A 115,343-nucleotide genomic window follows, 5' to 3' on the forward strand; every position below is an offset into this window, starting at 1 on the left:
AATAAAAAATCACTTTGCTTCAGAAATTATATATAATAAATACAAAGATACAAAAACTTGCGGCGTAATGGAAAAAAATGACGCATTTGGAATTGAAAAAATAGCTGAGCCTATCGGAATTGTAGGAGCAATAATACCAACTACTAACCCTACATCTACAGCGATATTTAAGGCATTAATATCTTTAAAAACTAGAAATGCTATCATATTCTCACCACATCCAAGAGCATTAAAATGCACTGGAAGAGCTGCTGAGATAATCATGGAAGCTGCAGTAAAAGCTGGAGCCCCTGAAGGAATAGTAGGATGGATCACTAAGCCATCTATGGAGTTATCTACTACATTGATGCAAAGTGTAAACATAATATTAGCTACAGGTGGGCCAGGAATGGTTAAAGCTGCTTATTCTTCTGGAGTACCTGCAATCGGAGTAGGAGCTGGAAACACTCCTGTAGTTATCGATGAAAGTGCTCATATCAAGATGGCTGTAAACTCAATATTAATGTCTAAGACATTTGATAATGGAGTTATCTGTGCATCTGAGCAAGCAGTATTAGCACCTGCTTCAATTTATGAAACAGTTAAAAAAGAATTTGCTGATAGAGGAGCATACTTCTTAAAAGGAGATGAATTAGATAAAGTAAGAAAGACTATCGTTATAGATGGACATTTAAATGCAGATATCGTAGGTCAAAGTGCTTATACAATCGCTAAATTAGCAGGAGTAGATGTAGACCCTAAGACAAAAGTTATTATTGGTGAAGTTGAGTCTACGGAATTATCTGAACCATTCTCACATGAAAAATTATCTCCAGTATTAGCTTTCTATAAGACAACTGGATTTGAAGAATCTTTAGAAAAAGCAGATAGATTAATTCAATTAGGTGGAATGGGACATACTTCTATTCTGTATGCTAATGAATTAGAATCTGTAGATAAGATCAATAAATTTAGTAAAACTATGAAAACAGGTAGAACTCTTATAAATATGCCGGCTGCTCAAGGTGCCGTAGGAGATTTATTTAACTTTAAATTAGCTCCTTCATTAACACTTGGTTGCGGATCATGGGGAGGAAATGCAGTTTCTGAAAACGTAGGAGTAAAACATCTTTTAAACATAAAAACTGTTGCAAAAAGGAGAGAAAACATGCTTTGGTTTAGAATTCCAGAAAAAGTATATTTCAAATTTGGTTCATTACCTGTAGCTTTAGAAGAATTAAAAGGAACTAAGAAAAAAGTAGTAATAGTTACTGACTCGGTACTAGCTTCATTAGGTTATACAAACCATATCACAGATGTTTTAGATGAAATCGGTGTAGATTATAGAATATTCTCTGATGTACAAGCTGACCCTACATTAGCTACAGTAAGAAAAGGTGCAGAAATGATGAAATCATACCAACCAGATGCTATCTTAGCGTTAGGTGGAGGATCACCAATGGACGCGGCTAAGATCATGTGGGTTATGTATGAGCATCCAGAAGTAGTATTTGAAGATCTTGCGATGACATTTATGGACATCAGAAAAAGAATCGTAAAATTCCCTAAGATGGGTAAAAAGGCTGATTTCTGGGCTATCGCTACATCAGCAGGAACAGGATCTGAAGTTACTCCATTCGCAGTAATCACAGATGAAAAAACAGGAACAAAGTATCCATTAGCTGACTACGAATTAACTCCAAATGTAGCTGTCGTAGATCCTCAATTAATGTTAACAATGCCAGCTTCATTAACAGCTGCATCAGGATATGACGTATTAACTCATGCATTAGAAGCATATGCATCAGTGTTAGCATCAGATTATACAAATCCACTAGCTTTAGAAGCTACAAGATTAGTATTTAAATACTTACCTCAATCAGTAGATGGAGGAGCTACAGCATTAAAAGCTAAAGAGAAAATGGCCAATGCATCTTGTATGGCAGGAATGGCGTTCTCAAATGCATTCTTAGGTGTTTGTCATTCAATGGCACATAAATTAGGAGCAGCTTTCCATATTCCACACGGAACGGCTAATGCACTTCTAATGGAAGAAGTTATTAGATTTAATGCTACAGACAGACCTCTTAAGATGGCAGGATTCGCTCAATACAAGTATCCAAATGCTAAAGAAAGATATGCTAAAGTTGCAGATTTCTTAGGGTTATGTAAAGGAAATGAAACTCCAGAAGAAAAAGTTAAATTACTTAGAAAACATTGTGTAGAATTAAGAGAAAAAGTTGGATTAAAACATACAATTGCTGACTATGGAGTAACTGAAACTGAATTCTTAGGAAAATTAGATCAAATGGTAGAGGAAGCTTTTGATGACCAATGTACAGGAGCTAACCCAAGATATCCATTGATGAAAGAATTAAAAGAGATGTACTTAAGAGCATACTATGGCGCAGAAAAATATATAAGCATGCAAAAAGCTGAAACAACTAAAAAGACAAAAGAAGTTAAAGAAAAGAAAAATTAATAGGACTTATGATTAATAGTCTATAAAAAACTGGGAAAATTTCCCAGTTTTTTTATATTTAGATCTGATTATGCTATATACTGAGATAAATTTTATTATAAAAATCTGCCTAATTCCGATCCAGCCAATGCCATTGCCATCCCCAGAATATTGTTTAGAAGAATATTCAATACACCTTCTTTTATTTTTCCTTTTTCAAATAATTGAAATGTATGGAGAGCATAACTAGAAAAAGTAGTCAGAGCTCCTAAAAATCCGATTACAATAAAATGTTTTAATTCTTCAGCTACTATATGATGTTCAAAAATTCTGTAGGAGAAACCAATTATAAATAATCCCAGAAGGTTTACTCCTAAAGTTCCAAAAGGTATATTGTGCTTTATTATACCTGAAATTCCTTTGTCGATCTTATATCTAGAGATAGCTCCGATACTCCCACCAACAGCTACCAAAACAATATTTAAAATCATAGCTATTCATCTCCTTTAAATTTGTGGTTGAAATGTTTTTTGACAATAAAATCAGTGATCTTAGCTCCTAAAAATGCAAATAAGATACCCAAAACATTGTTTGCCAATAAATTAGAGCCTGCCAAGAGATATTTTCCTTTTTCAAGGAGGATAAGGGTTGTATAGGCATAACTAGAAAAGGTAGTTAATGCCCCTAAAAACCCTGTAATAATAAAAGGATTGAATTTAGTATGGACGATCTCATGATAAAATATTTTAAATGCAACTCCAATGATGAAACACCCAATAAGGTTAACAGTTAGTGTTCCCAATGGGAAATGCATAGGATAGTATTTGGTAATAGTAAAATCAATAAGATATCTAGAGAGAGCCCCTATGGCTCCACCTGTTCCGATAAAAATTAGTCGTGACATAAGACCTCCTAAAAACTATAATTTTTATGATATAATATATTCTACCAAATAATGAGGAGAAGTGTATTATAAATCCGATAAAAAATTTGACAGTTAGTATTCGAAGTGTTATGTTTTGTGAATAAATAAGCAGGTGAAAATATAAATAAAAATCAAGAATTGAAGATATTATAACTAGGATAAAGAAGGTGAAAATTATGATTTCAAAAGAGATAAAAGAAAAGATGGAAGAAATAATAGATGGGTGTTTAGAATGTAAATCTAAACCCTGTATGAAAAATTGTGTTATGTTAAATGATTTTGGAGAGGATCCTAAATCAATTTTTAAGGAGTGTATAGAAAAAAATAAAATATTGGATAAATTATCATATTCATGTAATATGTGCAGTCAATGTACAATTGCTTGTCCAAAAGATTATAAGATACAGGATATATTTATGGAAAGCAGGAAGCTGAAGGTAGAAAAAAATAATGGAAGATCACCTATGAGAGGTCATGGAGTAGTTGAGGCTCATCAATATTTAGGGAACTCTAATTTTTTTAAAACTTCTAATAAAGCTTTAGGAGATAAAAAAACTGTGAGGGTATTTCTTCCAGGGTGTTCCCTGTCATCGTATAATCCTGGAGCTATAGGAAATATATTGGACTACCTGCAGGAAAAATATGATGGAGAAGTAGGTTCTGTCTTAAAATGCTGCGGGAAACCAACCAAGGATTTGGGACAGGAGGATAAATTTAAGAAAAGATATGCTTCAGTCCAGAGATCGATGGATGAATTAGGTGCAGAGGAGATCATCGTAGCGTGCCAGTCATGTTACGAGGTTTTTAGAGAAAATAGTCCTAATCAAAGGGTAAAATCTCTATGGGAGGTCTTGCCGGAATTGGGTCTACCTAGACATGCCAAAGGAATAGGAAAGGATTCAGATGTAATATTTGGTATCCATGATTCATGTCCTACTAGATATAATAAGAAGATTCAAGACGGGATCAGATGGATCTTAGATCAAATGGAATATGAAACTGAAGAGCCGCTACATACAAAGGAGAATACAAGGTGTTGTGGATTTGGGGGGATGGTCGGGCCAGCTAATCCTAAAATGACTCAAACAATTAGAAATAAGAGAGCAGCTGAATATAACACAGATCATATAGTAAGTTATTGTGCTGGATGCAGAGGAGCTATGGAAAGTGCAGGAAAAGATTCAGTACATATTTTAGATCTGATATTTGGAAAGAGGTATACTAAAAGTTCTGCGACTAAAAGAACTCAAGGGACAAGTGTACAATGGGTGAATAGATTTAAATCTAAAAAAGAATTGAATAAAAGGAAATAATAGAATATAGCATATATTTACTGTGACTATAATAAATTAATTTTATAAAGATTATATAGGAATGAAAAATAATGTTAAAGAGTGAAGATTTCTACTTCCTCTAGATCTAAAAAGGGAGAATATAATGAAAAAACTGCTAATTGTTGTAATGTTTATGGCTATTTTTATGATTGGAATGGCTAGTTCTCCAATATCAAAAGATTACTCCGTATATGCAGGCAGTACCTTAGTAAATCCAGAAATAGCAAGCAAGATGATGGAGTCTGAAAAGGATTTAGTAATTTTAGATGTAAGAAAACAAGGGGAGTTTGAAAAGGAACATGTAGAAGGATCCTATCAAATTTGGAGATCTGATTTTTCTGCAGATGAGGGGGAGTATAAATATAGTGGAATGAGAGCTGCTCCTCAAAAGATAGCTGGAATATTGGGTTCATATGGAGTTACTAGTAATACCCACATCTTGTTATTAGGGGAAGGTGAAGCTGGTGAAGCATATAGATTATGGTGGATATTGGATATGTATGGACATAGGAATATATCGGTGATCGACGGTGGGATAGAAGGATGGAAGTCAGCTGGACTAAAGGTGGTAGAGGGGACAGTGGCAAAACCAATAGTTCCAACAATATATATATTTACGAATCCAGAAAATTTGTCTAAGTCGGCGGATTTAGAAGATGTTAGATCTGCCATAGCAGATGATTTGGTGATATTAGATACAAGAGCCTACCTTGAATCTGATGGATTCACTCAAGAGGAGAAAAAAATTGCGGTGGGAAGAATCCCAGGTTCGTATAACATTCCGTGGAATCTGATGATAGATAAGGATAAAACATTTAAATCATCTAAAAAGATAAAAGGAATTTTTGATGAACAGGGAATTACAAAAGATATGCCGATTATTTTATATTCTCAATCAGGAGTAGAATCTGCCCATATGACATTTGTATTAAGAGAGTTGTTGGGATATAAAGATGTTAGAAATTATGATGGTTCATGGATTCAGTGGTCCTACGAATCGTCCCAGGGAAATGTTGAAGTTGAGAAAGATAATATTTTTAAAGTTTTATTCAGCTACCTTACAAAGAGGGAAAAGTTAGAAAGTGTAATTACAATGCTGGGAGTATGGGGTCCTCTCGCTTATATATTGATATATATCTTTGTAACCCTTACAATTTCACCTGCTTTACCGATTACAATAGCTAGTGGAATAATTTTTGGGCCAGTAATGGGGGTTGTCTATACAGCCATTGGAGCAGGGATAGGGCTTTCCTTATCTTTCTTGATAGCGAGATATATTGCAAGGGAAGCTATTGAAAGAAAGTTTGGAAATACAGCAATCTTTAAAAAAATAGATGAAGGAGTGAAAAAGGAGGGATGGTTTATTTTAGCTATAACCAGATTAATACCTATCTTTCCCTTTGGAATCCAAAATTATGTATATGGATTAACTTCTATTGGGTTTATAAAATATGTTGTATTATCTACAATATTTATCCTCCCAGGAAGCTCTGTATATGTTATGTTGGCAGGAGCCTTTACATCTGGGGATAAGGCTATAGTTTTAAGGTACTCAATCACAGCTTCGCTTATATTTATGGGTCTCATGGTGGTAACTAAGATTATCAAAAAAAAGTGGAATTTATAAAAGTAAAAGAATAACTAACTAAACTTTTTAGGTATTGTATCTATTTAAAGTTAAGAAAATTGCCTGCTTTTAGCGGGCAATTTTTATTTTAAATTAGTATAAAACACCATTTATAAAATTCGTTTTTATTGAAAAATTGCTTAAAAAATGGTATAAATTATGTAAATAAATTTTTAAAGGAGAGGAATTATGTTTAAATTAAGATTTAATTGAGCCTGAATAGCTGATAAACTTCTGGATGAAGTTATAATGGAACTTTTAGAATCTGAAAAAGGATATATTATGTAGTTTTGACTACTTCAATATTATAAACATTTATTCCAATTCACTCTTTAACTTCCAACTCATTTTAAAAATTATGATGGATATAAATAAATATATTAACGAGATGTTTTGACCTTAATATTTTATCTACTCCTAAATAATTACTTTCGGAACTGTTCTGTTCCAATTAATAATCATTGTAAAAATCAAGAAAATAAAAAATTTAATCTTAATATATAACTATAATCTTCTTGATAAAGCAGGGAGTTATTTGTGGTGTGTTAAATTTAAATTGATATATAATAAAAATTATACGAGTATATGGAGGTTAATTAATTGAAGTATAAAAAAGAAAAAGGAATAAAAATAGGCATTTTAATAGTCGTAATAGGGCTATATTTATTCGTACCAGTAGTTAAAATAAACATCAATCAAGCTATTTTTATTCTTAAAAATGTAGATGTTGATTTGGCAAGAGGTTATATCTTAGGATTTGGAATGTGGGCACCAGTTGTATCATTTTTATTGATGATCCTTCAATCCATAGCAGCTCCTCTCCCTGCTTTCATAATAACTTTTGCAAACGCGGGTTTATTTGGATGGGTAAAAGGGGCCATTCTTTCTTGGACAAGTTCTATGGCAGGAGCAGCTCTTTGCTTCTTTATTGCAAGATTTTATGGTAGAACAGTTGTAACAAAATTAACTGGTAAATATGCACTGGATAGTGTGGATGATTTTTTTGATAGATATGGGAAATATACAATATTGATAGCACGTTTATTACCATTTATTTCTTTTGATATTGTCAGTTATGCTGCCGGGTTAACTTCTATGAGTTTTTTCAGCTTTTTTGTTGCAACGGGGATAGGACAGCTTCCAGCAACGATAGTTTATTCATATATTGGAAGTATGTTAACAGGGACAACCAAAACAATAGTAGTGGGATTACTTATGTTATTTGCAATAAGTACATTAATCTTTTTACTTAAAAAAGTTTGGAATGATAAGAAAGAAGCAAAAGATATAATAGATCTAAATTAAAAGGGGGAAGAAATGAAGAAAAATCACATCAAATTTGGACTACTTATTTTATGTACGTTAGCATTTACTTTATTTACTAGTTGTAATAAACAGTCAGCTGAGAAAGCAAAAGAAATAGATCTATCGATATATGAAAAAGGAGATTACTTTATCAGTCCACAAGAGCTCAAGTCATTGTTGGGATCAGAAAATTTAATATTATTAGATTGTAATAATCCAAAAATATATGCTAAAGAGCACATTAAAGGAGCAATTGGAATTGGGTTCCATGCTTTTTCAGAAAAAGTTGGGAAACCAGGAGACCCAGGTTGGGGGACTATAAAATCAAAGGAGGAGTTGATTAAAAAACTTATTTCATTGGGAATAGATAATGAAAAAATAGTGGTACTTTACTCCGATCTATTTAAAGGTCCTGGTGCAGATGGCCGTGCAGCCTGGCAGTTAAGGTTAGCAGGAATGAATAACGTTAAAATCCTTCATGGAGGATCTACTTATTGGAAAGAACTTGGCTATGAAATGACAAAGGATATTACAATGAAACCAAATCCTAGTTCAAGTATAACTTTAAAAGATTATGATAAAAGTTTTATGATAACAAAGGATGAGCTTTTTGAAAATTTGGATAAAAAAATAGTTGTTGATGTAAGAACTAAAAAAGAATTTGATGGATCTCAAAATGCAGGAGAACCTAGAGGTGGTCATATAAAAGGAGCAAAACATCTTGTTTGGACCGATCTATTAAATAAAAATGGAACTTTAAAGACACCAAAAGAAATAGAAGAGATAATGGGTAAAATGGGAATCTCTAAAAAAGATGATTTTACACTTTACTGAACTATGGGAATAAGATCGGGTTATGCAACTATGATCCTCAGAGCCGGTGGCTTTGAAAATGCGAAAAACTATGAAGGTTCTATCTATGAATGGAGTGGCGATAAAACTATGCCAATGGAAAAATAGAATTTAATAAGCTACTTTTAGTATTTTGAGCTGTAGATATATTTCTACAGCTTTTTTCTAACTTATGTCTAATAATTAGAAGAATTTATTAGATATAAAATTAAAGTATCTAAAAAATAGGGAAAAAATTATTAATAAATATTATGTACTGATGGTAATCTAAATGTTTATTTAAAAGGGAATAAACACTCAGAATAGAAGGTATAATTATGGTATAATAGTGGAAAGAGCACAATTATTTAAAGGGGGAGAAGAGGAATGAAAAAATTAATGTTTCTATTAATATTAGTGAGTTTTTTATTGATAGGTTGTGGGAAAAAAGCAGAAAAATCTAAAAAAGCTGTTTTGGACATGAGTTGGGAAGAGATTGAAAAAAATGCTGATGGGCAGAGTGTTTCTATAACAATGTGGGGAGGAAGCAAGGAGATCAATAAATATTATGATGAATTTATAGCTCCTAATTTGAAAAAAGAATATAACATAACTTTAAAGAGGGTACCGGTTACAGATATCAGACAGCCTCTGAATAAACTGGTTATCGAGAAAGAAGCTAATAAAATAAATGGTAGTACAGATGTTATCTGGCTCAATGGAGAAAATTTTAAATTTGCTAAAACTAATGGAATTTTATTGGGAGATATCAACTCTAAGATGCCAAATATAGAAGGTGTAGATCCAAATGCTCTTAGGAGTGATTTTGGTGAGCCGGTAGATGGATTAGAAGCACCTCTAGGACAGGCTAACTTTATAATGATAACAGAGGTTAAGAATCCTCCTAAGACAGCAGCAGAACTTCGATCATGGGTAATGAAAAATCCAGGAAGGTTTACTTATTCCAACCCCAATGACTTTGTGGGAAATGCCTTTATAAGGACGTTGGCTGTAGATATATTAGGAAGAGATGATTTTACAGTGGAAGAGATGGGGCCAGTATGGGACTACTTAAATGAAATAAAACCTTATCTATGGAGGGAAGGAAAAACATATCCTGAATCTTCAGAAAGAAATCACGAATTGTTTGCTAATGGAGAGGTTGATTTTTCTATCAGTTACACTCCTAGTATTGTAGAAAATAAAGTGACTTTAGGTGAGTTTCCTAAAGATACATATCCATATGTAATGAGTGTAGGAAGTTTTACAAACAATCACTATCTAACTATAGCTAAAAATACACAAAACCCAGAAGCAGCTTTGGTTTTTATAAACTATATGATCTCAAATGATCCTCAAGAGGAAAAGATGAAGTCTTCAGTCTGGGGAGACGGAGCAGTTACTAAAAAATTAAAGGAAGAGTTGTTTACACCTCAATTGGAGGAGTTATCACCAGAGGTAACAGAAGGGATAAAAGATGAATGGTATGAAAAAGTGGCAAAAGCTTAAGAATCACCTGGGAATCCTGCCCAGCATCATTGTGATGTTGCTATTATTTTGGAGTGGAATATTGAAATCTTTTCAGCAGATATTTGATTATAAATTACTGGAAAAAGTAATAAATAAGGGAGAATTTTTAAATTCTTTGGTTTATACAGCCAAATTAAGTCTGTGCTCTATAATTTTAGTGGGGCTAATATCCCTTTTGGGAATATATGTTCTCTACCTTCTCAGTACAGAGGTCGATCTGATAAAATTAAACGGGATAAAGATGTTTTTTTTGTCACCTATGTATATTCCCTATCTTTTGGGAGGATATATGATCTCGAACCTGATTGGCCAGAGTGGTATTATCTCTACTCTATGTTATAGGTTGGGATGTATTCATAAGATGGATCAATTCCCGATTTTGGTCAATGAGAGTCATGGATATTCAATTATATTGACCTATGGATGGAAGGCCAGCCCCTTTGTCGTTCTCATGGTCTATTCAACGATGATAAAAATAAATAATGAATGGCTGGATGTGGCTAAAGTCTATGGGGTAAATAGGTATCATTTTTTTAAAGAGGTGGTATTTCCAATAATATTTCCTATTTATTTGAGTTCATTGTTTGTAGTTTTTGCTCATATATTTGCTTCATTTGAGGTTCCCTATCTTTTGGGAGTAACCTATCCTAGGACTCTACCAGTTTTAGCCTATGAAAAATATGCCAGAAATAGTATAGCTCATAGGGGAGAAGTGATGGTAATAAATAGTATAATTATATTATTAACAGCCAGTGTGGCACTAATTATCTATAAATTAAATAGATCACTGGGAGAAAGGGTGGAATTAGAATTAGAAAAATAATTATAATAGCAGGATTGGTATTTATACTGGCAGTTTTATTCCCATTTATTCCTTTGATTTTAGGTTCTATATCTAGTGGATGGAGGTTTGGAGAGATACTACCTTCTAATTATTCCATAGATGGATATAAATACGTATTGAAAAGCAGATCCACGTGGGTCGGGATGGGGTATAACTTATCTATTGCCTATATAGTGGCTGTAATCAATCTGTTTCTAGCTATACCTGCAGCTAGGTTTTTATTCAGAAAAAAAAGCAGATTTAAGGGGATCTATATGGTTATTTTATTTGCCCCCCTAATAATTCCATCTCTATCGTCTGTATTGGGGATTCATCATAGTATGATAATCTATGGTTTAACAGATAACTTATTAGGAGTGATATTGGTTAATATAATACCTAGTTTTCCCTATGTACTTTTAAGTCTTTATGGTAGTTTCAAAGGATTTCCTAAAAGGTTAGAAGAGTCGGCACTTATTGACGGGGTCTCAAAATTTCAGATGTATAGGTATATTATCCTGCCCATATTACTTCCTGGGATATTGATCGGATCAACAATATCTATATTGATATCTTTATCGGAATATATATTGACCCTTCTTATTGGAGGAGGAGAGATAATAACCCTTCCAATCTTGATGTTTCCATACTTAAGCAGCGGAGATAAGGTTGTGGGGGCAGTTTATGCTATCCTATTTATTCTCTTTAATGTTGTTGGAATTTTATTGTTTGAGCTGGGAATAAGGTTTGGGTTGAAGAAAATCACAAAAATTAAGTAAGTTTAAAAATAAGGAAGACTTGTGCTAGGTGTCTAATTTTCTTAGGGCTAATTTATAAAATTGCTCTTTAAATAAATATTAAATTTAATTATACACATGGTTCAAAATTATTGAGGGAGGAAAAATGTTAGATACACACGGAAGAAAATATGTACAACCAATAATTAAATGTTTTGCAGCTGGATTTATAAAGGTGGGGGTCAGTGCCAATCAAGTTACGATTATGGCTCTAATATTAGGACTTAGTGTCCCTTTGTCTATATACTTAGGTTATTCCTTGGCAGGAGTGGCTCTGTTATGGGTATCGGGGCTTTTAGATGCTGTAGATGGGACCATTGCCAGATCAAAGGGATCCAATCTTTTCGGAGCACTTATGGATATAACCTTTGACAGGATAGTGGAGATCGGAATAATGCTAGCCCTGGCTATAAAATATCCAGAAAGTAATTTCTTATTTTTTCTCCTTGCATCCAGTATCATAATAAGTATGACTATATTTTTAACAGTAGGAACATTGTCTACTAAAATAAGTGAAAAATCTTTTTATTACCAGGCTGGTTTAGCAGAAAGAACGGAAGGTTTTATATTTTTTTCAGGGATGATTTTATTTCCTCAATACTTAAATATCATAATAACTATATTCATCTTAATAATAATCTTTACTGCCGGTCAGAGGATGGCAGAAGCTAGAAAGATATTAAAATAAAAAATGGTGTCACAAAGCTCTAAATGAATTTTGTGATACCATTTTTATTTATTTATGAAGACTTTCATTGTGATTGATTGTAACTTCACTCTATTGTATAACTTTAGCAGTATTCCTTTAGAGCCCTTAGAAGTTCTGAGACTGACCAAGCTTGAGCAAAGCACCCACGAGCTTTGAATGGTTTATCCCCATCAAAAATTTCTGAAATAGAGTTGATACATCCTTCCCCATAAAAATGATGGATTAATCCATTAAGCAGTATTTTATTTTCCGATTTATTCTTATAGACCTTATTGTATGCTCCGATAAAATGCCCCATAGGCCAAGCCCAGACTGTTCCTTGATGGTAACAAGAATCTCTCTCATAGAGGTTTCCGAAATAAACACCTTTATAATGAGGGTTATTTTTATCTAATGATTTTAAACCTTTAGAAGTATATAGATCTTTAAATACTCTATCAACTATAAGTTTCTCTTTTTCTTTGGTTAGAAGAGAGTGGGGAAGTGAAATAACAAATATTTGATTTGGTCTTATATCGGAATTTTTCTCCCCACCTATATAATCGTATAGACACTGATCTTTTTCATTCCAAAATTCCTTTTCAAAATTTTCTTTTAATCTATTGGCAAGATTTGTATAGGTCTGGTTATCTTCCCTAAATTTTTCACTCAATTTTTCCATTAGTTTCATCCCATTATACCAAAGAGCTTGTATTTCAACAGGTTTACCATATCTAGGAGTTACAGCCCAGTCCTTATATTTTACATCCATCCAAGTGAGCTGGGTATTCTCACCTCCCCCATTTAAAAATCCATTCTCATCGATATGGATATTATAGCGAGTTCCTTTTATATGATAGGAAACTATATCCTTTAATGTCGGATAGATCTCCTCCTCAATAAAACTATAGTCATTGGTATATTCTAGATACTTTAATACTGCAAAGAAATACCATGGTGCAGCATCAATTGTATTATATTGTAATTTTTCACCTTCAAAAGCAGGAAATACATTGGGAAGCATACCATCACTGCAATATCTTGCAAATGTTTTTAATATAGATCTAGCATCTTCAAATCTGCCAGTTGAGAGGGTAAGACCGGGTAAAGCAATCATGGTATCTCTGCCCCAGTCACCAAACCATGGATAACCGGCTAGGATAGTTTTCCCGTCTATTCCCTTTCTGTATGTAATAAAATCATCACAGGCAACGGCTAGATCACGTAAAAGTTTATCTTCTTTGGAGGTCATATCTTTTAATTTATTTATTCGTTCTATCTCATGCTGATATAACAAATTTATATCTAAGTCTGTATTGTTTAACTTATCAAAGGAGGCGATGATATAAAAATCTTCCCCTTTTTTTAATGAAATAGATGTTTTTAATAAATTATAGCTAGAACCTAAGTCTTTGCCGCCTCTTTCATCTAATTCAATATCATAAGCTATATTTTTTCTTATACTTCCCGGGATAGTATTACCATAGAAATCTTCCTTTTCTTCAGTAAAAGGGAGCTCCTCTAATTGCCCGTTGGTATAGATATAGATAGATTTATCGGCAAAAGAAACCTGGTTATCCTTTACTCTTAAATCAAATTTGTTTCTATTTAAAACTTCATGATAATCTCTATAATCAAAAAATAAATTGGTATCTAATTTATTTACCTCTCTGGCAGAAGCTAAGATACGATATTTTGTTACCACCATCTCTCTTTCGAAAGGCATAAAAATTTCTTTTTCTAAAATAGTGCCATTTATAGAAAAAATCCATTTAGGAAATGGATTAATTTCAAAACTTTCAATATTTTTAAAGCCTTTGTGTATATATTCTTTACTAGCGTCGATTGTTTTATAGGTGAATAAATCAGTTTCATTCAAACTTTCTTCAATCTTATGAAAAGTCATCATCCTATTAAGGGGAGGGATAAATGATTTTATAAACATACCATGGTAGCTGCGAGCTAAGTTTCCATTTATGGAACCAGAGCAAAATGAACCTAATCCATTGGATAAAAGCCATTCTCTATTTGTCCCCTCTGCATAATTACCTAAGATGCTTCTTCCTATTATAATTTTCCCCTCCCTTTTTTTCTAAAACAGTTTGTTCTTTACAAAATGAACCTATTCAACTATGAATAGCGGCATTTTGAATTCTTCTACACCGTATGTAGAGATAAGTTTTTTAGTTTCCTTAGATGTAATCCAGTTCATAAATATTTTAGCATTTTTATAGTTGATCATCTTATTTTTATCTGGATTTATAGTAATAACACTATATTCATTTATTAAGTTTTGGTCGTTATTTACTTTGATATCTAAATTTAACTTGTCCTTAAGGTGAAGGTAAGTAGACATGTCTGTAAGGGTATAACATCCTTTTTCACTAGCAATTTTAAGGGTAGCAGCCATACCGTTTCCACTTGACATATACCAGTCTTTATCTGTATTTATATTTTCATTTTTCCAAAGAGAAATTTCTTTTTTATTTGTACCTGAGTCATCTCCTCTAGATACAAACTTATATTTGTTTTTGTCTATCTTGTTAAGTGCATCGTTTAAATTTTTGAATTTGTTTCCATCTTCAGGTCCTACAACAATGAAAAAGTTGTGCATGAATTGAACTCTATCTATTCCGTGTCCGGCTTTAATAAATTTAAGTTCAGATGTTTTAGCATGAACAAGAAGAGCATCCACTTCACCGTCTTCTCCCATCTTAAGGGCACGACCTGTACCAACTGCTACAAATTTAACGTCAATCCCAGTTTCTTTTTCAAATTCAGGTAATATATAGTCTAAAAGACCACTATCTCTTACACTGGTAGTAGTTGCTAACAGAAGTTGATCCGAAGCTCCAAAACTAGTTAGTGATATTAATAACATAAGTGTAAAAATAATTTTTTTCATGATATCCTCCAATAAAATAAGTGCGACAATAAAAATGGCAGAAATATTTTTGACTGTATCTATAAATTTAGTTTGTACTACTTCGATATTCGATCTTCATTTACATAGATAATGGGCTCACTAGCCATTATTCTTCCAATCACTGTAACTCCATTTTGTTTAGCTAATTCTAATGCTGAGCTTGTAGGGATACTTCTAGTTACAACTACAGGAACTTTTGCACCGGTACATTTTAATACCATATCGGTAGATATCCTGCCAGTTGAAATGATTGCACTATTTTCTAGATCATAGTTTTTAATGAGACAAGCTCCTATGATCTTATCTACAGCATTATGCCTACCTACATCTTCAATAGCTATTATATCTTTTTTTGCATTGTATACAGCGCAGCTATGCATCCCCCCTGTTTCCTGATGTTTTACTGCTAATTTAAACATCTCTATAGTTGCATTTTTTAACGCTTTTAGATCAAAGGAGGTCTGGGATTCTAAAACTTGATTTAATTTTAGATTAAAGTCTGGGGAACTGCCACATGAGCTTGATAATACAGTGCTTAAAGACAGATCCTCCTCTATAGAGATAAATTCAGATGTAATATAGATATTTTTTAGACTATTACAAACTCTGATAGAGTCGATATCATCTATATCTTCAATAAGATTTCGTGTATACAGGTGGCCTATAGCTAATTCTTTTAAATTATCGGGAGTACACATAAATGTTATGAATTTTGTATTGTTTATAAACATGGTGACATTGATTTCTTCGCAAACTGGATACATAGTTTTATTTACCCCTTTTTTATTTTTTTGTAATTATACCATTTTTAAGGTATGAATGTTAAATTAAATTAAAATAATCTTAAAAAATACAAAAAACGTTAAGTCATATGAAAAAAACGTTAAGTCATATGAAAAAAATGATTGATTTATTTTAGTATAGGAGGTAAAATTATCTCTGTGAATGTGAAATTTTTAAGTAGCAAAGAAAAAATTAAATTGTTTTTTAAGTTTTATAGGAGGATATCTTAAGATGGTTAAGATTAATATCAATGGTCAGGAAGTAAAAACTTCAAAAAATATGACTATTTGCCAGGCGGCAGAATCAACAGGACACATTATACCAACATTTTGTTATGATGAAAGATTTGAAACAGAAGATAAGTGTGGGATATGTGTTGTAGAGTGTAATGGTGAAATAGTAAAGGGATGTTCTGTAGTGGTAGAAGAGGGATTAGAGATAAAAACTCATACTCCGGAAATAATAGAAAAGAGAAGAGAGATATTAGAGTCAATAATCGTAGATCATCCATTGGACTGTCTGGTATGTAAAAAATCAGGACATTGCAAATTACAGGATTACTGCTATGAATACGGTGTAGAACAAAAGCATAATAAATGCAGAGAAGAACTTTCTTTAGATAGAAGTAATCCATTTTATGATATAGACCCAAATAAATGTATCTCATGTGGGAAATGTGTTGAGGTATGCAAAACACAACAATGTAACGATGTATTAACTTTAGATAGTGATAAAAAGAGGGTAAAGGTAGCGGGAGGCACAGTAACAAATAATTCTGACTGTGTATTTTGCGGGAACTGTGTAAGTGTCTGTCCTGTAGGAGCTCTTCAAGCCAAGGAAAAGACAAAATATAGAAATTGGGAAGTAAAAAAAACCCAGACAACTTGTTCATACTGTGGTGTTGGATGCCAATTCGATCTTATTACGAAAAAAGATAAAGTAGTTGGAGTAGAACCAGTACTTGCCAGCCCTAACGATGGATTACTGTGTGTAAAAGGGAAATTTGGATATAAATTTATAGATCATCCAGAGAGACTAAAAACTCCATTAATCAAAGAAAATGGAAAGTTTAGAGAGGCTACTTGGAAGGAAGCGTATGAATTATTTGTATCTAAAGCCAATGGAATAAAGGGAGAATTTGGTCCTGATGCACTTGGAGGATTAGCTTCTGCCAGATGTACCAATGAAGATAACTTCTTATTTCAAAAACTAATGAGAGTTTCAATTGGAACCAATAATATAGATCACTGTGCCCGTCTCTGACATTCTGCAACAGTTGCCGGGCTTGCAACTACATTAGGAAGTGGAGCTATGACAAATAGTATCCAGGAAGCAAAAGATTCGGATTTAATCTTTGTAATAGGATCAAATCCAAGAGAAAATCATCCTGTAATAGGAGCTAAGATAAAACAAGCAAAGAGAAATGGATCCAAATTAATATTAGCTGACCCGAGGGAAATAGATCTATCGGAAGAGGCTGACGTATTTATGCAGGTAAATGTAGGAGCTAATATAGCTCTTATAAATGGAATGATTAATGTAATTATTTCAGAGAACCTGGTTAATAAAGATTATATTAAAAACCATACTGAAGGATATGAAGAGTTAAAGGAAATGGTAAAAAAATATACTCCTGAGATGGCTTCAGAAATATCTGGAGTAGCTCCTGAAAAAATAGTAGAAGCGGCAAGATTATATGCAACGAGTAAAGCTTCTTCAATCTATTATGCAATGGGGATAACTCAGTTTAAAACAGGTACAAATGCTGTAATAGCGCTATCAAACCTGGCCTTAATAACAGGACAGATGGGAAGACCTGGAACAGGAATCAATCCTCTGAGAGGACAAAATAACGTGCAGGGATCGTGTGATATGGGGGCATTCCCAGATACGCTACCTGGATATAAGAGTATTAAAGATGAAAAATTTAGAAAATTATATAAAGAAGAGTGGGGTGTTGAACTACCTTCAAAAGTAGGACTAACTATAACACAAATTATGGATGCTGCTCATCATAAGGATCTAAAATTCTTATTTATTATGGGAGAAAACCCAGTTGTTTCTGATCCAGATACAACCCATATCATTCAATCTTTAGAATCTTTAGATTTCTTGGTAGTTCAGGATATCTTTATGACAGAAACTGCTAAATATGCAGACCTTATCTTACCGGCACTGTCATTTGCTGAAAAAGACGGTACATTTACAAATACCGAAAGAAAGGTACAGAGAGTAAGAGCTGCTATAAAAGGCTGTGGGGAAGCCAAGGCTGACTGGTTAATATTTATGGAACTTATGAATGAATTTGGATACGATGTTCACTATGACACTCCTGCCGATATTATGGATGAGATGGCCAGATTGATACCTCAATATGCAGGGATATCTTATGACAGGATAGAAAAAGAAGGATTACAATGGCCTGTAAAGGATAAAAATCATCCTGGGACACCTATTCTTCATGTAGATGGACCTATGAGAGGAAAGGGATTAATAGTTCCTGTAGAATATGATCTGCCAGCAGAGATAGTAGATGAGAAATATCCATATGTATTGACTAATGGTAGAAATCTATATCACTATCACACTAGAACTATGACAGCGAAAACAGAAGGGTTACATGAAAAGTCACCGGAATCTTATATTGAGATAAATCCATTAACTTGTGAAGAAATAGGGGTAAAAGATGGAGAGATGGTAACTGTAACTTCTAGAAGAGGTTCTATTCAAACAAAAGTTCTTGAAACTAAAAAGATTTTAAAAGGAACAGTATTTATGCCTTTCCATTTTGCAGAAGGATCAGCAAATATGTTAACAGGAACAGAAGCTTTAGATGAAAAATCTGGTGAACCGGAATTAAAATTAGTAACTGTATCTATAGAAAAATATGAGGTGAAAAAATAATGGAAGTAAAAGTTATAATAAATCAAAAAAAATCTATATTTGATACAGAAAAAACTCTTTTACAAAATATAAATGCAATGGGGATAGAAATCCCTACTCTATGTCATCATGAAGATATAAGTCCTGCAGGAGTATGTAAGATCTGTTCGGTAGAGGTTGTAGGAAGAGGACTAGTTACAACTTGTGATAATTACCCTGAAGCCGGGATGGAATTGAACACTCATTCAGATGAGGTGGAAGAATTCAGAAAAGACAGGATTAAAGAGATATTAAAGGATCATTCCAATGACTGTCTGACTTGTGAAAAAGCAATGGGAGACTGTGAATTACAAAATATATCCTATGAATATGGTGTAGAAAACAGGGGAGACGGAACCCGTGAAAAAGTAGCGATAGATAACTCTTCATCTGCATTTGTAAGGGATATGAATAAATGTATAAAATGTCAAAAATGTGTAAAAGTATGTGATGAGATCCAGGGAATTGGGGTTTATTGTGTAGAAGAGGATGGGTCTATAGGAATGACTCACGGTACGGTAGCTGAAACTGATTGTATCTCATGTGGACAGTGTGTAAAAATATGTCCAGTAGGAGCTCTACATGAAAAGATAGACCTAAAGAATTTAAACTATGATCTTAAAAATCCTATGAAACATATAGTTGTTCAAATGGCACCGGCTATTAAAAATACCATAGGAGAGGAATTTGGTATCTTACCGGGAACAGATATAACTAAAAGAATGGTTGCGGCCCTTAAAGATCTAGGTTTTGATAAAGTGTTCTCTACAGATTTTAGTGCTGATGTAACTATTATGGAAGAGGGGACAGAATTCTTAGACAGGTTTACAAATGGTGGGAAATTACCCATGTTTACATCTTGTTGTCCAGGGTGGATAAATTATGCTGAGATCAACCATCCTGAATTTTTAGATAATTTATCATCTTGTAAATCTCCTCAGCAAATATTTGGAGCCCTATCTAAAAGTTATTATTCAAAGGTATCGGGAGTAAAGCCTTCTGAGGTGTATTCAGTTTCTATAATGCCTTGTACGGCTAAAAAAGATGAAATTATCAGGGATGTAATGGAAGATCATGATGGAAACAGAGATGTGGATTTAGTAATAACAACTAGGGAATTAGCTAAGTTATTTAGATTAAACAAAATAAATTTAGCTGACTATGAAAAAGAAGAAGAATTTGACCAACTTCTAGGAGAGGGGACAGGAGCGGCCAGAATATTTGCTTCGACTGGTGGAGTAATGGAAGCGGCTCTCAGAACAGTTTCTGATGTATTGGGAGAAACTAGTCATTCGCTGGAATATAAAGAGGTAAGGGGATTTGAAGGGGTAAGAAGAGCAAATCTTGTCTTAGCAGGAAAAGAAGTTAATGTTGCAGTAATAAATGGAATCAAGAATGCAACTCCATTTTTAGAGTCAATAAAAAAAGGTGAAACAGAAGTTGATTTTATTGAAGTAATGGCTTGTGTTGGAGGATGTTTAAATGGGGGAGGAGCACCTGCCCCAGACAATATGAGAGTTGTTGCGGATAGAAAAATAGGATTATATGATTCAGATGAAAAATCTGTTTTAAGGAAATCCCATGAAAATATAGAGGTAAAAAAACTTTATGAAGATTATTTGGGTAAACCAGGGGGACATAAGAGTCACCACCTATTACATACCAACTATAAATCTAGAAATAAATAAATTTATTAAAAGAGGGCTATATTATATAGCCCTCTTTTGATTTTTTAGAAAAAGTATAATTTACTATCTATCCAAATAACTTCCATACTATATTCAATCCCATCACTGGGATAGCAAAATTAATTACTTTCTTAAATAGTTTCTCCTCCACTTTTGTTGAGGCATATACTCCTATTGCAGTACCGATGATTACATGGGGGAGGTAGGTCCAAATTATCTTAAGATTTTCAGGAGTGTAAAACCCCTTATAGATATAGGTAAGGATGGCTACTATATTTAGAGTGAAAAAATAAGATGACAGTGTCGCCTTAAATTGGGCTCTATTTAAATCTATATTTGACAAGAACACTAGAACTGGAGGTCCTGAAATACCGCCAATCCCATTTAAAACTCCAGAGACTGCTCCTACGGGAAGATAGTATTTTTCTGGTTTTTTTAAATTAATTCTTATTCCAAAACTATTGATGATACCTATTACTATTAGTAATAATCCGATAATTAATTTTAAAATATATTCATTTATAATCTGAAGGTAGGATACTCCTACAAAGGTAAAAATAATTGCTGAGATCAGGAGGGGCATTATTTTTTTTAACTTAGTATCTCTATAGTATTTTTTCACTATAATCCCATTGATTATAATGCTGTAGGTTACGGTTACAATTATGATTAACTTGGTATCAAAAAATAACGAAAGTAGTGGAATGGCTATTAAAGAAAATCCAAAACTGGTGAATCCCTGAACAAAGGTTGAAAAAAAGAAGATTGCTCCAATGTATATAAGTTCCATAATATCCTCCAAAATAATTTAATTAAGACAAATTATATCATATTCGTTTAATTTTTTATAATTCTTTTGTCTCTGTAAGTTTTTGAACAAAATTTTTCCTCTGATAAATCTATAATTTAGAATAAAAGAGGCTTTCGTATGAAAGCCTCTTTTTATATTCAGTGAGATCTATCTTTTTAATTTTGTAAGCATTGTTTTTGCCACGAGAGGTCTTTGAATTACACTTGGTCCGCATATACATCCACCTTTACATCCCATACCTTCTAACAATGTATTTGACTTAGCTAATCTAAATTGTTTAAAGGCTTGAGCACCTTCCTTGATTCCGTCCATTTGAATTAATTGAAGTTCCTTTTCACACTTATTTACAACAGCCTGTGCAACTCCTCCACTTTTAGCAAAATTCCATCCATCGTAGCTTCCTTCAATTTGTTCACTTGCTAAAGTTTTAATATCAATTCCTCTGGCATCTGTCCATGATAATATATCTGTATAGGTTAATACGTTATCTACTACCTCATATTTTACAGCCTCTATTTTTTTAGCAGTACAAGGTCCTATAAATACAATTTTATATTCAGAATCTTCCTCTTTAAGCTTTTTAGCCAGAGCCATCATAGGAGAATCTACATGTGATATGTATTTTGTCATATCTGGCTGATGAAGTTTTATATATTCGTAGAAAGCAGGACAGCAGGAAGTAGTCATTTTTTCCTCTCTTGTCTCCATTTCACTGGCTTCCTCGTCAATTACCATGTCTGCACCAAGTGCTACTTCGACAGATTTAGAAAATCCAAGCTCTAAAAATAATGATTTTATTTTTTCTAAAGTAATCCCTGCTCCAAATTGTGTAATTATAGATGGAGCAAACATAGCAACAACTTTATTTTTATTTTTTATATGAGATACAACATCTATTAGATGGGTTGGAGATTCTATAGCACCAAATGGACAGGCAGAATAGCATGCTCCACATGAAACACATTTGGTTCTATCGATACTAGCTACACCTTTTTTATCAGCTTTTATAGCTCCCACACCGCATGCTTTCTCACAAGGTCTTGAAAGTTTAACTATTGCAGAATAATCACATGCTTTTTCACAAAGGCCGCATCCTACACATTTTTCTGCATCGATTATAGCTCTTCCATTAGAAAATGTAACTGCATTTTTAGGGCATATTGCCTTACAAGATTGAGCTATACAATTTCTACAAAGGTCGGTTGCATAATATTGACCACTTGGACATTGGTCGCATGCCTCTTCGATAACTTCCACAGCGTGATCTCTTCCTTCGTACTCAGCAGGAATTTTTTCACAATTAAATTTCTTTTTTAAAAGGTCTAATAATTCAAAAAGTTCCATATCTCTGACTTTATAGATGTTGAGATTTAAATATACTTTTATTCTCTGTTTTAAAACTTCTCTTTCCCTGTAAATTGAATCTCTGTAGGTTGGTTTTTCCCCACTTAACAGCATCTTAGGCAATTTGGTAAGTTCTTCTAATAACACTCCATTTTCATAAAGATCTACGATTGCCTGCAGAGTAAGCTTCCTTAACTCCTTAACTGAATTTAATTTTATGCTCATACTTCCTCCCAATTCTTAAAACATTTGTATTTGTTGTAATTATATACTCATTTAAGAATTGTGTAAAGTAAAATTAAAAAATAATTAAGTCAGGCTTAAAAAGATAGAAAAAAGAAGGTTTTGATTATTGTATTTTTTATAAAAAAACCTCTTTACATTAAGTTAAGAGTGAAAGAATAATCTCTTAATGTAAAAAGGCTTGGATGAATATAGTATTAAATTGTTTAAAAGCTACAACTTATTTCTTATTATATGTCATATCTAAGTGGGGAATCCCATCCTCTGAATAGACCTCAGAAACAGCTTCAAAACCTAAACTTTCATAGAAATCTCTTAAATAATTTTGGGCTCCTATGGTTATTTTATTTTCGTTCCAGTTATTGATTATATAATTTATTCCGGCACAAACAATTTTTCTGGCTAATCCTTTTTTTCTAGCTTCCGAAGTTACCAAAACTCTTCCTATGGAAGCATCATCATATGAAACTCCCGGTTTTATAACCCTTAAATAAGCCATAATTTTAGCACCTTCTACAATCATAATATGAATAGATTCTATATCTTTCCCATCTTGATCGTTGTAGACACAGTTTTGTTCCACTACAAATACTTCAGATCTTACTCTCAGTATTTCATAGAGCTCCTCCACTGTAAGTTCATTAAATTTTTTTATCTCTAAATTCATTTTTTAATACCTCCTTTTATTTCCTTTTTTGATATCCTTCCATTCTTTTTCAATATTTATTCTCATCCTATGGAGGAGTTCAAAAACCATCTCTTTTTCCTCTGGGCTCATCCCTTCCATGGCTGACTGTACTGTATATTCTTCCTCTTTTTGGAGGAAGGGATAGACCTCTTCCCCTTTGGGAGTGCAGTAAAGTTTCAGCTCTTTTTTATTGTTTTCACTCTTTGTTTTTTTTACCAATTCCATTTCTACCAGCTTTTTTATTGCTTTGGCTGCAGTGGTCCTGTCCACTTTTAGCATATCGGCCACCCTTTCCTGAATGATTCCCGGGTTTTCATAGATCCTCACTAAATACAGATACTGTCCCTTAGCAAGGTTGATCTCTTTAAATTCAATATCACTTATGGTTGCTGTGCATCGGGCTATCATTCCGATCTCTCTAAATATTTTATTCATGGAATCTCCTCTTTTTTTGTTTATAAAAATAAGATACCATATTTTTGTTGAATTTTCAACAAAAATAGTTTTTGATAAAAATATTAGGAGAGTATAAAACAAAAAAATTTAAAATTAAAATCGAATCTAGATTTATTGAGAAACAAACTTTGATATGATACTATGTTATAAAAGAAATAGGAGGATTATATGCAAAAAATAATATTAGATTGCGACCCTGGAATGGATGATGCTTTAGCTATTATAATAGGCTTAGCAGACAAGAATATAGATATGCTTGGAATAACTACGGTGGCAGGGAATGTAGAACTTTCTCATACAACAAGAAATGCATTAAATCTTTTAGAATATTTAAATGAAGAGATAGATGTCTACAGAGGATTGAAAAAACCGTTGACAAGAGATTTACATACAGCAACTGAATTTCATGGAGAAACAGGGATGGGAGATATAGAGCTGCCAAATTCATCCAAGGAAGGTTTTGAAGGATATTCAGAATTTTATTTGAAGTGTGCCAAAAAATATCCTCAAGAGCTTGAATTAGTTGCAGTGGGACCATTAACAAATGTTGCCAATGCATTGATTAAATACCCGGAATTAAAAAAACTTTTAAAGGGTATAACTATTATGGGAGGATCACTTTGCGGCGGAAACATAACTCCCCATGCAGAGTTTAATATATATGTCGATCCAGAGGCAGCCAATATAGTATTTAATTCAGGGTTAGAAGTAAAAATGATTGGATTAGATGCCACTATGAAGGGGCAATTTGCAGCTGATGAATTAGAAGAGATCAGAAAATCGGATTCTAAATACAGTAAAGTTACTATGGAAATTTTTGATTCGATGTTTAGAGTAAGGGAAAAAATTGGGATGACAAGTGTGGTGTTTCACGATACAATAGCTCTGATTGCACCTATATATAATAACGCTTTTAAGTTTGAGGAGAAAAATATACTGGTTGGAATAGAGGAAAAAAGGGGAGAAACTGCTGAAAATTTTAAAGGTGGTAAAATAAAAGTAGCTGTTGATTTTAATAAAGACTGGTTTAAGAAATATTTAATTGAAACATTAAAATAAATAAAAGGTGGTTTCTGCATTCTACAGAAACCACCTTTTTGAATAATCTGAATCTAGAGAGTCAATGCCCGGTATTCTTCAGGAGTATTTATATTTATAAATAACTTGTCGTCATCTATCTCTACAAATTTAACCCTGGCTTTTTTTAAGGGGATCATTATCTTGAAATCATCGTTATCTATGGCTTCTTTTATATATTTGAGAACACTTATATTATAGAGAGCACAGAGAGGCTGGGGTCGATTCTTGTAGACTGGGATTACAGCATCATAATGATCTAAATCGTTATAAAAATTTAGGATCTTTTCTTGGTTTAAAAACGGCATATCACAGGCTACAATAAAGCAGCTGTCGTTGATAGATGAAAGGGCTGTATATATCCCTCCTAAGGGTCCTATATCCTTTATGAGGTCTTCAAATGTCTCAACTTGATATTCTTTGTATAGTTTTTTTTCATTGGATATTATGACTATTTTATGAAAGTCATTGAATTCTTTCAAAACTCTTTGAAGAAAATATTCATTTTTAAATTTTAAAAATGATTTGGTAAATCCACCCATTCGGGAATTTTTTCCCCCTGCAAGAAGGGCAATATTTTTTTTCATAATCAGGTACTCCTAAAATTATATATTTTATATATTCTATAATATCATATGGAGTTTTAAACTTACATAATTATTTATTGAAATTGAATTTTCTGTTTTTATTTTTTCTCTTTTTATGACTAAAAATATATTTTACATATAATTCAGGAATGCAAAGTTTAAATATATAATTTAGTTACAATTTTTATCTTAAAATGGAGAAGATAACTCTATTGCATCCACCGGACATACTGAAATACAGTCACCACAATCGTCACATCTTTCAGAAATCACACTATAGGAGCTTCCTTTTTCTATGGCTTTAAAGCTGCATTTTTTATAACACAACCCACACTGGATACACTTATCTGTAATAGTTGGACCAGCTTCATTATAAGTCATTCCGCCAAATGCCATTCTTGTTCTCAATAATTTATGATCTCTATTTTTACACGAGAAATCATAATCAAAGATCTCAACTTTTGCCTTATGTATCATGAAGTTTCCTTTTTTCATAGCTGAATATTTATCCATATCATATACAGCCAGTTTGAGTTCTTTATTTGTTTTGGCTTTTTCTCTGATTTCTTCTTCAGATATAAATTTGACTTCACCGATAAGTCTGACAGAATAACCTGGAGGGAATTCTGCTCCTAAGTCTCCATCATGAGATAATATTTTGGTATCACTTATACCACAGACAGTTATTTTTCCAGTTTCCATAAGTTGTCTCGCAAAAGGTTTATTCCACATAGTTCTAAAATATATTCCCTCTTCATCACATCCGTTAAAATGAGCTACTCTGCTGTGAACTTCGTTATTGTGAATGGTGGAAAAAGTCAGAACACCAATCCTATCAAATAATTCATAGATTTCTTTAATTTTCATCTCATCACTTCCTTGTTTTATTTTATTTAAAATTGTTCGTGTTCTAAAAATTTTTTTAATTTTTCTGTATTTGGATCTGTTAAAATACTAATTTCACCTTTTTCATGAATTTTTCCATCATCCATAAACAATACATAATCCGCAAACTTTTTTACAAAACTTATTTCGTGTGTTACAAAAATAAAATGTTTTCCAGAAACTCTTAATTCAGTAACTGCTTCTAACACCTCTCTTGTAAGTATCGGATCAAGGGCCGCTGTAGGTTCATCCATGAAGATTAATTTTGGATCAGTTGATAGTGCTCTGGCTATTGCTGCTCTTTGAGCTTGCCCTCCTGAAACTTTTGAAGGTTTCTTATGCATTTCATTTTTTAAATGCAGCTGTTTTAAAAGGTTTTTCCCTATCTCCTCAGCTTCTTCCTTTTCATAACCTTTTGTTTTTTCTAAAATTAGGCTTATATTTTTTAAAAGAGATAAGTGGGGGAAAAGGTTATGCTGTTGAAAAACCATTCCAATCTTATTTTGATATTCTTTCAAATTACTTTTATCAACAGATGTATTATTTATAATTATTTCGCCTGCATCAGCAAATTCAATCCCTGCCAGCAGTCTGAGAAGTGTAGATTTTCCACATCCGCTTTTTCCGATAATTCCAATAGATTTATAACCCGATAATTCCAAACTGATATCTTTGATAATTAACTGTTCATATGATTTTTTTATGTTTTTTAACTTTAACTGCACAGATACCTCCTAATCATTTTGATTCCATTGTTTTGAATAATATTTTGCCAGTCTCGATAAAGGGATTGTTATAACTAGATATACCATCCAAAGTACAAAATATCCTTCTATATATCTGTATGTCCGGTTAGAAACTACACTAACCGAATAAAATATTTCAGATATTGCAATTGTACTTAAAATAGAGGTTCCCTTTACGATGGAGGATAGATTATTAATTAATCCTGGTATAATTGATTTGATCATTTGCGGTAAAATAATATAACGATATCTCTGAAAAAGATTAAATCCATAGAAATCCATTATAATAAATTGATTTTCATCAATTGTATTGTAAGCCCCTTCATAAACATTGGTCATATAGGGACTCATATAAAGTGTAAGAGCCGTAAAGCCTAACATGAGTTTATCGCTGATATTAAAAGCCACACCTATTACGTAAACTACAACGAACACTAAAACCAGTAAAGGAGTTCCCATAACGATCTCTTTATATACTATAATTAAATACTTCAAATATCTATTGTAAGACTCTGTCATTAAAAACAAGAAAAATCCTACTATCATACTTGCCAATAATACTGTTAAACTTAAAAAAACTGTTGTTCCTATAGCTTTTATCAGTTGTTTTTTGTATTGGAAAATAACTGAAAAATCCAGTATATCTGCTACTTGATTGATAATAAAAGTAAAAAAAAGTATGTAGACAATGGCAACAACAACAATCGGTAATATTCTTTTCTTCAACATAATCATTGATCAAGGGATAAATAGTAATCTAAAGTCATATTATCATCATATAATTTTTCTTTAATTGCTTGATCCCAATCCTTTCTTAATTGATTATTTAAACCGCTTGATTCCATTTTTGAAATAAACTCGTTAACCTTTTTTAATAGCTCTGAATTACCTTGCTTAACCGCCATACCTGTTAAACTGAGTTCTATAGGGTTTTTATACATAATTGTTGTATCTTTATTTGTAGCATGCATACCGTAAAGAGTATATGATCCGACTAAAGCATCGGAATTACCCGTAACAACTTCTCGTTCAGCCACAGCATCAGAAGTTATACTTTTAACTTCGTAACCGTATGACTGGGGAATCGATACAGCTATTGAACCGTTTATCCCAATAAAATTAGTGTTTTTAATATTAAAAAACTTCTCAACAGGCATATCATTTGTAATATCATGAAAATCAGCAAATTCTCTATTGACTAAAGCTACAATTTTACCGTATAAATAAGGATTACTAAAATCAACTGTTTTTTCACGCTCTTCGGTAATACCCATAGAACCGATAATAATATCAATTTCTTCTCTTTGCAGGGCAGGAATAAGCATGGAAAATTCAGTGTTAACAATTTCTACATTTTTCCCTAAATGCTCTCCCAATGCTTCAGCAATATCTATCTCTATACCCGATGGATTTCCATTATTATCAGACCCTGTAAATGGATAAAATTTTAAATCCATTCCTACACGAAGGCTTTCTGTCTGCTCTTTGGAACATGCCGTGAGAAATAATAAGAGAATAACTGTTAATGTTTCTAAAAATGTTTTTTTCATATTTTTACTCCTTATATAAATTAATTAGAAATTATTAAAGATCTTATAAAGTTCTTCATAATTTCAACTTTGAACAGTATATTAATTTTAAAAAAATCTACCTCAATTTACTTGGATATCCAAGTAAATTTTTAAAAAAATAGAATTAGTATGACTAATTCTGATTTTCTTGTTTAAAATTATTGTATATTTTGATTAAAATCTTTCTAAAAATATCCTTTTCTTCTTCTGTCACTCCGTCAAATTGAATATCATATAACCTCTCAGAAATTTGATTAAACCCTTCCTCTAACTCCTTTCCTTTAGATGTTAGAAACACAAAATTTGACCGCTGATCATTTTCATTTTTCTTTGTAGCTGTAAAGCCAATTTTATTCAGTTTTTTTATCAAGGTGGTAACGGTTGAACGGTCTTTGTTGATTTTTTCTGCAATTTCAGTCATGGTCAGTTCTTTGTGTTTTATTAGTGTGACTATAATGTCACCATGGGAAGGGACAATCCCCTTTATTCCCAATTTTTCTAATTCAGAAATAATAAACATGTTTGAAATTTCTCTGATTTTACTTATTAAATTAATTGTATTATCATATCTCATAAATCTATTTTACTTGGATGTCCAAGTAATGTCAAGAAAAATTTAAAAATATAGTATCTAGAATAAAACTATTAATTTAAATTTTTACCCTCTAAATTCTATTAATTCTCCGTCAGGACCGACAAAGACTACTCTACGCCAGCCTTCTTCTCTTGCCTCTCTTGCTTCAACGGGATGAGGTTCGGTATCCACAGGAACGCCAGCATTTATTAGACGGGTATAGTCTTCGTCAAAATTATCACTTTCAAGACAGAAATGAAACCCTTGATTTGTTGAATAGGTGTTTAGGTGCACCATCTCTAAAATAGTATCCCCCAGTTTAAGATAAACTATTTTTTCTACTGCAGGCACAGGTGCATCGTGCTCAAAATATTTTTTAAATCCAAAATTTTCTTCATAAAAATGTATAGATTTGGCTCTATCCTTGACAGTGAATGCTACATGATCAATTCGTTTAAACATATATTTTTCCTCCTAATAATACTTTAATTAAATTATTGTGACGCAGTCACATTTTTTAACATATCATTTTGTTTTGTTCTTTATATAAGAGCATAATTTAATTACTTTTTTGTATCAATTATATTCTGTAACAGAGCTTTACATTTTCCACATCCAGTACCTGCTCCTGTTGCTTCTCCAATTTTTTCAATTGTATCTGCGCCATCTTTAACTGCATTAACTACAGTTTCTATAGAAATACCCTTACATCCACATGCTACTGTCAGTATTTTTTCTACCTTTTCAATACATCCACCGCAGCCTGTTCCTGCTCCTGTGATTTCTTGTATCTCCTCTACAGTACGAGCACCGCCGACCATTGCTTTCCTGATATCACCAAAACTCACTTGTTTACAGTGACAAATAATTTTATCTACAGGGATAAGAATAGCTACCACATACAAATCTTCATCACTTCTCATAGAATGCATTGTCCCGGCAGGAACAACAAATGTATCTCCTACATTTAATTCTACTTCTCTATCTTCTAAAACCCCAAAACCGGAACCTTTTATACAATAAAATATTTCATCTTGATCGGCATGTTCATGCATAGGAACCTCTGTACCGAAAGGGATATGGTACACATTCTCCTCAATAGATTCCTTAATTAAATTTAAATTCATGTTTTTACTCCTTTTATTCGATTTTACTTAAAATACTCAAATTTACTAATAACTTTATCGTTGTTGTCGCTCATCTACGACGGGAATAAGAAAAGCTGTAACATAGAGATCTCCATCACTTCTTAATGAATGCATTACTCCAGCAGGGGCAATAAAAGATTTGCCTACTGTTAGCTTTACTTCTCCGTTCTCTAGCACACCAAAACCAGAACCTTTGATACAATAAAAAATTTCATCTAGATCCTCGTGCTTGTGTAGTGGAACTACTGCTTTGGAAGAAATATGATATACATTTTCTTCAATAGATTCTGCAATACTATTTAATTCTATACTTTTGCTATTTAACCAGCTGTTTTTATCATCTCTTACTATATCTCTAAATTGACTAGGGCTGGTTTTTGTATTTTTTTTAAAAAATCTAGTCATGTTTGATGGTTCTGTAAATCCCAATGTATAAGCGATCTCGTTAATACTTTTTTGTTCGAAACTAAGTTTAAGTCTTATTTTTAAAATTAACTGCTGAATAATATACTGTTTAGCTGACATATCAATAGCTTTTCTTGTCATTAAATTAACTGTTTTTTTTGAGACATGCATCATATCGGCGTATTCTTTAACAGTTTTTATACTGTTAATATTTTTTTCAACTAATTCAGTGAATTCTACAAATGTTTCATTTTTTTTATATTTTGATCGACTTTCTCCTAAGCGACTGTTAGAGAGTATTTGCATAAAAGTATTGAAAGCAGAAGCAATTACTTTGTTATCTATAAAGTCATAAGCATTTTTGTAGATATCATTTATTACATTTAAAAGGCTTGTTAATGTTGGTGTATATAGATCTAGATAATTAATATGCGGATTTAAATAACTAAACTTAAATAATTCTTTTACTTCAGAAGTTTGGTTACTTAAAAATTCACATAAAAACCCTTCTGTAAACATTATTAAGTATCCTTCTAAGCTTTGGAATTCACTATATTTATGAACACGATTTCTAGATATTATTAAAATATCGCCTGCTTTAATGGTGTATTCTAAAAAATCAATTTCATGGACACCCTTGCCTTTAGTTATAAAGATTAAATTGTAAAAAGAGGTACGGTATGGTGTTTTGATGAAAGATTCATCAATAGATTCAAAAAAACTTTTCAACGATATAATTTCAAAATCTTTGCTTTGTCCCTTCTTATTTATAAACTCGATATGTTCTATATTACTCATAATCTCTCCTTTTATATTATCTGCATTGTTGAAAATAAGTAACTATAATTAGTATAAATCCAATTTCAACATTTTACAATGTTATAGCTAGACCAAAAACATTCATAATGGAACCCTTAATTATTTTGGCAGTATATGAATAATTTCCTTTTTTTAGGTTTATTGGATTATTTTTTTGAATTATTTTAAAGGTTTTTATTATTATTTTTAGTATTTAGTATATTAGATATTAAATAAATTCTTTTATTATTTTTAAATCAATAAATTTATTGAAGGAGAGAAAAATTATGAAAAAATTGATAGCATTATTAATTATTTTAATGAGTCTCACCTTGTATGGAGCCCAGTATGAAAAAGCTATCTTTGCAGGGGGATGTTTTTGGTGTATGGAGCAGCCCTTTGAAAAGATGGAGGGAGTTAAATCTGTAGTATCTGGATATACAGGGGGAACAACAACCAGTCCAACCTATGATAACTACAGTTCAGGGAGGCATATCGAAGTTGTAGAGATTATGTATAATCCATATGAGATTAGTTACGAGGAGCTTTTGAAGATCTATTGGAAACAGGTAGATCCGACAGATTCAGGAGGGCAATTTTCAGACAGGGGACATGGGTATACTACAGCAATCTTTTATTTTAATGACAATCAAAGGAAGGAAGCAGAGATCTCCAAAAAAAATCTGGAAAAAAGAGGAGTATATAAAGATGAAATAGTTACACCTATATTACCTGCTGTTGTTTTTTATAAAGCAGAGGAGTATCATCAGGATTATTATAAGAAAAGTTCATTGAAATATAAATATTATAGAAGCAGATCTGGAAGGGATAAATTTTTAAATGAAATTTGGGGAAAAGACAGAAAAGACTGGGGGAGGTATGAATTGAAAAAAAAATTAACAGATTTAGAGTTTAAAGTAACACAGGAAGAGTTTACAGAACCGCCATTTAACAATAAATATTGGGATAATAAAAAAGACGGGATCTATGTAGATCTTATATCTGGAGAAGTACTTTTTAGTTCTATAGATAAATATAAATCTGGAACAGGGTGGCCTAGTTTCACCAAACCACTGGTTCCAGAAAATATTATAGAAAAGGAAGATACTAAACTTTTTCAAAAAAGAACAGAGATTAGAAGTAAGATTGGAGATGCTCATTTGGGACATCTGTTTAATGACGGTCCAGAACCTACTGGACTTAGGTATTGTATGAATTCTGCCTCTCTAAAGTTTATTCCTGTAGAAGATCTAGAAAAAGAAGGGTATGGTGAATTCAAGAAATTATTTAAAGGCAAGTAGCATTAAAATAAATCATATATTATTTAGGAATATGTGGTGTGAATGGTGGAGTTACCTGATTAACTGCTGAAGTAGAAATAATAGACATTCCTATGGGAGTTGTATTTACATCAGATTCTATGGAAGGATCTGATGTTTTGTTGTCTATATCTTCAGCAGTTTCTACTTTCATACCAAAGGCAGTCATAAAAGAATTTGAAAGGTTATCTGATGAGATAGCAGTTGGAGTAGTTGTACTCCCTTTCTCTTGATCATTTACCAAAAGACTCATTAAAACAATAAAAGTAAGAATTAAAATTTTGTTCTTCATAATAATTACCTCCTTTTATAAACTTAAAATACGAAACCTATTGTCGAGACACTTAAAAAATTAATACGACCTTCCTTCTCTCTTCTTTTTATTTTTTTTGCAAATTATAAGAAAATTAATCTCTATGAAATTATTTTATGCCGATGTGTTTTTATTAATTATTTTGGCAGTATATGGATAATTTCCTTTTTTTTGGGGTTATTAAATCCATCTTCCACTGTTTACATTGAATAAACATGGGAAAAATGTTAAAATGAAAAAAAATATGGGAGGTAATAAGATGAACAAATTTGAAAAATTTTGCAGTGGTGGAGGCTGAACTTCTAAAATAGGACCGGGTGTTCTATCAGAAGTGTTGGCTCATATTCCAAAAGTATACGACGAGAATCTACTTATTGGATTCGATAGTGCTGATGACGCTGCAGTATATAAGGTGAGTAAGGATATGGCCTTAATTCAAACTTTAGACTTTTTTACTCCCATAGTTGAAGATCCATATACATATGGAAAGATAGCAGCAGCTAACTCTCTTAGTGATGTATATGCAATGGGTGGAGACGTTCTTACAGCATTGAATATAGTATGTTTCCCAGAAAAATTAGATCCGAATATATTGGGTGAAATTTTACGTGGTGGAGCTGAAAAAGTAATGGAATCAGGTGGAATTTTAAGTGGAGGACATTCTGTTAATGATGAAAATCCAAAATATGGACTATCTGTAACAGGAGTTGTACACCCTGATAAGGTAATAGCTAATAATACGTGTAAGGCAGGAGACAAATTAATCCTGACAAAACCCCTTGGGATTGGGATAGTAACTACAGCTCATAATGTAGGAGAAGCAAATGACCGTTCTTATAAGGAAGCAATAAAACTTATGGAAACACTGAACAAATATTCAGCCGAAAAGATGAAAAATTATGAGGTAAATGGATGTACAGATGTAACTGGATTTGGATTTTTAGGCCATCTATCTGAGATGTTAAATGATGAGATCAGTATAGTTATAGATAGTAAAAAAGTACCTTATATAGAGGAAGCTTATGAATATGCAGAAGAATTCTTAATTACCTCTGCCGGGCAAAAAAATAGAAAACATCTAGGAGATAAAGTAGTTTTAGAAGGAATTTCATTTCCTATGGAGGAGATATTATTTGATCCGCAAACATCGGGAGGATTACTAATAAGTGTAGCAGGTGAAGATGCAGATCAATTTTTAGCCGACTTAGAGAAACTGGATATAAAATCTAGCCTTGTAGGGGAAGTCGTGAAAAAAAGTACGTTTAGAATGAAAGTTATGTAGGGAATAAAGGGGGATTTAAAAGTGAAAAGATTGTTATCTAATCTACCAAAGGTAGATGAATTTTTAATAAGTGAAAAATTAGAAGAATATAAAGACAGTGTTCCGTATAATATTTTAATTAAATCTATTAGGGAAGGAATTTCATTCTACAGGGAAGAAATTTTAAATCAAAGATTTACTGATATGGAGATAGCTAAGGAAGATTTAAAGTTGGAGATTACCAATAAGATAATAAAATTAATTGAATCGAAGAATCAATTGAACCTTAAAAGGGTAATAAATGCAACAGGAACTATTATTCATACTAATTTAGGAAGATCTAAGTTAATAGAGAGTAGTGTAAAAAATATAGTAAATATAGCCAGTAACTATAACAATTTGGAATATGATATATCTACTGGTAAAAGGGGAAGCAGATATTCTCATATTGAAAAATTAATCTGTGATATAACAGGAGCAGAGGGTGCTATAGTAGTAAATAACAATGCAGCAGCTGTATTATTAGTCTTAGATACACTGACTAAAGATAGCGAAGTAATAGTATCTAGAGGGGAATTAGTAGAGATAGGTGGATCATTTAGAATCCCTGCTATAATGGAATATAGTGGTTCTAAACTGATAGAGGTAGGAACAACTAACAGAACTCATAAAAAGGACTATTTAGAGGCTATAACACCTGAAACGAAAGCACTTCTAAAAGTACATACTTCTAACTATAAGATCATGGGATTCACTAAGGAAGTAAAAAATGAAGAATTATCTAAGCTGGCTAGAGATAAAAAATTAATCTCTATTGAAGATTTAGGTAGTGGAGTGTTAATCGACTTTGCTAAATATGGATATAAGAAGGAACCTACAGTTCAAGAGAGTTTAAAATCTGGTATAGATGTAGTTACATTTAGTGGGGATAAACTTTTAGGAGGTCCTCAGGCTGGAATCATAGTAGGGAAAAGACAATATATTGAAAAAATGAAAAGAAACAATCTTTTACGTACTTTAAGAGTAAGTAAATTAACTATAGCTGCCTTAGAAGTTACTTTAAGGGAGTATTTAGATGAAGCAGAAGCTGTAAAGAATATTCCAACCCTTAGAATGATATTAGAGGGGAAGGATGAAGTTGAAAAAAGAGCCCATGTTTTATATGAAAAGTTAAAAACTTTAGAAACTTTAGAAGCGGATTTGGTTGAAACTAATGCAATGATCGGAGGAGGGTCTATGCCAACGGAACTTATGGATAGTTTTGGGGTAGCGATATCTTATAAAGGTCATAGTATCGTCAAATTAGAAAGAACTCTTAGAAACAATCCACTATCTATAGTTGGTAGAATTCAAGGAGGAAAATTAGTTTTTGACTGTAAAACTTTGAATGAAAATGATATGGACAGTATTTATGAAATTTTAAGTAAAGGAATTGATAAAATATGAGTATAGTAATTGGAACGGCAGGACATATAGACCATGGTAAAACTACGTTGATAAAAAACCTTACAGGGGTAGATACCGACAGATTACCTGAGGAGAAAAAAAGGGGAATATCTATAGATTTAGGATTCAGTTACCTAAACCTACAAGATGAAAAAGTAGGGATAATAGATGTTCCGGGCCATGAAAAATTTGTAAAAAATATGATGGCAGGAGCTACAGGAATAGACATAGTTATGTTAGTAGTAGCTGCTGATGATGGAATAATGCCCCAGACTCGTGAGCATTTTGATATAGTTAGACTTTTGGGAATTCATCACGGAGTTGTAGTTATCACTAAATGTGATAAGGCAAGTAAAGAAAGGGTACTAGAAGTAAGACATGAAATAGAAGAAGAATTAGGAGGAAGTTTTTTAAGTGGCGCTCCTATGATTGAAACTTCTATAGATAACCCGGATTCTTACCAAGAGGTAAGGGATTCACTGAGTCAATTAGTAAAGACTATCAAAGATGAAGAACAGGAAAAAATAGTTTTCAGGATGTCAGTAGACAGATCATTTAGTGTAAAGGGATTTGGAACAGTTATCACAGGAACATCTCAAGGAAAAGACCTAAAAGTAGGAGATTCATTGCAGATATATCCAGGTGATAGGGTAGCGAAGATCAGAGGGATACAAAACCATGGTATAAGTGTGGATACTCTCAGTGCAGGGAATAGATGTGCTATAAACCTTGCAGGGATAGATAAGGAAGATATAAAGAGGGGAAGTGTAGTAGCGACTCCTAACTCACTTTCTGTAACTAGACTTATGGATGTAGAGATAAATTATCTGGCTTCTAATAACAAGGTTCTAAAGAACAATCAAAGGGTTAGATTTCACCATGGAACTAAAGAGATCATCTGTCGTATAAAGTTACTGGATCAGCAGGAATTAAAAGCTGGAGATAGTGGTTACGCACAATTGATCTTAGAGAAGGAATTGGTAGGATTTACTGGAGATTTAGGGATACTTCGTAATTATTCCCCTATGTTTACCATTGGAGGAGTAACTATCTTAAATCCATTAGCTGCAAAGGCTAAGAGATTTGATGAAAAATTAATTGCAACATTAAAAGGTGGAAAGAGCGATAACAGCATTAAGCTATCTAGTGTAATTGAGGAATTAAGTTCTAAATACCCATCTTTTGAAGATATAAAGTTAAGTTTTGGAAGTGCTGAAGATATAACTGAATCTTTAAAGAAGTTAGTTAAAAATAAGGAAGTTTTAGAGTTAACAGCTTTAAGCGAAACTATATATATGCATAAAAATTTCTTAGATGGTAAAAAGGAAGAACTTTTAGCTATCTTGGAGGAGTTCCATAGTAAAAACCCACTATTAATAGGAGAAAATACTTCTACTGTTAGAAATAAGGTTTTTTCTAAAAAATTTAAGAATAAAAACTATTTAGAAGTTTTATCAAAATTAGAGGATGATAAAGTTATTAAGGTAAACTCTAGTTTGGTTTCACTTTTTGATTTTGAGATAAAGTTAAGTGGGAATCAGGAGAAAATTAAAGATATGATCTTGAAAACTTATAAAAATAATGCTTATAAACCTCCTAAATATGAGGAACTTTCAAAATTAGCTGGAGATCCAAAGGAATTAAAGAGGGTTTTTGATATGATGGTATTATTAGGGAAATTAAAGTTTATAGAAAAAGATGTTTTCCTTCTAGAATCAGATTATAATAATCTAATGATGGTAATAAATCAGTTAGGAGAAGGCGGTAACGAGATAGCTTTGCCTGACGTTAAAGCTAAGATAGAAACCAGTAGAAAATATTTGGTTGCTTATTTAGAACATCTAGATAAAGTAGGAGTAACTAAGAGGGTAGATAACTCAAGAGTATTAGTGTAGACCCTCTTCCTTCTAGGTTTCTCCCTTAAAAAGGAGAAACCAAAGTAGAGTTTGAAAGGTTAAAATATAGACTTTTCTCCCTTTGAGGGAGAGAGTGGCGGTAGCCGAGAGAGGGTAAAAATAAGGGGGATTAATTTTGATAAAAATAGATGCTATGGGACTGGCTTGTCCGTTACCTGTAATTCAAACTAAAAAAGCGTTAAGAAATATAGAGGAAAATGGTAGTGTAGAAACTATGATCGACAATGAATCTTCAATGGAAAATTTATTGAAAATGGCTAAAGAGATGGGCTTGGAATCTAGCCATGAAAAAGTAGAGGATCACAAGTATAGGGTAGTAATCACTAAGGGCGAAGGTGGAGTTGTTACGATATCAAATGATGCGGCATCAAATGAAAAGATGGTTATAGCTGTCTCTACAGATAAGATGGGAGAAGGAATCGATGAACTAGGAGATGTGTTGATGAAGGGATTTATCTATACATTGACTGAGATGGATCATATACCGACTACAGTTTTATTCTATAATGGAGGAGCTAAATTGACAGTTGAGGATGCTCCTACACTGGAAGATTTAAAGACTTTAGAGGGAATGGGAGTAGAGATACTAACTTGTGGAACATGTCTTAACTACTATGATTTAGGAGATAAATTAGCAGTAGGAGAGGTAACTAATATGTACACTATTATGGAAAGACTGCAGGGTGCAGATAAACTAATAAGACCGTAGAAGAGACCCTCATCTTCTTAAGGGATTCTACGAGTATTAAAACCAAATTTACTTAAAACTTGATTTTAAATGTAGACCCTCGTAGGGAGTAACAAAGTGAGAATAGCTTGCGATAGTCTTTTTTAAATTAAGTAAAAAGAGAGGATAGTATGAAAAAAACAGAAGAATTTAATCTTATCTCCTTTGAGTCTACTCATATGGCGATAAAGAGTGAAAAATTATTAAAAGAAGTAGATTTAGATATAAGAATAATTCCTGTACCTAGGGAGATAACATCCAGTTGTGGTCTATCGCTACGTATAAATCCTACGGATTACAAGAGATCTAGAGAAATTTTGGATGAAAATAAGATAGAATTTTCAGGATGTTATATAGTAAAAAAAATAGGATTGAAAAAAGAAATTCTTGACATCACCAATTAAGTTATTGTAATATTAGTTATAAAATATTTGAACCCATATATTCTCATAATTTGGTTGAGAGTTTCTACGAGTCACCGTAAATGGCTTACTATGGGGTTAATTAATTGTAATTTCTTCCATGGTTTTGTTAAAGCTTTCAGAAGTTTTTCTAACTATTATGATTGGATTATAAATAATGAACCCCTTGTGTATAGCATGGGGTTTTTCTATTTTTAACAATTATATTATTAAAAAAGGGAGAAACATATGAAATTTTTTCAATTGGAAAAGCATGGAACAAACGTAAAACAGGAAGTAGTAGCTGGAACAACTACGTTTTTAACGATGGCTTATATTATATTTGTAAATCCTGGAATATTAGGTGAAACTGGGATGGATAAGGGAGCATTGATTACTGTTACTTGTTTGGCGGCCTTTATAGGAACTATGATAACAGCTCTTTGGGTTAACGCACCATTAGCTATGGCACCTGGGATGGGATTGAACGCATTCTTTACTTATACCTTGGTATTTGGAATGGGAGCCACTTGGAATGTAGCTTTAGGAGTAGTATTTATATCAGGAATCGCATTTTTATTACTTACAATGACTGGATTTAGAGAAAAAATAATAGATGCTATACCTATTCAGCTTAGATTAGCTGTAGGAGCAGGAATCGGATTATTTATTGCATTTATTGGAATGCAAAATTTAGGGTTGATTATAGCTAACCCGGCAACATTAGTAGGATTAGGACCTCTAAAACCCACTGTAATCTTAGGATTGATAGGACTTGTAATCATGGGTGGATTAGAGATAAAACAGGTAAAGGGTGGAATCTTAATAGGAATAGTTGTAACTACTATCTTAGGAATGATTTTAGGGTATGTAGAACTACCAAGTGGAATAATGTCTACTCCTCCAAGTATAGCACCAATAGCCTTTAAATTAGATATATTAGGAGCTTTAAAAGTTACTATGATCGGACCAATATTTTCATTTATGTTTGTAGACTTATTTGATTCAGTAGGAACGATTGTAGCTTGTGCCAATGAAGCTGAGATGATAGATGAAAAAGGAAAAATTGAGAATGTAAGTAAAATATTAGAAGCCGATGCAGCAGCTACTGTAATAGGATCATTATTAGGAACAAGTACTACAACTACGTTTGTAGAATCTGCTTCTGGAATTGCTCAAGGTGGAAGAACAGGACTTACATCTGCTACAACAGCAATCCTATTTTTCTTAGCTATGTTCTTTACTCCAGTAATAGGAGTAGTACCGGCATTTGCTACGGCACCGGCACTAATTATTGTAGGAGTATATATGTTTAAAAATCTTATAGATATTGATTTACATAAGATAGAGGTAGCTATACCTGCATTTTTAACAATAATTTTAATGCCGCTAACATATAGTATCAGTACTGGTATTACCTTTGGATTTATCTCATATGCAGTTATAGAGATTTTATCAGGAAAGGTTAAGACTGTAAAACCTACTATGTGGATAATTGTTGCATTATCTACGGTAGAATTATTAAGTAAATAAGTTTAGGAAAATAGATGGCAGTTTTAAAGGGCTTACCCTTTGAAACTGCTTTTTTTATATGGTATAATTGTGTTAGGGAATAGAGGAGGGGGATTGATTATGAAAAAAACTATGTTTGTATTCGACTTTGACGGAACCATAGCAGATTCTTTACATATGGGAATAGATCTATACAACAACCATATAGCTAAAAAACTTAGATGCAAGAAAATTGAAAAAGATGAAATAGAAGATTTAAAGGGGAAACATATCTATAAATTATTAAAAGATCATGATATCACTCTTATTAAATTTCCGATTCTTCTATATAGGTTAAAAAAATTAATGTCCCAGAAAATGGAGGAGATCCCTCTTATAGATGGGATGAAGGAAGCCTTGATATCACTCAATAAAATGGGATATAAGATAGGAGTGTTAACTTCTAACAACAAAAAAAACGTAGATGCTTTTTTGAACCACTATGAGTTAAGGAATTTATTTGAATTTATCTATTCTGAAAAAAATGTATTTGGGAAGGATAAAGCCATAAATAAGATGATGAAGATAGAAAAATTAGAAAGAATCATATATGTAGGAGATGAAACGCGGGATATAGAGGCATGTAAAAAAGTAGAAGTACCTATTATCTCTGTAGGATGGGGATTTAATACGTCTGCGAATTTAAAAAAGCATGACCCAGATTACTTTATAGAAGATCCAAAGGAACTCCTTGAGATAGCTGAAACTTTGGTATAAAATAAAAAAAGATGACTTTTATATTTAATAAAAGTTATCTTTTTTTGTTTATTAAATTTTACAATTCTAAAAGAATTAAATTTATTTATTGAATGCCTTTTCTCTTCGGTGGATGGTATTGAATTTTTCTACCCACCTGCGATCGGTTAATTCTATCTTATAATTAACTATTTTATCACTATAAGAATCTTTTTCTAGAAGATGGCTGATAGCCAGTGTATAGATTTTAAAATTTAAAGTATCTCTTTTTTTATTTAAATATTCTAAAAAAGGATTGTCTATTTTAGAGAGACCGTCTGTAACCATTAAAATATCGGCTAAGGAATAATTGTTTTTTTCAATTAGGTGTATAGCTTTTTTTAATGGAGAAGTGTAGTCTGTTCCACCTGAAAATCCTTGTTGTAAAAATTTTATTAAAACAGAAAAATTAGTTTTTTTAGTAATCTCTACCTCGATTAACTCATCGGTACTGCTAAATATTATAAGGTAGAGTTTTCTTTTTTCTTTTTTACATATGTTATATAGCTTGATGATGACGCCTTTACTGATTTCCTCTGGGATACCCTCCATACTGCTGGAAGTGTCGATACAGGCTATAATAGGACCCTTCTCATGCTTTAGATTTACTTTTCCTGCCCTTTCATCCTTATCATTTTCTCCAGAAAGCTGATATTGAATTAATTTCTTTTCCAATAATTTAGAATAAAAGATATTTTTTAGGCTTTTATTTTTCAAATTAACTAATTCGGAAGGTAAAATTCTTGAAAGATCATATCCATGATTGATACCTAGCAACTCTTTAGGAGAGTCGTTTTTATTTTCAAGATATATGGGATTATCTTTATTTATCCCGTGATGTCTGGTTATGTGATTATGATTTGAACTTCTTCCCAATTGATCGATTAAACCAGTCAGTTCTGATTTATTTTTTATAGATTGACTCATTTCAAGAAATTTATTTAGATCTCTTTGAGACAGCTTTCCTTTTCCTAAATCCCACCCTAGTCCAGGGATCAGGTCGGGATCATGGAAAAGATCCCTTGAAATTTTTAGCTGACTATAATAATTAGAAAAATAATTTCCCATTGTTTTTTGAAGTTTTACCCAGTTTGCCTTATGTTCCTCTATCTCTTTTAAGGTAAGGTCTAGTTTGGAAAGGATTTTTTTGTTATCGGCAGAACTTTTTAAAGATTGAAGAAGGCTTTTTAATAGATCAAGTTCATTTTCGCTGAGTTTATTTTGATATTTTATTAGACTGCTCTCCTCATGTTTATAGAGGTCTTTCTTTCTTTTTAATTGTTTGAGTTTATTTTGGAGCTTGTCTGTTCCAAATTTTTCTATTGGAATATTTTTCAGAGTGAGTTTTTCAACATCGTCCTTTATCTCTTTTATAGAGGTCATACCATTCCAGTTTTCTCTTAAATTCAAGAAAAAATCTCCTACAATTTTGGAAGTCAAAGCGGAGTTGTTTTGAGTATACTCTTTAAATGGCAGGAGAATCTCCATACTTTCTTCCAAAAAAGTGGAAGTTATTTTTTTATACGATCTCTCCTCGTAGTATAGAAACTCCCAAATGTTTTTAGCAATTATTTCCCTTATCTCTTTTGTTTCTGGATAATTTATCCAAATAGATTCCATAAATGTAAAATCTTTTATGATTTTATCGGTAAAGGTATTCATAGATTATCCCCTAGTAGAACAGTGAGCTTATTAAAGAGGATAGTATATTTTTCTTCTAAATTTTGAGTGAGTTTTATAAATTTATCTAGTTTTTTTAATAGTTCAGTTTTTTCAGGATAGCTGATCCAAAGATTTTCTTCTGCTTCAAGGAGTGCCAATTTTGTTTCGCTTAGGTTTTGCAGGTAATTTTGAAGAGAAATTAATTCTGCTTCTAAATTAGATTTTATATTTTTAAAATCAACTAAGTTATCAATCCTTATTGTATCTTTTTTTTCTAAAAATTCCTCAAAATCATCGATAATAACAGGTGGAAGGTCCCCATTAACAGAAAGCTGATTCCACCCTTTTAAAATTCTTTCAGAAGAAGAAGTAACCTTAGTTGATGAAGATTCATAGTACCAGATCTTTTTCTCATCTTTTAACTTATACCCGGTCTCTATAAAACCTAAATTCCATTCACTCTGGGAGAATGAAGCAGTGATATATTCCCTGTGTCCCTTAAAGAATAAGAAATCACCTTTGGAATCCTGCAGATGGATCTCTCCACTGGTGGCAGTGACTTTATTTTTATCTATGTCATAATAGAGGGGTTCGTTATTACTATTTTTTTCTTGGATTTTAAATTTTTCATCAAAGATCTCCTCCCATCTCTTATAGATTTTATTGGAAAGGTGAATTCTTTCAGAGTCGATACCCAGTATTTCTCCCTCTAAGATATCGACTATAGAAGAAAAATTTTCAAAATTATTCCAAAGAGTATGTTTTAAAAGGAGAAGATCGATAACTTCTACCCGATCTTTCCCCGAAGTATAGGCTGCTGTTTTTAATAATTTACCTAATTTCATTAATTTTCTATCCGAAATATTTTCTGGAAAGAGAGAATCTGTCGGGAGGAGCTCGATCTTATTTTTAATTTTTAAAATTTTAGATAGGATCTCAGGAGAAAAAACTATATCCTTACTTTTGTTTTTGATTTCCTCAAATTCCATAGTCGAAAACTTTAATTTTTTATCTATCCCTTCATAGACAGAGTTATTTAGGAAAAGTAAGCTGGGATCTTTAACATAATCTATCTGCACCTTAGTTAAAAAACGATCGTAGAGTGCATATAGTTCCGAGTCTTTGGTAGGAAGCTCGTTAGAAGCTCCTATAATGCTTTTTGTGCTTGCTTTTTCTCTAATAGAGCCATTATGGTAGATCCCTTCATTGATAATCGTCAGAAGGGAATTTAAGATGGAAGAATTAGCTTTAAAGATTTCGTCCAAAAATCCTATTTTAGATGTAGGAAGATATCCTGTGGTATTTCTCTTGAATATATCATTTTCTAATTCCTTCAAAGAGATAGGACCAAATATTTCCTCAGGAGTAGTAAATTTAGTCAATAAATATTCAAAATATTCATTTTCTGAGAATATATCTGAAATTCTTCTGGCAACTTCTGATTTAGCGGTTCCAGGAGGACCTATAATGACCATATTCTCTCCTGTCATGAGAGTTAACAGGCAGGTTTTGATAACCTCTTCCCTTTCGATTAACCCTTTATTTAATTCATTTAAAAATTTTTTTATTTTATTTTTCATACCGCACCTCTATTCTTTACTTTATTTGTAAGGTATTGTACTACAAACGGCCTAAATTGTAAACTTTATAAAAGTGAAATAGTTTTAAAAAATAAAAAAACAGGAGGAAATCTCCTGTTTTTCAGTAGTTATTTTAATTTTTTAGAGTATATCAAATCGAAATATTATAATTTTCTTCCCTTGTATGTTGTATGTAAGAGAACGTGAGCTTTATGCCCGTTAGGCTCTCCTAAGAATTCCTCATATAATTTAATTATTGTTGGGTTCTTATGGGAAGATCTATGTTCTTTATTACTATCAATAGTATATAGTGCATTCATTCTTTTTTGTTTTGTTTCTTTAGTTTTTTCTATTGGCTGTCCTCCGCCACCGATACATCCACCAGTGCAACCCATTATTTCAACAAAGGTATAATCTGATTTTCCTTCTCTGATCTCTTCCATTACTTTTTTTGCATTTCCTAATCCATGAACAACAGCTACCTTTATATCGTTCCCATTTATATTTACAGTAGCTTCCTTTATTCCCTGCATACCTCTTACTTCTTCAAATTCTAATTTTTCTAATTCCTGTTTAGTAAGTATCTCATATACACTTCTAAGAGCAGCTTCCATTACTCCTCCACTGGCTCCAAATATTGCCCCTGCTCCTGATGCTATTCCAAATGGAGCATCAAATGCTTCTTCTTCAACATTTGCAAAATCTATTCCCTGAGATTTTATTAGTCTACCTAATTCTCTAGTTGTTAATACAGCATCTACATCTGGAAATCCGTATGAATTCATCTCTTCTCTGTTAGCCTCAAATTTCTTTGCTGTACATGGCATTATTGAAACTGTAAATATCTTAGATGGGTGAATACCTAATTTTTCTGCATAATAAGTCTTAGAGATTGCCCCGAACATTTGTTGAGGAGATTTACATGTAGATAAGTGTCCTAACAGGTCTTCTCCATGTCCTTCTACATAGTTTATCCAACCAGGACTACATGATGTAATCATAGGCAGTTTTCCGCCATTTGTGATTCTGTCGATCAATTCATAACCTTCCTCAATGATAGTTAGATCTGCTGAGAAATTGGTATCGAATACTCTTTCAAATCCTATTCTTTTAAGACTTGATACTATCTGACCCTCTGTGATACTTCCAGGTTCTAAATTAAATAGCTCTCCTACACTTACTCTTACTGCAGGTGCTATCTGAACTATTACATGTAATGCTTCATCATCTATAGCAGTCAACACTTGATCTATACTGGACTTTTCATAGATTGCTCCAACTGGACAGACCTTTATACACTGACCACAGAATACACACTCTGTTTCATGTAATTTTCTGTCAAATCTAGGTATGAATTCATATTCTGCTCCTCTGTTAGTTGCAGCTAAAACATCTACATTTTGCACTTCTCTACAGACATCAGCACATCTTCCACATTTTATACATTTAGAATAATCTCTTACGATAGAACAGTTAAAGTCATCTATCTCATGAGCTTCTACTATATTTTCATCTAAACTATTGTTTGAAATATTAAATCTCTCACATAGATCCTGTAATTCACAGTTACCATTTCTATCACATTTCAGACAGTCCTGGTTATGATTTGCTAATATTAATTCTAAAACACCTTTTTGAGTATCTCTTACAAATTTTGTATTTGTCTTTATTTTCATTCCCTCTGATACTTTTGTAGAACAAGCTGCTACCAATTTACCCCAGTCATTTTCAACTAAACATATTCTACAGTTTCCTTTTACAGTTTGGTCTGGATGGTGACACAGGCTAGGTATTTTGATATGTATCTTCTTTGCTGCTTCTATTATTGTTGTACCCTTCGGTACTTGAACTTCTTTATTATCTATAATAAGGTTTACCACTTATTAGACCCCCTTGGTTTATAATTAACTTAATGTAAACTTATAATGCCTTCATTTCATCTATAGAACTACAAAGTTCTGGTGAAAAATATTTTATAGCTGTCAACATTGCAGTAGCTGCAGTTTGTCCTAATCCACAGAAAGATGCATCTGTCATTATTCTGGATATTTTTTCTATATTTTTTAGATCTTTAGTTGTTGCAGTTCCTTTAGACATTTTATCTATTAATTTTTTCATCTGTCTTTTTCCCTCTCTGCATGGAGTACATTTTCCACAAGATTCATGGAAGAAGAAATAACTAACTGATTCTAAAAATTTGATAACACTTTTAGTCTCATCAGCTACTAAAATAGCTCCTGATCCAATTCCAAATCCTTTAGCTTCTAGATCTTCATAGGTATATCTTGTATCGAGGTATTGTTTAGGCATTAACGGTCCTGATACTCCCCCTAGCTGTAAGAATTTAATGTCTTTATCTCCTACAATTCCTCCACCGATATCGTATATTATCTCTTTCAGACTCATTCCAAAAGGGATCTCATATGTTCCGGGTTTCTTTACATTTCCACAAAGACTGATCATCTTAGTTCCTATACTTTTTTCTGTCCCATATTTTGCATAATTAGAAGCTCCCATCTTTAAAACGGTAGCAACTATTGCTAATGTCTCTACATTATTAGATTGAGTTGGTTTCCCCATATATCCTACAACACCTATTCTTGGTGGTTTCATTCTTGGTCTACCAGCTTTACCCTCCATAGATTCTATTAGTGCTGACCCTTCACCACATACATATGCGCCGGCACCTGAAAATACTTTTATAGAAAAATCAAATCCTGTACCTAAGATATTTTTTCCCAGATATCCATTTTCTTCTGCTAATTTTATAGCTTTTCTTATCTTGTCGTGTAAGAATTCATATTCTTCCCTTATATAGATAAATCCTTCCTTAGCTCCAAATGTATATCCAGAGATAGCCAGTCCTTCGATTACCTTATACGGGTCTCTAACCAATAACTCTCTATCTTTAAAAGTTGCCGGTTCTCCCTCGTCTGCATTACAAAGCACATATTTTACATCAGCGTGATTTTTTCTTCCGCCATTCCATTTTTTACCTGTAGGATATGCTGCTCCTCCACGACCTCTAAGTCCGGAAATATTAAGTTCGTCGATTATGAAATCTTTTCCTTTTTCTAGGGCATTTTTTAATCCTTGGAATCCTCCATTTTCAATGTACTTCTCAATTTGATCCACTTTATATGTATTAAAATTTTCAGTAATTACTTTCTGAATTCTATTCATGGATATCACCTCTTAATTTGCTAACTATACTTTTTATCTTACTTTCTGTTAAGTTTCCATAGACAACTTTATTGACTCTCATAGCTGGCGAAACATCACAGGCACCAAAACAAGGCGTATATTCTAGTGTAAACATCTTATCTTGAGATGTCTCTCCTACTTGAATCCCAAGTTGATCTACCAAAGCATTTTCAATGGTTTCCTTATCTGTTATCTCGCATACTGTACTGTTGCAAAGTTGTATGAAATACTTACCCTTAGGTTTATCATTTAATGCAGAAAAGAATGTTATTACTTCATAGATTCTAGTTTTAGAAATTTTCATTTCAGTTGCTACATATTTTGCCATCTCTTCAGAAATATACTTTTCCTCATTAAGTTTTTGTACTTCCTGTAATATAGGTATTAAAGAAGTGTCTTTATACTCATATCTTTTTAATATTTTGTTTACGTCTTGAATATCTGCTGTCACTTGTTGCCCCCTTAGTTAAACTCTTTATTTGATTATCTTGCACAATAAAATAATTTAAGATTGTGTTTTTATCTTTATTAATCCAAAAATAAACCGAAATATTTCTTTTTGTTGTAAAATAGATCAGCAGGAACGAAAATAAGAGTAATTATTAGTCGTATTTTAATATTTCCACCTTCTGTTATATACCATGAAAATAAATTTGTCAACTACGATTATGTTTTATTTGAAAACTTTTTGTCTTATTAGTTGGTATAATCGGTTGTTTTTCTTAAGTTTATTTTTAGAATTTAAAGTGCTCAAACTGGTATTACCAAAGGGATTAGAAAATAAAAAAACTTTCTTTCAGCTGGATTTATCCAGTTGAAAGAAAGCTTTATATATGTATATTTATTTTTTTAATATATCTTTTAGTTCCATTAAATCAGAGATAACATAGGTTGGTTCTACTCCTACTTCATTTGAGTTCATTGTTGGATTAAACCAGCATGTATCTATGCCAAAATTTATTCCACCTTGGATGTCAGATGTCAGGCTGTCTCCAACGATTAATACCTTGTTTTTATCGGTATAATTAATATTATTTAAAGCATGTTGGAATATTTGTGGATTTGGTTTAGATATACCTATCTCTTCAGAAACTACTATATCCTCAAAGTATTCGGCAATAACAGATTTTTTTATTCTATTATCTTGAACTGCACTAAGACCATTTGTAATGATTGTAAGTCTATAGTTTTTAGTTAAGTTTTTAACAAGCTCCTCACTTTCTTCATATAAAAAAGATGCCTGTGATAGGTGTTTCATAAATAATTTTGCAAATTCAACTTCATTAAATTGAATATTTAATTTTTTTGATAATCGTCTGAATCTTTCTGTTTTTAATTTTTTCTGAGTGATAAGTCCATTCTCAAGCTCTTTCCAGATGGCTGTATTTATTTCTTTATAGACTTTAAAATGGTAATTTTCCTCGTATTCAATACCAAAATCAATGATAGTACTTTCAAAAGCTTTCTTTTCAGATTTTTTAAAATCAAATAAAGTTTCATCTGCGTCAAATATTATAATTTCATATTTTATTATAATCACCCCATATAGTTATTTTTATAAATTATAACATAATAATGATTGAAAAGAAAAATTAAGATGTCTAAATGGATAAGTAAAGTTACATATATATAGTAAAAGATTGTGTAATTTATAACAATATTGAAATGTCAAAGGCTAAAATTTTATATAATTATATCTAGGTATAGTAGCTAGAGTTTGTTTTGCGTAGAAGTATTCTTTGATCAAAAAAAATAAAATCGGAGATCTTTCATTAAATATGATTTCTTTCAGGATTTAATAAAAAACTAATTTTAAATATTTATTGTCATATTTATATCTAAATTCCTAAAGATGTTATATAATCTAAATTAAATTATTTTATTTTTTATAATATTTCTAATTGTCTGAGATAGAGAGTAAAAAGTTATAAAGAAGATGGGGGAGTTTAGGATGGAGGAGAAGGGTTACGGGTTTGCATTTCTAGCGGGGATAACTTGGGGAACGATTGGAATCATATCATATTATTTGGGTAAAACAGGAGTGGGCCCTTTTGAAATAACATTTTTAAGGTTATTTTCCGCCTTCCTTCCCATGTTTATTTTTTATATGGTGAGAGACAAAGAAAAATTAAAGATAAAAAAAGAAAATATAAAACATGCTCTTTTAATTGGAATAATAAGCCAGGGCATAATGGGGATAGGGATGTATCAGTGTATTGTGAGAACTTCTGTAACTGTCGGTGTAATAATGTCATGTACAGGTCCGCTTTTTACAGCACTCCTATCCAGGATATTTTTTAACGAAAAAATAACTTTATTTAAGGGTGTATCTTTGACTCTGGGATTTTATGGGGCATTTTTAATTGTCACAGGGGGCGACATATCAGTTTTAAATACAAATGGATTTGGTCTTCTTATGGGGGCAATCTCGGGGTTGTCCTATGGATTCTTTCCTATATTAAGTAAAAGAATCCCTAAAGGTTCTAATTCTTTAGGAATTCTCATATATAGTTTTTTGATTGGAGCAGTCTTTGTAATTCCTATGTTGGATCTAAAAATTTTAATAAAAGCATTAAGTTTTGAAATGATAGGCTTTTCTCTTATGTTAGGTATTATTTCTACTATTTTAGCTTATGTCTTTTATACTAAAGCACTTCAATTCATCAGTCCTACAAAGGCAGCAATTGTATCTTTGGTAGAACTTCCTACCGCTGCTGTTATAGGTCATTTTTTCTTAAAAGAGTATCTTTATCCTATAAATATACTGGGAATTTTTATCCTATTGATAGGGGTAATAATTTCTAAAATAAAATTTCCTGCAAGAAAAAACCTTAAAAGGAAAAGTTTTTTCAAATTCTGATAATTACATATTTATCGTATATAATTTAATTTGAAAAAATTAAAAAACCTCTGCATTTGCAGAGGTTTTTATAATATGAATTATTTTAGTTTTATTTAGAAAGTTGAATGAGAAGTTCTCCCGATTCTACTATTTTTCCCTCTTCTACGAAAATTTCCTCTACAATTCCCCCTGTTTTTGCAGTGATAGTTGTTTCCATCTTCATAGCTTCCATAATAACTAACTTTTGATTCTCTTCTACTTTATCCCCTTTGTTAACAAGTACCTCTATGATAGCTCCAGGGATACTGGCACCTATTTGTAATTCGTTGTCAAGATCTACCATTTTTACAATCTCAGTTGACATAGAAGAAGCTGACTGAGTTTTGTCTTTTATCCTTGTTTCCCTTCTGTTGCCATTTACTTCAAATGTCACAGTTCTATAACCTTCGTTATCCAGCTTAGATATTTGAAGGAGTGTTACAACCATTATTTTTCCCTCTTTAAGGCTGATTTCGCAAGTTTCTCCCTCTGCAAGACCATGGAAGTATATATCACTTCCTAGTTTGCTGAAGTCACCATGTTCTTTTATGTATTTTAAATAATCTTCAAATACAGTTGGATAGAGAGCGTAGCTCAGTGCATCCTGCATAGTGGGTTCAATTTTATGTTTTGTTTTCAGATATTCTTTAATTTCATTAAAATCTTCAGAAGGTAAAAGCTCACCTGGCCTGCATGTTATAGGTTCTTCACCTTTAAGAACTATTTTTTGAAGACCTTTAGGGAAACCGCCTTCTGGCTGTCCCATCATTCCTTTGAAGTATGCAAATACTGAATCAGGGAAAGCAAGATCTTTTCCTTTTTCAATAATATCCTCAGGAGTAAGGTTATTTTGAACCATAAATATAGCAAGGTCACTTACCATTTTTGATGATGGAGTTACTTTTACTATGTCTCCTAGGAGCAGATTAACGTCCTTAAACATTTTCTTGATTTCACCGAATCTGTGTCCAAGACCAAAACTCTCGATTTGAGGTTTTAGGTTTGAATACTGTCCTCCAGGGATCTCGTATTTATAGATTTCTGTAGAACCAGATTTTAATCCAGACTCAAATTGAGCATATACAGGTCTTACTACATTCCAATAATTAGAGATCTGTTGAACATCATCTAGATTTATTTTTGTATCCCTTTCTGTATTTTCTAGGGCTGCAACTACAGAGTTTAGAGAAGGCTGACTTGTCAGTCCAGACATAGCATCAAAAGCGGTATCTATGATGTCTACCCCTGCTTCAGCTGCCATTAGGACAGTCGCAACTCCATTTCCTGTAGTGTCATGTGTATGGAGGTGAATAGGGATAGATATATTTTCTTTAAGTGCTTTTATAAGTTTTTCTGCTGCATATGGTTTCAAGAGAGCTGACATATCTTTGATTCCAAGGATGTGCGCTCCCATAGCCTCTATCTCTTTTGCTTTTTTTATATAGTAGTCAAGGGTGTATTTAGTTTTTGATTTATCCAGGATATCTCCTGTATAACAGATACATACTTCGGCAATTTTACCATTTTTTATAACTTCTTTCACAGGGACTTCCATTCCCTTAATCCAGTTTAGAGAATCAAATATTCTGAAAAGATCAATACCGCTGTCAGAAGCTTCTTTTATAAACTCTTCAACTACGTTGTCAGGATAGTTTTTGTATCCCACTGCGTTGGATCCTCTTATAAGCATTTGAAGAAGTACATTTGGGACTCTTTTTCTTATTTCTTTTAGTCTTTCCCAAGGAGATTCTTTTAAAAATCTGTATGAAACATCAAAAGTAGCTCCTCCCCACATCCCCAGTGAAAAGAGGTCTTTTCCAAGTATAGATGTATCCCTTGCTATTTTTAGCAGGTCAGTTGTTCTTACACGGGTAGCCATTAACGATTGATGGGCATCCCTCATTGTTGTATCTGTAAGAAGTAGTTTGTTTTGGTTTTTAATCCACTCAACTACACCTTCTGGACCTTTTTCTTCAAGTATTTGTTTTGTACCAGAAAGTTTTTCAGGTTTAGGAGCGTTAGGGATATGCGGTACATCAAACTCTCTTTTAACACCATGGGTTTCATTTACAACTTTTTCAGCTATAAACTTAAGAAAATTTCCTTCAGTGTCTCTTTTTACAGAGATATCGAAAAGTTCTGGGTGTTCAGGTATAAATGCTGTTGTAAAGTCACCTTTTGCAAAGTTAGGGTGATTCAATACATTTACTAAGAAAGCAATGTTTGTTTTTACGCCGGTAATTTTAGATTCTTTTATGGAACGCAGAGCTTTTCTTATGGCATCTTTAAATGAATTACCATGAGATATTACTTTTACAAGTAAACTATCGTAATAAGGACTTATCACGGCACCAGCATATCCATTTCCACCGTCAAGACGGATACCTATTCCAGATCCAGTTCTATAGATGTCTATCTTACCTGTGTCAGGTGCAAAATTATTTACAGGGTCTTCAGTGGTTACCCTGCACTGGATAGAATATCCCCTAGTTTGAATAGCATCTTGAGAGGGGATTCCAATCTCTTCTGAAGTTAATGCGTATCCTTCAGCAATAAGTATTTGACTTTGGACTAAGTCGATACCAGTGACCATTTCAGTAATAGTATGCTCAACCTGGATTCTAGGGTTCATCTCGATAAAATAATGATTTCCATGTTTATCAACTAAGAATTCCAAAGTACCAGCGTTTACGTAGCCAACTTCTTTTGCAATTTTTAATGCATCGTTACATATTTCCTGCCTTTTTTCTTTGGCTAATGTAAGAGCAGGAGTTATCTCAATAACTTTTTGATGTCTTCTTTGTATAGAACAATCTCTTTCGTAAAGGTGGAATATATTCCCATGTTTGTCTCCAAGAATCTGAACCTCTATATGCTTAGGCTGTTCAACATATTTCTCTATAAACATATCATCTATACCAAAAGCTTTTTTAGATTCACTTTTGGCACTTCTATAAGATGAGATAAGCTCAGATTCCTCTCTTACTATACGCATTCCACGTCCGCCTCCACCGGCTGCTGCTTTTAGCATTATAGGGTATCCACAGCTTCTTGCAAATTCAATTGCTTCGTCTTCGGAACCTACAGGTTTATCCACACCGGGGATAGTAGGAACTCCAGCTTTTGCAGAAACTAATTTAGATTGTATTTTATTTCCTAAACTCTCCATCATCTCGGCAGTGGGACCTATAAATTCTATCCCTGCTATAGCACATTTTCTTGCAAACTCAGGGTTTTCAGAAAGGAATCCATACCCAGGATGGATTGCGTCTACTCCTTTTTTTAGAGCTAGTTTGATTATTTCATCGATATCAAGGTATGCCTCGATAGGTCCTTTACCTTTACCTATTTGATAAGATTCATCTGCTTTTGTTCTGAAAAGAGATGTTTTATCTTCCTCAGAATAGATAGCAACAGTTCGTATTCCTAATTCTTTACACGCTCTTATAACTCTTATTGCAATTTCACCACGATTTGCAATTAAGACCCTTTTAAATCTTCTACTCATTCCAACCTCCATCTATAATAAAACTTTTATTATTGTCTAGGAAATTATAAATTAATATATAACCTAAATTTTATCAAATCTTTAAATTAATGTTTATCTGGATGCAACGTCAAGTTGCTTTTTTATCTCTTCTATTGTCCTGTCTATATCTATTTTTGTTATTTTTCCAAGGCACCCTATTCGAAGAAGTTTTCCGGAATAATTTCCTTGTCCCCCTGCTAGACTGATTCCATTTTTATCGATTATTCCCCTGAAATTATCCATATCTTCAATTTCTTTGTGGGTTACTGCAACCAAGGTATTTCCTCTGGCATTTTCATCCTTTACAAAATATTCAAATCCGAGTTTTATGAGTTCTTCTCCTAGATATATTCGAAGTTTTGTATGCTTTAATTGGATGGAATCTAAGCCCTCCTCCAAAAGAAGATCACATGCACATTTAAGTCCTACCACCAAGGTAATAGCTGGGGTATAAGGGTTTTGCTGTTTTTCTTTTAAAAATTTAATATATTTTTTTAAATCAAAATAAAATTTAGGTAAGTTTGATCTTTCCATAGCTTTTTTTGCTTTTTCGCTCAGGGCTACAAATGCCAGACCTGGAGGGAGTAAAAAGCCTTTTTGACTTCCGGCAATGACACAGTCAAGAGACCAATCGTCAAATTCCAGAGGATTTACAACCATACCACTGATAGAGTCTACAACTAAAAGGATATCTGTATCCTTTGTAAGATCTCCAATACTCTGGATATCGTTTAAAACCCCGGTAGAAGTTTCACTGTGAGTCATAAGAATCCCCTTTAGATCTGGATTAGCAAGGATTATCTCCTTAACATCTTTCAGCTTATAAGTGGAACCCCAGTCATATTTCAGATCAATAACATTAAGATCGTAGGTAGTTGTAATTTCTACAAATCGCTGTCCAAAATTTCCTGTATTTATTACCAGTACTTTCTCTTTTTTTGAAAATAAATTTACAACAGCAGCTTCCATAACTCCAGTACCGGAACAAGTCAATGTAAGAACTTCCTGTTTGGTTTTAAAAAAGTGTTTCAGATCTTCACTGACATCACTAAATAGTTTCTTATAGTCTGCCATCCTGTGGTGGATGACATCTTCAGCCATTTTTTTTCTAATTTCTTCAGGAACATTTGTGGGTCCTGGTGTCATTAAGAGTTTTTCCAATATGATCTCCTCCAAAATAAAATATATAATAAATGATGTTCACTTATAGTTCAATTAAATTCATTCTTATTATACTAAAAAAAAAATGATAAGAAAAATATCTAAATAGTCTGACATTTAGACGAAAAAAATATGAATTGATGAAAAATTATAAATTATAAAGTTCCTCTACAGATTCTTTTAAGATATTTAATCCTTTTTTTATCTCCTCTATTTCCACATCTGCAAAACAAAGTCTTACCCATCCATCGCTTTTTTCATCCAGTTTGAATATAGAACCAGGCAGGATTCCTACTTTCTTCTGCAGAGCTTTCAAAAAAAGAGCTTCACTGCTGATTTTATCCAGCTTCACCCAAAAATACAAGCCTCCCTGGGGAACCGCAAATAACTTAAGATGCTTGATTTTCTTGAGCAGGTCATAGGCTACTTCGAATTTTTTCTTATAGATAGATCTTAATTTTTTAGTGTGGATCTCCCATGAATCGGAGCTTAGATAGTGTTCAAAGGCTCTCTGTATTAAACCGGGGGTAGATATATCTGTATGAAATTTAGTGAAAGAGATATACTTTAATTTATCCTTGGGAGCGATGAGGAATCCTAATCTGAGACCCGGCATAAATATCCTGGAATAACTTTTAATGTATATTACCCTTTCACCTGTATCCATAGATTTTAATGAAAAAGGTTTATCTTTGTAGTAGAGATCTGAGCTAGAGTCGTCTTCGATTATATAAAAATCATGTTTTTCAGCCAATTCTAAAATTTTTAATTTCTTCTTTTTAGAGTAGGAGATCCCGGTGGGATTATGAAAGTTAGTCATAAGATATAGATATGATATTTTTTCTTTAGCCAGTATTTTTTTTAGATTCTTTAGGTCTATACCGTCTTCTAATAGTGGAATATCTATAACCTTGGCACCTCCTCTTTTAAAGGATGTGATAGCTCCGGAATAACTGGGATTTTCAATGATTATATTGTCTCCCAAGTGAATTAAAGACTTGGTTATAAGGTCGATTCCCTGCTGGGCTCCAGAGATTATTTGAATATCTTCAGGATGGGTCATTATTTTTTCAGCTTCTAAATGTTTCGAGATAATACTCCGTAATCCTGCATAACCCTTTGGATCTTCGTAGGCAAATATTTTTTCCTGGTCCCTGTCTATTACAAAATTTATACAATTTTTAAACTTTGTAATGGGAAAATAATTCCCATTGGGATTACTATTAGCGAAGTTAATCTCCCCCTCTACATCTAATTTACCATATTTAAAGGTCTCCATAAGGATCTCTTCCTCTAAAATGTTTTTTTTGATATTGAGGTTATTTACGTAGACCCCGCTTCCCCTTTTTTTATAAACATATCGATCTTTTTCTAGGGTATCATAGGCTTTTACAATGGTTATATTATTGACCCCTAATTTTTTAGCTAAATTTCGAATAGATGGTAGTTTTTCGTGTTCTGCATATTTATTTTCGATGATATCGTGTTTAATTGTTTCGTATATCTGAAGGTACAGTGTCTGCTGATTGTCTAAATTCATCTTATCTCCTCCTTAATTGTATCGGTACACTTTTAATAGTTATGATTGAATATATTATATATGAGGCGTATCATAGTGTCAAAGAAAAAACACTATAAAAAGGGGGATAAAGTATGAGATATGAATTGAATAAAAATTTGGCACAGATGTTAAAAGGTGGAGTTATAATGGATGTAACAAATGCTGAGGAAGCGATAATAGCTGAGCAGGCAGGAGCTTGTGCAGTGATGGCCCTTGAGAGAGTCCCAGCAGACATCAGGAAGGATGGAGGAGTAGCTAGAGCTTCAGATCCTGATATGATCAAAAAAATTCAAGCTGCGGTATCTATACCTGTTATGGCAAAGGTAAGAATTGGTCACTTTGTAGAAGCACAGATTTTAGAAGCGTTAGAAGTTGACTATATCGATGAAAGTGAAGTATTGACACCTGCTGATCCTGCACTTCATATAAATAAATCTAACTACAGTGTTCCATTTGTTTGTGGAGCAAAAAATCTTGGAGAAGCTCTCAGAAGAATCAGTGAAGGTGCATCGATGATAAGGACTAAAGGTGAGCCAGGAACGGGAGATGTTATAGAAGCTGTAAGACATATGAGAATGATGAATAACGAGATAAGCAGGGTTCAGGGACTTTCAAAAGATGAACTTTATAACGCAGCCAAGGAACTAGGAGCTCCGATAGATCTAGTTGAGTATATCCATGAAAATGGGAAACTTCCAGTTGTAAACTTTGCTGCTGGTGGTGTAGCTACACCTGCCGATGCAGCTATGATGATGCAGTTAGGTTGTGACGGAGTATTTGTAGGGTCGGGGATATTCAAATCTGGTGATCCGAGAAAGAGAGCTGCTGCTGTAGTTAAGGCTGTGACTCATTATAATGATCCTAAAATTTTAGCTGAAATTTCTACCAACCTTGGAGAAGCCATGGTAGGGATAAATGTTTACTCTATAGATACCAATGAATTGATGGCTCATAGGGGATATTAAGATGAAGTGCATAGGTGTTTTGGCACTTCAGGGTGCTTTTCGTGAACATATAGATATCATACAATCACTTGGTTATAAAGGGGTTGAAGTTAGAAAAACTGAAGATTTAAACTCTATAGATGGTCTTATTCTGCCTGGTGGGGAGAGTACTGCCATGGGTAAACTCCTGGTAGACTTTAACCTCAAAGAAATTTTGATTCAAAAGATCAGGGGAGGACTTCCTGTTTGGGGGACCTGTGCCGGGATGATCTTATTGGCTAAAGAGATAGCTGATGATAAGGTAATTCATCTACCCCTTATGGATATTGTGGTGAGGAGAAATGGTTATGGGAGACAGCTGGGAAGTTTTAAGATAGACGGTATCTTTAAGGGGATAGAGAATAAAATCCCCATGGTCTTCATACGGGCACCCTATATAGAGAGTGTGGGAAAAGATGTAGAGATACTAGGGAAAGTAGATGGAAGGATAGTGGGTGCAAGAGAAGATAATCTGCTGGTAACATCTTTTCACCCTGAATTGACAGATAATTTGGAGCTACATAGATATTTTATAGAGATGGTAGATAGATAGTAAAAAAGGAAAAGAGCTTTCTCAATTGAAAGTTCTTTTCCTTTTTATAAAATTTATTACTTTGTTTCCGGCTCTTCAGATTTATCTGAAGATTCAGAACTGCTCTCTGTAGAAGTTTCAGTAATAGTACCTGTGTCATCACTGGTAACTACAGATACATCTTCACTAGTTACGTTGTCAGATTTACTGACAGTAACAGAAGTAGCTATAACGGAGAGGTTGTCTTCGTTACGTTCTTCTAGTCTCTCGCTAGGAGAAGCCTCTTCTTTCTTTTTAGCAGCAGTATACTTATTATCTATATATCTTATCCAAGCTGGGATAAATTTTGGATCATAAGGTTTAGATGTTTTTAATTTTGTTTCTTGGATTCTTTCTAGTTCATCCTTATAGTTAGTATAAGTTTCAGTAAAAATTGGATCAGTAATATCTTTTACCGGATATTTCTTTAAACCTGGAAAATTTCTGTCTAAAGTTTCATTCCAAAAATCAACTCTGTCTTTTTCAAGTGCCAAGAAGAAATCTACATCTCCTTCGAACCTAATTTCTCTAATTCTGTCCCCTATTTCTAACTTTCTGATAACACCGAGGTCAGCATCGGAGATAACTTCTCCGAATACTGTATGTTTCTGATTTAACCAGTCAGCGGCATACATTGTCATGAAAAATTGAGAACCACCAGTATTAGGACCTGCATTTGCCATAGCCAGCATACCTGTCTGGTAGAAATCTAACCACTCTACAAATTCATCTTCAATTTGATAACCAGGGCCACCTAAACCAGTTTCTAAAGGGTCTCCTCCTTGAGCCATAAAGTTATCTACAACTCTATGGAACTTTAGGTCATCATAAAAACCTCTTTTAGCTAGGTTTATAAAGTTTGCTACTGTAACAGGAGCAGCTTCAGGATAAAGATAGAAGTTGATATCTCCTTGAGTAGTAACTATTGTTGCTTTGATATTATTGATTTTTGCGACTTCTCCGGCTCTCATGGCTCTTCTGATAGATGAGCACCCTCCTAAAACTAGAAGTAGGAGGAGTGCAGAGATAAGTGATATTTTTTTCATGTGTATACCTCCGAATTTTAGAATTATTTTAAGTTAGGGAAATCTTTAGCTAACTCTGTGTTTAATTCAGCTAAAAGTTCCTTGTTTGCTTCTAAAAATGCATCTACATCTCCAGTGATTTCAATAGTTTCTATGATATCATTTTGAGCTACTTTGTTAACTACATCTTGATCTTCAGAAGATACAACTTCTCCGAAGATAGTATGCTTATGGTTTAACCAAGTAGTTTCTGTATGAGTGATGAAAAATTGAGAACCGTTTGTATTTGGACCAGAGTTAGCCATAGCTAAGATTCCAGGCTTATTGAATACTAATTCTTTTACGAATTCGTCTTTGAAGTTATATCCAGGGCCACCCATTCCTGTACCTTGTGGGCATCCACCTTGAATCATAAAGTCAGCGATAACTCTATGGAATTTTAACTTGTTGTAGTACCCTTTTTTAGATAAGTTTACGAAGTTAAGTACTGTAAATGGTGTTTCATTTGGAAATAATTTTATGTTGATATCTCCCTTATTAGTTTTGATCTTTGCAATTAAATTTGTGTTTGACACGATTGTTGCCTCCTTTTGTATTGTAGTTGCATTTTTTACGTTGTTTGCTCTTCTTTTCATTACAAAAAATATGATGATTAATATAACTATCACATTTATTGCTATTTTAGTTCCTGTATTCATATCGAAATATACCTCCATTTTAACATAGTAATTTGACTTGTGCAATATCTAGTAAAAACTAGATTAATCCATGTTTTTTACTGTTAATATTAGTAATTTTATTTGTTTTTCATTTCGGTACTGAAAACTTTTTTAAGTTCTTCTTGAGATATAGTCCCATAGATATCGTAAGTCCATTTTTTTACCAACGATTCCTTTAATCCGTCCAATGCTGTTTTACACTGAATAGTTTTCTTTTCTAAGACACTCCATTTACTCCTAACAACAACTAGTTGATCTAAGATATTCATTTGATCATCCTCTTGGATAGCGTCTCTCAGCTCTGCTTCTAGTTTTCCTTCGTTGTCTAAGATGATATCGGCTTGCTTTAACAAATTTTCCATCTTTGTTTCTAATTCTTTGATCTGATATTTAAATAATTTCTCAACAGCTTCTGCACCAGATTTACCACTTAGCTTTTCTCTTTTTTCCACCTCATCCAAAATATAGTCAATGTTGATATTGTGAAGTTTCATGATATCATTGACAATTCCCATTAAAGATTCTATTTTTTTATCATCTAGATCGTCTAGATTTTCTGAGATGTCGTTGGAAAATTCAAGATATAATTTTTCATACTTAGGAATAAACTCCAACTTAACTTTCTGCATCCCGTCATAGTCATCTAAATTTTGATAGTTTTGATAGTCTTTGTCCATCTTCATCAAAACTTTTAATATCACTTCACTGGCAAATTTTTTAAATTCTTTAATTTTTTCTAATTTCATATTTAAATTATCCTCCTACTTTTATTGATTACTTACTCTTTGTTATATTTCTTGCGGCTAAGATTCCAGTTGATATCGCAGCCTGGATATTATATCCTCCAGTATCACCGTCAATATCCATGATCTCACCTGCAAAATAAAGTCCTTTAACCAGTTTGGATTCCATAGTTTTAGGGTTGATCTCCTTTAAGTTTATTCCGCCGTTAGTAGCCATTCCTATATCGATACCACCCAATTTAGTTATTTCATATTGATAATCGGTGAGAAGTTTTCCGAGATTATCTCTCATTTTTTTAGTTAAGCTGGAGATCTTTATACATTCACATATTTCAGCTTCAAAAAGCATATTTTTTATAAATCTTTCAGGTAAATTATAGGTATTTAAAAAAGTTTTAGTTAAATTTTTGCCATGAGCATTGGTATATTCGATGAAATCTTCCTTGAATTCTTCTGCAGTCATATCTATAAAATTAAATGAAATTTGATTTCCTTTTTTCATATATCTCGAGTTATCTAAAATTCCCGGGCCGCTTAGGTTTTTATGGGTAAATAGTATGTCTCCCTTGGAAGAGTTTATTTTTTTATCCCTGTCAAAGACACTGATCGATATATCTTTAAAAGAGATTCCTGCTAGTTCAGTAAATGGATAATCCCTTATGTATACCGGTGTAAGACATGGTTTTGGTTCTACTATTTTATGGCCTAAAGTTTTTGCAAACTTGTACCCCTGTCCATCGCTCCCTGTTTGAGGGAATGTGATTCCACCAGTAGAAAGTAAGATGTTTGTAGAGTTGAAATCTCCTAAACTGGTATTTAAATTAAAGTTATCATTGTGTGTTATAGATAATACTTCACACTCTTCTATTATATCAACACTGTATTTCTTACACAGGGTATAGAGGAGCTCTACAACGTCTACAGATCGTTTGGTTATAGGAAATATTTTACCATCTTCCCTAGGAACTAGTTCTAACCCGTTATCTTTAAAGAAACTTTGCAGATCTTGGGGAGAATATTTATAGATTGCTGTTCGTAAAAATTTACCGTGATCTCCATATTTGGTTAAAAAATCTTTAACTTCTCCAGTATGGGTTATATTGCACTGGCCTGAACCGGCAACCAATATTTTTTTTCCCATCCTATTTTTTTTTTCTAAAATTGCAGTTTTTATCCCAAAGCTTCCTGCGTATATTGCAGAAAATATACCAGCGGGACCACCACCTACAACTATATATTCATATGTTTTCATAAGTACTTCCTTTTTTATAAATTATATTTAGATTATATAGTATATCACAATAGATAAATAAATTTATAATTAATCTTTAAAAATATTTATAAAAAAATGTTGACACTTTATTTAAAATAGGTTATCATTATTTTGTAATGAATACAAATTTGAAATTAAAATAAAACAAATTGAAAATATAAGGAGTGAAGTGAAATGGCAAAAATGAGATGTACAGTATGTGGGGAAATATTAGATGCAAATATTGAAGTCTGTCCAGTATGTAAAGCTGGAAAGGATAAATTCGTAGCTTATGATGAGAATGCAACTGAAGAGTGGGCAACTGAACATAAGTTAGGAGAAGGATTAGCTTGTGGAGATGCAGAGATTATTGAAGGATTAAAAGCTAACTTTGCAGGAGAATGTACAGAAGTTGGTATGTACTTAGCAATGTCAAGAGTAGCAGACAGAGAAGGGTATCCTGAAGTAGCAGAAGCATACAAGAGAATTGCATTTGAAGAGGCAGAACATGCAGCTAAATTTGCTGAGTTATTAGGAGAAGTAGTAACTAACTCAACAGAAGAAAACTTAAGATTAAGAGTAGCAGCAGAATATGGAGCTACATCTGGTAAATTTGAAATTGCAAAAAGAGCTAAAAAATTAGGATTAGATGCAATTCATGATACAGTACATGAGATGGCTAAAGATGAAGCTAGACATGGAAAAGCTTTCAAAGGTTTATTAGAAAGACATTTTGAAGGAAAATAATTAACCCTGTAAAATAATTTTAAAATAAAAGAAAACGACTATATTATTCCTTTTGGAATTTAGTCGTTTTTTTATTTTTTATGTCACCCATATATAAGGTAAGTTTTACATGGAATAAAAGTGGTGTTTTACCCCGTAAAAGTTTATAAATACCTTCATTTTTAGCCGTATTTCCTGGTTTTTTTGAGATTTTTTTTTAAAAAAATAAAAGAAAAACAAAAAAACTCTTGACGTAGAATAATAAGTGCGGTATACTTCTTCTTGTCCGCGAGGGAAACCGAACGAGACAGAGAAGGACATTGAAAGTTGAATAGAGAAAGAAAGTGTAAATTAAAAACTCAATTGTCGTTTAAAACTTTGTTTTAAACAATCGATTAAGGTGTACAGTGGAAAGAACCACTATAAAAATATATTATCTTTTAATAGATAGCTAAACTTCATTTATGAAGTTAGGATATAAATTTGAATGTAGAGTTTGATCCTGGCTCAGGATGAACGCTGACAGAATGCTTAACACATGCAAGTCGACTGGAATTCTTCTTCGGAAGATAGTACGGTGGCGGACGGGTGAGTAACGCGTAAAGAATTTGCCCTTCAGACCGGGACAACTAATCGAAAGGTTAGCTAATACCGGATATTATGAGACCTTGGCATCAAGGACTTATGAAAGCTATATGCGCTGGAGGAGAACTTTGCGTTCCATTAGGTAGTTGGTAGGGTAATGGCCTACCAAGCCGACGATGGATAGCCGGCCTGAGAGGGTGAACGGCCACAAGGGGACTGAGACACGGCCCTTACTCCTACGGGAGGCAGCAGTGGGGAATATTGGACAATGGACCAAAAGTCTGATCCAGCAATTCTGTGTGCACGATGAAGGTCTTCGGATTGTAAAGTGCTTTCAGGTGGGAAGAAGAAAGTGACGGTACCACCAGAAGAAGCGACGGCTAAATACGTGCCAGCAGCCGCGGTAATACGTATGTCGCAAGCGTTATCCGGAATTATTGGGCGTAAAGCGAGTCTAGGCGGCTTGTTAAGTCAGATGTGAAAATGCGGGGCTCAACTCCGTATTGCGTTTGAAACTGGCAGGCTAGAGTACTGGAGAGGTGGGCGGAACTACAAGTGTAGAGGTGAAATTCGTAGATATTTGTAGGAATGCCGATAGTGAAGACAGCTCACTGGACAGATACTGACGCTAAAGCTCGAAAGCGTGGGGAGCGAACAGGATTAGATACCCTGGTAGTCCACGCCGTAAACGATGTTCACTGGGTGTAGGGGGTCGAACCTCTGTGCCGAAGCTAACGCGATAAGTGAACCGCCTGGGGAGTACGCACGCAAGTGTGAAACTCAAAGGAATTGACGGGGACCCGCACAAGCGGTGGAGCATGTGGTTTAATTCGACGCAACGCGAGGAACCTTACCAGCACTTGACATACAACGAACTCGTCAGAGATGACTTGGTGCCGCTTCGGTGGAACGTTGATACAGGTGGTGCATGGCTGTCGTCAGCTCGTGTCGTGAGATGTTGGGTTAAGTCCCGCAACGAGCGCAACCCCTATCGTATGTTACCATCATTAAGTTGGGGACTCATGCGAGACTGCCTGCGACGAGCAGGAGGAAGGTGGGGATGACGTCAAGTCATCATGCCCCTTATGTGCTGGGCTACACACGTGCTACAATGGTTGGTACAGAGAGCAGCAATACCGCGAGGTGGAGCAAATCTCAGAAAGCCAATCTTAGTTCGGATCGCAGTCTGCAACTCGACTGCGTGAAGTTGGAATCGCTAGTAATCGCGAATCAGCAATGTCGCGGTGAATACGTTCTCGGGTCTTGTACACACCGCCCGTCACACCACGAGAGTTGGTTGCACCTAAAGTAGCAGGCCTAACCTTTATGGAGGGATGTTCCTAAGGTGTGATTAGCGATTGGGGTGAAGTCGTAACAAGGTATCCGTACCGGAAGGTGCGGATGGATCACCTCCTTTCTAAGGAGCACTTTATGAGGTCAGTTTACTGATCTATATAAAGAATATTTACATACTTCTTTCTCTATATGACTTTTATATTCCTTATATACGCCTATAGCTCAGCTGGTTAGAGCGCACGCCTGATAAGCGTGAGGTCGGTGGTTCGAGTCCACTTAGGCGTACCATTTTGGGGATATAGCTCAGTTGGGAGAGCGCCGCACTTGCACTGCGGAGGTCAGCGGTTCGACCCCGCTTATCTCCACCAAAACAATTTGGACATTGAAAACTATATAATAATGAAATAATAAATTAACAATTTTATTAGATCTTCAAGTTATGTGAGAGCATAACGATAATTAACGAAGAGTTAGAAATAACTGAACGTAAATTAGATTTCAAAAATTCTAAAAACAAATTAAGCAAAAAATATTAAAATTCTATTTTAATAATAGGTTAAGAAATTAAGGGCGCACGGAGAATGCCTTGGTAGTAAGAGCCGATGAAGGACGTGATAAGCTGCGATAAGCTAAGACAAGCTGCAATTGAGCGTAATAGTCTTAGATTTCCGAATGGGTAAACCTACTAGTTTGAAGAACTAGTGTGGAAACGGGAACCGGATGAACTGAAACATCTAAGTAATCCGAGGAAGAGAAAGTAAAAACGATTCCCTAAGTAGCGGCGAGCGAACGGGGAAGAGCCCAAACCGAACAAGTGTGATAGCATGCAGGCGTTGCTTGTTGGGGGTAGTGGGATACAAAGTAGCAGATCTGCAAAGTCTGCGCTTGACTAATCAAGGTACTAGAATGAACTGGAAAGTTCAACCGTAGAAGGTGATAGTCCTGTATAGGGAACTTAGATTAGAGAGTCATTGTAATCCCAAGTAGCACGGGACACGAGAAACCCTGTGTGAATCAGCGAGGACCATATCTCGTAAGGCTAAATACTCTTACTAACCGATAGTGAATAGTACCGTGAGGGAAAGGTGAAAAGAACCCCGGGAGGGGAGTGAAATAGAACCTGAAACCGTGTGCTTACAAGCGGTCAGAGCAGAGCCTTCGGGCGTGTGATGGCGTGCCTTTTGGAGAATGATCCTGCGAGTTACGATCAATGGCGAGGTTAAGTATAACGGAGCCGAAGGGAAACCGAGTCTGAATAGGGCGAATTAGTCGTTGGTTGTAGACGCGAAACCTGGTGATCTATGCCTGTCCAAGATGAAGCTGTGGTAAGACACAGTGGAGGTCTGAACCCACCGTCGTTGAAAAGCCGGGGGATGAGGTAGGTATAGGGGTGAAAAGCCAATCGAACCAGGAGATAGCTCGTTCTCTCCGAAATGCATTTAGGTGCAGCCTTGATTGTTTAAATATGGGGGTAGAGCACTGAATGGTCTAGCGGGCATATTGCTTAGCGAAATCAATCAAACTCCGAATACCATATTTCAAGAGATCAGGAGTGAGACTATGGGTACTAAGATCCATGGTCAAAAGGGAAACAGCCCAGACCACCAACTAAGGTCCCAAATTATATCTAAGTGGGAAAGGAGGTGGAGATTCTGAAACAACCAGGATGTTGGCTTAGAAGCAGCCATACATTTAAAGAGTGCGTAATAGCTCACTGGTCGAGAGTCTCTGCGCCGACAATGTAACGGGGCTAAGATATAAACCGAAGTTGTGGAGTATACACTATGTGTAGACTGGTAGGAGAGCGTTCCGTAGGCCGTTGAAGGATAAGGGGTAACCCAATCTGGAGGTATCGGAAGTGAGAATGCAGGAATGAGTAGCGAGAAAGAGGGTGAGAATCCCTCTCGCCGGAAAACCAAGGTTTCCAGAGTAAAGCTTGTCTTCTCTGGGTAAGCCGGGACCTAAGCCGAGGCTAGATTGCGTAGGCGAATGGAAAGCAGTTTAATATTACTGCGCCACTATAATTTGTTTGAGAGATGGAGGGACGCAGAAGGGTATGTGCGCAGACTGTTGGATATGTCTGTGTAAGCATGTAGGATGGAACCGCAGGAAAATCCACGGTTTTAGATCTGAGGTGTGATGCGGAGTGTTTGTAATGAACACGAAGGTACAAATCCCACGCTGCCGAGAAAAGCTTCTATTGAGAATTATAGTGCCCGTACCGTAAACCGACACAGGTGGTTAGGATGAGAAATCTAAGGCGTACAGGCTAACTCTCGCTAAGGAACTCTGCAAAATGGCCCCGTAACTTCGGGAGAAGGGGTGCCATTAAAGGTGATAGAAACACGCGTTCTTGAGCTTTTGATGGCCGCAGTGAAGAGATTCGAGCAACTGTTTAGCAAAAACACAGGTCTATGCTAAGCTGAAAGGCGATGTATATGGGCTGACACCTGCCCAGTGCCGGAAGGTTAAGAGGAGGGTTTAGCGACTCAAATTGAAGCCCCGGTGAACGGCGGCCGTAACTATAACGGTCCTAAGGTAGCGAAATTCCTTGTCGGGTAAGTTCCGACCTGCACGAATGGTGTAATGACTCGAATGCTGTCTTGGCGGGAGGCCTGGTGAAATTGTACTACCGGTGAAGATACCGGTTACCTACAGTAGGACGGAAAGACCCCGTGGAGCTTTACTATAGCTTGGTATTGGGTTGAGATGTTATGTGTATAGGATAGTTGGGAGACTGTGAATGTGTGGCGCTAGCTGCATATGAGTCGCTGGTGGAATACCAACCATATAACATTTTGATTCTAATCTGTGATGTGTAATCATGGAGACAGTGCTAGGTGGGTAGTTTGACTGGGGCGGTCGCCTCCGAAAGAGTAACGGAGGCGTTCAAAGGTTCCCTCAGGTTGGATGGAAATCAACCGAAGAGTGCAATGGCATAAGGGAGCTTGACTGTGAGATAGACACATCGAGCAGGTGCGAAAGCAGGACATAGTGATCCGGTGGTTCCGAATGGAAGGGCCATCGCTCAACGGATAAAAGCTACCCCGGGGATAACAGGCTGATTTTGCCCGAGAGTCCATATCGACGGCAAAGTTTGGCACCTCGATGTCGGCTCATCGCATCCTGGGGCTGGAGAAGGTCCCAAGGGTTGGGCTGTTCGCCCATTAAAGCGGTACGTGAGCTGGGTTCAGAACGTCGTGAGACAGTTCGGTCCCTATCCACTGTAGGCGTAAGAATATTGATGAGATCTGTCCTTAGTACGAGAGGACCGGGATGGACAAACCTCTAATGTACCAGTTGTCATGCCAATGGCATAGCTGGGTAGTCACGTTTGGAATGGATAACCGCTGAAAGCATCTAAGCGGGAAGCCAACTCAGAGATAAGTATTCTATCATTGATAAGTCACCTTCGAGACTAGGAGGTTGATAGGTTGGGGGTGTAAGGGCTGTGAAGTCTTTAGCTGACCAATACTAATATGACGAACACTTTACCTAAAGTAAAATTGATTTAGAAGAAAAGAGTTAATTTATTTCAATATTCTTAATTTACGAAAGTAAATTTTAGAGATATTGGTGATGCCCTTTACGGGTAGTAAAAACATTATTATATAGTTTTGAATGTTTAATAACAATTAAATATTTATAGTTCAGTGGCTCAATTGGTAGAGTAACGGTCTCCAAAACCGTGGGTTTAGGGTTCGAGTCCCTACTGGACTGCCATAAGAAATTTTATCCGGATATTTTATTCGGATTTTTTTTATTTACAAAATAAAAAAAAGATATTCCCTACACTAGGCAGAGATATCTTTTTTATGGTTACATATTTTGCAAGGGATATATCCCTCTTTTTTAGCTATGTCTAAAGGAAGTTCAGACATAGTATCGTTATAATATCGACATTTTTTGGTGTGGTATTTTTTTGAATGAGGTGATACAAATACATGGTCTATCTTGTTATTCTTTAGATCATTTTGGATCTTTTCTTTTAAAACTTCCTTATTTTTCATTGCAAGTTCATCTTTTTCATTGATTGTTTCATGAGAATCTTTTGTTTTAGATCCTTTGAGTAAAAAAATAATAATAACAACTCCGATCAATATGTAAAATCCAATCATAATCTATCACACTCCTCAATTATAAAAATGTATTATTCTATTACAAGTATGCTATATTATTCAAGGAAAACCAAATTTTTTTTATGAAGACGACGACTATTTATTGCTTTTTAAAAAATCTTATGGTATAGTATCCTCAAATAGAACAATTATAATTCCTCAACATAGGAGGAAGTGGGGGAATGAAATGAGGTATAAGACGAGGTTATTAAAAATAAAAAAAGAAATTAATCAATAGTCCTAAGTCCGCATTGGAATAAGTGTGTACTTAGGATTTTTATTTTAAGGAGGCAGAATGAAAACAGATATTCAAATTGCTCAGGAAGCGAAGATACTCCACATTAAAGAGGTAGCGGCGAAGATAAATTTATCGGAAGATGACTACGATCAATATGGAAAACATAAAGCAAAATTAAATTTAGAGATATTGAAAAAAAACAGTGATAAAAAAGACGGGAAATTGATCTTAGTAACAGCAATTACCCCTACACCAGCAGGAGAAGGTAAATCTACAGTTACTGTAGGTCTGACTCAGGCTATGAACAAGTTAGGAAAAAATTCTGTAGCAGCCCTGAGAGAACCATCTCTTGGTCCTGTCTTTGGAATGAAAGGGGGAGCCACTGGTGGTGGACATTCCCAGGTAATTCCAATGGAAGATATAAATCTACACTTTACAGGAGATCTTCATGCAATAGGAGTGGCACATAATCTTATCTCAGCATGTATAGACAATCACATAAAACATGGAAATAAACTGGATCTAGATGTTACTAAGATAGCTTTTAAAAGGGTTATGGATATGAATGACAGATCCCTAAGAAATATAGTAATTGGAATGGGTGGAATTGCCAATGGGATTCCTAGAGAAAATTCATTTCAAATAACTGTAGCTTCTGAGATAATGGCTATCCTTTGTTTATCAGAATCTATAATGGATCTGAAAAACAGAATCAGCGAGATAGTATTTGGATTTGACAGAGCAGGAAAACCACTAAAAGTAAGTGATTTAAAGATAGAGGGGGCTATAACAGCTCTTCTAAAGGAAGCAATCAAACCAAATTTAGTTCAAACATTGGAGAATACCCCAGTAATAATTCATGGTGGTCCATTTGCCAATATAGCTCATGGGTGTAACTCATTATTAGCTACTAAGATGGCTCTTAAATTATCTGATTATGCAATAACAGAAGCTGGATTTGCAGCAGATTTAGGAGCAGAAAAATTCTTGGATATAAAATGTAGAAAAGGTGGATTAAAACCTAACGCTGTAGTTGTTGTAGCCACAGTAAAAGCTCTTAAGTTACATGGCGGAGCAAATCCTAAAGAATTGAAAAATGAAAATTTGGATGCTTTAACTAAGGGAATAGAAAATTTAGATAAGCATATAGAAAATATGAAAAATTTTGGACTGCCAGTTGTGGTAGCTATAAATAAATTTGTTACAGACAGTGAAGCAGAATTAAACTTCATTAAAACTCATTGTGAAAAACTAGATGTGCCGGTAGCTCTATGTGATGTATGGGCTAATGGTGGAGATGGTGGAATAGAACTAGCCAAACTAGTGATAGATGAAATTGAAAACAAGGAAAATAATTTTAAATATCTCTATGAAACAGAAGAGACTATTGTGGAAAAGATAGAAAAGATAGTAAAAAATATCTATGGTGGAGATGGAGTAATATTTACACCTAAAGCTAAAAAGATGATAAAAACATTAAACGAATATGGATACGATAAATTACCGATCTGTATGTCAAAAACTCAAAAGTCTATCTCAGATGATCCTAAATTGATGGGAAGACCAAGTGGATTTACCGTTACAATAAATGAATTAAGATTATCAGCAGGAGCAGGATTTATAGTAGCAATGGCTGGAAGTATCCTAGACATGCCGGGACTACCAAAAATACCTTCGGCAGAATTGATCGATATAGATGAAGATGGAATAATCTCTGGATTGTTCTAAAAAAATTAAATAAACTTATATATACCCATAATATGGTTGGGAGTCTCTACGGTTTGCCTTAAATAAACCGCTATAAGTAAATGAAAGTACTTGGATAGATCCGGGGGCTATTTTTACTTATTAAAAATAGTCCTCGGATTTTTGTTATTAGTAAGGAAATTATATTTATTCATAAAAATTAGGAGGAGTCATGAATCACCGTGTCTATGTAGAAAAAAAAGAAAAATTTGCTGTAGAAGCTAAAAAATTAAAAGCTGAATTAAAGGAAAATTTAAATTTAGCTCATTTGGAAGAGGTCAGAATAATAAATATATATGATCTTTTCAATGTAAAAAGAGATGAAATATCTACAATAAAAGAAGTGGTGCTTTCAGAAACTGTAGTAGATTTTACCTACGATACTTTAGATTTAAAGGATAAAAAATATTTAGCTGTAGAATTTTTACCTGGTCAATTTGATCAGAGAGCAGACTCAGCCATCCAGTGTATAAATTTAATTTGTGAAGAGAGTCAGGATATATCAGTAAAAACAGGAAAAGTGCTTATCTTTTCTGGAAAACTCTCACCTGAAGATATGGAGAAAATAAAAAAATATTATATAAATGAAGTCGAGATGAGGGAAAAAGACTTATCTAACATGGTAGAAGATGAGATAACTCCTCCAGAGGAAGTGGAGATTTATAGGGATTTTAACTCTTACACTGAGATCGAGTTGGAAAATTTTAGAAAATCTTCTGGCTTAGCTATGACTACAGCAGACATAATGCACATTCAAAAATACTTTAAGGAGGAAGAGGGAAGGAATCCTAGCGAAACTGAGATAAAAGTATTGGATACTTATTGGTCAGATCACTGCAGACATACTACTTTTGAGACTATATTAGAAAAAATTACCTTACCTAAAGGTAGATTTGAAGAGAGTCTGCAATCAACATTTAATGAATACTTGGAAAGCAGAAGAGATGCCCACGGAGCAAGGATAGAGAAAAAACCTATGACCCTTATGGACATGGCTACCATATCAGCAAGAGAGATGAGAAAAAATGGTCTTTTAGATGATTTGGAAGTATCGGAAGAGATAAATGCCTGTTCTGTATACATAGATGTGGATATAAAAAAAGATGGGAAAAAGCAGATAGAAAAATGGTTATTGATGTTTAAAAACGAAACTCATAATCATCCTACTGAGATTGAACCATTTGGAGGAGCTTCTACTTGTATAGGAGGAGCAATAAGAGATCCATTATCTGGGAGATCATACATATATCAGGCTATCAGAGTGACAGGATCGGCGAATCCATTGGAAAAATTAGAGGAGACTTTACCTGGAAAACTATCTCAGAGAAAGATAACGACAGGTGCAGCTCATGGTTATTCATCTTATGGTAATCAGATTGGTGTGGCAACTTCCCATGTAGCAGAGATATATCATCAAGGGTATAAAGCTAAAAGGATGGAAGTAGGAGCAGTAGTTGCAGCTACCCCAGCAAGTAATGTACGTCGTGAAACTCCAAATCCTGGGGATAAGATAATCTTACTCGGAGGGAAAACTGGTAGAGATGGATGTGGAGGAGCTACTGGTTCATCTAAAGAACATGATATCAACTCTATAACTACTTGTTCAGCTGAAGTTCAAAAAGGAAATGCTCCAGAAGAAAGAAAGATACAGAAATTATTTAGGAATCCAGAGGTAACTAAATTGATTAAAAAGTGTAATGACTTTGGTGCTGGAGGAGTATCGGTAGCAATCGGAGAACTAGCAGATGGATTAATAATAAATTTAGATAAAGTACCTGTGAAATATAGGGGATTAAATGGTACAGAATTGGCTATCTCTGAATCGCAAGAGAGGATGGCAGTGGTAGTAGAAGATAAGGACGTAAAAAAATTCTTGGAATTGTCTGATATCGAAAACTTAGAAGCAGTAGAGGTAGCAGTGGTTACAGAGGAAAGAAGATTGATAATTAACTGGAAGGAGAAATCCATAGTAGATATCAGCCGTGATTTCTTGGATACCAATGGTGTCACTGGATATATGGATATAGAGGTAGAAGCACCAACTTCAGAAAGTCCGATGGAAACTCCTAATACAAAAGGCTCAACACTGGAAGAAAAAGTTATGAACAGGATAAGTTCACTCAATGTAAGTTCTCAAAAGGGACTTATGGAGATGTTTGACTCAACAATTGGAGCGGGGACGGTACTTATGCCATTTGGTGGAAAATATCAGCTTACTCCTACAGAGGGATCGGTTCACAAGATACCACTACTGGAGGGAACGACAGATACAGCATCTGCTATAACTTGGGGATATAATCCATTAATTACTAAATGGTCACCGTATCATGGTGGAGCTTATGCAGTGGTAGAATCATTGGCTAAGATAGTAGCTATGGGTGGAGATTACAGAGGAGTGAGGTTATCATTCCAAGAGTACTTTGAAAAATTAGGATCTAATCCTAAAAAATGGGGTAAACCATTTGCTGCATTACTGGGAACACAATACATAATGAAAAACTTTAACATTCCTGCCATCGGTGGTAAAGATAGTATGAGTGGAAGTTTTAATGATATAGATGTACCGCCTACATTGATCTCATTTGGAGTAACGAAGGTTCTGGCTTCTAATGTGATCTCACCGGAATTAAAAGGTAGCGGGAATAATCTATACCTAATCAAACACAATATGAATAAAGATCTCATGCCTAATCTAGAAGAGTTAAAAACTAACTTTGAATATATCCATGAAAATATAAAGGATAAGAAGATCATCTCTGCAATGACCATAAAAGCTGGAGGAGTAGTTGAAGCTATCTCTAAGATGAGTTTTGGAAATATGGTAGGAGCTAAGATTTCAATGAAAGAAGATGAGTTGTTTAAAATGGGATATGGATCGATCCTAGTTGAAACTCCACATATTTTAGAAGATGATAATACACTCTTAATAGGGGAAACAATCCCAGCTAAGGAATTAATCATAAATAATAAAATAATTAAATTAGATGAATTATTAACTAAATGGAAGGGGACTTTAAATGAAATATTCCCTGAAATAGTAGAAGGAAATTCAATTGAAGACGAAAATCTAGAGATTGAAACTTGTGAGAAAAAAGATCTAGTAAAACCCAAGGAAAGGATAGAAAATCCAAGAGTATTTGTACCAGCTTTTCCTGGAACTAACTGTGAATATGATTCTATGAAAGCCTTCGCTAAGGAAGGAGCACTGCCATTTACAATGACATTTAGAAACTTAACTATGGATCATATAACAAAATCTATAGATGAGATGGTAAATCATATAGATAACTGTGAAATTCTAATGTTACCTGGAGGATTTTCAGCAGGAGATGAACCAGAGGGGTCAGCTAAATTTATAGCAACTATCTTAAGAAATGAAAAGATAAAGAAAGCGGTAGAGAGATTATTAGGTAGAGACGGATTGATCTTAGGAATATGCAATGGATTCCAAGCACTTGTAAAATCTGGACTACTACCTAATGGAGTAATCGGAGATTTAGATGAGAATTCTCCTACCTTGACTTATAACGACATCAATAGACATATATCAAAAATAGTAACAACTAAGGTTGTATCTAATAATTCACCGTGGTTCAGTGATATTGAAGTAGGATCAAAACACCAAATAGCTGTATCTCATGGAGAAGGAAAATTTGTTGTAGGGGAGGAAAAACTGAAAGAATTAATAGAGAATGGTCAAATAGCCACTCAATATATTGACTTAGATGGGAACCCGACCAATCATGGAGAGTATAATCCAAATGGATCTGTCTATGCAATCGAAGGAATAACTTCTAAAGATGGAAGGATTTTCGGTAAGATGGGACATTCTGAGAGAACAGGAGAAAATTTATATAAAAATATCATAGGAGATAAGGAACAAAATATCTTTAGAAATGGTGTGAATTATTTCAGAAACAGATAATTGTATCAGATTTCATGTCTGCCAGGGGTAGATATATAAAATAAAAGCAGGATATTGGCGGAATAAAAAATATTTTTATATAAAAGGAGAGAAATTATGAAGGTAGCTATTATATTTGGAAGTAAATCGGATACAGATGTTATGAGAGGGGCAGCAAATTGTCTGAGAGAGTTTGGGATTGAATTTGAAGCACATGTATTATCAGCTCATAGAGTTCCGGAAAAATTGGTAGAAACATTAAAAAGATTGGAAGCAGAAGATACACAAGCAATAATTGCAGGGGCAGGATTAGCAGCACACCTGCCGGGAGTGATAGCTTCTAAAACGACGCTGCCAGTTGTAGGAGTACCTATAAGAGCAGCATTAGATGGAATGGATGCACTACTATCAATTGTACAGATGCCAAAATCTATCCCAGTAGCTACAGTTGGAATCAATAATTCCTATAATGCAGGGATGTTAGTGGTGCAGATATTAGCACTGAAATACCCTGAAGTTCAGGAAAAATTAGTGAAATTTAGAGAAAATATGAAGAAAAATTTCATTGCAGACAATGAAAATGGAGTAGAATTATAAAGAAGTTATAAGCTAATAGTTAAGAGCTGATAATAGAATTAGTAGACGTTGAGACTAGGTTGAATATATAGGCTGAATCATACAGGGTTTGTATGATTCATGATAAAAAATTTAATTTGAATAAAATCGGAGGCTGAAGATGGAAAAGAGAGAATTTATATATGAAGGTAAGGCTAAACAAATATATGCTACAGACAATGAGAACTTGGTAATAATTCATTATAAAGACGATGCTACTGCTGGAAATGGAGAAAAAAAGGGGATAATCTCTAATAAGGGAATGATAAATAATGAGATCACAACTATCTTATTTGAAAATTTAGAAAAAAATGGTATCAGAACTCATTTTCAAGAAAAATTAAATGAGAGAGATCAGTTATGTGAAAAACTGGAAATCTTTCCATTAGAAGTAATAGTAAGAAATATAATAGCCGGGTCAATGGCTAAAAGGGTAGGAATTGAAGAGGGAACTAAACCTGAAAATACTATCTTTGAAATATGCTATAAAAATGATGAATTTGGTGATCCACTTATTAATGACCATCATGCAGTGGCTATGGGGTTAGCTACATACGATGAATTAAAAAAGATCTATGAGATTACAGGAAAGATAAATACTCTATTACTTAAAGCCTTTGGAGATGAAGGGATAGACTTAGTGGATTTTAAAATTGAATTTGGAAAAAATGCTGCTGGAGAGATAGTTTTAGCTGATGAAATTTCACCAGATACCTGCAGATTATGGGATAAGGCTACAGGACAAAAACTAGATAAAGATAGATTCAGAAGAGATTTAGGGAGTATAGAGGAAGCATACATCGAGATATTAAAAAGACTAGGAGCAAAATAATGGTTGTATATAATGAATCAGAGAAGATGGAAGAAGAATGTGGTGTATTTGGAATTTATTCCAAAGAAGATAAAAAAGACATAGCAGGACTTATCTACTATGGGTTGTGTTCATTACAGCACAGAGGACAAGAAAGTGCAGGAATGAGTATATCTAAAGATGAAAAGATAAAAACCTATAAGGGCCAGGGACTGGTTTCAGATGTATTCTCAGAAACAACTTTAAAAGAAACGGTAGGAAATGTAGGGATAGGTCATGTTAGATACTCTACAGCTGGTGGATCATGTGAGGGGAATGCACAGCCACTCCAAAGACATTCTAAATTAGGAGATATAGCTGTGGCTCACAATGGAAACCTTATCAACCCTATGATAATCAAAGAATTATTGGAAGATGCAGGGGTGGCATTCCAAACTACTACCGATTCAGAAGTTATTATAAATATGATGGCTAGAAGGTCTAAAAACGGATTGAAGTCAACATTGGTAGATACCATATCAGCTATAAAGGGATCTTTTGCTCTAGTAATAGCTGTACAAAATAAATTGATTGGAATAAGAGATCCATATGGGATTAGACCACTCTGCATGGGTAAGTTAGAGGATGGAAGTATTGTACTGGCATCTGAATCATGCGCTTTAGACTCTGTAGGAGCAGAATTAATAAGAGACATAAATGCAGGGGAGATAGTAATAATAGATGAAAATGGTGTAGAAGCGATCAACTATAACGAACAATCTCACAAAGCACCTTGCTCATTTGAACATATTTATTTCGCTAGACCAGATTCTGTGATAGATGGATTGGATGTATATAAAAGCAGATATGAAACAGGGGTAAAACTATGGGAACAGGGGAAGATCGAAGCAGATATTGTTATAGGTGTCCCGGATTCCGGGCTGCCGGCAGCTCAAGGATATGCAATAGCTTCAGGGATACCATTTGTGACTGGGTTAGTAAAAAATAAATATATAGGTAGGACATTTATAAAACCATCTCAGGAACTTCGTGAAAGAGCTGTAAGGGTAAAATTGAATCCAATTAGATCTATGATAGAGGGGAAAAGAGTTGTAGTAATAGATGATTCATTGGTTCGTGGGACCACAAGTAAAAAATTAATAGAGATGTTGAGGGGTGCAGGAGCTACAGAGGTTCACTTTAGATCTGCCAGCCCAGCAGTGATGCACCCATGTTATTTTGGTGTAGATATAGCATATAGGAAGGAACTTTTAGCTGCAGAGATGTCTGTAGATGAGATATGTGAATATATCGGTGCAGATAGTCTGGATTTTTTAAAGTTAGATAATTTAACTAATACTTTGGGAAGTAAAAGTTTCTGTATGGGATGTTTTAACGGAATATATCCCATGTCTACAGTAGCGAATATGTAGTTTGTTGTTACTTTTTTCTTGAAATAAAAGTAACCAAAAATTCAAGATTCTATAAAAATCACTATTACATAGTGAATGAAATTATAAAAAATCAGACCGCAAGGGTCTTCACCATAACTCTATAAAATTTATTTTATAAATTTAAGAGTTGTGAGAGAGTCGATTACCTCAGAAAAAATATAAATAATTAAAAAAATTATATTTTTAAAATCGTCCGTTTTATAAATTTTATCTTCATATTACATTACATAATTTTTATAATATCATCAAAAATAAAAGAACATAGATCAGAGATTAAATCTGTGTAATCTGTGTCAAAAAGGGAGTGTAGAGATGTCAACAATTTCATATAAAGATGCAGGGGTAAATAAGGAAGAGGGATACAAGTCAGTAGGACTAATGAAGGATTTAGTAAAGAAAACACATAATAAAAGTGTACTTACCGGCTTAGGCAGCTTTGGTGCAATGTATCAATTGGGACAAATGAAAGACCCAATATTAGTATCTGGAACAGATGGTGTAGGAACTAAATTGGAGATAGCATTCAAAACTAAAACCTATGACACTGTAGGAATTGATTGTGTGGCTATGTGTGTAAACGATGTATTGTGTCATGGAGCTAAACCACTATTTTTCTTAGATTATATGGCTTGTGGAAAGTTAGATGCAGATGTCGCGGCGACACTTGTAAGCGGAATAACAGAAGGTTGTTTACAGTCTGATGCGGCATTGGTTGGTGGAGAGACAGCAGAGATGCCTGGATTTTATAAAGATGGAGATTATGATATAGCCGGATTTACAGTGGGAGTAGTTGAAAAAGAAGATCTTATAGATGGATCGAAGATAGAAGAGGGAGATACAATCATAGCATTGCCTTCATCAGGGGTGCACAGTAATGGATTTTCACTGGTAAGAAAATTAGTAACTGACTATGATACTAAATATGAGGATAAAACAATAGGAGAGGAACTGCTTACTCCTACAAGAATATATGTAAAACCTATCTTAGAACTTATTAAAAAGCATAGGATAAACGGTCTGGCTCACATGACTGGTGGGGGAATAATTGAAAATTTACCTAGAGTAATACCAGCAGGATTAGAAGCTATCGTTGATAAATCAGCAATAAAGATACTTCCTATCTTTAAATATCTAATGTCACTGGGAGTAGATGAATCTGAGATGTGGGGAACATTTAACATGGGAGTAGGATTTGTAATAATAGCTAATTCTAGTGAAAGAGATGGAATAATCAAAACTTTGGAGGAGCTTGGAGAGGCTCCATATGAGATAGGAACTATATCTAAGGGAGATAATGGAATATGTTTAAGATAGCAGTTTTAATATCAGGTGGTGGAAGTAATTTACAATCCATAATTGATACTGTCTCTACATCAAAAGTAGAATATGAGATATCATGCGTTATAGCAGATAGGGAATGTTATGGTATTGAAAGGGCAAAACAAAATAATATAGTGACAAAAATATTTGATAGAAAGGTATTAAAAAAAGATATTTCTAAAAAGATAGATGGATATTTAGGAGATCACGTAGATCTAGTGGTTTTAGCAGGATTTTTATCGATCCTGGATGAAGAATTTATAAATAATAGGAAGGGGAGGATAATAAATATCCATCCTTCCCTCCTGCCTAAATTTGGTGGGCCTGGAATGTTTGGGATGAGAATTCACCGGGCAGTAATAGATGCTAAAGAATCTGAATCCGGCTGTACAGTTCACTATGTAGATGCAGGTATAGATACAGGAGAGATAATAGAGCAAATAAATGTAAAAGTTGACCCAAAAGATACCGCAGAGATTTTACAAAAGAAAGTATTGGTGGAAGAGCATAAATTGTTGCCAAAGGCTATTGAGCAGGTACTATATAATTTAAAATAAAAAGTTGTAAAAAGCACATAGGAGGATATACAAGTGAAAAGAGCATTGATATCAGTTTTTGATAAAACAGGAATAGTGGAATTTGCAAATTTTTTAATATCGCAAGGGGTGGAGATAATCTCTACAGGTGGAACCTACAGACATTTAAAGGAAAATAATATAGCTGTATTAGATGTAGCAGAAGTAACACAGGCAGAAGAGATGTTAAATGGAAGGGTAAAAACTCTGCACCCAATCATCCATGGGGGTATCTTGGCTGTTAGAGATAATGAGGAGCACATGAAAACTTTAGAGGAGAGAGAAATTACTACAATAGATATGGTAATAGTTAATTTATATCCATTCTTTAAAGAGGTACAAAATGATATTTCATTTGAAGCGAAGGTAGAATTCATAGATATCGGCGGGCCTACAATGCTCAGATCTGCTGCTAAGTCATTTAAAGATGTAGTGGTAATTTCTAATACTTCTGATTACAATGTAGTAAAGGAAGAGATGAAAGCAGGAGAGGTCACTTTCGAAACTAAGAAGAGGCTGGCAGGAAAAGTATTTAATCTGACATCAGCCTATGATGCAGCTATATCTAACTTCTTATTAGAAGGAGAGATGCCGGAATATTTGAGTACATCTTATGTTAAGAAGATGGATTTAAGATATGGTGAAAACCCACATCAAAATTCTGCTTACTATGTATCTACAACTGAAAATGGAGCTATGAAAGATTTTGAACAATTAAATGGAAAGGAGTTATCTTTTAATAATATAAGAGATATGGATGTGGCATGGAAAGTAGCCAATGAATTTGAAGTACCTGCATGCTGTGGTCTGAAACATTCAACACCTTGCGGGGTTGGAATTGCAGAAAATATCTATGATTCATATATGAAGGCATATGACTGTGATCCTATTTCTATATTTGGAGGGATAGTAGCTTTTAACAAGAAGGTAGATGGTAAAACAGCTGAGGAGTTAAAGAAAATATTCTTGGAAATAGTAATTGCTCCTGACTTTACAGAGGAAGCGTTAACAATATTAAAGGCAAAGAAAAACTTAAGAATAATAAAGGCATATCAAAAACCATGTGATAAGATAGAGTATGTAAAGGTAGATGGTGGTATCTTAGTACAGGACAGGGATACTGCATTCTCTGATGATTTTAAAGTAGTAACTGAAAAATCTCCTACAGAATCAGAGATGACAGACTTAGTGTTTGGAATGAAGGTAGTAAAACATGTGAAGTCCAATGCCATAGTAGTAGTAAAAGATGGGATGGCTAAGGGGATAGGAACTGGAGAAACCAATAGAATATGGGCTACAAAACAAGCTATTGAAAGAGCCGGAGATGGTGCAATCTTAGCATCAGATGCATTTTTCCCATTCAGAGATGTAGTGGATGCCTGTGCAGCAGCAAAAATTGGCGGGATAGCCCAGCCTGGTGGATCAATAAGAGATCAAGAATCTATAGATGCATGTAACGAACATGGGATATCTATGGTACTTACAGGGATAAGACATTTTAAACATTAAAAAATAAGTGATAAATAGCTGAACTTTTTTGACACAGAGTTCCACAGAATTAAAAGAGAGGTACACAGAGTTTTTATTTTTTCTCTGTGTCACTCTTTCTCTTCTCGGAGTATCTCTGTGTTCAGGTTTTTATATATGAATTTAGTGTTTATAGAGTTTTAATTAGAATGGAATATTAAGTACGTAATTAGAAACTAATAATCAAAAATAATGACATATATATAAATAAAAAAATATAAAGAAAAGGGAGTAAATTATGAAAATTTTAATTATAGGTAGTGGCGGTCGTGAACATGCTATTGCATGGAAATTTGCTCAAAACAATAAGGTAGAAAAAATATATGTAGCCCCAGGAAATGCCGGGACGGAACTAATGGAAAGATGTGAAAACATAGATCTATCCAATATCGAAGAGATGGTAGAGTTTGCATCAAAGAATAAAGTAGAACTCACCATGGTAGGATCTGAGGAGCTATTAGTAGAAGGAATAGTAGATAAATTTGAAGAAAAAGGATTGATTGTATTTGGTCCAGATAAAAAATCTGCAATCTTAGAGGGAAGCAAAGCCTACTCTAAAGATTTTATGAAAAAATATGGTGTAAAAACAGCTGCCTATGAGATCTTTACCGATTATGATAGTGCTATAAAGTATCTGGATGAGATAGAATACCCGACTGTGGTAAAAGCCAGTGGTTTAGCTGCAGGAAAGGGTGTAATCATAGCTCAAAATAAAGGTGAGGCAGTGGAAGCAGTAAGAGATATGATGTTAGATCATAAATTTAGTGAAGCTGGATCTGAGATAGTTATAGAGGAATTCCTTGTAGGAGTAGAAGCTTCTATCCTGTCTATCACCGATGGTAATACCATAGTACCGTTTATATCCGCTAAGGATCATAAAAAGATCGGTGAAGGAGAAACAGGTTTAAATACAGGAGGGATGGGGGTAATAGCTCCTAATCCATATGTGACATCTGAAATAATGAATGGTTTTATCGATGATATTATGACTCCTACTTTGGAAGGATTAAAGGCAGAGAAGATGAAGTTTAACGGTGTTATATTCTTTGGATTGATGATAACGGAAAAAGGAGTCTACTCATTAGAATATAATATGAGATTGGGAGATCCTGAAACTCAAGCTGTGTTGCCACTTATGGAAAATGATTTCTTAGAAATTTTAGAGATGTGTATAGAGGGGAATTTGGATAAAGTTGAGATGAATTGGAAAGATGCTTCAGCCTGTTGTGTTGTAGGAGTATCTGGGGGATACCCTGAAAGTTATAACAAGGGATATGAGATAGAAGGTATTTCAAATGTAGATGATCTGGTATTTATTGCAGGAGCTAAATTGGAGGAAGACAAACTCTTGACCAATGGTGGACGTGTAATAAATATAGTCAGTTTAGGAGAAAATTTAAAAATCGCTTGTAAAAACACATACAGTTCCATAGATAAGGTAAACTTTGAAGGGATCTATTGTAGGAGAGACATTGGAAAGATAGATGAACTATAGCTCTTATTTGAGAGAGTAAAGAAAGTGAGATAATAATTGATGTAGACAAAAGATGATTTCTGTATTTTACAGGGGTCATCTTTTTATATCTTGATATAGTTTATAAGAGATCTAATGGTAGATGAAAAATATTGATTTATGAGTTTAGAAGGTATATAATTTATAACTTAAATGAAGTATACTTATAAGAGACTGGGTTATTCTATATATTCAGGAGGGCACCAATGAGCAAAAGTCTAGATAAATTCCACGATGAATTAAATAAACTTGAAGAATTGTTATTGCCGCTATACTCAGATCATGCAGAATTATTTGAATATATGGATTCTATTAATAGTTCTAGAGATGTCCATGAAAAAATGAGATCCATTAATAAGGTTCAGAAATATTGTGAGTCACAGTCAAATCTAATAGACCGTGATATTCTCAATCGAGTAGATCATCTAAAAGATCTTTTAAGATAATTTAACGTTTTTATTGTAAAGAATAACTCAGCAGCTTATATTAAAGTTCATATTATTTACACTAGATATTATAATTTTTAAAATTATGATATTTTGATAAAAGAATAAAAAAAATTAAATGGGAAAGTTTTTGAAATGTAGAGGGCCTGAGTTAAGAGGTCTTAATTAAATTTATAATTTGAGGAGATATATGGAAATTCAGAATAATAAAGAATATTTTAATAGCAATGTAGATAAATGGATTGATTATCTAACCGATGATAGAATCTTTGCGATAAAAGAAAGTTTAAAATTAATGAATGTTGATAAGGAAAAGAGTATTTTAGAAATTGGTGCAGGTACGGGGACTTTTTATTCTTTTTTAGATTTTAATAAATCGGAAAACTACCTGGGAGTAGATATCTCAGAACAAATGTTAGGAGAGTTTAAAAAAAGGTTTTCTGAAGCTGAGACCTGCTGTATGAACTTTGAAAAAAAGGTTAATTTAGATAGAAAGTTTGATATTATTGTATTATTTGACAGCATTCCTCATTTTGAAAGATTAGATCTTCTATTTGAAAATGCCGCGGGACTCCTAAACAAGGGAGGAGTTTTTTATATAATACATTCTAAAACAAGAAATCAATTGAAGGAACACCATAAAAAAATAAATTACAGTCTAAATAGAGATGCAATCCCTAACGACATGACCTTGAAAAAAGAGTGTTTAAAATTAAATTTTGAAGATATCGTAATAAAAGATGAAAAATTCTTCTTTTTTAGCTGTCAAAAATAAGTTAATATAATTGAAAAGGCTTCCAAAATTTGGAAGCCTTACTTTTGATATTCCACTTGTTTTTCACTAAACCGTTTTTGTCTTTTTTTCTTTTACCTTTAATTCCTCAAAATAATCTTTCGTTTCTTTTATAATTACTCCACTAAGAGCGATTAAACCAATTAAGTTTGGTATAGCCATAAGTCCATTAACTATATCAGCTACAACCCAAATGAGTTCTAATCTGATAAATGGTCCTATAGCAATCAAGAAAATAAAGATTGCTTTAAAATATTTTATTCCTTTTACACCACAAAGATATACAGTACATCTTTCACCATAGTAATTCCAACCAAGGATTGTAGTGAAGGCAAAGAAAATAATACCAATGTTGACAATAAGACCACCAATACCTCCAAATGTAAGAAGGTTATTAAACGCGGCGTTGGTAACTTCTGCTCCAGCAAGATTTGCATGATTCCAAAATCCAGAAGAAATAAGTACAAGACCTGTCATAGTACAAACTACAATAGTATCAAAGAACGTCCCAGTCATAGAGATTAGTCCTTGTCTTACACAAGAATTTGTTCTTGCAGCAGCAGATGCAATAGGAGCTGATCCTAAACCAGATTCGTTAGAGAAAACTCCCCTAGCTACTCCTGCTTTTAATGCTAGAGCTACTCCTGCACCTGCAAATCCTCCTACAGCAGCATGGCCATTAAATGCGCTACTGATAACTAAATTAAATGCAGCTGCAGTAGCACTTCTATCCATAAGAAGTATTATTGTCGCTCCAAAGACATAAAATAGAGCCATAAATGGAACTACAATCTCTGAAACTCGAGAGATACTTTTGATCCCTCCTACAGTTACAGCAGCTACACTAAGTGTTAACAGTACTGCAACTATTATTCTTGGAACTCCAAATCCCCCACTTACTCCTGTAACGATGGCGTTTACTTGAGCAAAAGTTCCGATCCCGAAGAATGCAACTCCTATTCCAAATACAGCAAAAGATTTTGCTAATATCTTACCAAGCTTTTTATTTTTAAGCCCCCCTTCTAAATAATACATGGGCCCTCCAGCTTGTTGTCCATTCTCATCTTTTGTTCTGTATTTGATGGCTAAAAGTCCCTCTGAATATTTCGTTGCCATTCCAAAGAATGCCGCCATCCACATCCAGAATAATGCTCCTGGTCCTCCTAATCTAATTGCAGTTGCTACTCCTACAATATTTCCAGTACCAATAGTTGCTGCTAGTGCCGTACAAAGTGCAGCAAAACTACTTACGTCTCCCTCACCAGAATCATCGCTATCTTTTACAAAAAGATATTTCAGTGCCAGGGGAAGTTTGAAAATTTGTAGTAATCCCAGTCGAACCGTTAGATAAACACCTGTTCCTACCAATAGTATTAGTAGCGGTGGTCCCCATACAAAGTTATTTATTGCTTGAAAAAAATTAAGTGTATCCATTTTTAGTGCCTCCCTTTTATTTGTAGGGAATTTAATTATATGTACAGAAAAAAACTATATATAAAAATACGTAGTTTCACTGGTATATAATTAAACTCCTCTGTCCCTTTTACCTGAGAGTTTCGCCCGTTAAGGGTTTGCTCCTTCGGTGTCCATTATTTTGGATCTCTCCAGAGGTTCGTCCAGTATAGGTCCCACTTTTATTAAATAAAAGCACCTGAAAGTTTTACTTCTTCGGCGATAATTACTTATCTTCTCCCTATACCTTCAACCGATTTTTAACTTATATATTATACATAATAAAAAATTCTGAAAAAGCAATTTTTTAAGATGAAAATCATATCCATTAAAAGACATCATATGTGGAATATCCCTATGATATTAGCATATATTTTTTTAGAATACAATAGGCAAGTGAAAAAAATCGCGATTAATTTTTTAATTAATAATTAATTTTTTTTAATTAGTAATTAATTACAATGTAATGAAAGTTGAGAAATAGATATAGGAGGATAAATTTCCTTCTTTTTATATTATGAATTATAGAATTAGACTTGGATTATAAAACAATATATAATATTGTTTTATCTAAAAAATAGTTTGATGCGAATAGGTATATAAGAAAAAAAGCAAGATATTATCTTGCTTCTGTTTCATTTGTTTCTGTTTTTTCAACTTCTATTTCTTTTATTTTGATCTTTCTTTTAACATTGGATTTTATTAGTGCTTTACCCATTTTTTACCTTTATTTTTATTCTTACCTTTTATTTTAACAGCTTTTGTTTTTCCTTTCTTCATCTTTACCTCCTAAATTAATAAAAATAAAAACTTCTAGTCTGTAAGTCTTTATAATATATCTTACATTATATCATATATTGTGAGAATAAAACGATGTATTCCGAAGAATCTTATCTATAAAGATGTCATTTGATATTATAGTATTTTTATGATTATTCTCTGGTATAGGTGGTTTAAAGATGAAAACAATGATCAATAAATTGTTTCAATCCTTATGAGCTCTATTATTGCGATGCTATTTGCAAGGGGATTATAAAAAACGCTAAAAGATATTCATTTGATTAAAGGAAGTTAAGAGGAAGGTAGTATATAAAATAAGGGAGAGAGTCGTGGAGGATAAAATATGGATATTGCAAAGATATTTGACTGTAATGCTGAAAGCTGTGTATATAATAAAAATAAACAATGCCATACTCCTGCTATAAATATAGGAGATGATATACCATGTTGCGATACATTTATGGCCGGCTCTAAGAAAGCCGGATTTAATGATGTTTCCGGTGGGGTAGGTTCGTGTAAGGTAGATTCATGTTCTTTTAATAATTCTTTGGAATGTAGTGCATCTGGTATTCATATGTCAGTTGTAGGAAATGAGGTAGACTGCCAAACTTATCGAAAAAAATAATGAACTTCCTCTCCCTTAGCTGCCCCTGAGGCGGCTTTTTTTATAAAGACTTAAAAGATATATCAAAATATAACAGAGGAGGATGATAGATTTGAAACTAATCGATGAAATTAGAGAAATATTGGAAGGTGCCGGCTATGAGTTTTTAGATTCAGGATCGGAAAAAGCGTTGGAACACCCCAAGGAGATCCGGATTCGTTTTGCCAGTAATGAAGCAGTTGAGATAGAGCCTCATATATTTGAAGCAAACGATATAAAAAAATACCTGAAAGAGTTTAAGATTGTAGAGCATGATCCAGATATAATCGATATCAAGACTGGAAAACCCCACAAATCGTATTATTCGATAATTATAGAAAAAAGTAGTTAAAGAGATCAAAAAGATAAGGAATTTTCAACTTGTATCTTTTATTTAAATGTAGTAGCATTAAACTTAGAATATATTAAAGAGGAGATAAGATGAAGATATATGCTGTTAGATTGACTGAGGGTATGGATTTAAAAATTGAGATACAAAAGATAGTTGAAGAAAAGCAAATAAAGGCAGGGATAATACTCTCCTCTGTAGGCTGTATATCAAAGGCAAGATTTAGAGTGGCTGATGGTGTAAGTGTTAAGGGGATTGAGAAAAATTTGGAGATACTTTCATTGAATGGAACTCTGTCTCAGAAGGGTATTCATCTGCATATAAGCTTCAGTGATCTAGATGGGATTAGTTTTGGAGGTCACCTTGTAGAGGGAAATATTATTAATACAACATGTGAATTAGTCATAGGAATATTAGAAGATTATAAGTTTGACCGATGGATGGATTCAAATACAGGTTATGAAGAATTGGTCATTGAAACACAAGAGTCATAATTGACAGAAAGGAAAATAATTGTTAAAATATTATAAATAATTTAACATCGTATAACTCCAATAATATGGTTTGGAGGTTTCTACCAGGTACCTATAATTCCTGATTACGAAGAGGGTCTGTTTATACAGCGTTCTTTGTAATGGGAATTTTTTTATTGCTTAGAAATCTATATATCGGATCAAACAATAGGAGGAATAAGAATGAATTATAAGGAAATGCCAAAAATTGATCTACACTGCCATTTAGATGGAAGTTTAAGAGCTCAAACAGTGTTGGATATAATAAAAAAAAATAGACTGGAATTAACTCAAAATTTGGAAGATATAAAAGAGTGGCTGACAGCTCCCTTAAGCTGCAGTTCGTTGGATGAATATCTTAGATGTTTTGATCTACCAATAGCCGTGATGCAGACCAAAGAAGATTTAGAGAGGGTATCTTTTGAACTTATGGAAGATGCTGCCCTGGAAAATATAAAGTATATAGAGATAAGATTTGCACCTCAGCAGCATACGGAAAATGGATTGACTACAAAAGAGATAATAGAGAGTGTATTATGTGGAATGAGGAGAGCAGAAAAAATATATGATATCAAGGGGAATTACATCTTATCATGTATGAGACACCTGTCAGCTGAATCAGCTATGAAAATAGTGGAGGAAGGAAAACAATTTATAGGACAAGGAGTTGTGGCAGTAGATCTTTGTGGTGGAGAGGTAGCAGGATTTTGTCATAAATTTATTGAGCCTATGAAAAAAGCCAAAGAATATGGGTATAGGATAACTATCCATGCAGGAGAAACAGGCATAGGTGAAAATGTCACTGATGCAATTGAACTTTTAGGAGCAGAGAGAATCGGACATGGGGTATTTATAACTAATAGCAAGGAAGCTTATGATCTGGTAAAGGAAAGGAAGATCCCTTTGGAAATATGTCCTACAAGTAATGTGCAGACTAAGGCTGTAAAAAATTATAGAGAACACCCAATATATGATTTCTATAATGATGAAATTATGATAACATTAAATACAGACAATAGAACTGTATCAGACACTACTATGACTGAGGAATGTGTTCAAATAGAGAAGGCTTTTGAGTTGAAAAAAAGTGAATATATAGATATATATTTAAACAGTATAGAAGCAGCTTTTATTTCAGATGATGAAAAACAAAAGTTAATGGAATATTTAAAATAAAAAAGCAACATTTTGTTGTATTCAGAGAAGCACAATATAATTTTGGATAAATTTTAACCTTTTAAATAAATAGCAAAAATGGATTATTTACTATTATTTCAGAAGAAATGTCTATCTTTCCTCCCATAGTAGTGTCAGCAGAATTATAGTCAGGAATTAAAATAAGTAGAGACAAAGATTGTGGAGGAGTTATGAAAATAAAGAAAATTACTTGCGGAATAATTGCAAATAATAATTATATTTTAATAAAAGGGAATGATTGTTTAATTGTAGATTTAAGCGATTTTGAGAGCATTGATAAGTTTGTAGAAAATTCTAAGTTGAATGTATTGGGGGTTCTTCTAACGCATACCCATTGGGATCATTTGTTAGGAGTGGAGAAATTTGTAGACAAATATAAGGTGCCTGTCTATCTGAGCTCTAATCGACCTAACTATATAATGGATGCCAACTTTGATTATACTATAAAAAAATATGGAATAAGAACGAGATTTGATATAGATAAGATAGATATCAGATACCTAGATGAGGGAAAGCAAAAAATAGAAAACTTTGAATTTTTTGTAATAGATACTCCGGGACATACTACTTGTTCAATTGTGTATTATTTTTTAGCAGAGAAAGCCATGTTTACAGGGGATTTTTTGTTCAAAAAAACTATAGGTATAACTAATACACAACTGAGTAATAAGGAACAGATGAAGGAAAGCTTAAAAAAAATCAAAACTTATCCTGATGATGTTGCTGTCTATCCAGGACATGGTGAAGATACAAACTTAAAATATGAAAAGATTCATAATAGGTATTTGAATAGATAGATATAATAACAAAGTAAATAAAATTAGGAGTAGTCTAAGACTACTCCTAATTTTATTTACTTTAATAACCTACAATCCTGTAAGACAAATAATTTTAAACAATTTTTTATGTATTTGATAGCTCTGTTACATAAAACTTTACGTTTATAGATGTTTTCAGGTTTTGTAGCTTCTTCTAAAAGACCCTTGTAGATAAGCACCTGCATATCATTGATAGTGGTTATGTTACTCGGAGAAATTAATTTTTTTCGAGCTGTCTTTATCAAAAGGATCTTATTTCTCTCATAGATATCTAATTTCAAGATCATACGATGAAACTTTGCAAAGGATGTTGTTATCTCCTCTGGGTAGATCTTATAGAATTCCTTTATCTCGTAGTAATTTTCAAAATCTTTTCTGTTAAAATCTAAATTAGAAAAAAATATAGATTTGTATATCTCTGGTCTTTCAAATGAGCATTTACAGAAAAACTCCCAAATGAGGATAGATTCCTCCAATGGGTTTTCAGCTTCTTCAGTATAGGCGTCTAATCCAGTGATATATTCATTTAAAAATTTCATACAAGCTAAAAGAATTAAATGATCTAAATTCTTAAAGTATGTATAGAGGGTCGCACTGTTGTAGCCTGTAATCTTGGCAACTTTTCTTATACTAACCTCTTCTAAGCCCTCTTCTTGAATAATAGTCATGGTAGCATCTATAAAAAGTCGTTTTACATTTAATTTTCGTTCTAGTCTGGTCATCTTTTCCTTCTCTCCTGTAAATTAATCTAGTTATTAACTAAGTATATAATAAAAACGCCAAAAACAAAATAATTTATTTTTTTATTTTAATTGAAGAAAACTATGGACTTTATAAAAAAATGAAATGAATTTCACAAGCGTGATGAAAAGTTAGTATGGTAGAGGTAATGTATTTATGTAGTCATATTTATAATCTCTAAAATTTCATTCCTATATATTATAAAAAGTGAATGCATTCAGTTTACAAGAGTTGAAACGTTACACAAGGTTTCAAAAACGAATCTTTTTTTATTTTTTATTTTTTTCAATAAAAACGTCACGTTCAGAAAGAGATTGATAAAAAAATAACTTTTATTTAAAAAAAAGAGTTGACTTATAGAATTTTATAGGTTATAAATTACGTATAGAAGAAATTAATCGCGATTAGAAAATAATCTTGGTTACTAAAATAACCTATACGATTAATTAACCTTGATTAAAAAAAAACGAAAAAGAGGTGAAGTAATGAAACTTGAATTGGGAAATTTTTATGTTAAAGATGTTAAGTTTGGGGATACTACAGCTTATGCGAATGGTATTCTTACAATTAACAAAGATGAAGCCTTGGCTTATGTTATGGAAGATGAGCATATTACCGAAGCAGATATCGTTATCGCTAGACCTGGTGAAAACAAGAGAATTGTTCCTGTAAAGGAAGCTGTTGAACCTAGATGTAGAGTAAATGGAAATCCAGTATTTCCAGGTGTAACAGGTGGGATGACTCCTGCAGGTAATGGAAGAACGCATGCACTTAAGAATACAAGTGTATTAGCAGTAGGAAAGCACTGGGGAAGTTTTGGAGACGGAATGATAGATATGAGTGGAGAAGGAGCAGATTTAACTTATTTCTCTAAACTAATCAATGTTTGTCTTGTAGCTAACACAGATGAGGAATTTGAAAGATATGAGCAACAAAAGAAAAATAAAGCTCTTAGATGGGGTGCAATGAGACTTTCTGAATATTTAGGTAATGCAGTTAAAGAAATGGAACCTGAAGAAATAGAAGAGTTTGAATTACAACCAATCATTAAAAGAGATGAAAAAATAAAAGCACTTCCAGCAGTTGTATATGTAATGCAACCACAATCACAAATGGAAGAATCTGGATACAATGACTTAGTATATGGATGGGATGCAAATAGAATGGTTCCAACTTTCATGAATCCAAATGAAATTTTAGATGGAGCAATCATCAGTGGTTCATTCATGCCTTGTTCATCTAAATGGTCTACATATGACATGCAAAATTGTCCTACAATCAAAGAGTTATACAAAGCACATGGAGAAACTATTAACTTCTTAGGAGTTATCATGTCTAACTTAAATGTAGCAATGGAGCAAAAAGAAAGAGCAGCAGCATTCGTAGCTCAAATGGCTAAGTCATTAGGTGCAGATGGAGCTATCTTAGCAGAAGAAGGATACGGAAACCCAGATGCTGACTTTATTGCATGTTTTGATGCTTTAGAAGATGTAGGTGTAAAAACTGTAGGAATCACTAATGAGTGTACTGGTAGAGACGGTCAATCTCAACCATTAGTTGTACTAAGTGAAAAAGCTAATGCAATTGTTTCTTGTGGAAATGTATCACAATTAATTAAATTACCACCAATGGAAGAAGTAATCGGTGAATTAGCAGCATTAGGTAGAGATGGTTTAGCTGGTGGATGGGAAGGCGACGAGAAATTAGGTCCTTCAGTTAGAGAAGACGGTTCAGTTATTTTAGAAAATAACTCAATGTTCTGTGGAGATCAAGTACTTGGATGGTCTCAAAAAACAATGAAAGAATATTAAGGAGGATTAATCAGTATGAAAAAAGCAATTTTATATATAAATCAATTTTTCGCTGGAATTGGTGGGGAAGAAAAAGCCGATCATGCTCCAGAAATTAAAGAAGGATTAGTAGGTCCTTCACTAGCATTAGACTCAGCATTAAAAAATGCAGAAGTAACTCATACAGTAATTTGTGGAGATAACTTCATGGGTTCTAATCAAGATGAAGCAGTTGAAAGAATTTTAGCATTCTTAGAAGATAAAGAATTTGATATCTTCTTCGCAGGACCATCTTTCCAAGCAGGAAGATACGGAAACGCTTGTGGAGTAATCTGTAAAGCTGTTAAAGAAAAATTTGGAGTTCCTGTAATTTCATCTATGCATGTTGAAAATCCAGGAGTAAACATGTTTAAAAAAGAAGTTGTTATTTTCCCAGGTGGTAGAAGTGCCGCTGCAATGAGAAAAGACACTAAGAAAATGGCTGCTTATGCAGACAAAGTTTTAGCTGGAGAAAAAATTGGAACAGCTGAAGAAGAAGGATTCTACGTAAGAGGAATCAGACATCAAGTAATTGACTTTACAATGGAACCAGCAGCAGTTAGAGGAGTTAAAATGCTTCTTAAAAAATTAGCTGGAGAAGAATATGTAACTGAGTTACCTATTCCAAAAAGTGATAGAGTAGAGATAGCAGCACCTGTTAAAGATCTATCAACTTCAAAAATAGCAATAGTTACTACAGGTGGAATAGTACCAGTAGCAAATCCAGATAGAATTCAATCTGCATCAGCTACAAGATGGGGAATGTATGATGTAAGTGAAATGCCAAGATTAGAAGCTGGAGTATTTAAAACTATCCATGCAGGTTATGATCCAGCAGCAGCAGACGCAGATCCTAACGTATGTGTACCTTTAGATGCACTAAGAGCATATGAGACTGAGGGGAAAATTGGAAGTTTAGATACACATTTCTATACTACAGTTGGAACTGGAACTACAGAAGCAGAAGCATCTAGAATGGCTGAAGAAATGGTACCATTCTTAAAAGAACACGGTGTTGACGCCGTTATCATGACTTCTACATGAGGTACTTGTACTCGTTGTGGAACAACGATGGTAAAAGAAATAGAAAAAGCTGGTTTCCCAATTGTACAAATGGCAAACTTAGTACCGGTTGCGAAAACAGTAGGTGCCAATAAGATAGTTCCTACAATTTCAATTCCTTACCCACTAGGAGATCCTAATACTTCTAAAGAAGAACAATGGAAGTTAAGATATCATAGAGTTGGAGTGGCGTTAGACGCTCTTGCTACTGACATTGAAGATCAAACAGTATTTGAAGTTAAGTTTTAATTCATAGGGGAGCAAGTATGCTCCCCTATTAAGCTATTTAATCGACAAAAGGGGGATTTATGAAAGCGGATACAGGTGTAATTAAAGAAACTAATATAAAAAAAAGTGATGCAACATTTTACATATCTATAGGCTTAACTTTAGCGATTGTATTATGGGGGCTAGTTTTACCTGCTAGTTTTGAAAAGGCAGGAAATGCAACTTTTGGGTATCTTGTGAATAATTTCGGATGGTTATATACTATCTCGATGTCATCATTTGTTGCCTTTTGTGCTTATTTAGCATTCAGTAAATATGGATCGATAAAATTAGGTCCTGACAATTCTAAACCAGAATATACTCTAATATCATGGTTTGCTATGCTCTTTTCAGCAGGAATGGGTATAGGACTAGTATTCTGGGGAGCAGCGGAACCTATGAATTTCTATGTTAATCCAATTATAGGGATTGAGGGAGGAACACCTAGGGCAGCAGCATTTGCTATGCAGCATTCATTTATGCATTGGGGTCTTCATCCATGGGCTAACTATTCAGTATTAGCTTTAGCTATGGCTTATATGCAGTTTAGAAAAGGAAAACCAGCTCTTGTAAGTAGTGTATTTATTCCAATTGTGGGAGAAAAAGCTACTAAGTCATGGTTCGGAAAGATGATCGATGTATTTGCAATTTTTGCAACTGTTGCAGGAGTAGCTACATCTTTAGGTCTTGGAACTTATCAAATAAATAGTGGTTTGAATTATTTATTTGGTGTACCAGAAAATAGTATGGTTCAAATTATAATCGTAGGTGTAATAACTGCTATCTTTATGCTTTCTGCAATGGCAGGAGTAGACAAAGGAATGAAATTCATATCTAACTTAAATGTAGGAGTAATCCTTTTAATGTTAGTTGTTTGTTTCTTAGTAGGACCTACACTATTAATATTAAAAGTATTTGTTGAATCTTTAGGTAACTATATGGGTGGATTTGTAACTGCCAGTTTTGAGATGGGAACATTTACAAACGATTCTTGGTATGGATCTTGGACAGTATTCTACTGGGCATGGTGGATAGCATGGGCTCCATTTGTAGGAAGTTTTATAGCTAGAATATCTAAAGGAAGAACTATCAGAGAATTTATTACAGGAGTATTGTTAGCTCCTACATTAGCTTCATTTATCTGGTTTTCAGTATTTGGAAGTATGGGATTAGCACAAGGATTAGATCTTGCGAAAGAAGCAATAGCATCTACTCCTACAGCATTATTTGTAGTGTTAAGTAAATATCCAATGGGAATGGTTGTATCGATAATCGCAGTAATTTTATTATGTACTTTCTTTATTACTTCGGCAGATGCTGCTACATTCGTATTAGGTATGTTAAGTTCTAAGGGAGATTTAAATCCACCTGTTGGAAAAAAACTTCTTTGGGGTGGAATTCAATCTGGATTAGCATTAGCTCTAATGTTAGCAAGTGCTAACGGACTTAAGATGTTACAGACAATATCTCTGGTCGCCGCCTTCCCGTTTGTATTCATAATGATCTTTGCTATGATTTCATTGATGAGATCATTGAAAGCTGAGAAGAATTGGAACAAAGAAGAAGTGGCGGAGACAGAAGAAGTAGAAACAGAACAAATAATAGAAGCATAAAAAATAAAAAAAGATTGATATAATATTAAAAATGGAATAGAATGAACGGGAGGATACAACAATGTCAAAAATATACGACCTTATAGTAGTAGGAGCAGGGCCAGCAGGATTATCTGCAGCTCTATATGCAGGAAGATCAAAATTATCTACATTAGTATTGGAAAAAAGTAAAACAGGTGGACAGATTGTTATAACTCATGAAGTAGCAAACTATCCTGGATCTGTAAGAGAAGCTACAGGACCATCTCTAATTGCTAGAATGGTAGAGCAAGTTACAGAATTCGGTGCAGAGATCAAAGCTGACGATGTAATAGATGTAGATTTTTCTGGAGACATCAAAATAGTTAAAGGTGACAAAGAAGAGTATAAAGCTAAGTCAGTTATTATAGCAACTGGAGCTACACCTAGAAAGATGGGTTGTCCTGGAGAAGCTGAATTTACTGGTAAGGGAGTTTCATATTGTGCTACATGTGACGCTGACTTCTTTGAAGATTTCGAAGTATTCGTAATCGGTGGAGGAGACACAGCTGTTGAAGAAGCAATGTATCTAACTAAATTTGCTAGAAAAGTAACTATAGTACATAGAAGAGATGAATTAAGAGCAGCTAAATCTATTCAAGAAAAGGCGTTTAAAAATGACAAGTTAGCATTTATGTGGGATTCAACAGTTGAAGAATTAAAAGGTGACGGAATATTAGAAACAGCAGTATTCAGAAACTTAAAAACTGGAGAATTAACAGAGTACAAAGCAGATGAAGAAGATGGAACATTTGGATTATTCGCATTTGTTGGTTATGTACCACATTCAGATACATTCAAAGGTCATATAGAAATGGATGACTGGGGATATATCAAAACTGACGATGAAATGAGAACAAATGTAGAAGGAGTATTTGCAGCAGGAGATATTAGACCTAAAGCACTTAGACAAGTAGTAACAGCTACTGCTGATGGAGCAATCGCAGCAACGTTAGCTGAAAAATATATGGAAGAAAAATTTTAAGGAGGATCAATTTATGTTAATCGTAGATAAGGGAACATTCGAAGAAGAAGTACTAAATGCAGAAGGTTATGTATTAGTAGACTATTATAGTGATGGGTGTGTACCATGCCAAGCATTATTACCTGAATTAGAAGTAATAGCTGAAAAAAATGCTGATAAAGCTAAATTCGTAAAATTAAACACAAGTAAAGCAAGAAGAATGGCAATAAAGCAAAAAGTATTAGGATTACCTACAATCACTTTATATAAAGGTGGAGAAAAAGTAGCAGAATTAACAAAAGACGATGCAACAGCAAAAAACATTGAAACTATGTTAGCAGAAAACATTAAGTAACAATAATATATCGATCTTTTATAGATTGATAATTATTATACAAATAATTTAAGAATCAAAAAGAAATATTATTTTTATGGGACTAATGTATTCACTTTAAAAGTATTAGTAAAATATTAGGAGGAAATAATTATGTTCGAAAATAAAAAGTTAATAATAGTAGGAGATAGAGACGGTGTACCTGGAGAAGCTATAAAAGCTTGTGCAGAAACAATCCCTTCAGTAGAGGTAATATTTGCTTCTACAGAATGTTTTGTCTGAACGGCAGCAGGAGCAATGGATTTAGAGAATCAAAAAAGAATTAAAGATTTCGCAACTGAATATGGAGCAGAAAACTTAGTAGTTATATTAGGAGCAGCAGAAGCAGAGGCATCTGGATTAGCTGCAGAAACAGTAACAATGGGAGACCCTACATTCTCAGGAGTACTAGCTAACGAAGCGTTAGGATTATCAGTATTCCACGTATTAGAAGATCAATTCAAAGGTTCTGTAAATGAAGAAGTATTTGAAGAGCAAGTAGGAATGATGGAAATGGTATTAGAAGTAGAAGAAATCGTAGAAGAAATGAACGAAATCAGAGGAGAAGGTTGTAAATACCTTTAATTTCTCGCAAAACTTGTAATAGCTAAACCAGCAACAAAAAATAACTAAAAAAACTAAGAAATCATATTCAAAACCGTGTCTTATGCGAGGCACACAACAAATCTTTAATCAAAAATAATTCTCGAAAAATCCATTGAACACATGGCTCAGGATGAGCCTATATAATAGTAACAAAATAATTTTTCCTTATTAATAAAAATTGAGGTAAGAATTATCGGCAACAAATTTAAATAAAAAAAAATCCTATAAAAATAATAATAACTTTCTTAGATTATTAAAATCAATAAATCTTCTAATTGAAAAATATAGAAGATAAAAAACAAAATAAATAAACCTAAATAAGGGGAAGAGTTATTGTCTCTTTCCCTTATTTTTATTAATAGTGATATAAATATATAATAAAAATCGGAGGAATAAAAGATGAATTTTGCAGTTTTAAAAGGAGCAGCATATTGTTTAGTGCATACTCCAGACATGATCTTACACAATGGAACTACACAAACAGTTGAAAAACATACTAACCCGGATTCTGAATATTTAAAAAATATCAGAGACAGCTACAGAACTTATGAAGAAGTAGTAAACTACGGACCTAACCAAACTTACATTGGAAATATGACTCCTGAAAAATTAAAAGAAGTTGGAATGCCATTCGTAGGTAAAAATATTGAAGGTTCTTCAAATAAAGGTAAATTCGGAGAGATCTTAGCTCAAAAAGAATTTATCGTAATGGTAAAATTAGCTGACGTTTTCGACTTAGTATTATTAGAAACAGCATTCTTAGCTGACGCAGTAGAAGCATATAGAAACTATGAGTTCTATTCTGAAGCTGACGAAGCTCAATTAAGCAAAGGTCATGATTTCTCTGTAATCGAAGCTTTAGTAAATGAAGAGGGAGCAGAAGGGTTATACCATGAAGATAAATTAGTTGGATGTGTAAAAAGAGCTCATGATGTAGACTCTAACTTAAGTTCTCATGTAATTTTTGAAAACTTAGTTGTAAAAGCATCTGGAATCTTAGCATTTAAAAACTTAATTGCAAGAAACAACATCGATCCTACAACTATCGACTATGTAATCGAATGTTCAGAAGAAGCTTGTGGAGATATGAACCAAAGAGGTGGAGGAAACTTCGCTAAAGCTATCGCAGAAGCATCTGGAGCAGTAAATGCAACTGGATCAGACCTTAGAGGATTCTGTGCAGCACCTACTCATTCATTAATAAACGCAGCATCATTAGTAAAAGCTGGAACGTACAAGAACGTTGTAGTAGTTGCAGGTGGAGCTACAGCAAAATTAGGAATGAACGGTAAAGACCATGTTAAAAAAGACTTACCTATCTTAGAGGATACATTAGGAGCATTCGCTATCTTAATCTCTGAAAATGACGGAGTTAGTCCAGTAATCAACACTGATTTCGTAGGTAGACATACTGTAGGAACAGGATCTTCACCTCAAGCAGTTATCTCATCATTAGTAATCGAGCCATTAGAAAGAGCTGGATTAAAAATTACAGATGTAGATAAGTACTCAGTAGAGATGCAAAATCCAGATGTTACAAAACCAGCAGGAGCAGGAGATGTACCAGAAGGAAACTACAAGATGATCGGAGCTTGTGGAGTTAAGAAAGGACATATCGAAAAGAAAGCTATGAAAGATTTCGTTGTAAATAACGGAATGGTTGGATGGGCACCTACACAAGGTCATATCCCTTCAGGAGTACCTTACTTAGGATTTGCTATGGATGAATTAACTACAGGTGAATTAAACAGAGTAATGGTAGTAGGAAAAGGATCATTATTCTTAGGAAGAATGACTAACTTATTCGATGGTGTATCTATCATGGTAGAGAGAAACACAGGTGTTACAGAGGAAGCAGGAAAAGTTTCTAAAGATGAAATCAATACAATGATTGCAGAAGCTATGAAAAACTTTGCCTCTCAATTCTTAGGTTAAGGGGGTTAGTTATATGTCTTTAGATATTAAACAAATGATAGGTGAAACTTTTTTAGATATAGCCAATGCCATGGAAACAGGGTCATTTGGTAAAAGAATCTGTGTAGGAATAACTACAATAGGTAGTGAGCACGGAATAGAAAACATCGTTAAAGGTGCTGAAAAAGCAGCTTTAAGTGGTGACTTTGATGTAGTTTTAATCGGACCTAAAGTAGAGACAACTTTAAGAGTTGTAGAAGCTAATACAGAAGCAGAAGCGCATAAAAGAATGGAAGAATTAATCGACTCAAAAGAGATCAATTCAGCTGTAACTATGCACTACAGTTTCCCAATAGGAACTTCTACAATTGGTAGAGTAGTAACTCCTGCTTTTGGAAATGACATGTTAATAGGAACTACTACAGGAACATCAGCTACTAACAGAACAGAAGCTATGTTTAAGAACTCACTTTATGGAATAGCAACAGCTAAAGCAATTGGAATAGCTAATCCTACTGTTGGAATCTTAAATGTAGACAGCTCAAGAGCTGTAGAAAGATCTCTTAGAAAATTAGCTGACAATGGTTACGCAATCAACTTTGGTGAATCTAGAAGAGCAGATGGTGGAACAATCATGAGAGGAAATGACCTTTTAATGGGATCATCAGATGTAATGGTAACAGACAGTTTAACAGGAAATATTCTTATGAAGATGTTTTCTTCTTACTCAACAGGTGGATCTTATGAAGCAAGCGGATACGGATATGGTCCAGGAGTATCATTTGATATGAAGAGAACTATATTAATATTATCTAGAGCATCAGGAGTACCTGTAGTAGAAGGAGCAATAAAATATGCTGCACTATTAGGGAAAAATGATCTTACTGCAATAGTAAGCAAAGAATATGAGATGATAAAAAAAGCAGGATACGAAGATATCTTAGCTAGTTTTGTTGAAGCGCCTAAAAAGCCAGTAGAAGAATTTGTAAAACCAGAAAAAGAAGTAGTAACAGCGCAAGTATCAGGAATAGATATTATGGACTTAGATGATGCAGCATTAGAACTTATGAGAAATGGGATCTATGCAGAAGCAGGAATGGGTTGTACAGGACCGATCATCTTAGTTAATGATGCTAACAAAGAGAAAGCAATTGTTATCTTAGGAGAAAATGAATATATTGCAGTAGAAAAAACTAGTTGCTAATATTTAATCTCCGTGAAATGAACTGCAACTATTAGACCAGTGTATAATCTAAAAAGGAGGCATCAATTTATTGATGTCTCCTTTTTTAGTTGTCTTAGACTATAGATTTTAAAGGTATTTATACATCTTTATTTCTTAATATTAAAAATAAACTTGCTTTTTTCTGATTTATAGGGAATAATCTGAGTAATTAAACTTCCCCAAGTTTAATTATTGTATGTGTATGTTTTGTAAAAGCCTTAACTTTCGAAGTTAAGGCTTTTACTATTTATTGGTTCTTATTCTGACCCTGTAGCTAGTCTATTTTCTACATATTTAATTACTACTTCTTAGCAGTAATATTTTTACTGACAGCCATTGTATGTTTATCTAATGAAATTTTCTAAATAGAAATATCTAAGATAAAAAAAAGTCAAAAAACTGTACATTTTTTTTGACTTTTTGTATTTTTTATAGTAATAAAGGTAATAGTATTAATATTTCTTCAAACCAAATATTAATATCACATCTTTAGTTAGAAGTTCTCGTTGACTTTACGGGGACTTCTACTTTTTTTTAGAAAACTTATTCTTATCTACTAAAATTACTCCCGAACTCTTCCCTCTGAAATTAGGGAGGGTAATGAAAAAAATATTGAAAGGACTCTTTCTTAATCTTAAGATATCATTACGGGATCTTTTTAAGTCCCTATTTTATGTGCTATACTCTTATTAGATGGGGATAAGGGGGGCTTAGTATTAAAATAAAAATAAATCAAGCATTAAGAAAATTAACTGAAGAATATACTCTAGATATCGGTTTTGATACCCAAATTATGACAGATATTAATGTTATAAAAGCTAGTCTTTATTATTCCACTTCAAGTGGAAACTTAGTCCTATCTAATGGTTATAGCCATATAGATGACTATGTAAATATTTCTAAACACACAGAAAATGCAATTGTTGATGCAATAAAAAATATTGATATAACTTTGATAAAGTAATTGAAATCCCCCATCTAACTTCTCTATCACTCAGAAACAAAGCTTTTTTACATTTTTTGATAGTTTTTTTCTCCGTCTTTTCGGCATTTTTTATTATATTAAAAGAGTACTAAAAAAAGAACATTAAGTACTCTTTTCTCTAATAAAACTCTGTTTGCATTGGTTTTTAGATAATATTCAATATTAATTTTTTATTACTATCTTTAAGTTGTAAAACCAAGAAATTAAGTTAGAGAGTTTAGAAATATATTAAGTTTTATCCTAATTTTTAGGAGGGAGCATGGTGCGTCAGTATGCCCGACGCTTACCTCCTATTAAAGAATAATAAGCAATTAGAGGTAGCTGGTACATAGCTTTAAAAAATTCTTTGAATAAAAGTATATATATTTTTCTATTAATTCATACATAGCTTCCTTCCAAGATGAAATATATTTTATTATACCATAAAATAATGAGAGTGGATAAAATCCAAAAAAAATGCAAAAAAATAGTAAAAATACTAAATAGAAGGACACTAAAAATTTATAGTGTCCTTTTTAATATTGACTTTTGAGAAAGCTAATTGTTTACTAAAAAAGTGTTAAAATTGAATAAATAATGTGGTATAATTTAATATATTCCCTTACTAATTAGTAAGGGAATTTTAATAATGATTATCGGGGGGCATAACAGAGTGAAAAAAATAATGTGGTATACGATAAGATGGTTTAAATATTATATATTAAATCCTCATTATGAAAAATTTTATGGAAATTTTGAAAACTATTGTAAACAGCGAAAAATGTATGAAAAAAAGCATAATATTAAATAATAATAAAAAAAGGTTGAATTTTTTTCGACTTTTTTTTGTTATTATAAATTAATTTGAAAACTACTTGATCTCTTAAGTTTGATTTTATTAGTATTCTAAATGAAAGTTAAAGAGATTATCAAATTTCATTTTTTAAGAGTTCTTAATTTAAATTTAAATTAATTTAATTATTTTTGAAGGATTCCCTTACTATTATATATATATATAGAATAGTAAGGGAATTAAGATATAGTTTTGGGAGGGAGGAAATGAAAAAACTAAGATGGTATTTGATAAGATGGTATAAATATTATATATTAAATCCCCATTATGAAAAATTTTATGGGAGTTTTGAAAATTATTGTAAACGGCGAAAAATACATGAGAGAAAACATCATATTAAATAGTAAAGAAGAGTAATCGATTTTTTTTAGTCTTGGGATGTTAAATAATCGCGGACAAAATTTAAAGAAAACTGAAAACAAAAAAATAAATGATACTAAATAAACGGACGCTAAATTTATAGCGTCCGTCTAAGGTTAATTTTATTGGCATTATAAATGAAAGTTACAAAAGAAGTAAAAAGTAACATTAAAATATGCTAAATAACTCTAAAATACAGGAATCATTAGTGTATTTGATTTATTCTATTATATAAAAAGATATACTAAAAATCTTCCTTTTATAATTTTCTAGATAGTAAAAAATAAGCAGGCTAAAAGCCCGCTTATTTAATCTAACTATTGTGTTCTATTGATATCTAGCTTCGGCAAGTATAAGACCTAATTTGTAACCAGCACTAATTTTTGTTAAGTCAAGATATAAATCTACTTCTATTTCTTTTTGACCACCATATAAATATACACCTTGAGTAGCAGTCATAGCTCCGCCACCTAAACCAACAGTTTTAACAGGGAAGAATCCATTATGACCTTTAATAGTAGCTTTTGAATTACCAGGTTTAACGTCATCAAATAATTGACCAACAAATTTAAATGTAACTTCTGCAGGTCCTTCACCTTTAATTCTAAAACCAATGTCACCTATTTCCATTTTATCTCCTCTAACTGCTTCAGTGTATAATAAGTCTATTTCAGATTCAATTTTAATAGGTTCTAATACTTTAACTTTAACTAAAGTAAGAGTATGATCTTCCCAACCTCTACCTTTGTCTCTGAATATATTAGCAGCTTTAGCTTTATGTACTTGATTATCATTAGTAGTAATATCTTGCATGTAGTTTATATCTCCTGAATCATTGTTAGCTTCAAGAGTAATAAAACCAGGATACATACTGTCAATAATTCCAACGTTCATAGAGAATCCTTCAGATACTGCAAATGCAGTTGTTCCTACAGCTAATATGGCAGCAATCAATAATAATTTTTTCATCTTTCCCACCTCCGAAATTAAAAAGACAATAAGCTTTTAACTTCAGCATTTCCATTGATGTTCTCTTGCTTTACATACAGATTATTCCCTAAGCACAATAGAAAATCTAATGCACAATTCCCACTTGATTCATTTTGACTATCAAACTAATTGTTTTGTTTATTTAATAGAAGTGAATATTTGGGTGAGGATATTCAAAAAAAATTTAAACTTTTTCAAAAAAAATGACTTCCTCATTGAAAGTCATTTCTTCTAAATATTCTTTTACTCTATTTTTTTTATTTTCAAAACAATTCTCTTATTGAATTAGCTCTCCTAAAAATTTTAAATTGAAATAATTTTGTCTTATGATTCCATGGATCTACTTTAAATTCTAATCCTTTTCCTTGTATTTTGAATCCTCCAAACCCAGCGATATCTTATATTTATCCAGCTCACTATCGATCTGATCATTAGAGGTTAAATTAATGTTTCCATTATGTTTGGATTCCTTTAATCCTTCAGCAAAATCACTGAGTACCTTATAAGCTATGTTCCTAGCTTTTACTCCTCCTGTTTCTTCAATTGCATTTCCAACTTTTTTTCCTGTTGTTCTCACTAATGGGGAAGGTAAAATTAATAATACTATACCCAATAATGTGCTCAATACAAATGGATGTAAAAATATTTCTTTCATGTTTCACTCTCCTTATATTTCTTTATACGCTATTTCATAATTTTGAGGAACGACTTTTACGATTGGGCTTGGCCAACTGCAGAATAAATTCCTTTCCGACATCCTTCTTCTGAGTAATCCTTTGGATCTTTTGCCTGCTGCCTTGGACCATAAATTAAAAATTTTGCAAGCACCTATAAAATTCCTACCATTTACCAATTGGACTATATCAGATTTCCTAAAACTAGATCCTCCAATATTGTAACAAAGGGAGACTAGAGCATCATATTGATTTTGATTTATTTTTTTTATCATTATAACCTTTTTGACAACATTTTCATATATTTTTAATTGTTTTATTAGTTCTAAATCAGCTACTTTTAAGGTCATAATATCGCCTTTCTTAATTTTTACACCATTGACTCTAGTAAATCCCCAACCAATAGTCCAAACGTCTGCAGGACACTTATATGCCTTCATTTCATAACTTTCAAAATGCTTTATGAGCTCTATTCCTTGTTTAGATATTTTCATTTATCCCTCCTTTTTAGCCTTTAAATATCCTTCTATTTCAGATAGCTTCATCATGAGTTTATTAAACTCTTCCCTGCTTACTTTTTCAGATAATTTAATTTTGATTTCTTCTACTTCTCTTTCAATACGATCTATTCGATCACTCCCTTTATCAACTCTTTTAAAGACTCTCTCCCAAAGAGGTTTAGCTAAATTAATTGCTAGTAAGCCTCCTATTATCCAATTAGCAGCTATAGCTGTATCTGGGAACATAATACCTCCTATTTAAATTAAAGTAAGTTCTTGAGAAGTATCAGCATGAAGCTGTAATAACTTTACTATTTCAGGATCTGGTTTAATTATTTTCATCCCTAGTTTTTCTCTAGAATCTAACCTCGTTTGTCTATTTTCTAAATCAGTTTCGATTGCTTTAATCCTATTATTTATACTATCGATCTCACTTTGTTTATCATAGATCCAGATATTAGCGTTCCAGGTATAAAATTCTCCAGGAGAGGGAATAGTTTTTATCATATTATCTTCTAAGATTTCACCAATTCCAAGGATTTTATACCCTTTTTCTATTTGCTCTCTATCGTTTAGAAAGTATAGAGTAAAATCAGATTGAATAGTATATGGTTCTACTAATTCTCCCTCGTATACAAAATGGATCTCTGGATCATAGTCATATGGGAATGCTTTTTCATATTTCCCATCAATTCTATTCTCATCCAAAGAAACAGATTTTATATGTTTTTCTTTGGCTTCCTCCCATGTAGGAGCTGGCTCTTTTTTAAATAAGTTATATTTCATTTTTCACCTCACTTTTTTATCTACCGACTAAAACAAATTTAGAATTGTTTTGTAAAAGTAATCTCTGCAATATAATCACTTGAAGTTCCTAATAATCTATTAACTATGTAGTTCCTTCCATCTGTTGTAACCTTATATCCTTGTATGAAATGTACAACTGAACCCATGTCTTGAAAAGACACCTTACAGTTATTTCTTGTGAATCCTGTTGGATAAGGAATACTAATTAACTTTTGAAAATCACTCCCACTCACTTTTACTACTTTTGTTAAATTCTCTATTTGTTCTGTATTATTCTGTATTGCATTTTTATTTGTGTTAGCTAAACCAAGAGCTTCTAGACCCTTATCATAAGCTATTTTCACCGCTAGTGCTGAAGCTACCAAAACTTTACTTGTTGAATTGACTAAATGAGTTATATTAAGATTAAACCCACTATTTTTAATGAATTTAGGCTCTTTCTCACTTGCTAAAGTGTAAGCCTGGTTAGCTTTTGTCTGTGCCGAATTTGCTGTATTTTGAGCTGATGTAGCTTTAGTTAGTGCTGCTGCTCCTTTATCATAAGCAATTTTTACAGCATATGCTGAAGCTACTAAAATTTTACTTGTTGAACTAATTACATGAGAAAAACTTCTATTAAAAGCATCTTTTTTAGTAAATGCAGGCTCTCCTCCTAGATCACTAGCCCTTTTATCTCCTTCCATTACTGTTCCGGTAATAGTTCCAAATGATTTGTTAAAAGCGTCATTCTTATTAAACTTATCTTCTTTAGTTGCTAGACCTTCTACAAGGTCTTTTATGGTAGCATAGACATTACTTTGATCTATAACCGCATTGATAGTTGCTGCACTTGAAATATAGGTAATAATGTCTTCTACTGATTCTATGACCCCACTGGATTCATTGGGAATTAAATTTGGTGTGTCTGTATTGCAATATGAATAAAGGATCTCAACTCCATCTTCTCCCCTGGCATAAACTCCTACTTCTCTTAAATATGTATCTTCTATAAAACCCTTATTATTAAAGGATATCCTTATCCTATATCCTCCATTAGGTAGTTTGGATGAACTGGTAATACTTAAAATTTTAAAACTATCTATTAGAGAAGTTAAAGCTTCTTTATCTGTTCCTAGAGGAAGGATCCCTTTCCCAATTTCGACCTTAGTAAAGACTATAGCTTCTCCTAAGATAGCTCTAGCTAATAGTTCTTTCCCTTTGTTGGTTAGGACTGTACCTGTATATTTAGCCATTTCTTCCTCCTAAATATTTTTCGAAATCTGAAGCTACATTAGGATCTAATGGAATAACCTCATAAAGTGATGAATGAAAAACAGTTCCTGAGTAGTTTGTCCCTTCCCATTGGCTGCTGACTATAATTCCATCTAGGGAACTCCTTTCATTTTTAGTCATATTAATTGATTTATATAGTTCTTTTAGTTTTTCACTTGTTGGTGGGACACTTCCAATGATCTTAAAGTGATATGGAAATCCTCCATACTCTTGCCACTCTAATAGCTCAAAATCACCATGAATATCTTTCATAGTTTTTTCTACAGCATACCTAGTTCCTTTGGTTTTTCTGACAATATATGCGGTCTCTACTAGACTAGCTTTGATTTCTTTCGATAAGGTTTGTTCATACCCTTCAACTCTCCACTGGTAAGCTAGTTCGTCTAAGATAGGTTCATCCAGTATTTTAAAATCACCATAAAGAAAAAGATTCTTTTCCCTGGAATTAATCAGATCTAACTCTTCTTGGATAACTTGGGTTAAAAAATTTATCTCTTCATCTTCCTGAAGAAAATTAGGGAGAAGTCTTAGGATTGAAATATCATCTATTTTAATCATCTTCTACTCCTCCATATCTAATATTGAAATTCCTTTCCTTAGCTACTTCAAATGAATTAACTATTTTGAAACTAGGAGAAACAATAGTAACTCTTTTAGCTCCTGCGCTTCTAACTAGATAGACTAATTCAGTAGGAGTTATATCTCTTTTAAGAGATCCTTTTTGCCATGTAACGTATTCACTAACTGCTTTATTAACCTGGTCTTGTATCTCATTTACTAACCCTATATTTCGACTAGAGATATAGTATGTAAAATCTATATCATAGTTTATTTGCGCAGGTTTATTCACCACCAGATTGTCTGTTAATGGTCTCCTCTTATCTGCATTGCAAGTATCAAACACATCTTGAAGAACACTGTCAGTGGGAAGTTCTCCTCCCTTCATTAGAGGTGTTATCCGGACTGTTCCTGGTGTAGTCATCTCTACATTTACATCTATGATTTCTTGGTTAGCGGTTTTCGCCCAATAGATATATCCATCTCCTGGACCTGCAGTTGAAAACTTACTTGGAGCAGTTCGGATCCTTTCTTTTAAGCTTTCATCTGTTTCAATCTCAGCTCCCCCTTGGGATATTTCCATATTTATTACAGATTTAAAAAAAGGGAAAGGATCAACTATCTTATTTATTTCTCCTGGAAGATACCCGTTGCCAACTATCCCTTCTTCAGTACAAATAGCAATAACTTCCTTAACTATTTCTCCTGGCTTAAACTCAAAATATGGTGTTAGAAAATACATATTATTTCCTGGTGTAACCCTTACCGAATTAACTCCTAAAAGGTGCTCTTTTGCTTCTTCTATCTCAAACTTTAAAAGTACACTTGCTTTTTTAGAACCTAATCTTTCTGTATCAGTAAAGGCTCCCATCTCAGTGGCATAGTCTCCCTTTGTATACCTGAGTAAATTCATCTTGAGGCCTTCATTGGTAGTTTCATTCCTAATAAAAAGAGAGTAAGCTACTGTCTGGAGCAACCATCTTCTCTCATCTGCTAATCCTAAAGAAACGCCACTTAAATCTTCATATTTTTTAACCATCCTTCCGAGGATCTCTTCTGAACTTTCATTATGTATATTTAAATCATTCAATGATACTCACCTCCATAATGGGCTTTAAAGTTCCCCTTTGATGATCTGTTATGTATGTAACCTTATGTATCTTTAATCTAGGCTCATATTTCTTAAACTGTGTTTGCATATTCATCAAGGCAGTACTCCTGTTTAATGGTGAATCTACTATATCTCCATTTATGCCAATACCCCTGGCTAGGATAACTTCTCCAATAACTACAGAAAGGATATTTCTTCCATTTTGAAGGATCCTATCTATTCCGGTAGCTTTTAAATTGACCTTGTTTTGTGGTTCTAAAGTATAGATCATTATGCTTCACCTCTGTCTACCATTCCCTGGTTAAAACCTTGTGGAACCACTTTTTTCTTAGTAGCCTTTTTAGGTTTAATAACTACATCTGTATTTTTGTATATCATTTCTACATATTCTTCCAGTGTAAGGGATACATCTATCTTTCTTACTTTCCCTCCATTAGTTATATACTCATATCCAGCATCATAGGAAGTAATAACATACTGGCCACTTCCTATAGGTTTATCTCCTAAACTAAAATCCAGTGTTTCTCCAGTATTCTTATATAAATCTAATTTTTTAACTAGTTCCTGGGGATCTATTCCAAAATCACTTCTAAGAATCATTTTAAAAGTAAGAACATCAGTTTTTAGATCTATAAACTCTAAAGCAGGTTTTTGTCCTTTCCGGGCATGCTTTTCATAGTTAGCTCCACTACTAAGTTTTAAGTTGATAAAGTTTAATATTTTTTTGTTCTTTCCATCAAAGGAGACTTCAAAGGGAATATTTCCTAATTTTCCTATCATTATTCTTCACCTCACTTAAGATTTTCTAAAATATGAACCCTAAATTTGACTTTTTGAGCATTTAAAGATACTATAATTAAGCATTCAATGCCTCAAAATTGTTTTGCACTAAAACAGGATTTTTTCCTGTTTTTTTTATTTAATTGATTTTTTATAATTTATAAGTGATAATAAATACGAGTATAGTTTGTCATATATTCTTTTCCTTTTTAAAAGCCTTAATTTCCTAGAGTTAAGGCTTTTACTATTTTATTTATAATTATTGATAAAATAAATTTGCTTTTTTGGAATTTATAATGAATACTATGAATAAGAAGACCTGTTGATCTTCATGTTAATTACCTTTTAAAAGCCTTGACTTGCAGAGTTAAGGCTTTTACTATGTTAAAATACTATACTGGAATTGTAGTTGGTCTATTTTCTGCATCTTTATGTTTGTGGAGGTCTACATCTCCCTTAGGAGTGGTCAATTTTTTGACTCCTACTTCTTCAGCGGTAACATTTTTAGCAGTTGTCATTGCGTTTATATCTAGTGAAGTTCCTGCAATAGAAGTAGCTTTTGAATTAATAGTTAAGCTATTTGTTGTCATCACTATGTTATTAGAAGATATATTTATATTATTAGCTCCCTTTATATCTATGTCTCCTACACAATTAACTTCTAATAAGTGAGTTTCAAAATTATATTTGATCTTAGTTCCATCTGGAAAGATAATATATTTCATCTTACCGGTATCTTTTGGTAGATTTTTGCCAGTGGAATAACTCCCTAAAATAAAGCCTACATTAGGTGCATTAGGTAAGAATACACAAACTACGTCTTCTTTTACACTAGGCATTGAATAATTTTTTTCTGTATTTGTATGATCTGTTAAAACTTGTAAAGGTTTAGAAATTTCTCCAGGAGTATCATCAAACTCAACCCTTGCTGTAGTTGTCTTATAACTTATAGAGGATACCTTTCCAGTCCTTAAAAACCTAAACTCCATTAAAAGTCCAACCTCCTTCTCATATTTAAACTGCAGATATATTCCCTGGTAATATCATGAGTAACTGAAGTTATCAGATACACTCCATCATACCTTCCAAATCCTAAAATTTTAGTTGTGAGACCTGCCAAATATTCTGGATCTCCCATATGAGATATTTTTATTTTTGTTTCATTTTTATTCATATTTCTAAGTATCTTTTTTGCTCGTTCATTTAAAAACTTTTCTTTCTCTTCTTTTGTTATTCCTGTAACCTTTGTATCTATATTTTTATAGAGAATCTTTCCTGTTTTCACTTTGTAGAACAAACTCATAGGAGCTTCGTATTCACCTTTTAAGAGCTCTCCTAAGATTGGATCATAGAATGTTAGCTTGCATCCCTCATAGACCTCTAGGTCATCACATTGAAGGTTATAGCTCATTAGATCTGATTTATTAAAAGTAATTACAGTTTCTTTGTTTTCATATGTCTTCTCATCAAAAATAATGATTTTATCCGTAGTTATCTTTAAGGCCATTCCCTGTTCTTTTGATATTCTAGATAGTAGACTAGCATCTGATTCTTTTAATTGATTAACTTTATCAAAGGTAAACTCTTCAGGACAGTCATAGAATAGATTCATGGAATAAGTTTTTGATATTTCTTGTGCGATCTCTCTAAGAGATACATTTTCCCAGGTATTATCTTTTTTTACTCCTTTAAGATCTTTTGTTATATCTATAGAAGTTGCTGAGATATTCATGGTATCTGGAGTTCCTGAAAAAGATAGATCATCTATGGTAAAAGTTCCACATTTTAAGATCCTGTTATCTCCTTCATTTCTCCAGTTAATCACTCCTAATTCGATTTTAAGCTTATCTCCCTTTAAGATAGCCCATTCCTTAATCCATTTATCTCCCGTAAGGCTGAGGGTCACACTATCTCCTTTATCTAGGTTGTCTGTGTATGAAAATCCTTTGATATATGAAGATATGTCTCCTGTAATGTCTTTTCCTTCATAGGTTACAGTTAAATAGGTTCTCCTGGATATCATGGCTGCCTCCAAGGTGGAACAGTTAAGTTTTTAGTATTAGGAATATCAGGACATATCAGTTCTATTCCACCACTGAAGATAGCTATATTCATGTATCTGGGGTTAGATCTTATTAGTGATTTAGAGAATTTATCTTCTCCATATACTTTAAAACTAATATTATCCCAGGTATCTCCCTGGATAGTTTTGTATATATCCACTTCTCTAGTCAAAACTTAACCTCCTTTCAGTTTTAATATCTTCAGCAATTGTATCTTTAACAATTTTCTTGATTATTTGCGCAAGATCCTCACTTGATTTTTTTAGGATCTCACTGATATTATCTACATTACCTTGAATAGTAGGATTAAAATCTATCTTAATCTCTATCTTTTTATCAGTAGAATTGTTAACTAATTTCTTCTCAACTTTGGAAGTTAAAGATGGGATCCCATCTCCAGCAAACATTCCTAATTTAGCTCCTGCATGATACCAAAGGCTTTTTGATTGTCTAGTTCTATCATGGGGAACTATAGTTTCTGGTGCATCTCCTACTAGCGCTAAGTGAGGAGTATTTACCGTTCCACCTTTTGCATAAGCAGGAACATTGTTAATATTTTGTTTTCTGTTCCAATTACCAGATAGAGCAGATTTTGAAGGTGACTTTAGTTGTTTAGTATTCCTATTCTGTAATAAATTTGAAGTTTTAACTTTTTGAAGTGAGGGCAGCTCTTTTGTTTTCTCACCTTTAAATTTCTTATACCAATCATATATTCTTTTAATGCCCTTTAAAAACATACCCAAAGGACTGTATTCAAATACTTTAAAGATTGGAGATTTTTCAAATACTTCCCATAATTCCAAAGTTTTATCTTTCATCTTTCCTATATTGGTTTTAAATCCATTCCATAGTTCTATAGTTTTAGATTCGATCTTATCAAAGTTCTTATAGATTAAATATCCACCTGCAGCAACTGCAGCTAAAATTAAAAGGATTGGATTAGACATTAGTGCGGTAAAAGCTGTACCCAGAGCGCCTACTCCAAAAGTGGCTGCTCCAATAGCTAAATTTACTCCTACAAACCCTGTTGCTGTGAGAGTTAGAAACTCTGTTAGTCCTGGGAATTTCTGTGCAAACCCTGTAATTATCTGAGAGCCTTTAGTAAATAGTTTTGTCAGAACTTTTAAAGGAGGTAATAAGAAATTAGTAAAAGCCAGACCGAGGTTAAGTAGTGATTTACCTAATATTTTTAATTGAGCTGAGGCAGTACCGTTAACATTATTAAATTCATTATTGACACTGTTAGCCACTTTTTTCTTATCATTAATCATATCTAAGTTATTTTGTAATTTCCCTAATTGATTAGTTAAAGGTAGGAGTGCTCCCACTGCTTCCTCACCAAACAACATGGTTCCTATAGACATTCGTTTACTTTTATCCACATTTTCAAATGCTCCTAGAACCTTCTTGATAGTTCCCATAGAATCTTTTTGCATATCTTTTGCAATCTGAGCTGAGTCAAAACCTAGCGCCTCAAAGGCTTCTTTTCTGCTCTTACTAGCTGATTCACCACTACTCATAGTGGAGTATAGTTTTCTTAATGCAGTACTGGCAGTACTTGCATCTTTAACGCCAAAATCAATAAGACTTGCACCTAAAGCTGCAGTTTCAGAAACTGTTATATTAGCCATTTTTCCTAAAGGTCCCATAGCAGTTACAATGTCACTTACTTGAGCGGGAGTAACTTTGATATTATCTCCTAATGTATTTATCTGATCTGCTAATCCCATAACTTCACTTTGAGTCATTTTCAGGGAGGTTCTCCAGGTGGCAAGATTCCCTCCGGCTTTATCTGCGTCAACACCAAAAGCAACTGCTACCTTTGCAGTATCAGCGGTAAACTTAGCTAGTTCTTTTTGTTCTATCCCAGCTTGACCTGCAGCAGCAGCTATCTCATATATCTCAGTATTCATCAAAGGGATATCCTTTGTTGTCTGCAGTAGTTCTTTTCTAAATTTTTGGATTTCTTTAGGGTCACTGATACTTAATTGTTTTTTCACATCTGCAAATGCAGCTTCATCATCTATTGCCAACTTAACTCCTACTCCGATCATGAGAGCAGGAGGGATCATTTTCTTCATCCTTTTTTGGCCGTTATCTTTATAATCTTTAAATCGCTTCTGATTTTTTCTCATTTTCTCCTGGATCTTAAGATTTCTTTGCATCTTATCTCCAAGTTCTTTTTCACCTTTAGAGAGCATCCATACCCTTGATTTAGCTTTAGATAATTCATTACTATATTTTTTTGTGGATTCTTTTGATTTAACTAAAGTTTTATCTAATTGTTTCTGTGTTTGTAATGCTTTTTTAAATTCAATAGTTGCGGCTTTACTGGCTTTTCCCGATCCATTAACTTGAATCTTTAACTTCTTTATCTTATCTGCTAAAATTTCTGATTCTTTGCTGTTCTTTTGAAATTCAGCACGACTTTTAATAAATTGATTTTCTAGTTTAGAGCTTTCTTGTCTGGCTTTTCCTAAAGCTTTACTTCTTGTTTTCATTTGCTTCATTTCTAAGCCTAATTTTTCTAATTCCTTACTAGCTTTAGTAAAACTTTTCTTTACTGATGGATTAAGGGCTCCACCTATCTTAATAATAAAGTTTCTATTCATCAGGTATCGCCTCCATCCATTTAACTAGATCTATAAGTTTCAAATCATTAAAAAATTTTATCCCAGTTTTAGTAGCCTGTCCTATCTTTATCATATTGCTCCTAAACTTTAAAATTTTTTCTGGTTCATTTAGATCTACGATAATAAGAAACCCTTAACCACTTCTACCAAGACATCAAAATCTGAATGTTTTAACTCTAAGATAGCTTCATAAGGTAGATCTGCAGCTGCAGCTCCTACGGCAGCTTGATATGCCTGTCCGAATTTAATCTCTGAACTAGAACTATAATATTTACCCTGGGAGACTACCTCTGCTTCACACAACTTAGCTCCAGTCAAAGAATTGAAATCCATTTTTACTTCTTTAATCTCCACATCATTAAATTTAACAGGGTGTTTTAAATTAATAGTAGTTACTCCACCGACTACAGTTACATAGTCTTTTTTTATTTTTTTATCTACTGATTTAAGTTCTTTATTTTCTTTCATCCGGTTCTCCTTTTTTATTTTTTAAGTTGACTTTTAGTAATTATTAAGGTACTAATACTAGTGTATTGATATTATAGCTAGTAAATATTAATGCCATATGTTTCTTTCCTCAAAGAGTTCTTGTTGATTTTACAGGGGCTTTTTGTTTTAGAGGATTATTATTTAATTTTTTAAATTCCTTCTTCTATCTTTCCTTCTGATTACTTGTCTTCAGGCATTTTGTTTTTTTTCTTTCATTTATTCCTTGACTTTTAGTATTTTTAAAGGTATTAATACTAATGTGCTAATATCAACACCCAGTAGTATTGGTACCATAATTTCTCAAAGAGCTCTTGTTGATTATACGAGAGCTCTTTGTTTTAATAATATTTATTACTAAAAACTTTTAAGTTGACTTTTGTTTATCTTTGGAGTAATAAAATAGTGTAATACTGTTTATTAGACCAAACATAATTACAACCTTCAAAGTTAAAAAGTTCGCGTTGACTATACGTGGACTTTTTACTTTTTATAGGAAATCATCATTATCTAGATAATTGATACCATCTACTACAAATTTATTGTTAAGTTTATCAATATGAAGAGTTTCTATCTCATCTACAAATATTCTTAAACTAATTACTTCAAATTCTGCTTCTGTATCCATAGCTTTAGCTGTTTCTGCTTTTCCTAAGTTTTTGTTCTTAGGAGTTACTTTAGCCATGATTCTAATCTTTCTATTTTTCACCCTTCCTATAGGACTTCCTGGATCAGCCATCTGAAGATTACCTCTAAAAGCTAATTGATGCATGATAGGTGCAAGAAGTGTT

The 115,343-nt window shown here is 33.3% G+C and carries 101 protein-coding genes, 3 tRNA genes, 2 rRNA genes, 1 pseudogene and 4 riboswitches (2 of these 111 running past the window's edge); of the genes and pseudogenes, 56 read left to right on the forward strand and 51 right to left on the reverse strand.

Features of this window, described 5'->3' with window-relative positions; all coding sequences use genetic code 11:
* Positions 1–2,461, forward strand: the 3' portion of a protein-coding gene (gene adhE / locus K337_RS0112210) for a bifunctional acetaldehyde-CoA/alcohol dehydrogenase (RefSeq protein WP_028856865.1). Its footprint begins 197 nt before the window's first position; only the last 2,461 of its 2,658 coding nucleotides appear in the window; its start codon lies off the left edge, out of view; the stop codon is at positions 2,459–2,461.
* 95 nt (positions 2,462–2,556) lie between these two features.
* Here adhE and crcB (K337_RS0112215) read toward each other — a convergent pair whose 3' ends face one another.
* Together crcB (K337_RS0112215) and crcB (K337_RS18435) are read right to left on the reverse strand one after the other, a co-directional pair.
* Positions 2,557–2,931 carry a fluoride efflux transporter CrcB gene (crcB, locus tag K337_RS0112215; RefSeq protein ID WP_028856866.1) on the reverse strand — a complete coding sequence of 125 codons (375 nt, stop codon included), beginning with the start codon at positions 2,929–2,931 and terminating at the stop codon, positions 2,557–2,559.
* A gap of 2 nt (positions 2,932–2,933) precedes the next feature.
* Positions 2,934–3,344 (reverse strand): fluoride efflux transporter CrcB, encoded by a 411-nt coding sequence (gene crcB, locus K337_RS18435; RefSeq protein WP_051251765.1) that lies wholly within the window; start codon positions 3,342–3,344, stop codon positions 2,934–2,936.
* 197 nt (positions 3,345–3,541) lie between these two features.
* On the opposite strand from crcB (K337_RS18435), the gene K337_RS18440 reads away from it, so the two are divergent.
* The 9 genes from K337_RS18440 to K337_RS0112270 all read left to right on the forward strand — a co-directional run bounded on the left by K337_RS18440 (position 3,542) and on the right by K337_RS0112270 (position 12,300).
* Positions 3,542–4,678, forward strand: a complete 1,137-nt coding sequence (locus tag K337_RS18440; RefSeq protein ID WP_037029884.1) for a (Fe-S)-binding protein — start codon at positions 3,542–3,544, stop codon at positions 4,676–4,678.
* 124 nt (positions 4,679–4,802) lie between these two features.
* Positions 4,803–6,326 carry a rhodanese-like domain-containing protein gene (locus K337_RS19280; protein ID WP_051251766.1) on the forward strand — a complete coding sequence of 508 codons (1,524 nt, stop codon included), beginning with the start codon at positions 4,803–4,805 and terminating at the stop codon, positions 6,324–6,326.
* Positions 6,327–6,926: 600 nt separating this feature from the next.
* Complete coding sequence (locus tag K337_RS0112240) at positions 6,927–7,631, forward strand: TVP38/TMEM64 family protein (protein ID WP_037029887.1); 705 nt, start codon at positions 6,927–6,929, stop codon at positions 7,629–7,631.
* 12 nt (positions 7,632–7,643) lie between these two features.
* Positions 7,644–8,465, forward strand: a complete 822-nt coding sequence (locus K337_RS0112245) for a sulfurtransferase (RefSeq protein WP_028856868.1) — start codon at positions 7,644–7,646, stop codon at positions 8,463–8,465.
* Between the two features lie 3 nt (positions 8,466–8,468).
* Entirely contained in the window at positions 8,469–8,591 is a 123-nt protein-coding gene (locus tag K337_RS20300) for a rhodanese-like domain-containing protein (protein ID WP_245584898.1), read from the forward strand.
* Between the two features lie 258 nt (positions 8,592–8,849).
* Entirely contained in the window at positions 8,850–9,971 is a 1,122-nt protein-coding gene (locus tag K337_RS18455) for an ABC transporter substrate-binding protein (protein ID WP_051251767.1), read from the forward strand.
* Complete coding sequence (locus K337_RS0112260; RefSeq protein ID WP_028856869.1) at positions 9,940–10,815, forward strand: ABC transporter permease subunit; 876 nt, start codon at positions 9,940–9,942, stop codon at positions 10,813–10,815. The genes K337_RS18455 and K337_RS0112260 overlap by 32 nt, the downstream gene beginning before the upstream one ends.
* Positions 10,816–10,829: 14 nt before the next feature.
* The gene (locus K337_RS0112265) at positions 10,830–11,594 is read left to right on the forward strand and encodes an ABC transporter permease (RefSeq protein ID WP_051251768.1); all 765 of its coding nucleotides are present in this window, start codon (positions 10,830–10,832) and stop codon (positions 11,592–11,594) included.
* 124 nt (positions 11,595–11,718) lie between these two features.
* Positions 11,719–12,300 (forward strand): CDP-alcohol phosphatidyltransferase family protein, encoded by a 582-nt coding sequence (locus K337_RS0112270; RefSeq protein ID WP_028856871.1) that lies wholly within the window; start codon positions 11,719–11,721, stop codon positions 12,298–12,300.
* A 103-nt stretch (positions 12,301–12,403) separates the two neighbouring features.
* Here the strand turns inward: K337_RS0112270 and K337_RS0112275 are convergent, their stop codons facing one another.
* The 3 genes from K337_RS0112275 to fdhD form a co-directional block, all read right to left on the reverse strand.
* A complete protein-coding gene (locus K337_RS0112275; protein WP_028856872.1) occupies positions 12,404–14,374 on the reverse strand; it encodes an amylo-alpha-1,6-glucosidase in 1,971 nt (656 codons plus the stop codon).
* Between the two features lie 48 nt (positions 14,375–14,422).
* Entirely contained in the window at positions 14,423–15,205 is a 783-nt protein-coding gene (locus tag K337_RS0112280; protein WP_037029890.1) for an ABC transporter substrate-binding protein, read from the reverse strand.
* A gap of 77 nt (positions 15,206–15,282) precedes the next feature.
* Complete coding sequence (gene fdhD, locus K337_RS0112285; RefSeq protein ID WP_028856874.1) at positions 15,283–15,990, reverse strand: formate dehydrogenase accessory sulfurtransferase FdhD; 708 nt, start codon at positions 15,988–15,990, stop codon at positions 15,283–15,285.
* A 250-nt stretch (positions 15,991–16,240) separates the two neighbouring features.
* On the opposite strand from fdhD, the gene fdhF reads away from it, so the two are divergent.
* Entirely contained in the window at positions 16,241–18,913 is a 2,673-nt protein-coding gene (fdhF, locus tag K337_RS19620; RefSeq protein WP_084140884.1) for a formate dehydrogenase subunit alpha, read from the forward strand.
* Positions 18,913–20,619, forward strand: coding sequence for a [FeFe] hydrogenase, group A (locus K337_RS0112300; protein ID WP_028856877.1), 1,707 nt, complete (start codon positions 18,913–18,915; stop codon positions 20,617–20,619). Before fdhF ends, K337_RS0112300 begins: the two co-directional genes overlap by 1 nt.
* A 67-nt stretch (positions 20,620–20,686) precedes the next feature.
* Here the strand turns inward: K337_RS0112300 and K337_RS0112305 are convergent, their stop codons facing one another.
* The 4 genes from K337_RS0112305 to K337_RS0112320 form a co-directional block, all read right to left on the reverse strand.
* Positions 20,687–21,409 carry a sulfite exporter TauE/SafE family protein gene (locus tag K337_RS0112305; RefSeq protein WP_051251770.1) on the reverse strand — a complete coding sequence of 241 codons (723 nt, stop codon included), beginning with the start codon at positions 21,407–21,409 and terminating at the stop codon, positions 20,687–20,689.
* 168 nt (positions 21,410–21,577) lie between these two features.
* Positions 21,578–22,999 carry a monomeric [FeFe] hydrogenase gene (locus K337_RS0112310; protein WP_028856879.1) on the reverse strand — a complete coding sequence of 474 codons (1,422 nt, stop codon included), beginning with the start codon at positions 22,997–22,999 and terminating at the stop codon, positions 21,578–21,580.
* 238 nt (positions 23,000–23,237) lie between these two features.
* Positions 23,238–23,684, reverse strand: coding sequence for a GNAT family N-acetyltransferase (locus tag K337_RS0112315; RefSeq protein WP_028856880.1), 447 nt, complete (start codon positions 23,682–23,684; stop codon positions 23,238–23,240).
* A gap of 3 nt (positions 23,685–23,687) precedes the next feature.
* Positions 23,688–24,140 (reverse strand): MarR family winged helix-turn-helix transcriptional regulator, encoded by a 453-nt coding sequence (locus K337_RS0112320; protein WP_028856881.1) that lies wholly within the window; start codon positions 24,138–24,140, stop codon positions 23,688–23,690.
* Between the two features lie 189 nt (positions 24,141–24,329).
* On the opposite strand from K337_RS0112320, the gene K337_RS18460 reads away from it, so the two are divergent.
* A complete protein-coding gene (locus K337_RS18460; RefSeq protein ID WP_037029892.1) occupies positions 24,330–25,220 on the forward strand; it encodes a nucleoside hydrolase in 891 nt (296 codons plus the stop codon).
* 53 nt (positions 25,221–25,273) lie between these two features.
* On the opposite strand, the gene K337_RS0112330 is transcribed toward K337_RS18460, so the two are convergent.
* The 9 genes from K337_RS0112330 to K337_RS19630 form a co-directional block, all read right to left on the reverse strand.
* Positions 25,274–25,825 carry a molybdenum cofactor guanylyltransferase gene (locus K337_RS0112330; RefSeq protein ID WP_028856882.1) on the reverse strand — a complete coding sequence of 184 codons (552 nt, stop codon included), beginning with the start codon at positions 25,823–25,825 and terminating at the stop codon, positions 25,274–25,276.
* Between the two features lie 189 nt (positions 25,826–26,014).
* The gene (locus K337_RS20310) at positions 26,015–26,692 is read right to left on the reverse strand and encodes a 4Fe-4S binding protein (protein ID WP_028856883.1); all 678 of its coding nucleotides are present in this window, start codon (positions 26,690–26,692) and stop codon (positions 26,015–26,017) included.
* Positions 26,693–26,718: 26 nt separating this feature from the next.
* Positions 26,719–27,435, reverse strand: coding sequence for an amino acid ABC transporter ATP-binding protein (locus tag K337_RS0112340; RefSeq protein ID WP_028856884.1), 717 nt, complete (start codon positions 27,433–27,435; stop codon positions 26,719–26,721).
* A gap of 9 nt (positions 27,436–27,444) precedes the next feature.
* Positions 27,445–28,185 (reverse strand): ABC transporter permease subunit, encoded by a 741-nt coding sequence (locus K337_RS0112345; RefSeq protein WP_028856885.1) that lies wholly within the window; start codon positions 28,183–28,185, stop codon positions 27,445–27,447.
* Positions 28,186–28,187: 2 nt separating this feature from the next.
* Positions 28,188–29,006, reverse strand: a complete 819-nt coding sequence (locus K337_RS19290; protein WP_051251772.1) for a transporter substrate-binding domain-containing protein — start codon at positions 29,004–29,006, stop codon at positions 28,188–28,190.
* Between the two features lie 154 nt (positions 29,007–29,160).
* Positions 29,161–29,601, reverse strand: a complete 441-nt coding sequence (locus K337_RS0112355) for a MarR family winged helix-turn-helix transcriptional regulator (RefSeq protein WP_028856886.1) — start codon at positions 29,599–29,601, stop codon at positions 29,161–29,163.
* An 84-nt stretch (positions 29,602–29,685) separates the two neighbouring features.
* Positions 29,686–30,063: a VOC family protein gene (locus tag K337_RS0112360; protein ID WP_028856887.1), complete on the reverse strand. Its 378-nt coding sequence runs from the start codon at positions 30,061–30,063 to the stop codon at positions 29,686–29,688.
* A gap of 101 nt (positions 30,064–30,164) precedes the next feature.
* Positions 30,165–30,728, reverse strand: coding sequence for a (2Fe-2S)-binding protein (locus K337_RS19625; protein ID WP_084140885.1), 564 nt, complete (start codon positions 30,726–30,728; stop codon positions 30,165–30,167).
* A gap of 54 nt (positions 30,729–30,782) precedes the next feature.
* On the reverse strand, positions 30,783–31,952 hold the full coding sequence (locus K337_RS19630) for a helix-turn-helix domain-containing protein (RefSeq protein WP_084140886.1): 1,170 nt from the start codon (positions 31,950–31,952) through the stop codon (positions 30,783–30,785).
* 287 nt (positions 31,953–32,239) lie between these two features.
* On the opposite strand from K337_RS19630, the gene msrB reads away from it, so the two are divergent.
* Positions 32,240–33,253, forward strand: a complete 1,014-nt coding sequence (msrB, locus tag K337_RS0112380; RefSeq protein WP_037029895.1) for a peptide-methionine (R)-S-oxide reductase MsrB — start codon at positions 32,240–32,242, stop codon at positions 33,251–33,253.
* Between the two features lie 19 nt (positions 33,254–33,272).
* On the opposite strand, the gene K337_RS0112385 is transcribed toward msrB, so the two are convergent.
* Positions 33,273–33,563 carry a hypothetical protein gene (locus K337_RS0112385; protein ID WP_028856891.1) on the reverse strand — a complete coding sequence of 97 codons (291 nt, stop codon included), beginning with the start codon at positions 33,561–33,563 and terminating at the stop codon, positions 33,273–33,275.
* A gap of 328 nt (positions 33,564–33,891) precedes the next feature.
* Here K337_RS0112385 and selD point away from each other — a divergent pair, with 328 nt between their 5' ends.
* From selD to K337_RS0112420, 7 genes are all read left to right on the forward strand, one after another.
* Positions 33,892–34,866: a selenide, water dikinase SelD gene (gene selD, locus K337_RS18475; RefSeq protein WP_281168347.1), complete on the forward strand. Its 975-nt coding sequence runs from the start codon at positions 33,892–33,894 to the stop codon at positions 34,864–34,866.
* 21 nt (positions 34,867–34,887) lie between these two features.
* Positions 34,888–36,291 carry an L-seryl-tRNA(Sec) selenium transferase gene (gene selA / locus K337_RS0112395; protein ID WP_028856892.1) on the forward strand — a complete coding sequence of 468 codons (1,404 nt, stop codon included), beginning with the start codon at positions 34,888–34,890 and terminating at the stop codon, positions 36,289–36,291.
* On the forward strand, positions 36,288–38,186 hold the full coding sequence (gene selB, locus K337_RS0112400) for a selenocysteine-specific translation elongation factor (protein ID WP_028856893.1): 1,899 nt from the start codon (positions 36,288–36,290) through the stop codon (positions 38,184–38,186). Before selA ends, selB begins: the two co-directional genes overlap by 4 nt.
* Before the next feature lie 136 nt (positions 38,187–38,322).
* Positions 38,323–38,916: a sulfurtransferase-like selenium metabolism protein YedF gene (gene yedF / locus K337_RS0112405; protein ID WP_028856894.1), complete on the forward strand. Its 594-nt coding sequence runs from the start codon at positions 38,323–38,325 to the stop codon at positions 38,914–38,916.
* A gap of 149 nt (positions 38,917–39,065) precedes the next feature.
* A complete protein-coding gene (locus tag K337_RS0112410) occupies positions 39,066–39,338 on the forward strand; it encodes a putative Se/S carrier protein (RefSeq protein WP_028856895.1) in 273 nt (90 codons plus the stop codon).
* A 13-nt stretch (positions 39,339–39,351) separates the two neighbouring features.
* A riboswitch (purine riboswitch) is annotated at positions 39,352–39,449 on the forward strand.
* Between the two features lie 135 nt (positions 39,450–39,584).
* Complete coding sequence (locus K337_RS0112415; RefSeq protein WP_028856896.1) at positions 39,585–40,868, forward strand: NCS2 family permease; 1,284 nt, start codon at positions 39,585–39,587, stop codon at positions 40,866–40,868.
* 99 nt (positions 40,869–40,967) lie between these two features.
* Positions 40,968–41,603, forward strand: coding sequence for an HAD-IA family hydrolase (locus K337_RS0112420; RefSeq protein WP_028856897.1), 636 nt, complete (start codon positions 40,968–40,970; stop codon positions 41,601–41,603).
* Positions 41,604–41,684: 81 nt separating this feature from the next.
* Here K337_RS0112420 and K337_RS0112425 read toward each other — a convergent pair whose 3' ends face one another.
* The 6 genes from K337_RS0112425 to K337_RS0112450 all read right to left on the reverse strand — a co-directional run bounded on the left by K337_RS0112425 (position 41,685) and on the right by K337_RS0112450 (position 49,607).
* A complete protein-coding gene (locus K337_RS0112425) occupies positions 41,685–43,283 on the reverse strand; it encodes a VWA domain-containing protein (RefSeq protein WP_028856898.1) in 1,599 nt (532 codons plus the stop codon).
* On the reverse strand, positions 43,280–44,863 hold the full coding sequence (locus tag K337_RS19295; protein WP_051251773.1) for an AAA family ATPase: 1,584 nt from the start codon (positions 44,861–44,863) through the stop codon (positions 43,280–43,282). Before K337_RS19295 ends, K337_RS0112425 begins: the two co-directional genes overlap by 4 nt.
* Positions 44,864–45,027: 164 nt before the next feature.
* Complete coding sequence (locus K337_RS0112435; RefSeq protein WP_028856899.1) at positions 45,028–46,743, reverse strand: NADH-dependent [FeFe] hydrogenase, group A6; 1,716 nt, start codon at positions 46,741–46,743, stop codon at positions 45,028–45,030.
* 40 nt (positions 46,744–46,783) lie between these two features.
* A complete protein-coding gene (locus K337_RS0112440; RefSeq protein WP_037029898.1) occupies positions 46,784–48,046 on the reverse strand; it encodes a complex I 51 kDa subunit family protein in 1,263 nt (420 codons plus the stop codon).
* Positions 48,039–48,518 (reverse strand): NADH-quinone oxidoreductase subunit NuoE family protein, encoded by a 480-nt coding sequence (locus K337_RS0112445; RefSeq protein ID WP_028856901.1) that lies wholly within the window; start codon positions 48,516–48,518, stop codon positions 48,039–48,041. The genes K337_RS0112440 and K337_RS0112445 overlap by 8 nt, the downstream gene beginning before the upstream one ends.
* 390 nt (positions 48,519–48,908) lie before the next feature.
* Complete coding sequence (locus tag K337_RS0112450; protein WP_211226107.1) at positions 48,909–49,607, reverse strand: YjjG family noncanonical pyrimidine nucleotidase; 699 nt, start codon at positions 49,605–49,607, stop codon at positions 48,909–48,911.
* A gap of 411 nt (positions 49,608–50,018) precedes the next feature.
* Here K337_RS0112450 and K337_RS0112455 point away from each other — a divergent pair, with 411 nt between their 5' ends.
* Complete coding sequence (locus K337_RS0112455; RefSeq protein ID WP_028856903.1) at positions 50,019–50,927, forward strand: DMT family transporter; 909 nt, start codon at positions 50,019–50,021, stop codon at positions 50,925–50,927.
* A 91-nt stretch (positions 50,928–51,018) separates the two neighbouring features.
* Here the strand turns inward: K337_RS0112455 and K337_RS0112460 are convergent, their stop codons facing one another.
* From K337_RS0112460 to pdxR, 3 genes are all read right to left on the reverse strand, one after another.
* Positions 51,019–54,456: a pyruvate carboxylase gene (locus tag K337_RS0112460; protein ID WP_028856904.1), complete on the reverse strand. Its 3,438-nt coding sequence runs from the start codon at positions 54,454–54,456 to the stop codon at positions 51,019–51,021.
* A gap of 93 nt (positions 54,457–54,549) precedes the next feature.
* Positions 54,550–55,638 (reverse strand): pyridoxal-phosphate-dependent aminotransferase family protein, encoded by a 1,089-nt coding sequence (locus K337_RS0112465; protein WP_028856905.1) that lies wholly within the window; start codon positions 55,636–55,638, stop codon positions 54,550–54,552.
* 148 nt (positions 55,639–55,786) lie between these two features.
* Positions 55,787–57,178: a MocR-like pyridoxine biosynthesis transcription factor PdxR gene (gene pdxR / locus K337_RS0112470; RefSeq protein WP_028856906.1), complete on the reverse strand. Its 1,392-nt coding sequence runs from the start codon at positions 57,176–57,178 to the stop codon at positions 55,787–55,789.
* 113 nt (positions 57,179–57,291) lie between these two features.
* Here pdxR and pdxS point away from each other — a divergent pair, with 113 nt between their 5' ends.
* Complete coding sequence (pdxS, locus tag K337_RS0112475) at positions 57,292–58,164, forward strand: pyridoxal 5'-phosphate synthase lyase subunit PdxS (RefSeq protein ID WP_028856907.1); 873 nt, start codon at positions 57,292–57,294, stop codon at positions 58,162–58,164.
* A 1-nt stretch (position 58,165) separates the two neighbouring features.
* A complete protein-coding gene (gene pdxT / locus K337_RS0112480; protein ID WP_028856908.1) occupies positions 58,166–58,735 on the forward strand; it encodes a pyridoxal 5'-phosphate synthase glutaminase subunit PdxT in 570 nt (189 codons plus the stop codon).
* A 287-nt stretch (positions 58,736–59,022) separates the two neighbouring features.
* On the opposite strand, the pseudogene K337_RS18485 reads toward pdxT, so the two are convergent.
* The 4 genes and pseudogenes from K337_RS18485 to K337_RS0112500 all read right to left on the reverse strand — a co-directional run.
* Positions 59,023–59,799: pseudogene (locus K337_RS18485) on the reverse strand (peptidylprolyl isomerase); the annotation flags it as partial.
* A 23-nt stretch (positions 59,800–59,822) separates the two neighbouring features.
* Complete coding sequence (locus K337_RS18490) at positions 59,823–60,476, reverse strand: peptidylprolyl isomerase (RefSeq protein ID WP_037029900.1); 654 nt, start codon at positions 60,474–60,476, stop codon at positions 59,823–59,825.
* Between the two features lie 98 nt (positions 60,477–60,574).
* Positions 60,575–61,243 (reverse strand): hypothetical protein, encoded by a 669-nt coding sequence (locus K337_RS0112495; protein ID WP_028856909.1) that lies wholly within the window; start codon positions 61,241–61,243, stop codon positions 60,575–60,577.
* Positions 61,244–61,271: 28 nt separating this feature from the next.
* Positions 61,272–62,492, reverse strand: coding sequence for a BaiN/RdsA family NAD(P)/FAD-dependent oxidoreductase (locus tag K337_RS0112500; RefSeq protein ID WP_028856910.1), 1,221 nt, complete (start codon positions 62,490–62,492; stop codon positions 61,272–61,274).
* A gap of 195 nt (positions 62,493–62,687) precedes the next feature.
* On the opposite strand from K337_RS0112500, the gene K337_RS0112505 reads away from it, so the two are divergent.
* The 6 genes from K337_RS0112505 (at position 62,688) to K337_RS0112530 (ending at position 68,822) form a co-directional block, all read left to right on the forward strand.
* Positions 62,688–63,239 (forward strand): ferritin family protein, encoded by a 552-nt coding sequence (locus K337_RS0112505; protein ID WP_028856911.1) that lies wholly within the window; start codon positions 62,688–62,690, stop codon positions 63,237–63,239.
* Positions 63,240–63,702: 463 nt separating this feature from the next.
* Positions 63,703–65,220, forward strand: a 16S ribosomal RNA gene (locus K337_RS0112510).
* 90 nt (positions 65,221–65,310) lie between these two features.
* A tRNA-Ile gene (locus tag K337_RS0112515) sits at positions 65,311–65,387 on the forward strand.
* Positions 65,388–65,391: 4 nt separating this feature from the next.
* Positions 65,392–65,467, forward strand: a tRNA-Ala gene (locus K337_RS0112520).
* Positions 65,468–65,653: 186 nt separating this feature from the next.
* A 23S ribosomal RNA gene (locus K337_RS0112525) occupies positions 65,654–68,597 on the forward strand.
* Together the 16S and 23S rRNA genes with 3 tRNA genes alongside form the textbook arrangement of a ribosomal RNA operon.
* Before the next feature lie 149 nt (positions 68,598–68,746).
* Positions 68,747–68,822, forward strand: a tRNA-Trp gene (locus tag K337_RS0112530).
* Between the two features lie 71 nt (positions 68,823–68,893).
* On the opposite strand, the gene K337_RS0112535 is transcribed toward K337_RS0112530, so the two are convergent.
* A complete protein-coding gene (locus tag K337_RS0112535; RefSeq protein ID WP_028856912.1) occupies positions 68,894–69,217 on the reverse strand; it encodes a hypothetical protein in 324 nt (107 codons plus the stop codon).
* Positions 69,218–69,512: 295 nt separating this feature from the next.
* Between K337_RS0112535 and K337_RS0112540 the strand changes: the two genes are divergently transcribed.
* From K337_RS0112540 to K337_RS0112590, 11 genes are all read left to right on the forward strand, one after another.
* On the forward strand, positions 69,513–71,183 hold the full coding sequence (locus tag K337_RS0112540; RefSeq protein WP_028856913.1) for a formate--tetrahydrofolate ligase: 1,671 nt from the start codon (positions 69,513–69,515) through the stop codon (positions 71,181–71,183).
* Positions 71,179–71,276: riboswitch (purine riboswitch) on the forward strand. Its footprint overlaps the gene before it by 5 nt.
* Before the next feature lie 97 nt (positions 71,277–71,373).
* On the forward strand, positions 71,374–75,126 hold the full coding sequence (locus K337_RS0112545) for a phosphoribosylformylglycinamidine synthase (protein ID WP_028856914.1): 3,753 nt from the start codon (positions 71,374–71,376) through the stop codon (positions 75,124–75,126).
* Positions 75,127–75,219: 93 nt separating this feature from the next.
* Entirely contained in the window at positions 75,220–75,702 is a 483-nt protein-coding gene (purE, locus tag K337_RS0112550; protein WP_342663222.1) for a 5-(carboxyamino)imidazole ribonucleotide mutase, read from the forward strand.
* A gap of 139 nt (positions 75,703–75,841) precedes the next feature.
* Complete coding sequence (purC, locus tag K337_RS0112555) at positions 75,842–76,552, forward strand: phosphoribosylaminoimidazolesuccinocarboxamide synthase (RefSeq protein WP_028856916.1); 711 nt, start codon at positions 75,842–75,844, stop codon at positions 76,550–76,552.
* Positions 76,552–77,943 carry an amidophosphoribosyltransferase gene (purF, locus tag K337_RS0112560; protein ID WP_028856917.1) on the forward strand — a complete coding sequence of 464 codons (1,392 nt, stop codon included), beginning with the start codon at positions 76,552–76,554 and terminating at the stop codon, positions 77,941–77,943. Before purC ends, purF begins: the two co-directional genes overlap by 1 nt.
* A gap of 333 nt (positions 77,944–78,276) precedes the next feature.
* Positions 78,277–79,278, forward strand: a complete 1,002-nt coding sequence (purM, locus tag K337_RS0112565) for a phosphoribosylformylglycinamidine cyclo-ligase (RefSeq protein WP_037029902.1) — start codon at positions 78,277–78,279, stop codon at positions 79,276–79,278.
* Positions 79,266–79,841 carry a phosphoribosylglycinamide formyltransferase gene (gene purN, locus K337_RS0112570; RefSeq protein ID WP_028856919.1) on the forward strand — a complete coding sequence of 192 codons (576 nt, stop codon included), beginning with the start codon at positions 79,266–79,268 and terminating at the stop codon, positions 79,839–79,841. Before purM ends, purN begins: the two co-directional genes overlap by 13 nt.
* Before the next feature lie 33 nt (positions 79,842–79,874).
* Positions 79,875–81,368 (forward strand): bifunctional phosphoribosylaminoimidazolecarboxamide formyltransferase/IMP cyclohydrolase, encoded by a 1,494-nt coding sequence (gene purH, locus K337_RS0112575; RefSeq protein WP_028856920.1) that lies wholly within the window; start codon positions 79,875–79,877, stop codon positions 81,366–81,368.
* 256 nt (positions 81,369–81,624) lie between these two features.
* Entirely contained in the window at positions 81,625–82,881 is a 1,257-nt protein-coding gene (gene purD, locus K337_RS0112580) for a phosphoribosylamine--glycine ligase (protein ID WP_028856921.1), read from the forward strand.
* Positions 82,882–83,105: 224 nt separating this feature from the next.
* Positions 83,106–83,345: a hypothetical protein gene (locus tag K337_RS0112585; RefSeq protein ID WP_028856922.1), complete on the forward strand. Its 240-nt coding sequence runs from the start codon at positions 83,106–83,108 to the stop codon at positions 83,343–83,345.
* A 190-nt stretch (positions 83,346–83,535) separates the two neighbouring features.
* Complete coding sequence (locus tag K337_RS0112590) at positions 83,536–84,120, forward strand: class I SAM-dependent DNA methyltransferase (protein WP_028856923.1); 585 nt, start codon at positions 83,536–83,538, stop codon at positions 84,118–84,120.
* A 66-nt stretch (positions 84,121–84,186) separates the two neighbouring features.
* On the opposite strand, the gene K337_RS0112595 is transcribed toward K337_RS0112590, so the two are convergent.
* A complete protein-coding gene (locus tag K337_RS0112595) occupies positions 84,187–85,572 on the reverse strand; it encodes an alanine/glycine:cation symporter family protein (protein ID WP_028856924.1) in 1,386 nt (461 codons plus the stop codon).
* Between the two features lie 90 nt (positions 85,573–85,662).
* Positions 85,663–85,756, reverse strand: a riboswitch (glycine riboswitch).
* A 957-nt stretch (positions 85,757–86,713) separates the two neighbouring features.
* Between K337_RS0112595 and K337_RS0112605 the strand changes: the two genes are divergently transcribed.
* From K337_RS0112605 to K337_RS0112625, 5 genes are all read left to right on the forward strand, one after another.
* Positions 86,714–86,995 (forward strand): DUF1540 domain-containing protein, encoded by a 282-nt coding sequence (locus tag K337_RS0112605; protein WP_028856925.1) that lies wholly within the window; start codon positions 86,714–86,716, stop codon positions 86,993–86,995.
* Between the two features lie 82 nt (positions 86,996–87,077).
* Positions 87,078–87,365 (forward strand): hypothetical protein, encoded by a 288-nt coding sequence (locus K337_RS0112610; RefSeq protein WP_028856926.1) that lies wholly within the window; start codon positions 87,078–87,080, stop codon positions 87,363–87,365.
* Between the two features lie 89 nt (positions 87,366–87,454).
* Positions 87,455–87,856 (forward strand): PPC domain-containing DNA-binding protein, encoded by a 402-nt coding sequence (locus K337_RS0112615; protein WP_037029905.1) that lies wholly within the window; start codon positions 87,455–87,457, stop codon positions 87,854–87,856.
* A gap of 27 nt (positions 87,857–87,883) precedes the next feature.
* Positions 87,884–87,983: riboswitch (purine riboswitch) on the forward strand.
* Between the two features lie 74 nt (positions 87,984–88,057).
* A complete protein-coding gene (gene add / locus K337_RS0112620) occupies positions 88,058–89,050 on the forward strand; it encodes an adenosine deaminase (RefSeq protein ID WP_028856928.1) in 993 nt (330 codons plus the stop codon).
* Positions 89,051–89,241: 191 nt separating this feature from the next.
* Complete coding sequence (locus tag K337_RS0112625; RefSeq protein ID WP_028856929.1) at positions 89,242–89,868, forward strand: MBL fold metallo-hydrolase; 627 nt, start codon at positions 89,242–89,244, stop codon at positions 89,866–89,868.
* Between the two features lie 56 nt (positions 89,869–89,924).
* Here the strand turns inward: K337_RS0112625 and K337_RS0112630 are convergent, their stop codons facing one another.
* Positions 89,925–90,611, reverse strand: coding sequence for a TetR/AcrR family transcriptional regulator (locus tag K337_RS0112630; protein WP_028856930.1), 687 nt, complete (start codon positions 90,609–90,611; stop codon positions 89,925–89,927).
* Positions 90,612–91,115: 504 nt separating this feature from the next.
* Here K337_RS0112630 and K337_RS0112635 point away from each other — a divergent pair.
* The 10 genes from K337_RS0112635 to K337_RS19900 all read left to right on the forward strand — a co-directional run bounded on the left by K337_RS0112635 (position 91,116) and on the right by K337_RS19900 (position 102,662).
* Positions 91,116–92,441, forward strand: coding sequence for a glycine/sarcosine/betaine reductase component B subunit (locus K337_RS0112635; RefSeq protein ID WP_028856931.1), 1,326 nt, complete (start codon positions 91,116–91,118; stop codon positions 92,439–92,441).
* Positions 92,442–92,456: 15 nt separating this feature from the next.
* The gene (gene grdH, locus K337_RS0112640; protein ID WP_084140890.1) at positions 92,457–93,770 is read left to right on the forward strand and encodes a betaine reductase selenoprotein B; all 1,314 of its coding nucleotides are present in this window, start codon (positions 92,457–92,459) and stop codon (positions 93,768–93,770) included.
* 59 nt (positions 93,771–93,829) lie between these two features.
* Entirely contained in the window at positions 93,830–95,401 is a 1,572-nt protein-coding gene (locus tag K337_RS18495) for a BCCT family transporter (protein ID WP_156877371.1), read from the forward strand.
* A 61-nt stretch (positions 95,402–95,462) separates the two neighbouring features.
* Positions 95,463–96,404 carry a thioredoxin-disulfide reductase gene (gene trxB, locus K337_RS0112655; protein ID WP_028856934.1) on the forward strand — a complete coding sequence of 314 codons (942 nt, stop codon included), beginning with the start codon at positions 95,463–95,465 and terminating at the stop codon, positions 96,402–96,404.
* A 13-nt stretch (positions 96,405–96,417) separates the two neighbouring features.
* Positions 96,418–96,738 carry a thioredoxin TrxA gene (gene trxA / locus K337_RS0112660; RefSeq protein ID WP_028856935.1) on the forward strand — a complete coding sequence of 107 codons (321 nt, stop codon included), beginning with the start codon at positions 96,418–96,420 and terminating at the stop codon, positions 96,736–96,738.
* 132 nt (positions 96,739–96,870) lie between these two features.
* Positions 96,871–97,341: a glycine/sarcosine/betaine reductase complex selenoprotein A gene (gene grdA / locus K337_RS0112670; protein WP_245584899.1), complete on the forward strand. Its 471-nt coding sequence runs from the start codon at positions 96,871–96,873 to the stop codon at positions 97,339–97,341.
* A 420-nt stretch (positions 97,342–97,761) separates the two neighbouring features.
* Positions 97,762–99,297 (forward strand): glycine/sarcosine/betaine reductase complex component C subunit beta, encoded by a 1,536-nt coding sequence (grdC, locus tag K337_RS0112675; protein WP_028856937.1) that lies wholly within the window; start codon positions 97,762–97,764, stop codon positions 99,295–99,297.
* Between the two features lie 13 nt (positions 99,298–99,310).
* On the forward strand, positions 99,311–100,480 hold the full coding sequence (gene grdD, locus K337_RS0112680; RefSeq protein ID WP_028856938.1) for a glycine/sarcosine/betaine reductase complex component C subunit alpha: 1,170 nt from the start codon (positions 99,311–99,313) through the stop codon (positions 100,478–100,480).
* 814 nt (positions 100,481–101,294) lie between these two features.
* On the forward strand, positions 101,295–101,465 hold the full coding sequence (locus tag K337_RS19895; RefSeq protein ID WP_156877372.1) for a hypothetical protein: 171 nt from the start codon (positions 101,295–101,297) through the stop codon (positions 101,463–101,465).
* A gap of 1,059 nt (positions 101,466–102,524) precedes the next feature.
* Positions 102,525–102,662, forward strand: a complete 138-nt coding sequence (locus K337_RS19900) for a hypothetical protein (protein WP_156877373.1) — start codon at positions 102,525–102,527, stop codon at positions 102,660–102,662.
* 343 nt (positions 102,663–103,005) lie between these two features.
* Here the strand turns inward: K337_RS19900 and K337_RS0112695 are convergent, their stop codons facing one another.
* The 16 genes from K337_RS0112695 to K337_RS0112775 form a co-directional block, all read right to left on the reverse strand.
* On the reverse strand, positions 103,006–103,656 hold the full coding sequence (locus K337_RS0112695) for a hypothetical protein (RefSeq protein WP_156877304.1): 651 nt from the start codon (positions 103,654–103,656) through the stop codon (positions 103,006–103,008).
* 364 nt (positions 103,657–104,020) lie between these two features.
* Entirely contained in the window at positions 104,021–104,323 is a 303-nt protein-coding gene (locus tag K337_RS0112700) for a hypothetical protein (protein ID WP_028856939.1), read from the reverse strand.
* Positions 104,324–104,335: 12 nt separating this feature from the next.
* A complete protein-coding gene (locus tag K337_RS18500; RefSeq protein WP_051251774.1) occupies positions 104,336–104,836 on the reverse strand; it encodes a lysozyme in 501 nt (166 codons plus the stop codon).
* Entirely contained in the window at positions 104,837–105,088 is a 252-nt protein-coding gene (locus tag K337_RS0112710) for a hypothetical protein (protein ID WP_028856940.1), read from the reverse strand.
* A gap of 12 nt (positions 105,089–105,100) precedes the next feature.
* Positions 105,101–105,628, reverse strand: a complete 528-nt coding sequence (locus tag K337_RS0112715; RefSeq protein WP_028856941.1) for a hypothetical protein — start codon at positions 105,626–105,628, stop codon at positions 105,101–105,103.
* 38 nt (positions 105,629–105,666) lie between these two features.
* Entirely contained in the window at positions 105,667–106,881 is a 1,215-nt protein-coding gene (locus K337_RS0112720; RefSeq protein ID WP_028856942.1) for a hypothetical protein, read from the reverse strand.
* Positions 106,874–107,479: a phage tail protein gene (locus K337_RS0112725; RefSeq protein WP_028856943.1), complete on the reverse strand. Its 606-nt coding sequence runs from the start codon at positions 107,477–107,479 to the stop codon at positions 106,874–106,876. The genes K337_RS0112720 and K337_RS0112725 overlap by 8 nt, the downstream gene beginning before the upstream one ends.
* Positions 107,472–108,569, reverse strand: a complete 1,098-nt coding sequence (locus tag K337_RS0112730) for a baseplate J/gp47 family protein (RefSeq protein ID WP_028856944.1) — start codon at positions 108,567–108,569, stop codon at positions 107,472–107,474. Before K337_RS0112730 ends, K337_RS0112725 begins: the two co-directional genes overlap by 8 nt.
* On the reverse strand, positions 108,562–108,861 hold the full coding sequence (locus tag K337_RS0112735) for a hypothetical protein (RefSeq protein WP_028856945.1): 300 nt from the start codon (positions 108,859–108,861) through the stop codon (positions 108,562–108,564). Before K337_RS0112735 ends, K337_RS0112730 begins: the two co-directional genes overlap by 8 nt.
* A complete protein-coding gene (locus K337_RS0112740) occupies positions 108,861–109,370 on the reverse strand; it encodes a phage tail protein (protein ID WP_028856946.1) in 510 nt (169 codons plus the stop codon). Before K337_RS0112740 ends, K337_RS0112735 begins: the two co-directional genes overlap by 1 nt.
* Positions 109,371–109,762: 392 nt before the next feature.
* Positions 109,763–110,359: a phage baseplate assembly protein V gene (locus K337_RS19300; RefSeq protein ID WP_051251775.1), complete on the reverse strand. Its 597-nt coding sequence runs from the start codon at positions 110,357–110,359 to the stop codon at positions 109,763–109,765.
* Complete coding sequence (locus tag K337_RS0112750) at positions 110,359–111,393, reverse strand: phage late control D family protein (protein WP_028856947.1); 1,035 nt, start codon at positions 111,391–111,393, stop codon at positions 110,359–110,361. The genes K337_RS19300 and K337_RS0112750 overlap by 1 nt, the downstream gene beginning before the upstream one ends.
* On the reverse strand, positions 111,390–111,605 hold the full coding sequence (locus tag K337_RS0112755; protein WP_028856948.1) for a tail protein X: 216 nt from the start codon (positions 111,603–111,605) through the stop codon (positions 111,390–111,392). Before K337_RS0112755 ends, K337_RS0112750 begins: the two co-directional genes overlap by 4 nt.
* On the reverse strand, positions 111,598–114,045 hold the full coding sequence (locus K337_RS0112760) for a phage tail tape measure protein (RefSeq protein ID WP_028856949.1): 2,448 nt from the start codon (positions 114,043–114,045) through the stop codon (positions 111,598–111,600). The genes K337_RS0112755 and K337_RS0112760 overlap by 8 nt, the downstream gene beginning before the upstream one ends.
* A 135-nt stretch (positions 114,046–114,180) precedes the next feature.
* Positions 114,181–114,534 carry a phage tail assembly protein gene (locus tag K337_RS0112770; protein WP_028856950.1) on the reverse strand — a complete coding sequence of 118 codons (354 nt, stop codon included), beginning with the start codon at positions 114,532–114,534 and terminating at the stop codon, positions 114,181–114,183.
* Between the two features lie 508 nt (positions 114,535–115,042).
* Positions 115,043–115,343, reverse strand: partial view of a phage major tail tube protein gene (locus tag K337_RS0112775; protein WP_028856951.1) — the 3' portion only. It continues 215 nt past the right edge of the window; the window shows 301 of its 516 coding nt (coding positions 216–516); the start codon falls outside the window, past its right edge — the gene reads right to left on this strand; it ends in the stop codon at positions 115,043–115,045.

Origin of the sequence: Psychrilyobacter atlanticus DSM 19335 (genome assembly GCF_000426625.1) — a bacterium.
Taxonomy (GTDB): Bacteria; Fusobacteriota; Fusobacteriia; order Fusobacteriales; family Fusobacteriaceae; genus Psychrilyobacter; species Psychrilyobacter atlanticus.

Excerpts from the sequence above, each read along its gene's own strand:
- crcB (WP_028856866.1), bottom strand. The coding sequence starts at position 2,931 with ATGATTTTAAATATTGTTTTGGTAGCTGTTGGTGGGAGTATCGGAGCT.
- crcB (WP_051251765.1), bottom strand. The coding sequence starts at position 3,344 with ATGTCACGACTAATTTTTATCGGAACAGGTGGAGCCATAGGGGCTCTC.
- K337_RS18440 (WP_037029884.1), top strand. The coding sequence starts at position 3,542 with ATGATTTCAAAAGAGATAAAAGAAAAGATGGAAGAAATAATAGATGGG.
- K337_RS19280 (WP_051251766.1), top strand. The coding sequence starts at position 4,803 with ATGAAAAAACTGCTAATTGTTGTAATGTTTATGGCTATTTTTATGATT.
- K337_RS0112245 (WP_028856868.1), top strand. The coding sequence starts at position 7,644 with ATGAAGAAAAATCACATCAAATTTGGACTACTTATTTTATGTACGTTA.
- K337_RS20300 (WP_245584898.1), top strand. The coding sequence starts at position 8,469 with ATGGGAATAAGATCGGGTTATGCAACTATGATCCTCAGAGCCGGTGGC.
- K337_RS18455 (WP_051251767.1), top strand. The coding sequence starts at position 8,850 with ATGAAAAAATTAATGTTTCTATTAATATTAGTGAGTTTTTTATTGATA.
- K337_RS0112260 (WP_028856869.1), top strand. The coding sequence starts at position 9,940 with ATGAATGGTATGAAAAAGTGGCAAAAGCTTAAGAATCACCTGGGAATC.
- K337_RS0112270 (WP_028856871.1), top strand. The coding sequence starts at position 11,719 with ATGTTAGATACACACGGAAGAAAATATGTACAACCAATAATTAAATGT.
- K337_RS0112280 (WP_037029890.1), bottom strand. The coding sequence starts at position 15,205 with ATGAAAAAAATTATTTTTACACTTATGTTATTAATATCACTAACTAGT.
- fdhD (WP_028856874.1), bottom strand. The coding sequence starts at position 15,990 with ATGTATCCAGTTTGCGAAGAAATCAATGTCACCATGTTTATAAACAAT.
- K337_RS0112300 (WP_028856877.1), top strand. The coding sequence starts at position 18,913 with ATGGAAGTAAAAGTTATAATAAATCAAAAAAAATCTATATTTGATACA.
- K337_RS0112305 (WP_051251770.1), bottom strand. The coding sequence starts at position 21,409 with ATGGAACTTATATACATTGGAGCAATCTTCTTTTTTTCAACCTTTGTT.
- K337_RS0112310 (WP_028856879.1), bottom strand. The coding sequence starts at position 22,999 with ATGAGCATAAAATTAAATTCAGTTAAGGAGTTAAGGAAGCTTACTCTG.
- K337_RS0112315 (WP_028856880.1), bottom strand. The coding sequence starts at position 23,684 with ATGAATTTAGAGATAAAAAAATTTAATGAACTTACAGTGGAGGAGCTC.
- K337_RS0112320 (WP_028856881.1), bottom strand. The coding sequence starts at position 24,140 with ATGAATAAAATATTTAGAGAGATCGGAATGATAGCCCGATGCACAGCA.
- K337_RS18460 (WP_037029892.1), top strand. The coding sequence starts at position 24,330 with ATGCAAAAAATAATATTAGATTGCGACCCTGGAATGGATGATGCTTTA.
- K337_RS0112330 (WP_028856882.1), bottom strand. The coding sequence starts at position 25,825 with ATGAAAAAAAATATTGCCCTTCTTGCAGGGGGAAAAAATTCCCGAATG.
- K337_RS20310 (WP_028856883.1), bottom strand. The coding sequence starts at position 26,692 with ATGAAAATTAAAGAAATCTATGAATTATTTGATAGGATTGGTGTTCTG.
- K337_RS0112345 (WP_028856885.1), bottom strand. The coding sequence starts at position 28,185 with ATGTTGAAGAAAAGAATATTACCGATTGTTGTTGTTGCCATTGTCTAC.
- K337_RS19290 (WP_051251772.1), bottom strand. The coding sequence starts at position 29,006 with ATGAAAAAAACATTTTTAGAAACATTAACAGTTATTCTCTTATTATTT.
- K337_RS0112355 (WP_028856886.1), bottom strand. The coding sequence starts at position 29,601 with ATGAGATATGATAATACAATTAATTTAATAAGTAAAATCAGAGAAATT.
- K337_RS0112360 (WP_028856887.1), bottom strand. The coding sequence starts at position 30,063 with ATGTTTAAACGAATTGATCATGTAGCATTCACTGTCAAGGATAGAGCC.
- K337_RS19625 (WP_084140885.1), bottom strand. The coding sequence starts at position 30,728 with ATGAATTTAAATTTAATTAAGGAATCTATTGAGGAGAATGTGTACCAT.
- K337_RS19630 (WP_084140886.1), bottom strand. The coding sequence starts at position 31,952 with ATGAGTAATATAGAACATATCGAGTTTATAAATAAGAAGGGACAAAGC.
- msrB (WP_037029895.1), top strand. The coding sequence starts at position 32,240 with ATGAAAAAATTGATAGCATTATTAATTATTTTAATGAGTCTCACCTTG.
- K337_RS0112385 (WP_028856891.1), bottom strand. The coding sequence starts at position 33,563 with ATGAAGAACAAAATTTTAATTCTTACTTTTATTGTTTTAATGAGTCTT.
- selB (WP_028856893.1), top strand. The coding sequence starts at position 36,288 with ATGAGTATAGTAATTGGAACGGCAGGACATATAGACCATGGTAAAACT.
- K337_RS0112410 (WP_028856895.1), top strand. The coding sequence starts at position 39,066 with ATGAAAAAAACAGAAGAATTTAATCTTATCTCCTTTGAGTCTACTCAT.
- K337_RS0112415 (WP_028856896.1), top strand. The coding sequence starts at position 39,585 with ATGAAATTTTTTCAATTGGAAAAGCATGGAACAAACGTAAAACAGGAA.
- K337_RS0112420 (WP_028856897.1), top strand. The coding sequence starts at position 40,968 with ATGAAAAAAACTATGTTTGTATTCGACTTTGACGGAACCATAGCAGAT.
- K337_RS0112425 (WP_028856898.1), bottom strand. The coding sequence starts at position 43,283 with ATGAATACCTTTACCGATAAAATCATAAAAGATTTTACATTTATGGAA.
- K337_RS19295 (WP_051251773.1), bottom strand. The coding sequence starts at position 44,863 with ATGAAAAATAAAATAAAAAAATTTTTAAATGAATTAAATAAAGGGTTA.
- K337_RS0112440 (WP_037029898.1), bottom strand. The coding sequence starts at position 48,046 with ATGAATAGAATTCAGAAAGTAATTACTGAAAATTTTAATACATATAAA.
- K337_RS0112455 (WP_028856903.1), top strand. The coding sequence starts at position 50,019 with ATGGAGGAGAAGGGTTACGGGTTTGCATTTCTAGCGGGGATAACTTGG.
- K337_RS0112460 (WP_028856904.1), bottom strand. The coding sequence starts at position 54,456 with ATGAGTAGAAGATTTAAAAGGGTCTTAATTGCAAATCGTGGTGAAATT.
- pdxR (WP_028856906.1), bottom strand. The coding sequence starts at position 57,178 with ATGAATTTAGACAATCAGCAGACACTGTACCTTCAGATATACGAAACA.
- pdxS (WP_028856907.1), top strand. The coding sequence starts at position 57,292 with ATGAGATATGAATTGAATAAAAATTTGGCACAGATGTTAAAAGGTGGA.
- pdxT (WP_028856908.1), top strand. The coding sequence starts at position 58,166 with ATGAAGTGCATAGGTGTTTTGGCACTTCAGGGTGCTTTTCGTGAACAT.
- K337_RS18490 (WP_037029900.1), bottom strand. The coding sequence starts at position 60,476 with ATGAATACAGGAACTAAAATAGCAATAAATGTGATAGTTATATTAATC.
- K337_RS0112495 (WP_028856909.1), bottom strand. The coding sequence starts at position 61,243 with ATGAAATTAGAAAAAATTAAAGAATTTAAAAAATTTGCCAGTGAAGTG.
- K337_RS0112500 (WP_028856910.1), bottom strand. The coding sequence starts at position 62,492 with ATGAAAACATATGAATATATAGTTGTAGGTGGTGGTCCCGCTGGTATA.
- K337_RS0112505 (WP_028856911.1), top strand. The coding sequence starts at position 62,688 with ATGGCAAAAATGAGATGTACAGTATGTGGGGAAATATTAGATGCAAAT.
- K337_RS0112535 (WP_028856912.1), bottom strand. The coding sequence starts at position 69,217 with ATGATTGGATTTTACATATTGATCGGAGTTGTTATTATTATTTTTTTA.
- K337_RS0112540 (WP_028856913.1), top strand. The coding sequence starts at position 69,513 with ATGAAAACAGATATTCAAATTGCTCAGGAAGCGAAGATACTCCACATT.
- K337_RS0112545 (WP_028856914.1), top strand. The coding sequence starts at position 71,374 with ATGAATCACCGTGTCTATGTAGAAAAAAAAGAAAAATTTGCTGTAGAA.
- purC (WP_028856916.1), top strand. The coding sequence starts at position 75,842 with ATGGAAAAGAGAGAATTTATATATGAAGGTAAGGCTAAACAAATATAT.
- purF (WP_028856917.1), top strand. The coding sequence starts at position 76,552 with ATGGTTGTATATAATGAATCAGAGAAGATGGAAGAAGAATGTGGTGTA.
- purM (WP_037029902.1), top strand. The coding sequence starts at position 78,277 with ATGTCAACAATTTCATATAAAGATGCAGGGGTAAATAAGGAAGAGGGA.
- purN (WP_028856919.1), top strand. The coding sequence starts at position 79,266 with ATGTTTAAGATAGCAGTTTTAATATCAGGTGGTGGAAGTAATTTACAA.
- purD (WP_028856921.1), top strand. The coding sequence starts at position 81,625 with ATGAAAATTTTAATTATAGGTAGTGGCGGTCGTGAACATGCTATTGCA.
- K337_RS0112585 (WP_028856922.1), top strand. The coding sequence starts at position 83,106 with ATGAGCAAAAGTCTAGATAAATTCCACGATGAATTAAATAAACTTGAA.
- K337_RS0112590 (WP_028856923.1), top strand. The coding sequence starts at position 83,536 with ATGGAAATTCAGAATAATAAAGAATATTTTAATAGCAATGTAGATAAA.
- K337_RS0112595 (WP_028856924.1), bottom strand. The coding sequence starts at position 85,572 with ATGGATACACTTAATTTTTTTCAAGCAATAAATAACTTTGTATGGGGA.
- K337_RS0112605 (WP_028856925.1), top strand. The coding sequence starts at position 86,714 with ATGGATATTGCAAAGATATTTGACTGTAATGCTGAAAGCTGTGTATAT.
- K337_RS0112610 (WP_028856926.1), top strand. The coding sequence starts at position 87,078 with ATGATAGATTTGAAACTAATCGATGAAATTAGAGAAATATTGGAAGGT.
- K337_RS0112615 (WP_037029905.1), top strand. The coding sequence starts at position 87,455 with ATGAAGATATATGCTGTTAGATTGACTGAGGGTATGGATTTAAAAATT.
- add (WP_028856928.1), top strand. The coding sequence starts at position 88,058 with ATGAATTATAAGGAAATGCCAAAAATTGATCTACACTGCCATTTAGAT.
- K337_RS0112625 (WP_028856929.1), top strand. The coding sequence starts at position 89,242 with ATGAAAATAAAGAAAATTACTTGCGGAATAATTGCAAATAATAATTAT.
- K337_RS0112630 (WP_028856930.1), bottom strand. The coding sequence starts at position 90,611 with ATGACCAGACTAGAACGAAAATTAAATGTAAAACGACTTTTTATAGAT.
- K337_RS0112635 (WP_028856931.1), top strand. The coding sequence starts at position 91,116 with ATGAAACTTGAATTGGGAAATTTTTATGTTAAAGATGTTAAGTTTGGG.
- K337_RS18495 (WP_156877371.1), top strand. The coding sequence starts at position 93,830 with ATGAAAGCGGATACAGGTGTAATTAAAGAAACTAATATAAAAAAAAGT.
- trxB (WP_028856934.1), top strand. The coding sequence starts at position 95,463 with ATGTCAAAAATATACGACCTTATAGTAGTAGGAGCAGGGCCAGCAGGA.
- trxA (WP_028856935.1), top strand. The coding sequence starts at position 96,418 with ATGTTAATCGTAGATAAGGGAACATTCGAAGAAGAAGTACTAAATGCA.
- grdC (WP_028856937.1), top strand. The coding sequence starts at position 97,762 with ATGAATTTTGCAGTTTTAAAAGGAGCAGCATATTGTTTAGTGCATACT.
- grdD (WP_028856938.1), top strand. The coding sequence starts at position 99,311 with ATGTCTTTAGATATTAAACAAATGATAGGTGAAACTTTTTTAGATATA.
- K337_RS19895 (WP_156877372.1), top strand. The coding sequence starts at position 101,295 with ATGACAGATATTAATGTTATAAAAGCTAGTCTTTATTATTCCACTTCA.
- K337_RS19900 (WP_156877373.1), top strand. The coding sequence starts at position 102,525 with ATGAAAAAACTAAGATGGTATTTGATAAGATGGTATAAATATTATATA.
- K337_RS0112700 (WP_028856939.1), bottom strand. The coding sequence starts at position 104,323 with ATGAAAGAAATATTTTTACATCCATTTGTATTGAGCACATTATTGGGT.
- K337_RS18500 (WP_051251774.1), bottom strand. The coding sequence starts at position 104,836 with ATGAAAATATCTAAACAAGGAATAGAGCTCATAAAGCATTTTGAAAGT.
- K337_RS0112710 (WP_028856940.1), bottom strand. The coding sequence starts at position 105,088 with ATGTTCCCAGATACAGCTATAGCTGCTAATTGGATAATAGGAGGCTTA.
- K337_RS0112715 (WP_028856941.1), bottom strand. The coding sequence starts at position 105,628 with ATGAAATATAACTTATTTAAAAAAGAGCCAGCTCCTACATGGGAGGAA.
- K337_RS0112720 (WP_028856942.1), bottom strand. The coding sequence starts at position 106,881 with ATGGCTAAATATACAGGTACAGTCCTAACCAACAAAGGGAAAGAACTA.
- K337_RS0112725 (WP_028856943.1), bottom strand. The coding sequence starts at position 107,479 with ATGATTAAAATAGATGATATTTCAATCCTAAGACTTCTCCCTAATTTT.
- K337_RS0112735 (WP_028856945.1), bottom strand. The coding sequence starts at position 108,861 with ATGATCTATACTTTAGAACCACAAAACAAGGTCAATTTAAAAGCTACC.
- K337_RS0112740 (WP_028856946.1), bottom strand. The coding sequence starts at position 109,370 with ATGATAGGAAAATTAGGAAATATTCCCTTTGAAGTCTCCTTTGATGGA.
- K337_RS19300 (WP_051251775.1), bottom strand. The coding sequence starts at position 110,359 with ATGGAGTTTAGGTTTTTAAGGACTGGAAAGGTATCCTCTATAAGTTAT.
- K337_RS0112750 (WP_028856947.1), bottom strand. The coding sequence starts at position 111,393 with ATGATATCCAGGAGAACCTATTTAACTGTAACCTATGAAGGAAAAGAC.
- K337_RS0112760 (WP_028856949.1), bottom strand. The coding sequence starts at position 114,045 with ATGAATAGAAACTTTATTATTAAGATAGGTGGAGCCCTTAATCCATCA.
- K337_RS0112770 (WP_028856950.1), bottom strand. The coding sequence starts at position 114,534 with ATGAAAGAAAATAAAGAACTTAAATCAGTAGATAAAAAAATAAAAAAA.